Below are 115343 nucleotides of genomic sequence, written 5' to 3' on the forward strand. Positions count from 1 at the left end.
CGAGGATTTGATGACGGCAGTAAATGCAGACGGCGAAGTTCTGGTGGAAGGCGAGTTCGTCGGCCGCCTGTCTGGGCTCGTCTTTGTGCCGGACCCGCGCGCGGAAGGCGTGGACGGCAAGGCGTTGCGGGCAGCCTCCGACAAAGCCGTGACGGCCGAAATAGAAGAACGCGCCAAACGCCTCACCGCTGCCGCCGACGATGCCTTCGAGATTACCGAGCATGGTCGCATAATGTGGGAAAATGCTGTGGTCGGTCGCATAGTTGCCGGCACCGATCGCCTCTCGCCCGCAACCGACATCATCACGGGTGAGGAACTGGACGCCACCGCGCGCATGGCCGTCATCCAGCGCATGGACACCTGGCTCAAGGCGCATATCGCCAAAAATCTTGAGCCGTTGGTGAAGCTGCGCGATGCCGAGGACGTAACCGGCCTCGCCCGCGGCGTTGCCTTCCGTCTGGTAGAGGCACTGGGTGCCATTCGCCGTGACGAAGCCGCCGACGACATAACCGCGCTCGCCCAGCCTGACCGGAGCATGTTGCGCAAATACGGCGTTCGCTTTGGCGCGTTCTCCATATTTATGCCCGCGCTGCTCAAGCCCGCACCGGCACATCTTATTTTGCTGCTGCACGCAACCCATGCAGCACAGGGGGGCGCAATCGAACTGCCCGCACCACCTGCACCGGGGCTTACGTCTGCTGCTGTTGAGCCCAATGTGCCGGATTTCTTCTACCCGGCTCTGGGTTTCCGCGTCTGCGGCCCGCGCGCCGTGCGCCTTGACATGCTCGAACGGCTGGCCGATGCCATCCGCCCGAAAATCTCCGCCCGGGCCCAGTTGGGAAACGGCTATGGCGGCGCGGGCTTTGAGGCAGATGCAGACCTGATGTCACTTGTTGGCTGTTCAGGCGACGCCTTCGATGGTCTTCTGGCATCACTGGGCTTCCGCCCGCAAACCCTCCGGGTACGGAAGATGCCTGTCGCGCAGGCCCAACCCGCCAGCGCGCCCGCGCCTGATATTACGGTGATCGCAACGCCCGTTTCTGCTGCAGATACATCACCAGCCCCTGCAGAAACGGCACCTACGGAAACGGCACCTGTGGAAACGGCACGTGAACCTGCACAGACGGAATTGGCACCTGAGCCTGTGCAGGCGTCGGAACCTGGATCTGACGCCGGCACACCAGTGACCGAGACCCCTGTACAGGACGTGCCCGCCGACGACGACATGGAAGAAATCGTGTTGTGGCGTCCGGCACGCAAAACACCGCCGCCGCGCAGACGTGCTCCTGCGCGGGCAAAAACATCCAACGCCAGTCAGGATGAAAAATCCGGCGCAGGCAAACCCCGCTCACGCCCGGCGAAAGGTCGCAAACCCAACAAGGGTGCCAAGGCAGATACAGCACCTGCCAAACCCAAGCGACCCGAAAAACCTGTCGACCCTGACAGCCCATTTGCCGTGCTGAGCCAACTCAAAACCAAGACCTGACCGCGCGCGTGCCCGACCACACCGAGAACACACCCCGCCAGCGCATCGACCGGTGGCTGTGGTGCGCCCGATTTTTCAAAACGCGCTCCTCTGCGGCCAAGTTTGTGTCAACGGGTCGATTGCGGGTGAACGGCACCCGCATCACCAAAGCCTCACATATTGTCAAACCCCATGATGTGCTTACCTTCCCGCTAACCAACCGCATTCGCGTGGTCGAAGTTCTGACCTTTGTGGAAAAGCGCGGATCCGCAATCGTCGCGGCCGCGCTGTTTGACGATCAAAGTCCACCCCCGCCGACGCCCGAAGACCGCACGGCGGCATCCCGCAATCCGGCCCCTGCTTCAGCGCCGGACGGTCGGGACCGTGCCCGCATCAGGGCCCTAAAATCAAAAAGCTGAAAGCAGGAGATTGACGCAGGGGCAAGCCGCTGCAGGCCCCGTGTTGCGGCATAGTCCCCTTGCACATTTTGGGGGTATGCAGGGCTTGCGGCCCCTGCCGTCCACTTCGTATAAGCCATTTAACCGAACACATGATGGCCTGCAGCGCGGCCATGACACTCAGGCCGATATGCCACGCGGCCCGACGCGCAGCCACCCGGAGCACGCACTGGAGCCTACCCATGACCTACATCGTCAACGACGCCTGCATTAAGTGCAAATACACCGATTGCGTGGAGGTGTGCCCGGTGGATTGCTTTTACGAAGGCGAGAACATGCTCGTCATAGACCCTGACGAATGCATCGACTGCGGCGTGTGTGAGCCCGAATGCCCTGCAGAAGCCATTAAACCGGACACCGAAAGCGGTCTTGAAAAGTGGCTTGAGGTGAACGCCAAGTTTGCCGCCGTTTGGCCGAACATCACAGTCAAAAAAGATGCCCCTGCCGATGCGGATGATTTCCTGAATGTCGAAGGCAAGTTCGAGAAATTTTTCACCGAGGCACCGGGCACCGGCGACTGATCGGGCACGCGCCCATCAAGCACGGCTGGTTATCAATACTGCGTGTCCGCAGTCGGATAATCCTCGTGCTGACTTTATTTTTTCCCCTTTTTCGTGTATGAAACCTGCTTACCGTGGGGATTTTCCTCACGCTTTGGCCGGGCTTTTCCGGCAAAAGGCGATAGGCGAACCGCAAGACCAGCATGCACCGGGCTTTGCCGGATACTTTGAAAATTGTTATTTTTCAAAGACTTAGCATGGAGAATGTGTCTGCGGACGTCATACCCGCGTCAGGCCGCAGCGTATCGGCCCTGGATGGTGTCATCCGGGCCGCTAGCAGCTTGCCTGCGGGAGTGACACCGGCCGTCGTCCGTTGTTTTTTACCCCGTGGAACGGGGCATACGCTTGGGGCGTATGTCACATAGGGTCCACGCAGATTGGGACGCAGCATGCCCGCAAAAAAGAAAGCCGCCAGCAAGAAGCTGGAGTTCAAGGCAAACGACTTCATTGTTTATCCCGCTCATGGCGTCGGCAAGATCACCGGTGTGGAAAAGCAGGAGGTGGCCGGCCACAAACTTGAGCTGTTCGTCATCAATTTTGAAAAAGAGAAAATGACTCTGCGCGTGCCCGTCGAGAAGGTGAAATCCGTTGGTATGCGCCGCCTCGCCGCCGATGACGTGGTGGGCCAGGCGATCAAGACCCTGAAGGGCCGCGCTCGCGTGAAACGCACCATGTGGAGCCGCCGTGCACAGGAATATGAAGCCAAGATCAACTCCGGCGACCTGATCGCGATAGCCGAAGTGGTGCGCGACCTTTACCGCTCCGACAAGCAGCCCGAACAGTCCTACTCAGAGCGCCAGCTTTATGAGCAGGCGCTGGAGCGCATGGCGCGCGAAGTGGCGGCCGTCGAAAAAGGCACTGACGATGAAGCCGTGACAAAGATTGAAAGCGTCCTGGAAAAAGCTCCAAGCCGCAACAAACCGGAAAAGGAAGAAGGCGCCGCAGACGCAGGCGATGCCAAGGGCAGCGAAAAAGCGGCCTGATTGCAGCCATCTTCCACTCTCAGCAACACTCGAAGGCCCGGAACCTGTGTTCCGGGCCTTTTTGTATTTCGCGCTTTGCTCCAGCGGCTTGTGCGCCTGGTCATTTGCGTTTGTGCAAACCGCGTCGCTGAAATGTGTGCGTCCTGCACTGATCCGCCACTTCCGAAGCCTCGTATCTGTTTGTAGCAAACAATCGCTGGTCTGGATGTATCAGGCACGCGGCAGACGTAGGGGTGTATCAAATGGCAGTAGCTGCTCAGTCATCTTACGGCTCGGATCGTAAGTTTATCCGCACGGCAATGAAGGCGCCGCTGTTGGAAGCTGATCATGAACTGGACCTTGCCCGGGCCTGGCATGACCACAAAGACGAACGCGCCCTGCACGAACTGACCTCTGCTTACATGCGCCTGGTGATCGCCATGGCTGCCCGGTTCAAGGTGTATGGGCTGCCCATGGGCGACCTTGTGCAGGAAGGCAATGTGGGACTGATGCAGGCGGCCCAGCGCTTTGACCCGGAACGCGGCGTGCGCTTTTCGACATATGCATCGTGGTGGATCAGGTCTTCCATTCAGGATTACATACTGCGCAACTGGTCGATCGTGCGCACAGGCACAACGGCGGCGCAAAAGTCTCTGTTCTTCAATCTGCGCCGCCTGCGCGCGCTTATCAATGATGGCGGAAGCGCAACGCTTGGGCCTGAAGGCCGCACATTTGTGGCAACACAGCTGCGCGTGCCGATGCGCGATGTGGAAGCCATGGAATCCCGTCTTGCCGCCGGCGACAGGTCACTTAATGCTGCCGTGCCCGGTGCCACAGAAGGCGAAGGCGGCACCATGGAATGGCAGGATCTGCTGGCCGACGACCGTCCGCAGCCAGACGACGAAGCCATGGAAGCACACGATGCCGACGTGCGCCGACGCTGGCTGGCCCGTGCCCTTGATACACTGACGGAACGGGAGCACTTCATCATCCAGCAACGCCGCCTCAGTGAAGAGGGCAAAACACTTGAAGCGCTGGGTGCAGAGTTGGGCATCTCGAAAGAGCGCGTGCGACAGGTTGAGCACCATGCCCTCAACAAGCTGCGTGCCGCCCTGCTCAAGGAAACAGATGAGCCGGACGAATTCGTCAGTGACTAGGCGTGTCAGTCAACCACCAGCTTTACTCTCTGACCGGCAACAACCTGCTCACCGTCCGGCAATCCGTTGAGCACGCGAAACCGTTGTTCAGCAGCGTCCGCAAAGGCTGATTGTCCCGCGAGAGACGCCACCGTTTCGCCACGCCCGACAGTGCGGACATCAACGCGCAGCGGGCTTGTTTTTGCTGCTTCATCCGCAGTCAACCGACGAAAGCTTAGAACCATATCGCGGATCGACGGTTCAAGCGTTTTTGTACGGCGCGGCTCTGTTGCGATCAAAAACCGATAGACGCCCGTCTTGTTGCCGGCGTCGTAGGCTACCAGCCGCACGTCCTTACCCTTGACGCGTGTCACGCCGGTCGCTGCGGGAATGCCGTTGACGTCAATCGCCTCGACCTGGCTGATCTGCGCATCGCGCGCCCACACCTGCGTGATATACGCTGCCATATTGCGGGCATTGCTTCTGGGAGCGCCATCAAACTTGATCTGGCTGCCGTTGGTATCGCGCGCCACGACGGCCTGGGCTGAGTTGGTCATCGCAAAGCCATCCGGCACGGTGAACTCAAACCGCAAATCAGGATGGATGAAGTCGCGCCCGCGCACAAAACCCTGCTCCGGATCATCGCCATAGATCATCCCATCAATGGCGGCCAGGTGAGCGTCAACGCCGGTTGCACGTGTGCCCGGCGCAACGCCGGTCTGTTGTGCCTGCTCACGGGTCGCGCGCACGCGCTGCCCTGTGGCGGGGTGCGAGGCGAGCCAATCTACCCGGTTGGGGTCATAGCGTGCACCCTGCAACTGGGCGTGCAGGCCGCTCTGGGCGCCAAGCGACGCCAGGAATGATGGTGCCGCATACGGATCATACCCGGCGCCGGTCAACATTGTGAGGCCAGCGCTGTCGGCCTCGTTTTCCTGATCACGTGAGTAATCGGCCAAAAAGCCGGACGCGCCAATATTGAAAATCTGATTCACAAGATCGCTGCCGACCGCAATTCCAAGCACCGCCCCCAGCAGAGTTGCCCCAATAGCGCGATTTTGCCGCCCCTGCCCGTGACGCAGTGTGACATGGGCAATCTCGTGGCCGATCACGCTCGCCAGTTCAGCTTCGGAGTTGGCCAGTGCAACCAACCCGCGCGTCACGTACACAAAGCCGCCGGGTATCGCAAAGGCATTGACCACAGGACTGTTGAGCACAGTCACCTGAAATCGCTCATTGGGCATGGACGATGCTGCGCTGATGCGTGCCGTCACACGCTCCACATAAGGTCCGACCCGCGGGTGGTCATATACACCACCATATTGCGCAACAATCTGCTTATGTGCCTGAGCACCCTGCTGCCGCTCACGGTCTGAAATCTGTGCCCATGCAGGTGCCGGCATAACCACTGCATACGCAAGCAAACATGTCGCGACAAATGCAGTCATCCGTATAAAGATATTCTTTTTACTCATCACTGCAGAACCTCAATCTGTTCAGGATGCGTTGCTTCAATCGTCGGCCCGTTAAAGGAGCGCAACCAGCCGCGAGCGCGCACCATACGCCCCTCAAGTGCTGTCAGATCCATACCGGCATCCCTGAATGAGCGCATGTCACGCGGGGACACAGAGATTGTAAAATCTTCGCGATAGTCTGCCCCGAAATTGAGATAGCCACGCCCGTTGATGATCTTCGCTTCACGCACCCGGCCTTCCACAAGTTCGTAAGACCCTTCACGCTCGGTGAGACGGTCAATTTCGTCGGCATCCATGACCCGATATGTATCAAGACCCCACATACCAAGGCCCTGTGCGCGGGCCTGCGCTTCGGTTGCCAGCATGTCAGCGGCACATGCGCGGTTGTCGGGAAAGGTATAAACCCGCGCCAGCCCACGCCGCAGCATCTCGCCCTGAAACCAGATAGTGCCGCCGTCGCCAGTGCGCACATATGTATGCGCCAGACGGCGGCCATGGCGGTCGCGCTCGGCCCCGCCGGACCACAGCATCACTTGTCCGCCGTCAGCAAAATCCACCGCCACATTGCGCGCCTCACGTGCCAATGGCCACTCTTCAAACCCGCGCCGCCCTAAAGGCAGTTTGGGTGCCTGAATGCCAACCATGCGCACCTCGCTGCGGTCGTTCAGTTCCACCGTATCGCCATCAACCACTTCCACTACGTAGAATGGACCGCGTGCGTCACTTGGTGGTTCAAAACAGGCCGACGACTGCGCCTCATCACATGCTGCTACCAGCACCATCATCGCCAGCGCCGGAAAACGGCAAAATACTGTCATTTTATTCATGTGGCACTTCCGCAACATTCATGTATCTACCGCTGTAGGCACGCCGCAGACATGCAGCTCGCATTTGCTTCAGGCTATCAATTCCCCCTACACTCCGCGCAGATTTATGTGGGCTTCCGGAAAGTGTTTTCAGCCTCCTGAAACGCTCACCCGGCACTAGGGGAACATCAAGTGAAACACTTACTTTCCGGTTTGGCCATGGCGGCCGCCGTCTCGCTATCCTTCACGCTTGGCACCGCCAGCGCTGCAACGGCTGAAGAACTGGCCGCATCGCAGCCTGCACATCTTTATGTTGGCGCGGGCTACTTTGACGTTACCCACAGTGCCGAATCTTCATCTGCGGTATTTGATATCGGCTACATTCCGGATTTCAACATCATCTGGAATATCCGCCCACTGGTCGGCGCATTCGTCAATACAGACGGCGGCGTCTATGGCCATGTCGGCCTGTCACGGTCGTTCTTTTTCACTGAAAATCTTCTGGCCCGCATTCAGGTGGGCTTTGGTGCCTATGGTGAAGGCAACTCCAAGGATCTGGGCCAGGTGTTTGAGTTCCGCGAACAGCTTGAGCTCGGCTACCAGTTCAGTGAAGGCGACATGGTCGCGCTGTATGTCTATCACCTGTCGAACGCAGGCATCTCCGACGACAACCCCGGCGTGAACGCTGTGGGCCTCACCTATTCATCAGCTTTCTAAGACAAGCCGCACTGACGGCGCGTTGCAAGAAGCCCGCATGAGGTTGGTTCCTCATGCGGGCTTCTTATTGTTTGTCATCGCGCACGCCGCACGTGCAGTTCATAACGCGGCGCATCAGTTGAGCGGGATCGAAAGCGTGCCCCCGACCGTCCACCCGTTAAGGTCAGACCCGATGCCAAAATACTGTGTATTGAAGCTCAGGGACGTTCCGCCCTGCGTCGCAAACGAAATGCCCGGCGATATCGCAACGCTGAAATAATCATCCTCGCTTGTGGCCACCTGCCCGCCCTGTGAATCACGGTTGGAGAACACGTAAGACCCTGACAGACCAAGAGACGGTTCGATAATGGCGAACGTCTCGGTCTTGTCCAGCGTCATCCCGATGGTCGGCCCGATGGCAAGGCGTCCGCCCCAGGTGTCAGAACTTCCCACACGCGTTCCTGCCGAGTTGGTGTACGCGTCGCGCGGACCAGGTGGACGAAACGCTGGTGGTATGCCGCACCCACACAACCGGGTTGATATTCTCCTGGCCGGTCGCGGACAGATACACATTTACCCGGTCTGAATCATACGAGCCGGTCGTTCCACCAACGCCAATGTCGCTGTCCGACCATCCGTAGCGCGCCCGCGCACTCAGCGCCAAACCTTCAAGTTGGTAACGCGCATACACACCGGCTGAATAGCTGCGCGTGTCAATGTTGAGCGCATTGAGCGAAGAACTTGTGTCGTTCCATGCAGTGGAGAACAACAGACCAAGCCGCAGATCTTCCCAGAAATCGCGGTGCACCCCCGTGGCCAGTACAAGCGACTTACCTTTAAGGCGCGTCGCATCATCCTGCTCATACTGGGTGTAGGAGGCCTGTATCCATGCAGCGGTTCGGGGGTCAAGCGCAATGCCGCCCGCAAAAGGCTGAAGCTGAGGGCGGTCCGGCTCATCAAAATACCGGACAATGTCCCTGAACTGCCTGTCGAAACGGTCAACCGGCTCGTTCGCAACGAACGGACGCAACTCAATGTCAACGTCACCTTCGTCCAAGGTGGGCGTTGAAGGCAGCTTCGCTTCAATTTCACTGATCTGCTGTCTAACGTCATTGAGTTCGTTTTGTGTCACCGCATTTTCACCCAGCACGTCCTGTTTCTCCGCATTCAGTCGCGCCCTCTCAGCCTGACTTCTCTTTTCTTCCTCAGCGCTGATATCTATTGGCGTGAAAATCTCCGCAAGAATTGTTGACGGTGTCGGTGCGCTCGCCGAGGTGTCCTTGGTGAGCTCGATCATCCCATCAATCGTATCAATTCGGCTTTCATTCTCCGCCACCTGCTGTTCAAGCGCTGCTTCCCGGCGCTGCAGGTCTTCAAGCTGCGCTGCAAGCGCTGCGCGCTCTACTTCTGTCAGCTCTTCAACAGGTGGTGCTCCCCCATAGGTTTGCTCCTGATCCGCTTCATAGTCAGCGCGCATCGCTTCTTCATACAGATCATCAAGCGCCTGCTCCTCAACCACACGGTTGTTTTCATCCGCGCTGTCAGTGACTTCGACCAACACCTGCGGCGTCAGATCCATCCCGCCTGCAGCACCCGCAGCGCCTGCAACACCTGCACCGCTTACACATGTGAACACCAAGCTTGCCCCTCCGCCGGGGCCGGCATTGAGCGCGCCGTTGATTGTGAACGTGCCGGTTGAGGGGAACGTAAAGCTGCCAGAACCAGGGCCGCCATTGATGAAAATGAGCAGGTTGTTTCCAGGGTTCACATCCGCAGCTACCGACAAAATAATTCCCGTTACGGTGGCAGTGATGACGTCACCCACAAAAAATGTGCCGCTCTGATTGATATTCGCGGCTCCGCCGGCAGCAGCCGTCCGGTTGAAGCCGGATACATTCCCGCCGTTACACGATGTGGACGATTGTGCGGCCACCGGCGTTGCAGCCAGCGGCGTCAGCGAGGCGACAAACACTGCCGCGCCAAACAATGCTACCGCGCTCAAACTTATTTTCATGGTGAAGTCCCCCAACCCTTGTCTGTTTCGCTAACAGGAGTACCGGAGGGGCGAAATACCCACATCATCAATAGTGATGATACGCTTGCGGAAGACTGGCCCAAAAGGGTGAGTGCGAATGGGGTGGGATGCATATGCAACAAGAATCCGGTCTGGATACGCTGGGTGTGGACCAAATACCGGCTGTGGGACTGCCTGTATCCGGTATCTGGATTGCCCAGCCGGACACGCGGGCAGACGCTCGCATTGTATTATATGTCTATGGCGGCACTTTCTCCCTCAATCGCGGCCCTATGCAGGAGATTGTTGCTGCTCGCATCGCCACACACGCCAGAGCGCGCGTGCTGCTGTTTGACTATGCGCTTGCACCTGAACAGCCTTTCCCACTTGCCATTGAGGATGTGGCCGCCACCTATCTGGCCCTGCTGGAGCAGGGCCATGACCCCTCACGCATCGTCATTATGGGAGACACATCCGGTGCCGGTATCGCGTTGGCAGCGCTCATGTCGCTGCGCGACCAGCACCACCCCATGCCTGCGGGGTTTGTAGCTCTTACACCCCTCGTGGACCTGACGTTTTCCGGCGGCAGCTATGTCACAAATATTCGCAGCAACGGCTCCACGTCAGACGTCGAGTTGATAATGACACTGGCGTTCGACTACCTGCAGGGGGCAGACCCCCGACACCCGTTGGCCTCGCCCGTTCTGGCTGACCTGACGGGTATGCCGGACATGGAAATCCACGCTGATGTCAATGACGTGCTGTATGACGATGCAACACTGCTGGCAGAGAAACTGCGCAGTACCGGCAACACCGTGAACTTTTATGAATGGGACGGTCTTGCCGACACCTGGCAACGCCTTGCACCGCTGTCACCGCAAAGCACCGCAGCACTTGCACGCATCGGGCAGTTCGTCCGTAAACAGACGAGCGTGCAGGCACAGTCGGGGAAAGCGGATGCAGAAAGCCTAATCTCGTCTTATCAGGAACTCATAAAGGAGTTCGTTCAGCCACATACCCGTGACCGCGTTGACCAGATTTTTGAATGGTCCCGCGCACACGGCCCTGAATGGGTCTGGCCCTTCATTCAGCGCCGATTGAAACATGGAGCGCTCGTTACGCAGGACCAGGTTGAACGCGATTGGCTGACAATACTGTTTACTCAGAGCTCAGATGCAATGCTTCTGCTAAGCGCAAGCCGTCACGTTTTGCTCTCGAACAAAAAAGCGCTCGATCTGCTTGCGAAACAGACCCCTATCAGCCTCAAGAACGGCAGGCTGTTCGGCACCACAGAGCGCGACAATCAAGCGCTACAGGAAGCCCTGGACACACTCTTCAAGGCGTCACCAAGTATCAGCAACCGCGCGGTGCGGCTTGAAGGCGTCAACGATAAAATGCCAACGCTCTTGCGTGCGGAGCGCCTACGGCAGGAAAGCAAAGGCCGTGGCGTGCCGCCGGTGGTGCTGTTGCGGTTGCTGACGACGCCGGACGCACTCACAATCGATGAAGCGTCGCTCACAACATGGTATGGTCTGTCGCAAAAAGAAGCAGAGCTTGCCGCCGCCTTTGCGTCCGGCTTAAGCCTCACCGATTTCGCCGCACAAAATAGTGTGTCGATCACGACTGTTCGCACCCAATTCGCCAGCCTGAAAACAAAACTGGGTGCCAGCGACCAGGCTGCGGTTGTCCGTTATGTGCTGCAGGCCGCCACGCAGTCGTCATTCCCCTAAGGGCACAATGACGGACACCCAAAAAGCTGGTGACCCCGGCGTGATTCGAACACGCGACCCTCAGATTAGGAATCTGATGCTCTATCCTGCTGAGCTACGGGGCCATGTTGGTGTGCTCACCAAAAACAGCATTGAGCATTTAGCATCCATGCTGGCTAATTGCCACGTACTCTGCATGGTGTTTCGCAACCAAGCGCAGATGCGTTAGCCTCACTATCGAACCAGGTGCCATTGTTAGGCGTCGCCGGTGATACCAGTCTCAGAAGGGATGCAGTCATGTCCGGAAAAAAAGTACGCACCGCGCTGATTGCCTGCGCTGTCAACGCATTCGTGGCCGTGATGGTAGCTGTGCCGTCAGCGGCTCAGTCCGACGTACCCCCGGATCCCGACCTTGACAGCAACTGTCCCTCGCCCGGCCTGAAGGTGGAAAGTCAGATAAATGGCGATATGCCACTGGGCGGGCCACTTTCGCTTGGCAGTCTGCGGGCCATCGACCGCGATGTGGTACTGGAAGAAAGCATGGCGGCGCGGCTTGCCTCACTGGGATATGAAATCGACGAAAACGCCTTCTGGCAGCTTGTCTATGCAACTGATTTTGCCCGCACGAAAGAGCGCCAGCCGTTCTCGATTCAATCACAGGTTCAAGGTGGCCGCGAGCCTGAGGCCATTGGTCGGTATGCCTTCGACAGCTCTCCTGACGGGTGCCCGCCCTTATCGTCCTACTCCATGACGCTGGAGCTTCTGGACCAGGGCAGCCGCGTTGTCTGGCGCGGACATGCCGTGCGCAAGACAACCTCTAGGTCCCCTGAGGCAGACAAGGAGCGGCTGAGCGAACGTCTGCTCGCAGCACTGCGCAGCGACCTTAAAGAAACACACAATGTGTCGGGCAGAAACTAGCCTCCGGCCATGAGCATCGCCCTCTACGCATTTACCTGCGGCCACCTCACGATACCCTTCAAGTCGTTTCTGGAGGGCGAAGAGGGGCTGCTGACCGTGCCGGTGCCTGCTTATCTGCTTGTTCACCCCAAAGGCTCCGTGCTGTTCGATACGGGTCTCAATCCACACGCAGTTGACCCAAACGGCAGCTACTTTGACAGCATCCACCCCTCAAACCAGATACGTGTTTCAACACCGGAACTGCTGAACGCCCGGTTTGAGCAGGCAGGTCTGGATATTGCGGGCGTGACCCACGTCATCAACTCCCATCTGCATTACGACCATGCCGGTGGCAATTCGCTTGCTCCGGACGTGCCTATACTCATACAGAAGCGCGAACTGGATCATGCCCGTGCTGTTGGAACTGCGGGTGGCTATGTCAGTGCTGACTTTGAAACCGGGCAGTCGTTCACCATGCTCAACGGCGAACACGACCTTTTTGGCGACGGGTCAATCGTCTGTATGCCGACATTTGGCCATACCCCTGGCCACCAGTCTCTCAAGGTGACAACTACCACCGGTACTTACATACTTGCAGGTGACGCGTGCTATTTAAGGCGCACGCTTGATGACATGCACCTTCCCCGCTTTCGTTATAATGATGAGCAGATGTTGGCGTCGCTGCGCGCCCTCAAAGCACTGCAACAGCGTGGTGCCCGCATCATGTATGGCCACGACCCTGAGTTCTGGGAAACTGTGCCGCAGGCACCTGTGCGCCTCGCTTAGCTGCCTGTGCCAGGTGGGCGAACGGGGCCGGACAGCGCGAATACCGCAAGCGCCAGCAACGATGCACAGGCAACTGTCAGGTAGGCGGCGGTGTAGCCACCTGCCATGTCATAGACAATACCAACCACAGCAGGGCCGCCAGCCACACCAAACGTGCCGCACATCTGGCTGAGCGAAAAAATACGCCCGTAGTCGCGCAGACCAAAGGCCTCGCCCAGCAGGAGCGGCTGCAACATCAATATGTTGCCAACAGTAACGCCAAACAAAGCAGAAGCTGCCATGAGTGTCACGGTACCGTCAGCAAAAGCAAAGGCTGCAAGGCCACAGGCCTGCAATCCCATGAAGACCAATGTAAATGTCCGGATCGGTAGCCGGGTAAGCGCAACTCCGCCCGCCAACCGTCCGACAATGCTGGAGGCTGCAAGCACTGAGACTGCGAGCGCAGCAATCGCTGCATCCTCACGCAGACTCACCAGCCGGAACTGATGCGACAGCGCGCCCACCTGCGCCATCATGGCAAAAACATAAGCCACCGTGACACCAATAAAAAATCGTGACCGTATGGCGAGGGCCAAGGCGATGCCGTCCGGCGGGCCTTCGCTTTCACCATTAGCCAGCGGCGGATCACCATCAATGCGCAACCCCATACTTTGAGGGCTGGGGCGCAGCACAAACAAGGCGGCAGGCACAACGCCGATAAAAAACAGCACCGACATCCAATAGCCCGCGATCGACAGTCCCTGGGTCTGAATAATCCAGGCAGACAACGGTGCAAACATGATGCCGCCGACTGACAACCCGGTGGACGCAACAGACAAAGCCACTGCCCGCCGACGCGAAAACCATCGCGCCACCAGTGTTGTGGCGGGAACCAGCGCGCAGCCTGCGTAAAGCACACCGAAAACCGCATAGAAAAGATAAAGCTGCCAGACTTCAGTTATCGACCCGACAAAGGCGAACACCAGCGCCGATAATGTGCCGCTTATCGCCACCACATATCGGGCATCATAGACCTCAATCAGACGACCAACAGCAACGCCTGCAAAGCCTGATGCCAGAAAGAACGTGGCCGTGGCCCCTGAAACCTCGCTCACGTCGAAGCGCGTTTCGCTGAACGCGCCGAGCATGACCGACAGGTTGTAAAAACCAATGCCCGCGGTCGTCGCCATGATGACGAACACTGCTGCGACAACCCACCAGCCATAGTAGGCCTCACGCATATGCGCTATGAGCCTTGCAGGTGCGTTGGTGCCTGGCGTTGTCATGGGTCGTTCTATTATGGCCCAGGCGCGCGGCCGACCTGCTGCTGCTCGAGCGCCCGCGCCCGTTGTCGGTCACGCCGTTGTGCCCGACGGTGGGCGAGAGCGGCGGCAAAGCCAAGCGCGCTGGCGGGCAGAATATAGACCGCACCAAATGCTGCCCAGTCCACCCGGTCAAGCACGCTGATAGCCACCAGCGTGGACAACCCCACATTGCGGGTGCCGGTTTCAATTGCGACGGTGAATGCCTGTGCGCGGGGCAAAAACGCGATGGCCAGAAAGTATCCGCCACCCGCACTGAGAATGAACATCAACGCTGCCAGCGGAAACGAGGCTTCAATGCCCGCGCTGAACGGCTTCCAGTCCTGAATGGCCACCACCAGAACAACACCATACAGCAACACCTGTGCGGCTTGCTGCACCCGGTCAATGTTCCGCTGTACCCAGGCGGGATGCGTTGCACGCGCCCACATACCCAGAGCCACCGGCAGCAAAACCACCATGAACAGTTGCCCGAGCGTTGGCAGAAGCGGAACGGAAACCACGTCCTGCTCCCCGGCACCTGTATCCGCGACAGCCAAAGCAAACGCCAGCACGATGGGCAATGTCAAAATAGCCAGCACGCTAGATATGGTGGTGAGTGAAATTGACAGCGCGAGGTCGCCCCGTCCAAGCAATGTCAAAACATTGGAGAACCCGCCGCTGGGGCAGGCGGCGACAATGGCAAGGCCCACGGCTGTAGCCACGGGTAGCGGCACAACCCACAACACCAACACCGCAATAGCAGGAAACAGCGTGAGCTGAATTGCCCCCCCGATGAGAAACCCTCGTGGTGCAGCCACCAGATCACGAAAGTCGCGTCGGGTGAGTTCCATCCCCACGGTGACCATGACCCCGAACAGGGCGGCAGGCAGCACAAGCTGCTGTACAAAATCGAATGAATCGAACACGGGGAGGGGCACTGCCTTTCAAATACGCATCCCGGTCTCACCTGTTTTCAGCGGAACGCGCGGCACCATAGGCTCAACGCTGCTGCAAACACGTAAACGCAACCGGATGGCGGGGACATTACCACCCGGGAAGGCCGAGGGAACCCCAAACGGGTGGTGCCGCGCAATTACTTGGACAGTCGCAGACGGCACACTGATGACCGCACTCTTGAGCGCGGCGTGTCCTCAGCGCACACTGCCCACCAAATATGCCCATCAACCCAACGCAGGACACCCGACCCTTTGGATATTGAGCCCACCCAGCCGCCTGACGATGGAAGCGAACGCCGTCTGCATGACCGCGCGGCGCGCGGCGCACTTGCCGTTGATCTGGGCTTTGGGGAGGTTGATGTTCTGGATTGGTCTTATGGTGGTGCGCGCATTGCCGGAACCTCGCTTGCGCTTCATGTGGGGGATTTTGCCACCGGCACCATTGCAATCAACGCCACACACGGTGCTTTCATCGCAGACGTGGTCCGCGTCGATCCGCCGTACTATGACCCCCGCCACCCGCCAACCGAGATCAGCCTGCGTTGGCTTGATCTGCCTGCGGATGTGCTCACGCAGATGATCGCCGTGCGCAGCGACACAACCTTAAACAACACCTGACACTCAACCACCAGGAGACCCACCCGATGGCCCACGCAGACACGGCGCGCACCTATACCACCCTTGATGTTCGCAAGGAGGGTGCCGTTGACTGGGTCACTCTCAACCGCCCGGACGCGCTCAACTCTTTGAACCCGGAAATGATCGACGAGCTGCTGGACTATTTTCAGTCGCTCTACATGAACAATGCCGTCCGTGTTGTGGTTCTGAAGGGCGCAGGCCGGGCCTTTTGCGCCGGGCTTGACCTCAAAGATACCTCCAACCGCTCAGACAGCACTGCGATCCAGACCGGCCCGGCTGCGGGCCTTATGTCTCAACGGCGCATTTCTGAAATCGTCATGCGGATGCGCAAATGCCAGCAGCCGATCATCTCCCTAGTGCATGGCCCCGCGTGCGGCGGCGGCTTCGCGCTGGCGCTTGCGTCTGACATCCGCATTGCCGGTGAAAGCGCACGCATGAATGCGGCCTTCATTCGCATTGGCCTGTCCGCTTGCGACATTGGGGTTTCGTATTTTCTGCCAAGACTCGTCGGCGTTTCGGTTGCCAGCGAACTGCTGCTGACCGGCCGGTTCATCAAGGCTGACCGGGCCCTCGCCACAGGGCTGGTTTCCGACGTGGTGCCGGACGACAAGCTGGACGAGGCTGCTCGCACCTTCCTGGATGAGATGCTGACCACAGCCCCGCTGGGCCTGCGCCTGACCAAAGAGTGTCTCAACATGAATATTGATGCGGGTTCCCTTGAAGCCGCCATCGCAATGGAAGACCGCAATCAGATACTGACGGCCCAGACCCAGGACGTGAAAGAAGGCTTTGCAGCGTTCGTTGAGAAGCGGGCACCCAACTATCAGGACCGATAGAGCTGGCTGCCATCCGCGAAAACCAGGATCGCTAAACTACGGTTGCCGCTGCGTAAAAGCTGCAAAAATGCGGAGCGTAGGCACGTATTTGCAGTGCAGCAAAAAGCTCGACACGCGCGTCGTTGTGGGTACACTGCGCGCCAATCTAACAGTTTTGTCAGTAAGCGAGGGGTTACCCCATGCCGACCTATAAAGCACCAGTTGATGACTTCATGTTCATCTTCCACGACCTACTGAAGATCCACGAGCGCTCTGATCTGCCGGGCTTTGAAGACCTTACCCCGGACATGACCCGCGCCATTCTGGAAGCCGGTGGCAAATTCTGTGAAGAAGTGCTGCAGCCCATCAACCAGTCCGGCGACGAAGAAGGCGCCCATTTTGAAAACGGCGTTGTGCGCGTGCCGGCTGGTTTCAAAGAGGCATACCAACAGTATTGTGACAATGGATGGAACCGTCTCGGCGCGCCTGAAAGCGTCGGCGGTGCCAACATGCCGTCCGTCGTGACCTTCGCCTTCACCGAAATGGGTATGGCCGCCAATCAATCCTTCGCCATGTATCCGGGCCTCACAGCCGCTGCCTACAGCGCGCTGGCCGCCACCGGCGACGACTGGATGAAGGAACATGTCGTCACCAAAATGATCAGTGGTGAATGGACGGGCACCATGTGCCTGACCGAGCCCCATTGCGGCACTGACCTCAAACTAATGAAAACCCGCGCCGTCGAGCAGGACGACGGCACCTATAAGCTGACCGGTACAAAGATTTTCATCTCCGGCGGCGACCACGACATGACGGACAACATCGTGCACATGGTGATTGCCAAAATCCCCGACGAAGACGGCAAGCTGGCGGATGATCTGTCCACCGTGAACTTTTTCATGGTGCCCAAGGTAAACGTGAACCCAGAAACAGGCGCGCTGGAAGAACGCAATGGCGTATCTACCGGCTCCATCGAAAAGAAGATGGGCATCAAGGCGCAGGCCACGTGTGTTCTCAACTTCGATGATGCCAAGGCCTATCGCCTCGGCCCCAAGCCGCAGTCCAAATCTGCGGATGCAGATGGTGACAAGCCAAAGTCCAAGTCATCCGGCATGGCCGGCATGTTCGGCATGATGAATGCCGCCCGCATGGGCGTTGGCATTCAGGGCATCGCCATTGGCGACGTCGCCTACCAGAACGGCGCGATATATGCCAATGAACGCCTGGCTGGTCGCGCGCTTTCCGGTGCCAAAAACACTGACGGCCCGGCAGACCCCATCATCGTGCACCCCGACGTGCGCCGGATGCTTCTGGCGTCACGCTCGTTCGTGGAAGGGGCGCGCGCGCTCGCCATGTGGGTATCTGTGATGTTCACCGAAGCCCGATCGGCGCCTGACGCGGAAACCCGTGAGTTCGCCGGTGACATGGGCCAGTTGATGACCCCCATCATCAAGGGCTACTTCACCGACAAGGGTTTTGAAGCGGCCAACATGTCGATGCAGGTTTTCGGTGGCCACGGCTATGTGCGTGACCACGGCATGGAGCAGTTCGTGCGCGATGCCCGCATCAACCAGGTGTATGAAGGTGCCAACGGCGTGCAGGCACTTGATCTTGTGGGGCGCAAGATGACCTCCAAGGGTGGCCGTGCGCCGATGGCGTTTTTTGCTCATGTGCAGAAGTTTATCGATGCAAACAAGGATGATGCCAAACTCAAGCCATTGCTTGCGTCTTTGCAGGCAGGTCTTGGCGACCTTCAGCACGCAGCCCTATGGTTGGCCGAAAATGCGCCGAAAGACTTTGAAGAAGCAGGTGCTGCCTCCTACGACGTGATGACCATGTTCGGCATCGTGTCGCTGGGCTTCATGTGGGCGCAGATGGCCAAAACGGCGCAGGAAAAGCTCGACGCCGGAGAAGGCGACGCGGAGTTCTACAAGCGCAAACTGGTGCTGGCCAAGTTCTGGATGGAACGCGAAATGCCGATGACAACCTCCCTCAAGGTCCGCGCCGCAGCCGGTGCAAGCACCCTGATGGAGCTGGATGCGGCCAACTTCTAAGGGCAGCAAAGCCTACGAGATACTCCGGCTTGACCTGAGAGTCCGCGCATCAGTCAACAGCGGCGGCAAAGGGGGACTCCTCTTTGCCGCCGCTTTGCGTTATGGCCTTTCTCAACACATCAACATGAGGAAACGCCAAAATGAAAAACCTGTTTGATATCTCCGGCAAGGTTGCCGTGATCACCGGCGGCAGCCGCGGCATTGGCGAAATGATCGCCCAGGGCTTCGTGGAAAACGGCGCAAAGGTCTATATCACCGCACGCAAGGCGGAAGCCTGCGACGCCACCGCCGCGCGCCTCAGCGAAATAGGGGAATGCATCTCGCTTCCCTATGACCTGTCCACCGTTGAAGGCGTCACAGCTTTTGCAAAGGAAATAGCGTCGCGCGAGGAAAAACTCGACATTCTGGTCAACAATGCCGGTGCCGCCTGGGGCGAACCAATTGATGACTACTCCGAAAAAGGCTGGGACAAGGTCTTTGACATCAACCTGAAAGGCCCGTTTTTCCTGACACAAAAGCTGTTGCCGCTGCTGCGCAAAGCCGCCACCTACGAAACGCCTGCACGCGTTATCAACACTGCGTCGATCAACGGCATCGAGCCGCCCATTCTCGAAACCTATGCCTATTCATCTTCCAAGGCCGGCATGATCATGCTGACCCGCCACCTGGCAGGCCAGCTTGCAAAAGACAATATTCTGGTCAACGCGATTGCGCCCGGCCCCTTCCCCTCCAACATGATGGCAGCAACGCTCGCCGAACTCGGCGACGTCATCCGCGCAGAAAACCCGCGCAAGCGTATTGGCGAGCCGGAAGATATAGCTGGTGTCGCCATCTTCCTCGCCTCGCGCGCTTCTGCCTACACAACAGGTGCCTGTGTGCCCTGCGATGGCGGTGCCAGCCAGGTATAAATACTCCCCAAACAAAAAGCCCCCCGGCTACAAACCGGGGGGCTTTTCTTTTGGAAGGTCAGGTCTGCCGCTATTCAGCTGCCTGCGCACGCCCTTCAACCGAGGCTACAAACCCGCCTACTTCATCAATCAGGCGTGGGAGCAGCGCCGTCGGCATATCGTGGCCCCAGCCTGCAATTTCCACCAGTTTGGCACCGGGAATATTGGCCGCCGTATCACGGCCACCTTCAACCCGCACCAGCGGATCATCTGTGCCGTGCAGCACCAGCACCGGGCACGAGATTGTCTTGATGCGCTCGCGGCGATCACCGTCAGCGATGATGGCTGCATATTGCCGTGTCGTTCCTTCAGGGTAATACGAGCGATCAAAGTTTTCAGCCGCCTTCACGCGCGCCTCGTCATCAGGCGTCGGGAACCCCGGCGAGCCAATGGCCTTGCGCACACCCAAGGAATGCGCAATCACCGTCTCGCGCTCTTCATTGGCCGGGCGCGACAGCAGGGCCGTCATCGCTTCATCGCTCGCAGGCGGCACCTCCTGATTGCCGGTCGTTGAGAAGATGGAAGTCATGGACAAGAAGCGATCCGGCCAGCCAGCAGCAGCCAGTTGCACAATCATGCCGCCCATGGACCCACCGACAATGTGCGCTTTCTTGATGCCCAGCGTATCCAGCACGCCCACAGCATCTGCAGCCATATCCGTGAGCGTATAGGGCACATCCGGTGTCTCACCGGCCAGAACCTTGCCCATGATGGCACCCGCATCAGGCGTGCCAAGCTCCGGAAACTTCTGCGACAGCCCCACATCACGGTTATCAAACCGGATCACGTGAAAACCACGCTCCACCAGACCGTCCATCATCTCTTGGGGCCAGTTGATGAGCTGGGCCCCGAATCCCATCACAAAGATGATGGCAGGGTTGGCCTTGTCGCCAAATGTTTCGACTTCAATGTCGATACCGTTTGCCTTGATCTGCATATGTCGCCTCCCAGCGATTGTATTTGATTGGTATAAAGAGCGTTTTCAAAGACTACTCGGCGGCGGCCTTGCCAGCCTCTATCTCACGGCAAAATCCACCGACCTTTTCCAGATAGATAGGCACCAGCGCTTCGGTAAAATCGTGCGCCATGCCCTCAACAATCTCCAGGCGCGCGCCGGGCACAGCATTCGCTGTGTCCCTACCACCTTCAACCGGCACCAAAGGATCATCTGCGCCGTGCAACACCATGGTCGGCACAGTTACCTTTGCCAGAGCCTCATTGCGTGCGGGCGCTGCAAGAATAGCCAGCACCTGACGGCCAAAGCCTTCAGGGCAGACCATGCGGTCAACGCTCTTTGCGGCAACCGCCCGCAGCTCTTCGTCCGTACCAGGATATTTCGGGCTGCCGATCACCTTCCACATGTTCACGCCCTGCGCGATGAGGGCATCGCGCGTCGTGTCAGCAGGCGGGGTCAGCAACGCAGCCATGGCTTCCGGCTTAGCCGCAGGCACATCCGGGTTGCCGGTAGTGGACATGATGGAGACCATACTCCTCATCTTTTGCGGATGCCGGATCGCCACAAGCTGCGCAATCATGCCGCCCATGGACGCACCCACGACGTGGGCCTTGTCGATACCCAACGCATCCAGCAGACCGGCGGCGTCGTCAGCCATATCGTCCAGAGAATAGGGCGATGTTACCGGCTGGCCGGTCATCTGTGCGGTCACGGCAGCCATGATATCCGGCGCGCCCGCGTCGTCGATCTTGCTCGACAGCCCCACATCACGGTTGTCGTAGCGGATGACATAAAAGCCCTGATCCGCCAGCCCGCGGCAAAAACTGTCCGGCCACATCACGAGTTGGCAACCAACACCCATAATGAGCAAAAGCGGAGGATTGCTGGTGTCTCCAAAGGTCTCGTATTCGAAAGTCAGCCCGTTGGCCTGTGCCTGCGGCATGGCGCGTCTCCTGATGATATTGTGCTTTTACATTTTTCGGATCGGAGCCTAGCAACAAGGCCCACAGGTTGAAAGCCGGACGAAAAAGCCCTTGGGGTCGCGCCCGTCGCACGGTAGCGTGCGCGAAAAGACGCCGTGCGGAGCAGGACAAACGCAGGCTCGATACAGGGCTCGGTGCCGGGCTACATAAAGGGACAATTTTTCATGCCACTTTCCTTTGACCTGTTCTGGTCTTTCCGCTCGCCATATTCCTACCTCGCAACGCCCCGCCTCCGGCAACTTGCCGAAACCTGGGACGTGACCATCAATGTGCGCCCTGTCTATCCTATCGCCGTGCGCATTCCTGGTTTCTTCAAGACCGTGAACCCGCAATGGCCACCCTATTTGCTGACAGACACAGCACGCATCGCCGAGTTTGAAAACATGCCCTATGCATGGCCAAGCCCGGACCCGATCGTGATGGACATTAAAACCGGCGAGGTACCTGCCGACCAGCCTTATATCCACCGCCTTACCCGGCTTGGTGTGGCAGCAGCGCAGGCCGGACACGGCATGGCATTTTTGTATGAGGTGAGCCGCATCATCTTCGGCGGCACAAAAGGCTGGAACGAAGGCACCCATCTCGCAGACGCTGTTGCCCGAGCGGGCTTCGACCTCGCCGACCTCGACAAAAAAATTGAAGCCGATCCCACAGCGTATGAAAAAATAATCGAAGAAAATGAAGCCGCCCAGAAAACCGCAGGTCACTGGGGTGTGCCACTTATGGTATTCGAAGGTGAGCCGTTTTTCGGGCAGGACCGAATAGACCTGCTGGTCTGGCGCATGAAACAAAAGGGTCTCGCCAAGCGGGCGTGAGGCCGAACAGGAGTTGAGTCGCTTTATGGAGCGCAACCTTCAACGCATGGCGGCTACCCGTCATGACCTTCTCATTATCGGCGGCGGCATTACCGGTGCCTGCATTGCGCGCGACGCGGCCTTTCGGGGGCTTAAAGTCGCACTTGTTGAGAAGAACGATTTTTCATCTGCCACCAGTTCCGGCTCGTCCAAGCTGGTGCATGGAGGCCTGCGCTATCTGGCGAACTTCGAGTTGAGCCTTGTGCGCGAAAGCCTGCGCGAACGCCGTACCTGGGAAGCGATTGCCCCGCATATGGTGTCGCCCGTACCATTTCTCATTCCCTTATACGGCACAGCGTCCACCATCACCCTCAAGATCGGTCTGACGCTCTATGATTTGCTTTCCTACGATCGCAATCGTTTGGATGACCCTGACAAACACATGCCGCGTCACAAACGCATTTCACGCGCCGAAGCGCTTGAGCGTGCGCCCTACCTGAAAAAGGACGGGCTGACCGGTGCGATGATCTATTACGACTGCCAGATGTATTCACCTGAGCGCATTGGCATTGAATGCATTGGCGACGCAGCCGACAACGGTGCACACATTGCCAACTACGCGCAGGTGGATGAAATCCTTGTTGGCACTGAGAATGGAAAACGTACCGTCACTGGTGCCCGCGTGCGCGACTTACTCGACAACAGCAGCCACGACATTTCAGCCGACCTCACCATCAATGCCACCGGCCCGTGGGGCGACATGGTCATGGCGCTGGCCGAGCAGGATGGCGCGCCTGCCCGCAGCCTCATTCGGTCGAAAGGCATTCACCTGATTACCCGGAAGCTGACTGAGAACATGGCGCTGGCTGTGCAGTCCAAGCTGGGCGGGCACTTTTTTGTCATTCCGTGGCGTGACCACACCATTATTGGCACCACGGACACCGTGTTCAAAGGTCGCCCGGACGACTTAAACGTCAGCGAAGCGGACATCACAAACTTCATTGCCGTCATCAATGACGGTCTTCCAGGCCTCAACCTGACCCGTGATGATGTGGAGCACTTTTACGCCGGCTTGCGCCCGCTTGTGGACACCAATCCGAATGCGGATGAAAAAGACAGCTATGGTGCCTCGCGCGCCGCTGAAGTATTCGACCACGCTGATGAAGGCGTGGATGGCCTGCTTTCGGCGCTGGGCGGCAAATGGACAACATCCCGTCAGCTGGCGGAGCAAGTGGTTGATATGGCTCTGAGCAAACTTGATCGTCCAGCCGGATCGTGCCGCACCGCTACAACTCCTGTGCAAGGCGGCGAGATAACCCGTTATCGGGAGTTTGAGGAAGCGGCCCTCAAGCGTTTTCCCAAGCTGGCACCTGATATTGTCCGCAACCTTGCCCGCAACTACGGTAGCCGGATTGACGACGTGGTGGATATTGCCGACCACGAAGGACGCCCCGACCTGCTGGAGCCTCTGTCCAATTCAACCATGACAATCGGCGCACAGGCGCTCTACTCCATCCGCACAGAGATGGCCCGCACTCTGGACGATGTGCTGCAACGGCGCACGGGCCTCGGCACGCTGGGCCACCCCGGCCACGAAACGCTGACCCGCATTGCCGACATCGTCGGTGAGGAACTGGGGTGGGATGCAGACGAAAAAACCCGCCAGATCGCGCAAACAGAAAAGCGCTTCCATACGCGCGACGACGTTCCCTCCGCCAGCGTAACCGCGCAATAGCCATGACGCTTAAATCCCCTTCAGGCAAACCCAAACCATATGCGCTCACAGACGGCGCAAAAGTGCATGTTGTTGCCAACCCGCATTCAGCCGGAGGGGGCACAGCGAAGAACTGGGACGATCTCCTGGCAACACTCAATCGAGCAATTACGCCGGTAACAGGCCGCCCGGTTGAAACGTCGCTTACAACCGCCCCCTGGGATGCAGCGCGCCTGACAGCCCAGGCATTGCGCAATGGTGCGGATCAGATCATTGCGGTTGGCGGCGACGGCACAATTCACGAATGCATCAATGGGTTTTTTGATACCGGCAAGCCGCTGAACCCTAATGCAGTACTCGCACTGTTGCCTGCGGGAACGGGTGGTGACTATCGTCGCACATTCAACATTCCCGATGATCCGGCACTTGCTGCAGACATCTGTGCGCGCGGCGACGTGCGCGAGGTTGACCTTGGCCGCATCAGCTATGTGGCGGACGATGGCAGCAAGGAAACCCGCTACTTCAACAACATTGCAAGTTTTGGTCTGTCGGGAAAAGTGGACCGCGCCGTCAACAAGGCACGTTGGCCAAAAATGTTTGGCGGGACATTTACCTTCGCCTGGTGCACCTTCTGGACTGCGTTGCGCTACAAACCGATGCCCGTGCGCATCAAGATGGATGACCGCTACGACGAGTTGTTCAATGTTGGCACCGCTGCTGTTGCACTGGGCCAGTACTTTGGCGGTGGTATGCACATGGCACCCATGGCACAACCCGACGATGGTTTGTTTGATGTGGTCATCATGACCGATACAACCCTCAGGGATCTGGTGGCAGGCGACGGCGACCTCTACAAGGGCACCCACATTCAAAGCCCCAAAGTGATTGCCACACGCACAAAAACACTGCTGGCTCTGCCGGTTGATGAAACTGACGAAGTGCTGCTTGATATCGATGGAGAAGCACCAGGCCGCCTGCCCGCAAGCTTTGAAATTGTGCCTGCAGCACTCAAACTGCGCACTTAACGCGACTGTTTCCACTGGACGAGGCCACACATGACCATCGACCGCACAAGCCTACGCTGGAACGGCTGGGGGCCAACTAACCAGCATGATGCCCTGCCCAAAGGCGCACCGGCATGGGACTGGATCGCAGACGCGCTGGGCATGACGGCACCGCTGCCGCAAACACCTGCAAAAGACATTTCTACCTGCACATTGCCCGCGTCCGGTCTGGATGGCGAAACCCGCCTGTCGCTTGAGCGCATCGTTGGCGCCAATCAGGTGCATACCGGCGACTACGAACGCGCCTTTCACACGCGCGGCAAGAGCTACCACGACCTGCTGCATCTGCGCGCGGGTGACCTGTCCAACGCGCCGGATGCCGTTGTTTATCCGCGCAGTGCAGACGAAACACAGGCCCTCGTTGAGATTGCCGCTGCCAGCAACATAGTGCTGGTGCCATATGGCGGGGGCTCCAGCGTTGTTGGTGGCGTAACAGGCCGCGAGGCGGATGAAACCCGCATCTGCATCAGCGTTGACACAACTTTGATGGCGTCAGTGCTGAACGTGGACGATACCGCAATGACCGCAACGGCACAGGCAGGCATCTATGGCCCGGCGCTGGACAAAGCACTGGCGGCCCACGGCGTGCGGCTTGGTCACTACCCGCAGAGCTTTGAATATTCAACTCTGGGAGGCTGGGTGGCGGCGCGCGGCGCCGGGCAAAACTCCAACCGCTACGGCAAGGCTGAAAAATGGCTTGTGTCAGCGTCCGTCGCCACGCCAACCGGCACCTGGCGCACCGAGGCCACACCCGCATCTGCCGCAGGCCCAAACCTCAACCAGTTACTGGCGGGCAGCGAAGGTACGCTGGGCATTATCACCGAAGCCACCTTCAAGCTGCATGATGTTCCGGAAACCGAAGACTATCGCGGTTATCTGTTTCGCACATTCGCAGAAGGCCGCGAAGCGATACGACGCATCGTGCAGACAGAAGTGCCCGTCGCCATGCTGCGCCTGTCAGATGCCGATGAAACCTTTTTCTTCCGCACACTTTCAAGCGCGGGAAAAGAGCCCGGCGTCAAGGACCACCTGACGGATGCCTATCTGCGTCTGCGCGGATACGCTGATAAGCCCTGCGTTCTGCTCACCGGCATGGAAGGGGATGCCGCAAATGTCTCCCACGCCCGCGACCGTGCCGCGCGCATCATCGCGGCTTCAGGCGGTATGCATGTGGGCAAGTCACCCGGTGCTAATTGGAAGGCCGGACGGTTTCACGGGCCTATGGTGCGTGACCCGATGATGGATCACGGGCTGGGCGTTGACACGCTGGAAACATCAACCTTCTGGCCCAACATTGAACATCTGCACTCCTGCGTCACCAAAGCACTGCAAGACGCAATCACGGAGACTCTGACCGATGACCGCCAGCGTGGCATCGTCATGGCACATATCAGCCACTCTTATGCTGATGGCGCGAGCCTGTATTTCACCTTCGTGTTTCCGCGTCGCCTTGACGGTGGACTCGAAGGCGAAGTCGAGCAGTGGCTGACAATCAAACGTGCCGCATCAGATGCGATCCTCGCCAATGGCGGCACGATTTCGCACCATCACGGCGTCGGCACAGATCATGCGCCCTGGTTGGGTCAGGAAAAAGGGCCGCTGGGTATGCAGATGCTCGACGCAATTAAAAAAACCATCGACCCGAAGGGCATCATGAACCCCGGCAAACTGCTCAGCTAATCTGCAAGTGCTGCCGCCAGCTTTGCTGCTGCCACTTTTACAGCATCCCGCGCCACATCCAGCACGCCTTGCATGTTAAAGAAACCATGGATCATGCCGGGGTAGTCGATGTATTCAGCCTTGGTGCCGGCGGCATTGAGTGCATCCGCATAGGCCTTACCTTCATCACGCAACGGATCAAATCCGGCGGTAATCACATAGGCTGGCGGCAAGCCGGATAAATCCCTTGCACCCAGCGGGGAGGCTGTTTCCTCGGAGCGCGCGGCATCATTACCGCCCATATACTGGCTCTCAAACCAGCGCATGGTTTCCTTTTCCAGAAAGTAGCCTTCACCAAACTGCGTGCGCGACCCCCATTGCTCGGCATCGGTAAAGTCCGTGGTCGGATAAATGAGGAGTTGAAACGCAATCTGCGGACCCTTTTTGGTTCTTGCCATCAGCGCCACGACCGCTGCCAGATTACCGCCCGCACTATCACCGCCAACAGCGATGGCGTTGGGGTCAATACCCAGATCACCGGCATTCTGTTCCACCCACGCAGTTGCTGCGTAACAATCCTCAGCAGCCGCCGGATATGCATGTTCAGGCGCCAGCCGATAGTCAACCGCTACAACACGCACACCTGCCTCGTTGGCCAGTGTACGACACAGCGCGTCATGGGTGCCCAGCCCGCCAATGACAAACCCGCCACCATGAAAAAATACAAGACATGGCAATGCCGCACCGCCGCCTGCAACAGGCGTATAGATCCGCGCGGGAATATCCCCGGCAGGGCCGGGAATGACAATGTCCTCGGTTTTGCCGATCGGCACATCCGGCAGGTCGAGCACCGCAGCCATCCCGTCATAAGTGGCGCGCGCATCCGCCAGTGGAATGTCCCACAATTTGGGCGCCGGGTTCTCAGATAGCTGAGCGAGCAAAGCCTCAACCTGGGGGTCAAGTGACATGGTATTTCCTCTTGGCGTGTTAGCGTTGTTTCTCGTGTTGGCGGCAGCTTACCCCGAAAATGCATTCTTGCTCGACAGATATGTCAGTTCATCAGGTGTCGATGGGCGGCCAAGGACTTTGTTGCGATGCGGGAAACGGCCGAACCGGGCAATCAGGTCGCGGTGCAAAATAGCAAAACGAAGCGTGCCTTCATCTTCCGCCAGCCGGGATTCCAGGAGTTGAATGCACACCTCCTGATCGTCCAGCGCTTCTGAATGCATAAACGGCATGTAAAACCATTGCCGCGCGGTAGCTGGTATATGAGTGTCATATTTCAGATCAATCGCCCCGCGCGCAACTTCCCGTGCGCGGGCGTCATAAGCAAAAGCATCTGCATGGCCGCGATGAATGTTGCGCGGAAACTGGTCCAGCAAAATAACCAACGCCAGCGCGCCTTCTGGCGTTTTACGCCAATCATCAAATGCGCCTTCGCCCGCCGCTACAACAGCCTCAGAAAACAGTGAAACAATTTTCGCGTCGAATGCCTGATCTTTTTTGAACCACTTGTCAGACCCCGCTGAAAACCAGAAGTCCAGGACCGTGCGCGGTATCATCTTGTTCATTATGGTACAGCCCGTTTTTGAATACTGGAAATGCTACAACCGGCATGACGGACCGTGACGCATATCAGGGAGACTGACAAATTGGAAACGTTGCTGCCACTTGCAAAGGCCATTGCAGATCATCTCAAAGGCTGCGAGCAAACAGTTGCCATCGGGGAAAGTGCAGGCGGTGGACTGGTGTCAGCAGCGCTGATCGCACAGCCGGGTGCCTCCGCATTTTTTCTGGGTGGTACTGTCATCTACACACCGCATGCGGGCCGCGCCCTACGTGACAGAACGACGCTGAACCTAAAAGGCCTTGTGCCTTTGACGCCACCTTTCGCGCAAGAGCTTGCAGATGGTTATCGCAGACAGATGAAATGTGACTGGGCGACCAGCGAAATGGGCGCCGCCGGGCCCGCAGGCTCGCCCTATGGTCCCAAACCTGGTACCGCCGTGGTCGCTGTTTCCGGTCCCGTTTCACGTGCCCGCATGGTCGAAACCGGCAGCGCCGACCGAATTGAGAACATGCGCGCATTTGGCAGGGCGCAACTGGAACTTCTTCTTGAATGTGTGCAAGACGCTACCGGACGTTAGCAACACCTGCTTCCCCGGACTTGATCCCGAGCTTGCCTGACGATCAGCGCCTGCCCTAAATCACAATCACTCCGTCAGCCACATCATCCGCATACAGCATATCGACCAGTGCCGCGCGACGCTCCAGTGTGGCGCGCTGATTGATGTAGCCTTTGTCGGTGATCTCATGACCGTCAATAGATGGTGGTTCAGTCATCAGGTGAACACGTTTGATCCGCCCGGATGATCCACCAGCTTTCTTGTTGTGTGCGGTAATTTTTTTGCGCAGCGCCTCAACCACCGCAGGATGTCGCAACATGTCGGTGGGCGTGGTGGTGCCAGCCGCAAGCTCGGCAACGGCGGCCATGTTAGGCCACGCGAGCAACGCGACATAGGGTTTGTCGAGACCGCACACAACGGCGTCCTGCAATATGGGCGACGCCGCAGCCACAACATCAGCGCGCAGCGTACCGGCAGAGACCCAGGTGCCGGAGGATAGCTTGAAGTCTTCCGTCACCCGTCCGTCAAATATCAGCCCTTGTGCAGGGTCATTTGGATCAACAAACTTACCCGCGTCTCCCAGTTTGTAAAAGCCATCCTCATCAAACGCTTCAGCTGTCTTGTCCGGGTCGTTAAGGTAGCCGGATGTGACCGTGGGACCTTTGACACGCACCTCCATTTTAGTGCCGTTGGGCACCAGTTTCAGCGTCAGCCCCGGCAGCGGCAGCCCGATAAGGCCAACACGCTCGGTGATCCAATGTACCACCGTAATGCCCTGCGTTTCCGTCGCGCCGTACATGGTGGTGAACGGCATACGCATACCAGTCTCGGCAATGGCGAGCGCCTGCATACGATCATACAAATCGTTTGAAAGCGTTGCCCCGCCATAGGCCATGTATTTCAGCTTGGCGAAGAATGACTTGCGCAACGTGGCATCCCGCTCCATGGCATCTGCCAGCATGGAAAAAGCAATGGGGGCAGACCCGAAAACCTGCGGAGACACCTCGCGCAAATTGGCGATCGTCTGGTCAAACATGCCGGGAATCGGTTTTCCTGCGTCCAGATACAGCATTCCGGCGTTCTTGAGCACAGCATTGAAACTGATATTGCCTGCAGAAATGTGGTTCCACGGCATCCACTCAAGTGTTTCCGGCACCTCGTTGGGGTCAGGCTCTTCGTCACGCAGAGCTTCCTGCCCAGCCACGACCGCACACATCATACCATGGGTCTGCAACACACCTTTCGGCATACCAGTGGAGCCGGAGGTGAACAGATACTTGCCAACAGTATCGTGGGTGATCTGCGCCATGCTTGCAGCAACAGCGCTGCTGTCCGCAGGCGTCTCGCACAGTTCTTCATAGGTCACAGCCGCTGCGGGCACACCATCTGTACCGCCACTTTTCGCAGCGCACACCACGAGTTCAATACCGGTCATATCTATGTCGGCTATCGCGTCCGCAAAAAGCGGTGCATTGTCCACATAGATCATTGCTGGTTTGGCTGTAGCCACAACGTGCCTGAGTTTTTCATGCCCCGGACTCATCAGCGAATAGGGCACTGAAACGGGGGCGACAGGAACCCGTGCTTTCATCGCAGCAAGCATCAGCACACCATGTTCAATGGCGTTGCCCGACAGCACCATCAGGGGTGTTTCCGGTCCCATGCCGCGCGCCAGCAAAGCGCTGGCGATGGCATCTGTCTTGATCCGCGCATCGCCATAGGTGATGAATTTCCAAGTCCCCGACATATCACGCTCACCGATGAAGTTGCGATCAGGGTGGTCACGGGCCGCATCCTCAAACATGTGCGCAATGCTGCGCGCCATCTCACCAAGCGGATATTTGGACGTAATGGTAACGGACCCGTCGGGCAGATGCTCAACCGATACTTTCGGTGGCTTTTGCGGCAGTGGCTTGAACGGCGGCAGGGTATCGTCGATTTTTGCGGCTTCACTCATCAGACATCTCCCGGAACGTGATCGGATTTTCGGTGTCGGTAACAGCACAAAAAAGGCGCGCCCCAATGGCGCGCCTTTTTACGTATGCAGTAATGGCGCTAGCCAACCTTCCGGTCGCGGCCTTCCCAATACGGGTCACGCAACTCGCGGCGCAAAATCTTGCCCGACGGATTACGCGGCAGCGCGTCGATGAAGTCCACCGTCTTGGGCACTTTATAACCGGCGATCTGAGTCTTCGCCCAGCTGATGATTTCCTTGGGGTCAGGTGTCTTGCCCTTTTCCGGAACGACAATGGCTTTCACAGCTTCACCCCACTTGTCATCAGGCACACCCACAACAGCAACGTCGGCAATGTCAGGATGCTTGAACAACGCGTTTTCAACTTCGGCCGGATACACATTTTCGCCGCCGGACACGATCATGTCCTTCACCCGATCATGAATGTAGATGAAACCCTCATCATCTGCGTAGCCCGCATCACCCGTATAGAACCAACCGTCGCGGACAGCCTCTTCCGTGGCTTCCTTCCGGTTCCAGTAGCCTTTCATGATGCAGGCGGACTTGAGCGTGATCTCGCCCACCTCACCTGTCGGCACCTCATTGCCAGCCTCATCCACGATGCGGATTTCAACACCGGGGCTCGGTTGTCCGCAGGAACGCAGCTTGCCAAGCGCCGGGTCATGATGCTCCGGTCGCAGCACGGTTGCTCCACCTGCTGTTTCAGTTAGCCCGTACACCTGGATGAAATTACAGCCAAACAGCTCCTGCGCCTGCAGCAGCAGAGATTCCTGAATGGGTGATGCGCCATACAGAATGTATTTGAGGCAGGAATAATCCACCTCCTTCACATTTGGCATCATGGTGAGGAACAGGATGACCGCAGGCACCATAAACGCAATCGTCAAACGGTGTTCGGTGATGGCATCCAGAATGCCCGCCGGGTCCACATCCTTCATGATGATGTTGGTGCAGCCTTGCGCATGGCCAATCACACCGACATTCACCCCCGCCACATGGAACAGCGGCATCACTACAAGGTTTTTGTCTTCAGGTTCCCACTGCGCCCACCCGGCCCGCTCTGCTTGATCGAGAATGGACAGGTAGTTGGCGTTGGTGAGTTGCACGCCCTTGGGGTAACCGGTGGTACCTGACGTATAGAGCTGAATGATGTCGTCATCCGGACCCATCTCAACATGCGGATCAGTGGCCTCAAACTTGTCACGCCACTGCGTAAAGGACTCCCATTCCGCATGGCCACCATCGAGCGCGATGACCTTGCGCACGTTCGGGCACTTGTCGAGAACAGCCGCCACCGTGTCGTAAAAGTCTTCGCTGACGAAAACGATTTCGGAGTGGCTGTCGGTGAGAATGTATTCCACTTCCGGCCCGGCCAGACGCCAGTTGACACCAACCACAACAGCACCGGCCTTGAATGCCCCGTTGAGCATTTCAAAATAATGGTCTGAGCCCTTGCCCATGAAAGCAATGCGGGAGTCTTTCTTGATGCCTTCAGCGATCAGACCCTGTGCCACCTGGCAGGCACGCCGATCAAGCTCGCCGTAGCTGGTCTCACGGCCTTCAAAAATCTGTGCAATATGATCCGGGCGGGTGCGCGCCTGAAAGCGCGTGATGTCACCAATCACTTTTATGTTGTCAAAATCAATCATCTGGCTACTCCCCAAGGCTGCCCTGATCTGTGCAGGACTTGTTTCTTGTCCACTTGGGAGGAAGTCTAACGCGTGGCCGCGCCATGGCAATCACAACCCGCATAATGACGCGCGTTTTGCACCAAAAACGCTGATTCCGCACTCGCCTTGCCTGCAAAGGGAGGGCTATGCTCAACCCCCGACATTCTGACAGATAATCAAGTGCAAAGTCGGTGCGAACGAGGAAACCCCTATGGCCCGCATTGAATATGCCGATCCGGCGACGCTGGACGGACTGTCCGCCAAAGCATTCAAGAACGCCCCGCCCATCAATATCTTCAGGATGCTGGCCCATACTGGCCCCCTGTTCGGACGCTTCATGCAGTTTGGCGGCGGTATTCTGTCAGAAACAGAAATAGACCCTGAACTGCGCGAGCTTGCCATTCTGCGCGTCGGGCATTTGTCGGGGGCAGCATATGAAGTGCAACAGCACGAGACTATCTCGCGCCAGATGAAAATGCGCGAAGCGCTGATCGAGGCGGCTCGCACCGGCGACGTTACAGACCTTTCCGAGACAGAAGCGCAGGTCATCGCGTATGCGGATGATGTGGTGAACAACGTCAAAGCATCGGACGCAACATTCCATCCGCTTCTTGAAAAACTTGGTCCCCGCCAACTCCAGGAACTCACTATCACTATCGGCTTTTACATGCTGGTGTCGCGCTACCTTGAGACCTTCGAGGTGGATCTTGAGCCTGGCGAAGTGCCCGACCTCGCCAACATGACGCGCACGAAGTAGGAGCCTGCACGTGACCCATCCAACGACCGGACTTGGTATCCCCAAGTATACCTACACCAAAGGGCTGCACGATCTGGGTGACGGTGCCTATGCCTGGCTACAGCCTGACGGCGGCTGGGGCTGGTCAAACTCCGGCATGGTCGTGGACGGTGACCAGTCTCTCATCATCGACACACTTTTTGATGTTCCACTTACCCGCGACATGCTGAGCGCATACCGCAAGGCTGAGCCTAAAGCCGCTGAGACAATCGGTATGCTTGTCAACACTCATCACAATGGCGACCACTGTTATGGCAACGAATGCTGTGAGGGAGCCGAGATCATTGCGCACAAGCTTGCGGCCGAAGCCATGGCCCACGAACCGCCTACCATGCTGGCAGGCTTTCTGGATGCAGCCCCGGACCTGGGCGACCTTGGCACCTACCTCACCAAGTGTTTTGGGGCGTTCGACTTCAAGGGCGTGACACCAACCCTTCCTACAACGACGTTTGAAGGGTCGCTGACACGCACAGTCGGCAACAAGAGCATTCACCTGTTGAGCGTTGGCCCCGCACATACCCCCGGCGACATCATCGTGCATGTGCCCGACAACAAAACTGTGTATACAGGCGACATTCTATTCATCGAGGGACACCCGATTTTGTGGGAAGGCCCCGTTGAAAACTGGATCAAAGCCTGTGACGCCATCTGCGCCATGGATGTTGAAACAGTTGTGCCTGGCCACGGTCCGATCACGGACAAAAAAGGCGTGAAGGCGCTTCAGCAGTATCTGATCTATGTGCGCGATGAAGCCCGCAAGCGCTATGACGCGGGCCTCTCCTGCTTCGACGCCGCGCAGGACATCGATATGAGCGATTATGATAGCTGGGGTGATGGCGAACGCATCGCCGTCAATGTCGCAACTCTCTATCACGAGTTTTCTGGTGATCCCCGACCCGATACCGCAACGCTATTTGGCTGGATGGCCGAGCTCGACAAAAGGCGGAAGTAGCAATGCCGCGCATCCCCTACCCGTCCTCCGGCGACATCAGCTCTGAAAACGCTGCACTTCTGGCCGACCTGCCGGACCTTAACGTCTTCAAGATGATGGCGCGGTCTGGCGCTGCCTTCGCGCCCTTCATGGCGCTCGTCAACGCCTACCTGAATGACGGCACGCTGGACCCTGAGTTACGCGAACTCACTATTCTGCGCGTCGGCCACAAAAATGCTGCGCAATATGAAGTGTGGCATCACGAGCGGGTGTCGCGCGAATTGGGCATGGCCGAAGAGCGCATCATGGCTGCGGGCGGTACATTGCCTTCGCCCCTCCTGAATGATGCTGAAAACGCGGCCCTTGTTCTGGCAGATGACATTATCGAAAACACCCGCGCCAGCGACAAGAGCTTCACCGCGGCTCACGCTCATCTGGGTGATAATCAGACTACGGAGCTTGTTGTGGTTATCGGCGTCTATCAGATGGTCTGTGCGTTTCTTGAAACCATGGACATAGAGATCGAATCCGGGCCGGTCGCAGCAGGCCGCCTTGAGAAAATCAAAGCAGGTGTAAGCCGCAGCGCCTGAGGAACTCCCACATGACCGACATCACTCTTTATGAACACCCGCTTTCGCCTTATGCCCAGAAATGCAAAATATCCCTGCGCGAAAAAGGCATCACATTTGAAACCAAAATGCCGGATGCTGTGGGTACCGGCCTTGCCGGCGGCGAGTTTCGCGAGGCATCTCCGCGCATAGAGGTGCCCGCCTTAATCCACGGTGGCGTGACGATCTTCGATTCAACAATCATACTTGAATACATTGAGGAGACATGGCCAACGCCGCCAATGCTGCCTGAAAGCCCAATCGCCCGTGCTCGCGCGCGAATGATTGAGGACATAATGGACACCCACTACGAAGCCATCACCTGGGCGCTGGGCGAAATCCATTTTTTCAAACGCGCGACCGGTGCCGACGCCGACAGGCTGACTGCCGCTGCCGGTGAGCAATTAGCGCAGGCGCATGCCTGGCTGAACCGCAAGCTGGTCGATGCACAGTGGTTTAATGGCAAGCACTTCGGCTGGGCCGACCTGAGCGTCGCACCGTTCATCAACGGCGCCGCAAGTTTCGGCTTCTCACCGGACAAAGGCAGCAACCTTGCAACATGGCTTGAACGTGCCAACGCCCGCCCCAGTGTGGCCACCACACAGGAACAAGCCATGGCATCGCTTGGCGACATGGCGCAGGTGGGTGATCTCATTTCATCCGGCGTGTTCAAACGTCAATACCGCGACCACCGCCTTGAGTGGATGGTGCGGTCAGGCGGCCTCAACATCGTGGCGGAGGGCATCAAGAGTGACACCATCCGCTTTGTGTGGCCATTTTCATAAACAATCATTGCGCACCCGGAGTTTAATCACGTGAGCGAAAGAATTATCTTCCACCAATATGAAATCTCGCCCTTCTCGGAAAAAGTGCGGGTCATTTTTGGCATCAAAGACATTGAATGGTACGCGGTAGATCAGCCTGTTATCATGCCAAAGCCTGACCTTGTGTGCCTCACAGGTGGCTATCGCAAAATCCCGGTGATGCAGATCGGCGCGGACATCTATTGCGATAGCCAGATGATCATCCGTGAGCTTGATCGCCGCTTTCCTACAACCACCATGCCCGACAGCAATGGCCTTGGGGCCGGACTTGGGTTTTGGACTGACCGCGAAATCTTCCGCGCTAACGTGGCCATCACTTTTGGCAGCATCGGCGAGCATGTGGATGAGAGCTTCAAGAAGGACCGCGAAGCGCTGTCGGGCCAATCATTCAATACCGACGAAATGAAGCAGGCTGTTCCCGTGATGCTGGAGCAGATGCGCGCGCATCTGGACATGCTGGAAAGCCAGCTTGCGGACGGACGCAAGTTCTTGCTTGGTAACGCGCCCGGCATCGCTGACGCATCTGCCTATTACAATATCTGGTTTGCCCGCGCCGCCAACCCAAACGGCGGCGCGCTGTTTGACAGCTTCAAGGCGGTGCAGGCCTGGGAACTTCGGGTGCGCGAAATCGGCCACGGCACACGCCACGAGATGAGCAACGAAGACGCAATCGCGATTGCCAAAGACGCCACAAGCACAACCGTTGAACACGAAGACCCTAACGAGCCCAACGGCCTCAAGCCGGGCATGACTGTGCAGGTAATGGCTGACGACTACGGCCGCGATCCCATCGCAGGCACACTGGTTTCCTCAAGCGCTGGTCACATAGCGATCAAGCGCGAGGACGAGCGCGTTGGCGAAGTCGTTGTTCACTTTCCCCGCGCGGGCTTTTGGGTACTGCCGGGCTGAGCCTCGTTGTCTTGCCGTCGCCTTGAACAGACTTTTAGTGTCCAGACCTGACAGGAAGAAAAACCTTCCGGGATATCCGCAACATTACTCAGGTTTGAGCATCACCTTGCACTGGTCGCTGGGTGTGCGAAGGGCTTCGAATGCATCGGGAAACGCGTCAAAGCCAACCCGGTGTGTCACCAGATGCTCCACCTTCAGCCGGTCGCCGGCAATGAACGACAATACCGTGTCCCAGTCGCGCGGCTCATAGCCCAGAACGAACTGCACGCCGACCTCTTTCATAATGGCAACCATCGGCATCATCGTGTCCTGCTGCTGACATACGCCAACCACCACAACACGTCCCTTCGGTCTGACAAAATCAATCGCCTGCTGAACCATGCCGGGAATGCCGACGGCTTCAATCACAACGTCCGGCATCATGGCCCCGGTCTTTTCAGCAAACTGTTCAAGCACATTGCCCCTGGCGTCAATCGTGCCTGTGGCGCCAACGCTTTCAGCCAGTGCACGGCGTTGATCCGTCATTTCGCTGACAATCACATGCGCCGCCCCCATCCGCTGGGCAAAGGCAATAGACGCAAGCCCGATGGGCCCCGCACCCAATACCAGCACATTGTCGCCGGAGCGCATCTCAGCACGGTTTACAGCATGAAGACCGACGGCAAGTGGCTCCACCAAAGCGCCCTGCTCAAAACTCACATTCTCCGGCAGCCGCTTGGTCTGCCCAACGCCCACGCGCACATATTCCGCGTAGGCGCCCGGAACCACACCAAGACCGATTGGTTGCATGTCAGATCGCATCCACGGTTCAGCGTCTTCCAGGCCTACAGGCGGGATCGGCGGAATGATGATCGGCAGCGCCGTCACCCGGTCGCCTTCGGAAAAGCGTCCCGCAACCGCACTGCCAAGCCCCACTACCTCGCCGGAGAACTCATGCCCCATCACCGTATTGCCAGGTAGCTGGAACGGGCCGTGCTCGGTGCAGTGCAGGTCAGACCCGCAAATGCCGCACGCTTTCACCTTGAGCACAAGTTCGTGCGGACCAGGGTCTGGCGATGCCACATCCCCAATGGTCAAAGGCTTGCCCGGCTCGTGAAAAATGGCAGCTTTCATAGTTTAGTTTCCTCATGTGCTCTTTTTAGGTGGCGTTTGCCGGCAAGAACTTTGACTCAAACCACACCCGAAAACTAGACTGGAGTCCAGCCAGTTGATTATCGGCCAAAGTCCTGCCGCCAACGGCACAATCAAGGAGCCGCACCATTTCGACCCAGCCTCCAGTTGCAGCCTCTGCCCCCGACAAGCGCGCCCAGCGCAAGGCGCGCACACGCCGTGATATCTTTGCATCTGCAATGCAGCTTTTTGGTGCGCGCAGCTTCGATGATGTGCGCATCGAGGAGATTTGCGACGCTGCGGGCATTGCGAAGGCCACATTCTTTTTGCACTTCGCCAGCAAGGCGGCGCTCATTGAAGAGTTTAACGCACAACTTGTTGCGCGCCTGGCCCTGGAAACAAACGCAGCGCCTGCCACTGCCGAACAGCGCCTGCATTTATTTGTGACAGCGTTGGTCAACGAATGGGAGAGCAACGCTGCTGTGATGCGGCAGATGGCCCGCGAATTTCTGAACCAGCCCGCTCTCATGCCAGCTGCACATGCCGCAAATCGTGACGTCGTGGATCTGGTTAAGGCCATCATCACAGACGGTCAAAAAACAGGCGAGTTTTCGAAAGCGTTTGATCCGTCTCTGGCCGCCACCGCCCTCATCTCGACATGGGGCGCGTTCACCGCCCGCTGGTCTGGCGCGGGCACACAGGTGGATATTGCTACACTGCACACTGACCTGCTGACACTGATACTGGGCGGCCTCAAGCCGCGCCCATAACAACCCACACGGCAATAAAGCCGTATACGGAGGAAATCAAAATGTCTCAACCTAAAGGCCGCAAGCGTAACGGCATTTTCCTGGCTCCGTTCCATCCGCTGGACGAAGACCCAACCCTGTGCATCCAGCGGGACATGGAACTGATTGAGCATCTGGACCGCATAGGCTACGACGAGGCCTGGATCGGCGAACATCACTCGGCCGGCTATGAAATTATTGCATCCCCGGAAGTGTTTATTGCAGCCGTCGCTGAACGCACCAGCCGTATCAAGCTGGGCACCGGCGTTATCTCACTGCCCTATCACCACCCCCTGACAACTGCCAACCGCATCATCCAGCTAGATCACCAGACAAAAGGGCGGGTGATGTTTGGCGCGGGCCCCGGCCTGTTGCCATCAGACGCCATGATGTTGGGCATTGAAGTTGCCAAACAGCGACCGCGGATGGTGGAAGCGCTTGATGTCATCATGCGTCTGTTCAACGGCGAGACGGTGACCGAGGAAACAGAGTGGTACAAACTCACAAACGCCCGCCTGCAGCTCACACCCTATTCCAACCCACACCCGGAAGTGGCCGTTGCCAGTTCCGTCACGCCGTCCGGCGGCAAGCTGGCGGGCAAATACGGACTGGGTATGCTCTGCGTCGCTGCCACCAATGCATCAGGCTACGACGCGCTGGCCATCAACTGGGAAGTGGCCCAGCAGGTGGCCAAGGAACACGGTCGCATCATGGACCCGGATTGCCTGCGCCTTGTTGGCCCGATCCACATTGCTGAAACCCGCGAAAAGGCAATGGAGAACGTGAAGTTCGGCTTCCACAAATGGTCGGATTATTTCAACTCCATCAACCCGATGGCAGCGCCCAATGCCGATGCCAGCAAAGACCCACTGGACGCGATGATCGAAAGCGGGCAGGGCATTGTGGGCACGCCTGATGACGCCATCGCGCAGATCAGGCGGCTTGAAGAAAAAATGCCCGGCTTCGGCTGCTTCCTGCAACTGGCACATAACTGGGCAGATTTTGACAACACCAAGAAGTCGTATGAGCTGTGGCAGCGCCACGTCACCCCAGAGATCGAAAAGATGAATGATGCGCGCCGTAGCAGCTTCGGCTGGGCAACGGACAATGCGGAAGAGTTCATCGGTCAGGCTATGTCAGCAGCCATGACCACGATCCAGCAGCACTACGAGGACGAGGAAAAGAAGAAGGCGAAACCTGCGGCTGAGTAGCACCTCGGCAAAGCGTACGGTCAAGCCGGAGGGGGAGCGGGATTCCGGTCTCCAGCTTGACCGCAGCATCGCCTGAAGACTGGTGCGATATTCAAAAACGGGGCGGCAGAGTTATCTGCCGCCCCGTTTGTTTTATTCAAGAGCAAGGCGCGTCAGAGCTTCAGGCCACCCGACATAATGTCGTTGTATACGCTCTCCTCAAGCCGCACATACTTCTTCACACGCGGATCAAAGAAGTAGATCGGGTCTGAAATCTTGTCTGGCTCAAACCCTTCTTTCACAAGGTCAACCTTGCGGTGCTTGAAGGTGCCGGTGATTTCCACTTCCTCCTGCAAGCGCACGAATACCGGGTGCGAATAGACCGGCAGGTTGTCGTTCAGGTGAGCCTTGAACTTGTCCCAGTCCGGTTCATTTGCCACCACCATGGATACCATGCCTGCACGACCATCCGTACCCGGAATGGCGACGCCATACACATTGGCTTCCTTGATGCCGGGGAACACGGATATGGCTTCCGCCACCTCCGATGTGGCCACATTCTCGCCTTTCCAGCGGAATGTGTCACCGATCCGGTCCATAAAATAGAAGTAGCCGCGCTTGTCCTGTTTCAGAAGGTCGCCGGACCGGAACCAGCGGTCGCCTTTTTCAAACACGTCACGAAGGATTTTCTTTTCTGTTGCCTTGGGGTCCGCATAGCCGTCAAAGCGCCCTGTAGGCTTGGAAGGATCCTCAATGATCTTGCCGATCGCCTCCCCCACTTCGTCGGGGCCGCACTTGATGCACAGCCCGTCTGGGCCGCGCACGGGCTCTTCGCTTTCAATGTCGAACTTTACGATTTCCACGTTGAACGTATTTTTGGCGTAACCTGGAATACGACCAACCGAGCCTACCGTGCCGTCATAGTTCATAAGCGCGATATTGCCTTCAGTTGCGCCATAGAACTCGACAATCCTGGGAATGTTAAAGCGCTTCTGGAACGGCTCCCAGATTTCCGGGCGCAGGCCGTTGCCAACTGCAAGACGGATCTTGTGTTTGCGTTCGGCGGGGTGCGCATCCGTGTTCTGCAGATAGCGGCACAGTTCGCCGATGTACTGGAACAACGTTGCTTCATGCTTCACGCAATCATCCCAGAACTCGCGTGCCGAAAACTTGCGCTTCACTATCACTGAACCGCCGATGGTCAGCGTCGCGCCAAGCGCACATACGCCGCCGGCGGAGTGATAGAGCGGCAGCACTACGTACATGCGGTCTTTTTCGGTCGCATTGGTGGCGGCCGAAAAACCACTGGCCATGGTCTGCAGCCTGAAATGAGTGATCTTCGCAGCCTTCGGCAGACCCGTCGTGCCGGACGTGTAGATGAACAGCGCGTTGTCACTCTGCTTGAGATCGCTGCGCGTGTCAGCGGGCAGATCTTCGGCTGAGTACATCGAAAGAGCCGCATCAAGGCTCTCCGCACCCTGAACCTGACCGCCTTCAATCCACGGCGTGATTTCCTTGTCGAACTGACCTTTGGCGGCAAAGAAATTGTCTGCCAGTTCAGCGCCGACAATCGCCTGCTGCGCACCTGAGATATTCAGGCAGTGAGCAAGACCCATACCAGTGAGGTTGGTGTTGATGAGCGCTGCCGTCGCGCCCATTTTGACGATGCCAAGCCAGGCCACGATGTATTCGGGCCGGTTTTCCATGAGCAGGGCAATCGCATCACCCTTTTTGGCGCCGGACGCCAGCGCCCAACGGGCATAGCGGTTGGCCCGTTCATCAAGCTGACGATAGGTGATCGTGCTGCCGTCTTCGCCGTAGATGGCCACATTATTGGGCTTCGTGGCGGCCAGATTTTCAATGATATCCGCCCAGGTGCGCTCCGGGTTCTTCTGAATATCCTTCAGACGTCCCAGCGTGCGAACGGCGCTGCGCAGATAGGTAACTTCTTTTCCAAGTCGGTTTAGCAAGATGATGTCCTCCCAAGACGTTGATGCGGGTATAAAAGGTTCACAGAAACGCGGTCAAGCAGAACCGGACATCTATACAGCACATGGCAGGCGGAAAAGACGTAGAGACTGTAAGGGTTTATGCCGGAGCAGGCACACCGGACGGGCCCCCGACGGCGTCTCTGCGCGTGGATGCGATTGGCCTGCAGTGCCCATTACCTGTTCTGAAGTTGCAAAAGGCTCTACGCACTCTGGGACCGGGCAAAACCGTACGGCTGGATGCAACGGACCCGGCCTCACGCATTGATGTACCCCATTTTTGCAACGAGAGCGGACATGATCTGCAGCAGCAAACAGAGGCGGATGGCGTTCTCAGCTATTGGGTGACCGCGTCTGCCTAGCCGCGTGTACGCCATTCATCAGCCAGCACAGCGTACATCATGACGTTGTGCCACGCGCCGTCCAGACGTTCTGCCCGCAGCAAAGTACCTTCATGCCGCATTCCAAGCCGTTCCAGCACACGGCGTGACGCCTTGTTGCTCTCCATGCAACGCGCCCAAAGCCGGTTGAGCGGCCATTGCGCAAAAGCGGCAGTTGCAACCATCTGCACAGCCTCGGAGGCAAAACCTCCTCCCCAATAGTCGGAATGCAGGACGTACCCGATCTCTGCATTGCCGAGCCGTAAGTCATCGAGATGCAGGGAAATGCCACCGATTGCCTTACCGCCGGGCAACGCCAGCGCCAGGTCATAGCGCACCCGCGGCGCAACTTCCTGCTGGGCGATGAACTCTGCCAGCGTCGCGCGGGATTGCTCCACCGTGTTGGGGCCCCACAGCAAGTACCGTGTCACTTCGCGCCGCTCAGCATACGCATGTAACGCACCAAGATCACCGGATACAAAATCGCGGATCACCAGCCGCCGGCTGCGCAGGGGCAGCAGCAAAGGCGCATATGAATGTGAAGCCTTTTCATCGCCAAAAGGTTGTGCGGCGATGTGTGTGAGTATGGTCACGCGTGCGATCCCCCGAGCAAACTGGGGTCAAGCTACTCGCCCTGCCCCCGCTTGCCAATGATGCCCCGCCACGGGCATAACCGTTCGACCATACCCGTACCGACGCCCTTACCGATGCCCGTACCGATGGAAACAGCCGCGCGATGACTGGCCCGACAAAAGCAAAGAAGCCTGAGTTGCCGATCGCGCACCAGTCCCCGCGCCGACGGGTACGGCGCACGGGCGAGGAGGCTCGGCGGCTGATACTGGACGCTGCAGAAAAGCGCCTTGCTACCATCGGCCCGGAAGGCATCCGCCTGCAGGATATTGCCAAGGATGTGGGAATTTCCCATCCGGCCATTTTGCACCACTTTCAAAGCCGCGAGGGGCTTGTGGCAGCTCTTGTTGATCGCACCATGCGGCACCTGCGCGAAGCGCTCATGAACGTTATCGCCAACGGGCAAAGCGGCAACCTTGATACGGGTGCGATGCTCGACGCTGTATTCTCCACGCTTTCAGACAGAGGCCACGCCCGTCTATTGGCATGGCTAACGCTCACGGGCCGCATTACACAAACACCCACCGAGGCCACCAACGGTGACAGCAGCGGCCGGGAAATGCTCAGTGAGCTGACAGATCTGGTGCATGACATTGCAGCACGACACGCCATCGAGAACGGCTACCCCGTACCGGACAAGGATGATACCCGTTTCTTCATTCTGCTCGCTGCAATGTCGGCCTTCGGCGAAGCAATTGTCGGCAAGCAGATGTACCGGGCGGCAGGCCTGGGCAACGACCCACTCGCTGCGCAGACCTTCCGCGACCGGCTAAAGGCGCTGCTGGACCCACGTGTCAAAAAGTAAGACCCGGCCCCGTCAGCCCCGGCGGGCATCCAGCGATAGCGTGTCGTCATCACGGAATGCCACCATCACCAGCGTGCCGAAAAATACGATGAGCGACGGGAAAAATAGGATCTGCACATTTTCCTGGCCAAACATCAGGCCCAGCGGGTCCACAATTGACGGCCATACGGCAAAGGCACCAAGCCCCAGAACCACTGCCATCACCGGATAGGCAATGCGGCTGAACAAGCCAACAATAACCAGCGCTCCAAGCAATGCCTGCGCGATGCCAAGTACCATCTGTATCGTGGCGTTGCTCATCAGCCCGCCATAGTAAGTGTCTGAAATGCCGATCGAGACTTCCGGCGCTGCGATTTTGACGACTGCCCAAATGACGATCAGCAGCCCGAGCCCGACCCTCAGCAGCAGCAAACTAAGTGGTTTCATGATGTTTCCCCTTATTGAGGCCGGTTGGTCCGGCCGTGTGGGGACCAAGTGTGCCGTCAACGGACGCAAAGGCAAATCACGGTTTTGCACATGATCGCCTGCGTCTTCCAATCTGACTTGCGATCCCTATGATGCCGCAACACGAGACATCGTTTTCAAAGAGCACCAGTCAAAGTATCCCATGGCCATAGACCGCACTCAGGACAACACGTCATCGTTCATGAAACGGCTACGAACCTATTTGGACATGATCTTTGTCGATCACGGCATCTTCCGCTTGCTGATTGCCCAACCCTCCCCCATCACAACGCGCGCCTGGCGTTCAGGTCAGCCATGGCCAAAGCATGTGAAACTTGCCAGAGAGCGTGGCATCAAGACCATTTTGAACCTGCGCGGGGCCCGCAATTGCGGCTCCTACGTGCTGGAACGTGAAGCATGTGAGAAATACGGTATTGCGCTGATCGATATGCCTCTTGAAAGCCGTGGCGCCCCGCAGATCGACCGGCTCAATCGCGCACGGGAAATATTCACCACCATTGAGTATCCCATCCTAATGCACTGCAAGTCAGGCGCGGATCGTGCGGGCATAGGCTCTGCACTTTACATGATGCTGAAGGAAGGCCGTCGGGTTGAAGAAGCAAAAAAACAGCTTTCCCTGCGTTACGGCCATGTACGGCAGGCCAAAACAGGTGTGCTGGATGCTTTCCTGGAAGAGTATGAGGCGCGCAACGCCCGCCAACCGATCGATTTCATGACATGGGTGAACACGGAATATGACCGTGACGCGCTCAATGCCAGGTTCCAGAACATGAAAGCCGGCGACGTGCTGGTCGATTTCATCCTGCGCCGCGAGTAGCCCGCTGTCTATTGGGCAGCCTCATCGGCAGATGTTTCCTCGGCAAAATACTGCATCCGGCACAGCCGGGCATATAGCCCGTCGGCGGCAACAAGTTCGTCGTGGGTGCCGGTTTCCACAACCCGGCCAGCTTCCATTACGCATATTTTGTCAGCCTGCCGGACTGTGGCAAGCCGGTGTGCAATCACAATCGTTGTGCGCCCCTTGCGCAACGTTTCAAGCGCATCCTGAACCTTGCGTTCGCTCTCGGCATCCAGCGCGCTGGTGGCTTCATCAAGCAGCAAAATCGGCGCGTCGCGCAACACAGCCCGTGCCAGCGCAATCCGCTGACGCTGGCCCCCGGACAGCTTGAAACCGCGGTCACCGACAATGGTTTGATACCCCTCCGGCATGGCGGTGATAAAATCGTCGGCAGCCGCGACTTTGGCAGCAGCCCTTATTTCGTCCTCGGTTGCATCCAGCCGCCCAAACGCAATGTTGGCGCGCACAGTATCGTTGAACATCGTGACGTCCTGGCTGACGATGGCAATCTCCCGTCGCAAGCTCGCGAGGGTCACATAGGTGATGCGCTGACCGTCAATGGAAACACGTCCGTCGGTCGCATCATACAGGCGCGGAATGAGATTTATGACCGTCGTCTTGCCGGCACCTGACGGGCCAACCAGTGCCACGGTAGTGCCCGGCGCAACATCAAGTGAAAAATCCGTCAGAGCAGGTGCGCCTGCTTCGTATTCAAATCCAACATTTTCAAATGTGACGCGGCCCTCGCTTACGACCAGTGGCTTGGCATCGTCACGCTCAATGATGTCCGATTTTTCGTCCAGCAGATCAAATACCCGCTGGACCGCTGCCATGCTTTCCTGAAAAACCACGTGCAACGTTCCCAACGCGCGCGCTGAAGGTGCCATGATCGCAAGCGCTGCGATAAATCCTGTAAAGTCACCAACCGTGCCTGCGCCGTCAAAAATACGCCAGACACTGAACGACAGCACACCGGCAATCGCAATGCCGCCAAGGATTTCCATCGTCGGGTCGACGCGCGCACGCCCGCGCACCAGTTTCATGGTCCAGCCATACAGTCCCTCAAAAAAAGTGCCCGACCGCTTTCGCTCGTAGTCTTCAAGTGCATAGGTTTTGACCATTCTCGCGCCTGAAAGGCTTTCGTTCAACAGCGCGGTCATATCACCCAGGTAGGCCTGCGCGTCTGCCGAGACCTGACGCATCCTCCTGCCCAACACCGAGATTGGCACAGCGGCAAGAGGCAGAATTACCAGCACAACCAGCGCCAGCAACCAGTCCATATAGATCATGGCAGCGGCGACACCGATAATCGTGAGCACGTCGCGCACAGCATTCGTCAGTACACGCATCATGCCTTCGCGCACAATACTCACGTCATTTGTGAAGCGTGAAAGATACCTTCCTGTTGCTTCACGATTGAGCCGTGCAAGGTCTGCAGTCAGCAGCCGCTCGAACATGGCAATCTGCATTTGTTGTAGTGCCCGCAGCACCACCGAGCTTGTCACAACAGTCTGGAAGTAAAGGGCGAGCGACTTGATAACCACAACGCCGACAACAAGCATCGGTATGTAGAACACATCCGGGTTCCGCTCGTTCGCCATATCCAGTGTTTGCTGAATTAACAGGGGATAAACGCTTGTGGTGATTGCCACCAGCGCCATCAAAATGAGTGCCCCGAACACCTTGTGCTTTTGCGGTGCCATCCACAGGTGCCAGACCCGAAGGGCATGTTGCCGGTTGGTTGTATTTTGGGAGTATTCAGGCCGCCGTGCAGACGGATTAGCGGGAGCTGCCGCGCCAGCGGTATCCGCATCGACTGCAGGCTGTGACGACATGTCTGACTTCCGCGCTGGGGCCTGTTTGTCACTCACCACATCAATCTCCAACCGAAAACGGAAGCATTGAAAGCATCAATGCATCATAACCCGGATTGTGGCGGTGATGGGTTAAGCCACGCGCAGCCCGATTGCCGGAACACCCGATTGCCGGAACATAGCAGTCCCACAACCCATACCGGCCCGCATCCTTCGTGGTGCCCCTGGCCGGACTCGAACCAGCACGGAGTTACCCCCAACAGATTTTGAGTCTGTCGCGTCTACCAATTCCGCCACAGGGGCAAAACAGACCTTTTGGCCTGTCTTAAAGGCGCCACGAAAGGAGCGGCATCATAGGGGGGTGAGACGGCGCGTCAATCGGGCATTTCCGGTACGATGGAAGCCTGCGTCACTTGCGCCTCATCGACCTGTGAGGCTTGGACTGGTAGCCTGTTCCCATGAAAGAAGACACTACGGTTCCGCCCACTGAAAAACGCACTTCCGATCTGCTGGAGGATGCGATTAGGGGTTTTGACAGCGACACGGTGCCCCTTGGTGCCCTGATTGACCTGCTGGCCGAGCGCGCCTTTGGCATGGTGCTTTTGGTGCTCGCCCTGCCTTGTGCCATTCCGTTTCTCTATGGCGTGCCACAGGTCATGTCGTTGCCCATGGTGTTTGTCGCAGCCCAGCTTGCCGCCGGACGCCGGACGCTGTGGCTGCCTGAGAAACTGCGCCAGCGCACACTCAAGAAAGCCAGTCTGGTGGACATGATCACCCGCGCCAAACCGTGGCTGCGGCGTCTAGAACACATTAGCCGTCCGCGTCTGGGCACACTGATCCGTCGCCCCACCGAGCAGATCATCGGCTTTTTCTTTGTGCTGTTCTCGCTCACCATCATGGTGCCGCTTCCGCTGACAAATACACTGCCGGGCATTGCCATTGCCATAGCGTCCCTTGGCTTCATTGAGCGTGATGGCTTGCTGGTTCTGGCCGGGACCATTCTGGGTATCATCTGGACATTCGTGCTGCTGAGTGCGGCCGGGGGGCTGATAGCCATTCTCAGTGCAGCCATCAACGCGATGGGCCAGTAAGCTGGTGTCCGCTCTTTTCACGCTCATGCCCCCACGCCGCGCGCCGCTGTTTGTGCTGGTACTGGCAGTAGCCACCATCGGCGGTGCGTTGTTTTTTGAATATGTGCTTGGCTACATTCCCTGCGCCCTGTGCCTTGAGCAACGGTGGCCTTACTATGCAGCCATTCCGTTGGTCATTCTTGGCCTCATTGTATCGCGCGAAGCCAATCTTGGTCACTGGCCAACCTGGCTGATGACGGTTGTGGGTGTGATATTTCTTGTCAGCGCAGCGCTAGGTCTGCGGCACATGGGCGTCGAGTGGGGCTGGTGGGCAGGACCTTCGGGGTGCGGCGGGACCGGCGGCATGGCCGGCTCAATTGATGATCTGAACGCTGCCTTGGCGGGAGCAAAAATCGTGCCCTGCGACAAACCCGCATGGACCTTTCTTGGCCTGTCCCTCGCAGGATACAATTTTCTTGTTTCTCTGGTGTTGGCAGCGGCGAGTTTTGTGCCTGCCTACGCAACATGGAAAGAAAGGCATGAGGTGTGACGGCAGCCCCCAAGAAAATGAGCCCGGCTGATTTGGCCGGCAACAGCGTCATTGAGCGCCGTTTGCATGAGATGATCCGCGTCGATCATGCCGGCGAAGCAGGTGCCGTGCGCATTTACGAAGGCCAGCTTGCGGTGTTCCGCGCGGCCAAACCACGCGCAAAAATCGTCCGCGATCTTGAACACATGGCGGACGACGAAGCCGTGCATCTTGATGCATTCAACAAAGTTGTTGCACAGCGCGGTGTCCGCCCCACCGTCATGAATCCACTTTGGGGTGCTGCCGGATATGCCATGGGCGTTGCCACCGCGCTTATGGGCGAGAAAGCAGCCCATGCCTGTACCGCAGCAGTAGAAGAAGTGATCGATGAGCACTATCGCGCACAAGTGGCAGAACTTGGCCGCGAGCCCGACGAAGCAGAATTGCGCGACATGGTTGAAAGGTTCCGCGAGGAAGAAGTGGCCCACAAGGAAAAGGCGCTTGCGCAGGGCGCTGCAGACGCACCGGGGTACGCGCTGCTTTCAGGAGCCATTAAAGCTGCCTGCCGCCTCGCCATCCGCGTATCGGAAAAAGTCTAGCGTCGCAGCTCAGCCGACAGCGCTTACGGCTCCAGCTCACTATCCCAATACAAATAGTCCTGCCAGCTTTCGTGCAGATAATTCGGCGGAAACGCACGCCCATTGTGGTGCAGGTCATGCACTGTAGGACGATAGGGATAGGTGATCGGCATCATGCCTATTTCGGCGGGAAGCCGGTTGGCCTTTTTCAGATTGCACGGGCTGCAGGCCGCCACCACATTATCCCAGGTGGTAAGGCCGCCGCGCGACCGTGGCGTTACATGATCGAATGTAAGTTCGGCTTTCGTGCCGCAATACTGGCAACTGAAATGATCGCGCAAGAAGACATTGAAGCGCGTAAATGCCGGATAGAGCGCAGGCTTGACGTATGTTTTAAGCGACACAACGCTGGGAAGCTGCATCTCGAAAGACGGGCTGTGCACGGCGCGGTCGTAATGATCGAGAATGTTGACCCGGTCGAGGAACACTGCCTTGATCGTGTCCTGCCATGACCACACCGAAAGCGGGTAATAGCTCAACGGGCGATAGTCTGCGTTGAGGACGAGCGCCGGACAACTATCAGGGGATGCCTGTGAAACCTGCACTGTACTCACCCCCCGCTCTTCACCGTTAACCCACCGTCACCTTACAACATGTTGTATGACGCCTGTGTAACTCTACACAGCTTGGAGGGGCTGAAAACCCTTTTGTGCCGACCAAGTGCAGCAGCCTTATTGTGCAGCGTGCGCCGTCCCCGCCAGACAATCTGCAATAAATCGTCCGCCCAGCGCCAGACCTTCCGGGTCAATACCATGGCCCACACCCCGCGCTACATGCCAGCGCACGCCAAAACCAGCATCCGCCAATGCGCCTGCGGCCCCGTGCATGGCTGCGACCGGCACCATGTCATCCGCATCGCCATGCACCAGCATGACCGGCGGCTTTGAGGGTGCATCCACAGCCTTTTCCGGTGCCACCAGCGCGCCGGAATATCCAAGAATGCCCACAGGTCCCGGTACGCGGCGCGGCCCGACATGCAACGACATCATGGTTCCCTGACTGAATCCAACCAGCGCGAGTCGCGATCCATCCAGCCCGTGCGATGCAAGTTCTGCATCCAGAAATTCGTTCAGCAGCGGCGCAGCACTTTCCACCCCCCTGGTCATTTCGTCCGGATCCAGCCGGGTAATCGCAAACCACTGATATCCCATGGGGTTGCCGTCGCAGCGCTGCGGGCCGTTGGGCGCAACAAAGGCCGCTGTCGGCAACATATCCTGCCAGTGATTGCCCAGCGCGATCAGATCCTTGCCATCTGCGCCATACCCATGCACGAGCACCACCAGATATTCAGCCGGACCACCACTGGCAGGTGCAAGGCGGGGACCATCAAGTTTTTCAGACATCAGATTTCTTTCCTGGAGAAGATCAAACTGGCGGCACCGAATAGTAGGACCACAAAATACGGGCCGCCACCCCTCGATATGGCTGCCACCGCCGGGCGATTTTTGCAATACCCTCCGTATCCGGACGTTTGCGCTTTCGCATCAGTCTCTTAGCAGCTTCCTGCAACGCCAGATCACCGGCAGGGAAAACATCCGGGCGCCCCAGCCCGGACAACAGATAAATATCCGCGGTCCACGGCCCGATTCCCTTGACGGCAATCAGATGCTCGCGCGCTGTTTCATCGTCCATGCGTTTGAGTGCGGCAAAGTCCAGCGTGCCGTCGGCCACGGCCTGCGCAGACGCCCTCAGATAACGCTGCTTGGGGCCTGACAGGCCAAAACCGCGCAGCGTTTCATTACTCACCCCCAGCACCGCATCCGGCGTAACAACACCCAGCCCCGCCTCAAGCCGCCCCCAAATGGCACTGGCGCTCGCGACAGAGAGTTGCTGACCCATCAGTATCCGCGCCAGCGTATCAAAGCCCGACGGGCGGCGACGCAGCGGTGGCGGGCCGCCGCATATCTCAAGCGCGGTTGCCATATGCTCACACCGATCCGCCAGCGCATCGGCGGCACGCGCAATATCACGGTTGGTTTTGATTATGGCCATGGATGCTATTAGTGAACCATGAACGCGCAACTTGCCACCCGCTTTGCCCCCAGCCCAAACGGGCACCTGCATCTGGGCCACGCCTTTTCCGCGCTTACAGCCTGGACCTGGGCGCGCGCCAATGATGCACGCTTTGTCGTCCGCATCGAAGACACCGACCGCACCCGCAGCCGCCCGGAGTTTGAAGCATCACAGCTTGAAGATCTGGCATGGCTCGGCATGACATGGGAAACACCTGTCCGCCGCCAATCAGAGCATCTGGGTGATTATCAACAAGGTCTTGAGCGATTGCAGGGTCTCGGACTTGTCTATCCGTGCTTTTGCAGCCGCAAGGATATTGCCCAGGCCGCCATAGCACCCCATGGCCCGGACGGCACGCCTTATCCCGGCACCTGCCGCACTCTGTCAGCGGATGTGCGCGCAACCAGGATAGCGGCGGGCGACGCGCACGCGCTGCGTCTGGACCTCGCGCGCGGCCTTGACCTGGCACAGCGCCTCAAGGGCAATGCGTTGACTTTCGCGGAAGAAGGCAGCGGACCAGAAGGCGAAACCGGACGCCTGCCGGTAAACCCGGTACCCTTCGGTGACACGGTGATAGCACGCAAGGATGGCGTCATCGCCTATCAACTGGCCGTGGTCATGGACGATGCCCTGCAGGGCATTACCCACATCATTCGTGGTCAGGACCTGTTCTTCGCAACACATATACAGCGGGTGCTGCAAGTGGTGCTGGATTTGCCTGAACCGACCTACCATCACCACCGTCTGATCGCGGACGATACCGGCGAACGCCTCGCAAAGCGCCGCAACTCACAAACACTGCGTGACATGAGGATGCAGGGCATAACCCCAACCGATATTCGGCAGATGCTGGACCTGGAGTAAATGATGCACCCAACGCTCACTACACGCCCGGTCATGCAGCTGGGGCGGACCTAAAACGACATTGCCCAGGTGAGTACTGCTGACAGTGTAAGCAGCGACAACGCAGTGGTGAGCACCACAGCGCTAGACGCTGCCCCTGGCGCAGCGGCATAGCGGCTGGCCATAATGAACGTATAAACTCCGGACGGTACGGCAGCCATGACGGTCGCAACCTTGAGCCACATCACGGGCAACGCGAATACATAAGTGCCGAGCAAGAACACAATCAGCGGATGCAGACCCAGCTTGATGACCGCAATTTGGGACGCAGCCCCAATAGAGCGGCGGATTTCATAACGGGCCAGCGTTGCTCCCATAGCAAACAACGCACATGGAATACCTGCCTGCCCCAACTTCTCCAGCACACCATCCACCGGCACCGGAAGCGTCAGCCCCGTTTGCCCGAAAATGACACCGCACCCCAGCGCCCAGATAAGTGGGTTACGCGCCATGCCCTTGAGGCTGTCGAGCAGTATCAGCCGGGGTTTTGGTCGCGAACCCCCGTCATGGCGCTCAGCCGCATGCGCGGTTTCAAGCAAAAATGTGCAGATCGTGAAAACCGTGAGTCCGTGAAATGCCAAAATCAAAAACAACGGCACTGAGGCCTCTTCGCCAAATGCCGTCAGAATAATCGGGATACCGAGCATGACGGTGTTGGAGAAACCACCACCAAACCCGATGACGATCGCATCCTTCATGGGCCGGCGCAGCACATACACAGCAAACGCAGAACCGATGGCCCAGACAATCAGTATGCCTCCGTAATAACTGCCCCATAGCCCCCAGGGCAACACATCGGGCAGGTCTGTGTTGGCAAGCGCGCGGAACAAGAGCGCGGGGATGGCAAAGGTGAACACAAATGTATCCAGCCCCTGGGTCGCGCTGTGCGAAAACCACCCCATGCGTGCCGCCACATAGCCGACAACGACAACGCCGAACACAGGCAGGACGAGGGTATAGGCTACGTCCATCATTGGCGGGATCTCCAAAAGTGAGGTGGGAAGCAGCGTTACCCTGCTGCAAACGCACCAAAACTGCGCGCGAACTTGCGTGGCTGCTGTCTTACTTCTTCAAGCAGCACGGCATCAACGCCCAGTATGGAGCGCAGATTACCCGCTATGATGTCGGCAGCACCGACATCCGGCACATCCACTTCAGCCCAAACCGTAAGCCACGCAGGGTTTACCTCGCGGCGCACAGAAAATCGTCTTGGCACGATCCCGCGCTTTGAAAACGGTGAGATGATGCGCGGCACGGTTTCAGGTTCGCTGACAGCTCGAACGGTGAACGCAAAGACGCTCAGCCCACGGCAAGGCGTCGGTGCAGAGGCTGGCTGCAAGGGTTGAGCGGCACGCGACCAGGATGGGTCAGCAGACCGGCGGGCAAGAGAAAGAAAAGGAGACATGACCAAACTCAGATGACGAAATAGAAGAAGAACACACGACGGCATCGTCCCGGCTGAACATCACAGCCGGGCCGGAAAGTCGTACGCCTACGCACATAATAGGGGTGACCCCGTGTGTGCTTATGGCGGTTCTGGTCATTGATTTGGTCATAACGAGGCAGACATTAGTCTCGCTCGATTACCGGGCCAACACGCAATTATGCATGTCACCCATCTGCCGTCAGCAATGAATAGGGACCAGACTGCTACCAGTCGTAGAGACCGACAAAGTTTTGAAAGCCCGCGCCGTCCGCCCAACCGCTCCAGGTTGTGCGCAACCTCTCAGTCGCCTTGGGGCTGTTCAACCCCTGGCCAAGGCCAAGTATCTGCAGGTCCGCGCAGCCCTCAAAACGCTGGTGCTCGGGGGCGGGCAGTGTTGCGCTGGCATTTTTAAGGCGGGCATACTCGCTGTCCTCGACACCATCCGTAAGCAGAACAAATGTCACCGGCTGCTCTTTGCAGTCAACGACCTGTGACATGGTTTGCAGGAACGGCAGAATGTTTGTCTTGTTTTGCGCCACCAGCTTGCCGTCACGCACCAGCTTGGGCACGCCCGCGATCAGTGTGCTGAGACCGCGGGCAAAATCCGCAGGCTTTGCACGCGCCGACAACACCTGGTCTATCCGCAGTGTATTGGATGTTGCGTCGTATGAGCCGAAGCTGCGAACCATCACGCGACCGCGCAGTGGCATGGCTTCAACCATCGGTGCCACCCGATCTGCTACGCGGCGGGCATAATCGTCGTTGGTGACCATCGGGTTCGACTTTGAAAGATCGAGCCCGATGACAAGCACAGGGGCAGCAGCCCGCACGATTTCGCCCTCAACCGTGTTTGGCGCATCAGCGGCATCAGGTGCCGGTTCAGATGCCGCCAGCAACGCCGTGCTCGAAACACCAGCACTCAGGATCAGGGCAGTAAGAAGGGTAAGGCTGCGGCGCATGATGCATCGCTCCCGTAATTGGAGTTTCAAACCATAGTCAGATGAACCGTTTAACGGGTCGCGTACTAAGCAAGAGTGCTCGGTATCGCTGAATACTCATTGCGTCGGGTCAGCAGCGGCGCGTCAAACTGCGCATCACGTGCAAGGGCAGACTGACTGCGGCTGGACCACCAGGTATCAAAAATCTCTTCATATGCCTCTACCGACATGCTCTGCGCATTGCGCTCAATGCGCGACCGCAAATCATCATCGTCGCTTGTGTCCTGTGAGACAGGCTGCATGGCACCGCCGCGGCTGAAAAAACCACCGCGTGACGGTGATGCGCCGCGAAGCCGCTTGCCAAGGCCGGCACGCGCTTCTTCCATGCCATCAAGATGTGCCTGCACCTCGCGCATCAGCCCTGCCCACAAAATGGCACGCCGCGCCTGCGGCTGTTCAAGCTGCTCAATCTCGCGCGAGAGCTGCACATACTCGTGCTCGCGGCGCGTCAGAGAATCTGCTTCCGCTGCACGAGAGCGGTATTCGCCCACAGCAACCATATGTTTGAAACCCTCAACAGCGCCATGCAACGCAATGGCCGCAACGCCGGTGACCACCAGGAAAATGACACCAAGCGAGCCAAGCCATGTCACCGCGTGCAAATCACGCGACATCGCTTCATCGGCAATGCCGGGGGCTGCAGCGACGCTGTTGACAGCCTCCTGCGCGCCAAGACCCAAGCCTGCCAGCGCATCATCAAGCGATGTCGTTCCGCCAAATGCATCTGCAGAACCTGCGGGCAATGACATGGTAGCCAAAAGAAAACCAAGCCCGCCGAGCATCAGCACGGCCAGCACAAATACAATCCGGGTAAAGAGCTTTTGCCCCGCCGAGCCAAGCGACGAATACACCAGATGCGCGGCTATTGCGGCAAACAGCACCTGCAGGGACTTGAAGCCAACAGAGTCAGCCAGCGTGCCTGGCAGCTCCAGAAACTCGTTCGCCAGTGCCCGCGTCCAGAACTCAGACACAATCGTGTAATCGACAAACAGCGCACCGGCAAAAACCAGAAGCCCTGCCAGAATAGCCATCATGTGCAGCGGCATCTGCCGTGCATTTTGTGCGCTGGCTTGGAGATAGTGGTCTATGCGTGTGCGCACTGACTGCGGCACAAGGCCGGACTGGACGTCCACGGTCTCGCCTTCATTATCAAGCGTCTTGGCTTTGCCACCGAAAAATCCGCGTGTCCGCTCCTCGGAATACTCCTGCGCTCCGGCAAAAGGCGGCTGCGACAGGCGGCGTGCCGCACTTTCAATCTGCGGCTTGAGGGCTTCAACCCGCGAACTGTCATTGATGAAACGTTGCGACAGTTGCTGGTCCAGTTCTGACAGCCGCGACACAATGTGCAACTTCGACAGGGCTTCGCCATTGCGCCCGCAATTACGGGCAGACATGCTGCCTTCGCCTGGTGCCAGCGCCGCCGGGTCAAATGACCGTGCGTCAAATCCTGCGCTCATAATCCAAACCCTCTAATCCAATTAGGACCAACACCCTGACCACATGGCCATGAATGGAAGCTGAATGAGTTAACAGACATTAAGCCGTATTAACCACGTTTCAGCCTTTGGGGACTGGAATAACAATGCCAAAAAGCCCCCGAAATCAGCCATTTCTTGCCGGAAGTCGAAAAAAGTCACGGCACGTAACACATATATTGCACTGCATATAAGCGGCGAAATAAGGCCAAGACATGACGAATGTTAAGGATACGCGACAGCACCTAAAACGGGCAGATAGGGATCGCTCTGTACACCGGGATTGGCCGCTCCATGTTATGGTTGGGCGCACCTGTCGCGATTAAGCTGGGCATACAGTAGGGTCCGCCAATCACATACTGATCGGATACACACCTCATGAGCCTTGCCGAGCAGCACGCCTCCCCATCTGATTCCCATGTCGAGCGCGCCCGCGCGGCCGCAGATGCTGCGAGCCAATATCTTGAAGCTGTAAAGACAGCCGTGCGCAACCGCATTGTGTCGGGCACGCCTGAAAGTCTGGAACGCGAGCAGATGGCGGTCCACGGTCTCGCCTGGACAGCAACCTACGTCGAAACCCTGCGCCAGCTTGCGGCCTATCTTGAGCGCCTGTCCGGCAAGGGTCGCCTCGGCGACATGGAACGCGCACTGGCCGGGTTGGCCATCGGTGAATACATCAATGAGTTGGTTGGCGGCCTGCCCATGAGCCAAGGCGAAATACTTCGCCCCCATGACATGGGCATACCAGATGACGTGGTGGCTGCTCTTAAAGACAACGCTGTCTCGCTGTTCGCCCAGGAAAGCAGTGCTGAGGCCCGCGTCGCCCTGGCCCGCATGATTGAAGCTGACAGCGGCGGGATTTATGGCGACCCTGGCCTCGACGAAACGCTCGATCTGGTCCGCAGCCAGTTCCGCCGGTTCTCCGATGAACAGGTGGCACCGCACGCCCATGGCTGGCACCTGCGCGATGAACTCATCCCGCTTGATGTCATCAAGTCCATGAGCGAACTGGGTGTGTTTGGCCTGACCATCCCGGAAAATGCCGGTGGGCTGGGCATGGGCAAAATCGCCATGTGTGTTGTGTCGGAAGAACTCAGCCGCGGCTACATCGGCGTCGGCTCACTGGGCACGCGCTCTGAAATTGCCGCTGAACTCATTTTGGCAGGCGGCACTGACGAACAAAAATCCCGCCTCTTGCCGCTGATTGCGTCGGGCGATGTTTTGCCTACAGCCGTTTTCACCGAACCCAACACGGGCTCCGACCTTGCAAGCCTGCGCACCCGCGCCGTCAAGACCGGTGACACATACACCATCACCGGCAGCAAGACGTGGATCACCCATGCAGCACGCGCCGACATGATGACGCTGCTCGCGCGCTCTAACCCGGACGCACCGGGCTACAAGGGCCTGTCGATGTTTCTGGTCGAAAAACCGCGCGGCACGGACGATGAGCCATTTCCGCTGGATGGCATGACCGGTGGCGAAATCGGCGTGCTCGGTTACCGCGGCATGAAGGAATATGAGATTGGCTTTGACGGCGTCGAAGTACCTGCGTCCGCACTTCTGGGCGGCGAAGAAGGCAACGGCTTCAAGCAACTGATGGCAACGTTTGAAAGCGCCCGCATTCAAACCGCGGCCCGCGCTGTCGGCGTTGCACAATCAGCGCTGGATCTGGGCCTCGCCTATGCGTGCGAACGCCAGCAATTTGGCAAAGCGCTTATCCGGTTTCCGCGCGTCGCTGCCAAACTCGCGATGATGGCAGCAGAAATCATGGCCGCCCGTCAGATCACATATTTTGCCGCCCGCGAAAAAGACCTGGGCCGCCGATGCGATCTTGAAGCGGGCATGGCCAAGCTACTTGCCGCACGCATTGCATGGTCTGCGGCTGATAACGCTCTGCAAATCCATGGTGGCAACGGTTTTGCCCTCGAATATCCCATCAGCCGCGTGCTGTGTGACGCCCGCATTCTGTCGATCTTTGAAGGCGCTGCGGAGATACAGGCGCAGGTCATCGCGCGACGGTTGTTGGAGAGTTAGGCGGCCAACACGGTTCCACGCCCCCGGTCCACTGTTATCCCGTTTCACCGTCATTTTGCGCATTTACCGTGCTCCCAAAGAGTGAATTGCCACGCAGCGCGCGGATTGGGATGATCGCAGATCGCATGCAAGCCCGACGCAGGAATGCAGGAAAGCTGTCAATGACCGGATCACGAAACCTCAAACGCATTGCCGTTGGCGCAGCCATTTTGGTTCCATTGGCGGTGCTGGTTGTCATTGCCGGCGTGCTGCCTCCCATGCTCACAGCTGCCGAACGAAACATGCCGACCGACACGCCTGCCGATTATGGTATTTCCTACGAAGATGTGGCCCTCACCACATCTGATGGCGTGGAAATCAGCGGCTGGTGGATGCCTGACGCCACCCCGCCGGGCACTGATACGTTCACAGGCCTGCCGATCGAGACGCAAGGCGTCATCATTTTTGTGCATGGTGCCAACAGCCACCGGGCGGACCCATACGCCAACGCCCCCGCGTTCTTCAAACTACTTACGCAAACACAGCATCACGTTCTGGCCATCGATATGCGCAATGCGGGCAAGTCAGGTGCAACCGACGGCCAACTCGACTGGGGCCGCGCCGAGGCGCGCGACGTGTTAGCTGCCGTTGACTACGTCGACACACGCGCACCTGGCGTGCCGATCATCGCGTTTGGGGTCTCCATGGGCGGAGCCGCAGTTATCAATGCCGCCCTTGAGGACAAGCGCATTCGTGCGCTGGTGCTGCTGGACCCGCTTCTTGATACCTACGACACAGTGGTGAACGGGGCGGTCGCAGCAGCAGACCTGCCCAAACCACTGGCGCACATGATCGCAACGTCAGCTGGCCTGTTTCATGGCGTGCCGACATTCAGCGATACGCCGTTGGACCGCGCAAAACCCTACGATCGCCCCACGCTTGTCATTCAGGATGAGAAAGACCCGGTGAACCGGCGGATTCACGCTGAGCGGCTGGCCGCCGCCAACCGCAACGTGGATTTATGGGTTGCCCCCCACCCCGGCGACGACCATCCGCATCTGGCTGACGCGGGCGGCTGGGGCACCCATGTGGCTGCGTTTCACCTGTATCCCGATGAAGTGACTGCCATTATGGGGGCCTTCCTCACCATGGTGCACGCGATTTGTCGCGCCGAAGATCTTGAAGCCGAGCTTGCCCAAAGCCCCTAGAAACCTAGAATTACGACATGGCATTTTTTGATTATCTCATCCCCCTCGCCCTCGCTGCCGTGGCCATTGTGCTCGGCGCAGGACTTATAAATATGTGGCGCGGCGGCGGCGAAGCAGCAGCTTCGCGCTCGCAAATGCTGATGCGCTGGCGCGTCATCCTCCAGTTTGTGGCAATTCTCATCATTATCGCCGCATTCTGGTTCCAGGGATTCAGGCCCTAGCCGAACCCCTTTCAAAACGGCCCCTCAATGCCGATATACTAAGCCCCAATCAATTTAGGGGTTTAGTGGGCCGTGAGGGATTTGACTGTGGAAACGCCGACTGACGAACCGGAGCAGGATAAACCTGACACTGGCAAGACCGAGCTAGTGCGCGACATCACCAGCAGCAGGCGGGAAGACCGCTGGGCGCTTGTCTGGGATGTGCTGATGTTTCAAATCAAGCTGGCGCTCGATGCCCTGCGCGACATTGTCTTGAGTCCCCTCTCACTTGGGGCGCTCTTGCTGGGGCTTCTCACCGGTGGCGATAAGCCATACCGCTATTTTGAACGCCTGCTGAGGTTTGGCCGTCAGAGCGAACGGGTCATCAACCTGTTTGGCACTGCGCGCGTGCCTTATGACCCCTACGAAGGCACCAACGACCGCATGGCAGTGGACACGTTGTTTGCCAATGTCGAAGAGCTGTTACGCCGCAACGTGGACAGCAACCAGACTGCCACCGCCGCCAAGTCAAAAGTCGACGACACAATCGACGAACTGGAAGCACGGCTGGACAAGCTGCGGGCGCAGGCAAAACAACGCTTCTCGCAATCCTCTTTATGACACGGGAGCAGCAGAACCGGTCCTAATATGAACCATCGAGGTTGCAAAACCCTGTGTGGTCTTTGCTGACACGCCGCCGCTAGACTTCATGCAGAAGCAATGAGACCGCCAAGCAACAGGGGAACCACCATGAGCAGCCTTTCCACAGCCGAGCACCCAAAGAAAACTGTTCAGGTCACCGTCGGCGGCAACGCCAAAACCATGGCCTATGTGGAAATGGGTGCAGGTGACCCAATCGTATTTCTGCACGGCAACCCCACATCATCTTATCTGTGGCGCAATATCATGCCGCACCTCAAAGACCTTGGGCGCTGCATCGCCCCTGATCTCATTGGCATGGGTGACAGCGAAAAGCTGGATAATCCGGGTCCGGACAGTTACCGCTTTGTCGAGCATCGTGAATACCTGGATGCAGCACTTGAAACGCTCGGCATCACAAAAAACGTGGTGCTGGTCATTCATGACTGGGGGTCGGCGCTGGGCTTTGACTGGGCCAACCGCCATCGCGATGCCATGAAGGGCATTGTCTATATGGAAGCCATTGTGAAACCGATGACCTGGGAAGAATGGCCGGATGCTGCGACCGATATTTTCAAAGGGTTCCGCAGTCCGGCAGGCGACGAGATGGTTTTGCAAAACAACGTGTTTGTCGAGGCCGTGCTGCCTGGTTCAGTCTTGCGCGGCCTGACTGACGAAGAAATGACCGTCTATCGCCGCCCGTTTGCAAATGCCGGCGAAGACCGCCGCCCTACTCTCACATGGCCCCGGCAGATACCGCTTGCCGGTGAGCCTGCCGATGTCGTCGGAATTGTCGAGGCCTATGGCAAATGGCTGAGCAGCACCGACCTGCCCAAACTCTTCATCAATGCAGAACCCGGCGCGATCCTCACGGGTACCGCCCGTGACTTTGCCCGCGCATGGCCAAACCAGACCGAAATCACCGTGCCGGGAAACCATTTCGTTCAGGAAGACAGCCCGCATGAAATAGGCGCCGCGGCGGCTGATTTCGTGAAGGGTTTGCGCGGCTGACATGCAGCGCTAGGCTACTGACAGGCCGACCCGGCCCGCAGGAGCGCAGTCGTCAATGTTCATCCCCATTCACGACGACAATCCCTTGAAGGTCATCTCGTTTCAGCGGGTGACCGTGGGGCTGATCGTCACCAATATTCTGGTGTTCCTGTGGCAAACATCGCTTGCACCCGGCGAGATCATTGCCGCCGACCAGGCCTTTGGCGTCGTGCCCGCTGCCCTGCTGGGCGGAATGCCGGACTTTGGCAATTTCCCTGAAGAGTTCGCTCTCGTGACCTACATGTTTCTGCACGCCGATGTATGGCATCTGGCGGGCAATATGCTGTTTTTATGGGTGTTGGGCGACAATGTGGAAGATGATCTGGGGCATCTGCGCTACCTGATTTTCTATCTGCTGTGCGGTATCGCCGCAGCGTTGTTGTTTGCCCTGCTGCGGTCTGAGTCAACCGTGCCGCTGATTGGGGCAAGCGGTGCCACGTCAGGGCTGGTGGCGGCCTATCTGCTGCTCCACCCGCGCGTCAAAATGTGGGCCGTTTTTGTCATGCGCATCCCGCTGTACATCCCCGCCTGGGGTGTTTTAGGGGGCTGGGTCGCATTTCAATTTGTGATGGTGGTTGCCGACCCCGGCAGTCCGACGGCGTGGTGGGGTCATATTGGCGGTTTTGCGGCAGGTCTTATATTGACGCCATTCCTCAAGCGCCGCGAAGTTCCGCTGTTCGGTGGGGCTTCCCGAAAGACCGACACAGCCTGACGTGGCGCGTTGACTCCCTATTTGTGGCCAAGTACGTTCCCGCACCGCAACAAGACTCGGTAACAATGCACCGGGTCGCTTGATTTTTTGACCGCGCGGCTGGCCTGAAACAGCCTAACGCGTGGCGCAAAAACCCAAGTTTTCACTCAAGTTTCGCAACTAAGTTTCGTAATGTCGGAGACTGCCTCCATGAAAGTGCTCGTGCCGATCAAGCGCGTGGTTGATTACAACGTGAAAATCCGTGTGAAAGCGGATGGGTCCGGTGTTGATCTGGCCAACGTGAAAATGTCGATGAACCCGTTCGACGAGATTGCCGTCGAAGAAGCCGTCCGTCTCAAAGAGGCTGACACTGCCGACGAGGTGATCGTCGTCTCCATCGGCCCGCAGCAGGCCCAGGAAACAATCCGCACTGCGCTGGCCATGGGTGCTGACCGCGGAATTCTTGTTAAAACCGACGACAAGGTTGAGCCGCTCAACGTCGCCAAAATCCTCAAGGGTGTGGTTGAGGCTGAAAGCCCCGAACTCGTCATCCTCGGCAAGCAGGCCATTGACGACGACGCCAACCAGACCGGCCAGATGCTTGCAGCATTGCTTGGCTGGTCGCAGGGCACGTTCGCAGCCAGCATCGAGAAGACCGACGGCAAGCTCAACGTGGTGCGCGAGATTGACGGTGGCACACAGACGGTCAGCATCACGCTGCCCGCCATTGTTACCGCCGACCTGCGCCTCAACGAGCCGCGTTATGCGTCCCTTCCCAACATCATGAAGGCGAAGAAGAAGCCGATTGATGAAAAGGCCCCCGGTGATTTTGGTGGCGACACTGCCGCCCGCCTGACGGTGCTCAAAGTAACCGAGCCACCGGAACGCGAAGCAGGCATCAAGGTTGAAACTGTTGCTGAACTCGTCAGCAAGCTGAAAAACGAAGAAGGGGTTATCTAATGGCAACTCTCCTCGTTGCAGAACACTCAAACGCCGCCCTAAATGACGCAACAGCCAAAGCCCTGACGGCGGCAGTTGCCATCGGCAGCGACGTGCACATTCTGGTCGCAGGTGAAAATTGCGGGCCAGCCGCCGAAGCCGCTGCAAAGCTCGACGGCGCTGCAAAAGTGCTGGTGGCAGACGATGCCATGTATGCCAAGCAGGTTGCTGAACCGATGGCAGCGCTCATCGTCGGCCTTGCAGGCGACTATGACGCCATCCTCGCGCCCGCAACCACCAACGGCAAAAACTACATGCCGCGCGTGGCGGCACTGCTGGATGTCGCACAGATTTCCGAAATCATTTCGGTGGATGGTCCCGACACGTTTTCGCGCCCCATCTACGCGGGTAACGCCATCGAGCATGTGCAGTCGGGGGACCCCAAAAAGGTCATCACGGTACGTACAGCATCGTTTGCAGCAGCTGGCGAAGGTGGCTCTGCTGCTGTCGAAAGCATTTCTGCGGGTGACAATCCGGGCGTGTCAGAGTTTGTGGGGGAAGAACTTACTAAGTCCGATCGTCCGGAGCTGACAGCAGCCAAAGTCATCATTTCGGGTGGCCGCGGGATGCAGAACGGTGAAAACTTCGCCATGCTCGACAAGATTGCTGACAAGCTGGGTGCAGCCGTTGGTGCTTCTCGCGCAGCTGTGGATGCGGGCTTTGTGCCCAACGATTATCAGGTCGGCCAGACAGGCAAGATCGTGGCACCTGAGCTTTACATCGCCGTTGGCATCTCCGGTGCCATTCAGCACCTTGCTGGCATGAAGGACTCAAAAATCATCGTTGCCATCAACAAAGACGAAGAAGCCCCTATTTTCCAGGTCGCGGATTATGGCCTGGTCGCGGACCTCTTCACCGCCGTGCCGGAGCTTGAAGAAGAACTCACCAAGGCAGGCCTCTAAATCCTACGAAACCCCGGCCCTTTGGTGCATACTACGCACTTGAAGAGGCCGGGGCCTCGCAGGTAACTCACGAGCGCATACACATGAAAATCGCAACAGTCGGTGTCGTCGGCGCAGGCCAGATGGGCAATGGCATTGCCCATGTGTGCGCCTTGTCAGGCCTTGATGTCATTTTGCACGATGTCAATGCTGAAGCCATCGAGCGCGGCCTTGCCACAATCAATGGCAATCTCGCCCGTCAGGTCGCCAAGGGTCATATTGCCGAGGAGGCCCGCGACGCCGCGCTCAAGCGCGTGCGCGCCTCAGGCGGCATAGAAGCGCTGAGCGCCTGCGATCTTGTGATTGAGAGCGCGACGGAGGACGAGCAGGTAAAACGCCAGATTTTCGCCGATGTCTGCCCCGTTCTGGCTGACAATGCAATTCTCGCTACCAACACCTCATCCATTTCCATCACCCGCCTTGCCGCCTCGACCGACCGCCCGGAGCGGTTCATGGGCATTCACTTCATGAACCCGGTGCCAGTGATGGAACTGGTCGAACTGGTGCGCGGTATTGCCACGGATGAAGAGACGTTTGCATCGTGTAAACACTTCGTCGATCACATCGGCAAGAAGGCTACAGTTGCGGAAGACTTTCCAGCCTTCATCGTTAACCGTATTTTGCTGCCGATGATCAACGAAGCGATCTACACGCTTTATGAAGGTGTAGGTAGCGTTGAAGCGATCGACACAGCGATGAAGCTGGGCGCCAACCATCCAATGGGCCCGCTTGAGCTGGCAGATTTCATTGGACTGGATACCTGCCTGTCCATCATGCAGGTCTTGTATGAGGGTCTTGCCGACAGCAAGTACCGCCCATGCCCACTGCTGGTGAAATATGTCGAAGCTGGCTGGCTAGGTCGCAAGACATCACGTGGCTTCTACGATTATCGCGGCGACGCACCCGTTCCCACGCGATAACAGCCACACGCGATCAGCCCGTTTGCAGTGCGCAGCGTCTCTGACGAACGCATCACCCGTCATGGTCGTCAAAATTGACCGTCTGGTACCGTTGTTGCGCCAGAACATGACAGATTATCATTTTCAGCATTCGTGAGTCCCCGTGAGCAGCACTTCCCCACTTATCCTCCCCGTTCCCGACAACAATTTCGAGTTTCTTGAAGAGCCCGTGCATGCAGGTGCGCGCAAACTCTGGATGTATTGGCTTGGCAAATGTGCCGGTCGCCCCATACCAGACCGCAGCGACATTAACCTCACCCAAATCGCGGACATTGCGCCACACATCGTGATTGTGGAACGCGCACCGGAAACAAACGATTTCCGTCTGCGCCTTGTTGGTTCGGCACTTGCTGAAATCACGGGCGAAGAACGCACGGGCCAACTGATTTCACAGATCGGCCTTTCAAATCGTAGCGCCGGGGGCAACGTGGCAGCGCGGTGGGATGCTGCTACAAGGCTCGCCTTTGATGAGGGCAAGCCTGTGTTTGCCTCCGCACTGGCGTCACGCGCAGGCAAGGAGCATCTGATTTATCATGGAGTGTCATTGCCCCTTACCAATGGCGGCACCCAGGTTGAGCAGATGATAGGTGGATTATTCACAACCTACCGCGTGACCGCATAACTTTCAGATTTCCGGGCCATTCTCGGATAAGACATCGCCACCCAGTGTTGCTGCGCGCACGAGATCCACTGCTTCGGGCGCATCCCAGTGCGCCGGACCAACAAGGCGACCCAGGCTCTTGCCGTCGGGCCCTATCAGCAGCGTCGTCGGCAACCCGAAAGCGCCCAATCTCGTCCCCATACGCCCTGTCGCGTCGTGGTAAAGCGCGAGATTCTCGATGCCAATTTCCTCAAGAAACGCGCGCGGCTTCTCGATCCCACCCCTGTCGAGGCTAAGCGCCAGCACCATAAAGTCATCGCTGCCCGCCTCACGCTGCAAAGCATCAAGCGCGGGCATTTCTTCGCGGCAGGGTGCACACCACGTAGCCCACAAGTTAAGCAAGACGGTACGCCCGGCAAAATCATCAAGCGTCAATGGATTGCCGTCGCCATCTGTGAATGCAATCGGCTCAAGCGCCAATGGCTCAGCCGCAGGCACAAAATTGGCGACGGCACCGATTGCATAGGGCTTGAGCGCCAAAGAGGACGCCCCGGCGGTCTCAGGCCCTGATGCTTCACCGCCCGATTTGCCACCTGTTGGCACCATGCCGTATAGAACCGCCGCAATGACTGCTGCGAGAACCAGCGCAATCAAGCGGAAGCGGTTTGTCACGGGCGATCTTGCGCGGGCCATGTGATCAGGTTTCCTTAAAAGTACGAACAACAGGCAAAACAGGCGATGGGCAGCAAGACAGGCAACGAAATGTGGGGCGGCCGGTTCGCAGACGGACCCGACGCCATCATGGAGGCGATAAACGTCTCCATCGACTTCGACCAGCGGCTGGCAATTCAGGACATTGCCGGGTCGAGGGCGCACGCGCAAATGTTGTCCGATTGCGCGGTTATCTCAAGGGATGATGCGTCAGAAATTCTACGCGGGCTTGATCTGGTTGAACAAGAGATCGTGAACGGTACATTTGTATTCCGCCGCGACCTTGAAGACATCCACATGAACATTGAAGCGCGCCTGCGTGACCTCATCGGCACGCCCGCAGGCAGGCTCCACACGGGCCGGTCGCGCAATGACCAGGTAGCAACTGATTTCAAGCTGCACATCCGCGAACGGCTGATGCAGTTTGATCAAGGCCTTGCAGAGCTGCAGCGGGCCCTTGTCAACCAGGCCAGCCAGAACGCCGACACCGTGATGCCGGGCTTCACGCACCTGCAATCCGCGCAACCCGTTACGTTCGGTCATCATTGTCTGGCATATGTGGAAATGTTCGCGCGTGACCGGGGCCGGTTTTGTGATGCGCACACGCGCGCCGGGCAATCCCCGCTGGGGTCCGCAGCCCTTGCGGGCACGTCGTTCCCCATCAACCGGGAGCAGACGGCAAAAGCGCTTGGTTTTACAGAACCGACCCGCAATTCGCTTGACGCAGTCGCGGACCGCGACTTCGTGCTCGAAGCCTTGTCGGGCGCCAGCATCTGCGCGGTGCATCTGTCGCGGCTGGCTGAGGAAATTGTCATCTGGACATCCGCCCAGTTCAACTTCGTGAAGCTGCCGGACAAGTTTTCAACCGGTTCATCCATCATGCCGCAAAAGCGCAACCCGGATGCAGCCGAACTCGTGCGCGCCAAATCGGGCCGCATCATCGGCGGACTCACAAGCCTGCTGGTGATGCTCAAAGGCCTGCCAATGGCCTATTCCAAGGACATGCAGGAAGACAAGGAACCCGCCTTTGACGCACTGGATGCACTTGACCTTGCGATCGCGGCAATGACCGGAATGATCCGTGATTTGACGGTCAACAAGCAGGCCATGCGCGACAGCGCGTCCAAAGGCTTTGCTACGGCGACAGACCTTGCGGACTGGCTGGTACGCGCGCTCAACATGCCATTTCGCGACGCGCACCATGTCACGGGCAGCCTTGTAGCTGCAGCCGAACGGAAAGGCTGCGACCTTGACGGCCTGACGCTGGATGAAATGCAGGCAGAAGAGCCGCGCATTACGGCAGATGTTTTTGACGTGCTGGGCCTCGACAATTCCGTCAAAAGCCGCACAAGCTTTGGCGGCACGTCGCCTGATAACGTGCGCGCACAGGTAAAATACTGGCAGGAGCAGCTTGCATGACACATCTGAGACAAGGCGCACACCTCGGCGTCACGGCAGCATTGCTGGTCCTGCTTGCAGCTTGCGGTGTGCGTGGAGCGCCCGTACCGCCCGACCGCGAGGTGCTGATTGAAACAGGTGACGGCAAGACCTCACCGTCGTCCGCCCAACACGATGACGACACCCGCTTCCCGCCCCCTGAAGCCGTCAATTAAACCGGACGCCCCATGCACCATTTCGCCTACAAAAACGGTGTGCTGCACGCCGAGGATGTGCCCCTGTCTGACATCGCAGGTCAGGTCGGTACGCCTTTCTACTGTTATTCAACCGCCACGCTGGAACGCCATTACCGGGTGTTCAGTGAGGCGTTTGCGCGGAGCAGCACCGCAACCCCGGTGCTGATCTGCTTTTCGGTGAAATCCAACTCAAACCTCGCTGTGGTTTCGACCCTGGCAAACATGGGCGCGGGCGCAGACGTTGTGTCGGAGGGCGAAATCCGCATCGCCCGCAAGGCCGGCATTCCGGCGGACAAAATCGTTTTTTCCGGGGTTGGCAAAAAGCCCGGTGAAATGGCCTATGCGTTGGATGAGGGTATCCTAATGTTCAACGTCGAAAGCGAGCCGGAACTGGAAGCGCTCAACGACGTTGCTGTGTCCAAAAACATGCGCGCGCCCATCTCTTTGCGTGTGAACCCGGACGTGGATGCCAACACCCATGTCAAAATCACAACCGGCAAGGCAGAAAACAAGTTCGGCATTGCGTGGGAGCGTGCCCATGCCGTTTATGCGCGCGCCGCTGAACTGCCGGGCATTGAGATTGTCGGCGTCGATGTTCATATCGGCAGCCAGATCACATCGCTTGAGCCATTCCGCACGGCGTTTGCAAAAGTGGCCGAGTTGGTGCGCGAGCTTCAGGCACAGGGGCACGCGGTTGCTAATGTGGATCTGGGTGGTGGCCTGGGCATTCCCTATATGCAGGGTAACGAACCACCGCCCCATCCCGAAGAATATGGCCGCATCGCCAGCGACGCGTTTGCTGACCTTGACGTGCGCCTGCTGTTTGAGCCGGGTCGCATCATTGCCGGCAATGCGGGCGTGCTGGTGAGTGAGGTCATCTATGTGAAGAACGGCGAAGCCAAGGATTTTGTCATTCTCGACGCTGGCATGAACGATCTGATCCGCCCAACGCTCTATGATGCCTGGCACGATATGCTGCCGTTGGTGGAAGCAACGCCTGATACCCCGCACCTGAGCGCTGATATTGTAGGGCCTGTGTGTGAGAGCGGCGACATTTTTGCAAGCAATCGTGACCTGCCGCTGCTTGCCGCGGGCGACAGGCTCGCTATCCTCTCTGCAGGAGCCTATGGCGCCGTTCAGGCCTCCACCTATAACGCCCGCCCGCTGGTGGCGGAGGTGATGGTCAACGGGGCCGATTGGGCTGTGGTCCGTGAGCGTCAAACTTATGACGCTTTGCTGGCCGACAACCGCATACCCGCCTGGCTGGGAGGCTAGCCCTCCACTCTGGCGCGGCCATGCATATCTACAACGGGAGCAGCGCCGCGTGCCTGAAACAGGCGACATACACTCACCACAGGCCAAAGGCCCCATCACGGGTCAGCGCTTTGCCGGACCGCTGCGGCGCAAACTCGCACTCACCCGCGCGGGGCTGGTGTGGGAGCGCATATGGCCACCGCTGCTTGCATCGGCTTGCATTGTCGGCCTTTACGCCTCGCTTGCGCTGCTCAATGTCTGGGACGCCGTGCCCGGCATCGCCCACTGGTCAGCAGCTCTGGCAAGCATCGCGGGTATCTCATGGTGTGTGACGCGCGGCGCACGGGCTTTTGCGTGGCCCACCCAGGCTGACACCCTGCGCAGGCTGGAAACCACATCCGGTCTCTCCCACAGACCTCTTTCAGCGCTCGCGGATGCACGGGCGGACTTTGCGGGCAATGGCCCGGAAGGCAGAGTCTTGTGGCAGCACCACATTGCGCATCTTGAGGCAGAGGCTGCCATGGCCCATGCGGCGCCACCCACATCCGCAGCCCCGAAACTTGATGTTTTCGCGCTGCGGGCGCTTGTGTTTCTCGTGCTTGCGGCATCACTGGTTTACGCAGGCCGGGATGCGCCCGCGCGTCTTGCCCAGAACCTCATACCGGGTGCTGTATTTGGCTCAAGTGCCAACATTGCATTTGACGCATGGATTACGCCCCCGGCCTACACCGACGTACCGCCCCTGTTCCTCAATACGATTCCTGAAACACCCAACGCAGACGCACCTGCCATCACCGTACCAACCGGTAGCGTGCTGACCGCGCGTGTCTATGGTGCCTCGTCTGCTGATATACAGCTTGCAAATGAAGCTCATCGCTTTGAGCCTGACGTATCCGGTGCCCACGAAATTGCCCTGCCGCTGACGAGCGAAGGTACGCTCCGCATCCGCGCCAATAGCCACGCGCTGGATACATTCGAGCTCTCGCTTACTCCGGACCTGCGACCGCAAATCCTTTTTACCGATGGCGATGCCCTGTCCGTCACCCCGCAGTTATCCCTCGCAGTTGGCTATGACGTGCTGGACGACTATGGCGTGGTAAGCGCTGAGATGCGTGTTGCCTTGCCACCACCGTCTGACGTGACCGTCAGCACTTCTGAAAATGCGTCCACCGAACCAACAACCGACCTTGGTGCACTCGCCGCAATCGAGCCGCCCGTGCTCAACCTGCCGCTGCCCGGCGCCCGCGTTACCGATGTGGAAGGTGAGTTTGCCTACAAGGATCTGACAGGCCACCCATGGGCGGGCCTGCAGGTGGCCATCACCCTCGCAGCCTTCGACGAGGCCGGTCAGGAAGGCGTCAGCCAGACCCGTATCATGCGCCTGCCCCAGCGCCGCTTCACAGACCCCGTTGCCCGCGCCGTCATTGAACAACGCCAGCGCCTCGCCCGCACTCCGGATATGGCCCCGCAGGTGGCCACAGCGCTGAACGCGCTGACCCTTCATGCGGACCGCTATTACGACCACGCCAACGACTACCTGCCGCTGCGCTCAGCCTATTGGCGTCTGCGCGCTGCCAGCCATCCTGGCAATCTGGACGGCATTTACGACCTCCTGTGGGACATTGCCCTGCACTTTGAGGATGGTGACTTGTCTCTTGCTGAAACGGCCCTCCGCGATGCCCAGGATGCGCTTATGGATGCCCTGGCCAACGGAGCCTCAGACGCTGAAATTGAGCGCCTGATGAACGATCTGCGTCAGGCCATGGATGAGTTTTTGCAGGCACTGGCGCAGCAGCAGATGCAGGCGGGCCAGAACGGCGAAATGGCGCCCATGGACCCCAACATGCAGGAGCTGCAGCGCAGCGACCTGGAGAGCCTTCTGGACGCCCTGCAGGACCTTGCCCAGTCCGGCTCACGCGATGCCGCCCGGCAGCTCCTGTCTGAGCTGCGGCAGATGATGGAAAACCTCGCCAACGGCACACCGGGCCAGATGCAGATGACCCCGCCGCAATCAGCCATGAACGATGCCATTGGCCAAATGGGTGAAATCATCGACCAGCAACGCGCCCTGCAGGACGAAACCGTGCAGCAGGGAAATGGCATGCCTGGTGAACAGGGAAACTCCAATGGTCAGCAAGGTGGTGGCCGAGAAAGCGGAAGTGGTGCGCTGGAGCAGCGTCAGGAGGGCCTGCGCGGCGATTTGAGCCAGTTGCGTGATGGCCTAGAGGGTGCGGGCGTTGAAAACCCTTCTGCCCTTGGTCGCGCCGACAGGGCCATGCGCGAGGCTGAAGACGCCCTTGAAAGCGGTGACCTTGAGCGCGCTGCCCGCAAGCAGGGCGAAGCCATTGAGAACCTGCGTGACGGGGCACAGGCGTTGGCGGAGACACTTCTTGAGGATCTGGCCATGTCCGGTGAAAATCAGGGGCAGGATCGTGGTGCGGGCGCTGAAGGCCGTGATCCGCTGGGTCGCCCGCAACGAACCACAGGCCCGCAGACCGGCGACGGTGTGGACGTACCCGATAAAAGCGACATCCAGCGTGCCCGGCGTATTCTTGAAGAATTGCAGCGCCGTGCGGGCGATCGCAACCGGCCGCCCATTGAACTTGATTATCTCAACAGGCTGCTGGAGCGATTCTAGGGAGAACTGTTTCTAGCCGTCCTGCGGAGGCTGTTCAGGAGACACAAACTCACCAGGCTCGACAAACCGCAGCACCAGGTCGCGGGCCGCTTCCGGCGGGCTTGAAAGCCGTGTCACGAACTCTGCCGTTGCCCCTGCATCAAGCTCGGCCTCGGGTATCGCAAAAAAGTAGTGATAGAGCTCCTGTCCGTCCTGATCGCGCAGTGCCACACGCACGCGCGGCACAGGGCCTCTCTCATCGGCGACGTTCACAATTTCACCGCGGATCGAAAGTACCGTCAGACCGTTCTCGTTGGCCTGCTCATACATAACCTGCCGGAACTCCATGCCCTGGATAATCACCGGCAGTCCCACAGCCTGATACACCGATGCCGTCGCAGGCCACAACCGCACGACATCTCCCCTGAAAGCAGCAAGAGCCCCTGCGAAAACAAGCACAAAGGCAACCAGTGCCCCCCAGCCAAGCAGCGCACCGCGTGATTTCTTTGGCGTCGGATCGAAAGCCGTGGCCGCAGGTGGCCGCGTAAACTCGGCAGGGTCAATCGCCGGTGCTTCATCCACCGGCCGCGGGCGGGTAATGACCGGAGCGGGCGCTTCGGGTTCTTCCTCTGATTGAGCTTCGGGCGGGTCGGGCTGCGCAGACGGTTTGACATCGGGTGCCGTAACGGGTGGGTCAGGCTCAGGAGCCGGTTCAACCGACTTGGGCGCATCGTCAGGCGGTGCCTGAAACCACGCATTACCGCAATTTTTACAGCGCACCTTGCGGCCCGGAGCCGTAAAGGCTGCAGCCTTTACGGTGTAGCGGGTATCACATTCCGGGCAGGTGATAATCATGGGATATGCAGTATCTCGTCAGAAAAAACCAAAGCCGTCAAAATAACAGTCGGCAGCGTCCACAGGTGTTTGACATGGCCGATATTACAAGAGCAAGCACCACCCGCACCCCACAGCCTATGGCCCTGACCCTATCAATGGGCGAAAGTCAGTTAAAACTTGGCTAACCATGCCGCGATTCGACCCAATTCAAGCGTGTTGCGCTGAATTGCCGTGTATCTCAACCGTCCCTTTGCACCAAAGGCCAAACGAGTGATCCGTTTTGAAAATGTGGGGCTGCGCTACGGACTGGGCCCGGAAGTGCTCCGCGACATCAGTTTTCACCTGGAGCCGGGCGGCTTTCACTTTCTCACCGGTCCGTCGGGGGCAGGCAAAAGCTCGCTCTTGAAACTAATGTTTCTGGCCCTGCGCCCCTCGCGGGGCCTCATCACCATGTTCGGCAACGATCTGGCCACTACACGCCGCCAGGAGCTGCCCGCCTTGCGCCGCCGCATCGGCGTGGTGTTTCAGGAGTTCCGGCTGCTAGACCACCTCACAACCTTCGACAATGTGGCGCTACCCCTGCGTATCGCCGGGCAGGATATTGCAGACTACCGTGACGACGTCATTGAACTGCTGCAATGGGTAGGGCTGGGCGAACGGATGCACGCCACGCCTGCAACACTGTCAGGCGGTGAAAAACAACGTGCCGCCATCGCGCGCGCCGTGGTGGCCAGCCCGGATGTGCTGCTGGCCGACGAACCAACCGGCAACGTGGACCCCGAAATGGGGTTTCGGTTGCTGCGCCTGTTTGAAGAGCTAAACCGCTTTGGTACAACCGTGCTCATTGCGACCCACGATCACAGCCTCGTTGAGCGTTCCGGTGCACCAGTTCTGCATCTGGCGAAAGGCGAAATCATACAATGATACGTACACTGACCAAAAGTGGTGTCGCCTACAGTATCAAGCAGCGCTTTGGCATGACTGGCCCTGACAGCCCTCGCATGAATGAAACGATTGAGCCACTCAGCGACCTGATGCCGCGCGGACACGGCAGCGCAGCACTGGGAGTGGTTGTGGCGGGCATGTGTTACCTTGCCTGCTTGGCGCTTGGCGGCGCGTTGATGACATCGGACGCCAGCCGCGCCTGGACAAGCGACCTTGACCGCGCCCTCACCATCCAGATTGTGCCGCGTGCCGGTGTGGATGTGGACGCGGAGATACAGGCGGTGCTGTCACTGCTTGAACAAGAACCTTTGATTGCAAGTGCCCGGGCTCTGCCCGCTGAAGCATCTGCCGCCCTTATTGAGCCGTGGCTTGGCAGCGCCGATGCCCTGGCAGGCCTCCCCATTCCCAGCCTCATCAATGCGCAGATGGCAGAAGGTGCAAATCTCGACCTCGAGGTTCTGCGGGCCCGCCTCATGGCGGCAGCTCCGAATGCCACCCTCGACACCCATGCCCGCTGGCGTGACGAACTGGCTGGTGCCGCCAACGTTGTCGAACTTGTCGGCATGGGCATTCTGGCACTTGTCGCCATTACCACAGCGGCAATTGTCGTTTTCGCCACCCGGTCAGCGCTTGCTGCCAACCGCGATACGGTTGAGGTGCTGCACCTTATAGGTGCACGTGATGCGTTTATTGCCGGTGAAGTTCAAAAACGTTTCTTGATGACCGGGCTCAAAGCCGGGTGCGCCGGCTGGGTGGCGGCAACCCTGACATTTGCCATATTTGGCCTGTCCGCCAGTGACGGCGTTGGTATGGTTTCTTTGCTGCCACAGCTCCGGATGCCGTGGGATCACTATGTTGTATTGCTTTTGGTACCAGCGGCAGCGACCGCCCTCACCGCCATCGCTGCGCGGATGACAGTGATGCGCACACTCGCGCTCACTCTCTAGCCACAATCACACGCTTAACTTCTGCTCAATCCGGGTTTCTGGTGCCGTTCACGAACAACGCGGCAAAAGTAACGCCGAGGTGGCATGATACTGGCTGTTACCTGATAAACCGATTGCTACGGCAACACCCCGGAATGAGTGAGTGACGGGGCAAATTCAACGGATTTTCTGCAGTTTTCATAAGTACCGGACCATTGCGTGAACGACCCGATTCCCATTTTTGAACACAGCTCAGCACCGGACCGCAGGCGCTTCCGCCTTCTGCGGTGTCTCATGGTGATCCTGGCAACAGCGTTTTTGCTGCTTGCGGGAGGGTTCCTGCAATTTGTGTCAGCTGTTTCTCAATCAACACACGCAATTCAAACCGCAACGCCTGCGGACGCGATTGTGGTTTTGACGGGCGCACGAGACCGCATTTCCAAGGCAATGGCTTTGCTGGAGCAAGGCAAAGGTGACCGACTGCTGATCTCCGGGGTCAATCGGGATGTGTCCCGCGCAGACCTTGAGAGCACCATCGGCGGCCCAGATACAAAGTTTGATTGCTGCGTGGACCTGGGCTTTGAAGCCCGCACAACCGACGGCAACGCAAATGAGACAGCCAGTTGGGTGCGCAAGAACGGCTACAAGAGCCTCATTGTCGTTACCAGTGACTATCACATGCCCCGCAGCCTGGCAGTGCTGGGCCATGAAATGCCGGGCGTTGTGCTTATTCCCCATGCGGTGGCATCTGACGGACCCAGTGCAAGCAGGGCTCTGGGAAGCTTTACCATTGCGCGTCTGCTGGTGTCAGAATACGCAAAATACGTTGTGACTCTGCTGCGCACCCGTCTGGGCTAGACTGGCGTCAAAGCGCTGCGTGAGTCGCAGATCCCGGCCAACACGCCTTAACAAAGTAAGCCCTGTGACCGCCCTTAGATCCCTCGCCTACCAGATTTATCTCTACACCGTGAGCGCAATCATGACGCTTGGTGCCTTGCCGCTGCTCGTAATGCCCCGCCGGTTTACAGCAAGTGCGATCGGTCTGTGGTCACGCCTGCAGCTTTGGGGTGCCGCCAACATTACCGGCGTGACCTACGAAATACGCGGGCAGGAGAACCTTCCCGAAGGCCCGTGTCTTATAGCCTCCAAGCACCAGAGCATGTGGGACACCATTTTTTGGGCCGTGGCCACCAAAGACCCCGCCATCGTGCTCAAGAAGGAACTCACCTATGTGCCGCTTTATGGCTGGTACGCGCTCAAGGCGGGCATGATCTCGATTGATCGCGGCTCAGGCCCAAGCGCCATTCGCAAACTGGTCCGTCAGGGGCGAGCGGCGCTGGCACAGGGGCGGCCAATCATGATTTTCCCCGAAGGTACACGCATGGCACCGGGCGCATCTGCCGACTACAAACCGGGGGCCGCAGCGCTTTATACCCAGCTCAATGTGCCGTGCATTCCCGTGGCGCTCAACTCCGGCATGTTCTGGGCCCGGCGCGCTCTCAAGCGCGAACCCGGCACGATCATTGTTGACATCCTTCCGCCGATTCCTCCGGGCCTGAAACGGCGTGAGTTCATGGCACAACTGGAAGCGGTAATAGAGCCTGCAACCGCCCGGCTGGAAGCCGAAGCGCTGGCAAAGAAATCTACCTAAGCTGGCAAGCTAACCGGCCAGCTTTGCCTGCACAGCGATCAACAATGCTTCAAGTCCGGCATCGCGAATACCCATGTCGCGCAGATGCACCACCATGCTTTCAAGATATTCGGGATTTCTGCCTGACTTGCCCTGACCGTTCGCAATGAGGGTTGCCTGCATTTCGGCATCCAGCCGCCCGGCATATTGCACATGGCTGGGCTCTGCGACATATGTCAGCACACGGTGTATCCGTGTATTGTCTGTGAGCCGCACCGCAGGCACCTGCACTTCACGATAAACCAGTGTGACCTGTTCGCGCTCGCGCAGGTAAGCAATCGTCTCATCAGCATTCTGCCGGGCCACCTGATACAACACGCCCCGACACGAGCCACCGCGCGTAAGGCCCAGCACCAGGCCCGGCTTTTCAGGTGTGCCGCGATGGTGATGGCTATAGACACAAAATGCGCGGTGGTAGCCCGCGATACGCGCCTGATGGCGCGATACGTAGTCAAAGCCTGGCCGCCACATAAGCGAGCCGTAGCCAAAAACCCACAGATCTTCATCTTTGCTCATGTCAGATACGCTTTGTGCCGACAAATGTTCTATCCTTGCGCAAACCTATGGGCGCGCGCCGCTTCCGCTTCAATCTTAGGCATCATCCCATGCTCAACCGACTTCCCAAAACCGCTCTGCCGCTTTTGGCACTGCTGGTACTGACCGGCCTCTACTGGCTGTATTGGAGCACCCTGGCTGACCGTCTGAAGACTGATGTTGCAGCATGGGCACAGGCACAGGCCGCAAATGGCGTGACCATTACCTGGAGCGATATGCGCGCACGTGGCTGGCCGCTACGCCTGCGCCTGGAGCTCGATGATCTGCGCTACGAAGCATCGCAGGCACAAACACCCTGGGCATGGTCCACTCCTGAGTTTCATGCCCATGCCCTGCCCTACCGCCTGACCCACATCATTGCCAGCGCCCAAAGCCCGATGCGCTTTGAAACATTGACTGGTCCTGACAAACAACAATGGGAAATTGTCGCAGGCAGCACGGAAGCAAGCTACGTTTTTGAAGAAGGAACGGCTGCCCGCCTTGCCATTGATATACAAATGGCAAAAGCCACCCGCCTCGACCGGCCTGATGCCTCGACGCTTGTCGGTGCCAACCGCTTTCAGGTCCATGCGCGCCGTGCGGAAGATGTAGCGGGAGCGGCCAACATTGCAGTCCGCGCGAGCGGCATATCATTGGACAAGGACCTAGCCCCCGGTCTGGTGGATATTTTGGGACCAACCATCGCTCATGTAGGTATCCAGTCGCGGGTTACCGCCAATGCGGGCGACGCTGTATTCCGCGACCTTGCCTTGCTCCGGTTGCGGGGTAGCGAGATACAGGTTTCACAGGGCACGGTGACATGGGGCACGAGCAATGCAACGGGCACCGGCAAGCTCGACATTGCCCCGGACGGCACACCAGACGGCCGCTTTGACACGACGTTGAGTGGCTACGACACGATCATCGAAGGGTTGGTAAGGCAGGGCCTTGTTGAAGCGCGCCTGGAAGGCACACTTAAAGCTGCCATGTCACTCCTGTCACTTACATCAGGGGCGCAGGCGGGCAGTGTCCGCGTTCCGGTCATTGTGCGCGCGGGTGATGTGTATCTGGGGCCGGTCCGTGTGAGCGGCGCAACCCGGACGCCTTAGTGATTCCTAATCGTCCGTGTTCGTTTTGCCGGCGGCATCCGGTTTGGCATGGCGGCCAAAATCCGGCACCGCTGAATCCTGCCCGGCATCAATGATGCTCCGGCGGATGTCGCGGGTGCGCGAAAACAGCGTGAACAGTGCGTCGCCGTCGCCCCAGCGGATAGCGCGTTGCAGGGCCGACAAGTCTTCGGTAAACCGCCCAAGCATTTCCAGCACCGCCTCGCGGTTGTTCAAAAACACATCCCGCCACATGGTGGGGTCTGAAGCTGCAATGCGCGTGAAATCACGAAAGCCACCGGCAGAATATTTGATGACATCAGACTGCGTAACGTCTTCAAGGTCAGAGGCCGTTCCCACAATGTTGTAGGCGATGAGATGCGGCAGATGACTGGTAATGGCGAGCACCAGATCATGATGATGCGGGTCCATGAACTCAACGTCACTCCCGCAGCCGCGCCAGAACTGGGCCAGCGTTGCCACCTCCGCACGATCTGCGATGTGCGATGCATCACCCTGACCACCACCTAAAGGGGTGAGAATGCACCAGCGTCCGTCAAACAGTTCCGCAAAGCCCGCATCCGGCCCTGACTGTTCCGTGCCTGCAATAGGGTGACCGGGCACAAAATGCACGCCGTCTGGAATAAACGGACCTACGTCACGCACCACAGCCGATTTAACAGAACCCACATCCGTGACAATTGCTCCGGGTTTGAGCACCGGCGCGATGGTTTCTGCGAGCGCACCAAACGCGCCAACCGGCGCACACAGCACGATCAGGTCAGCATTCCTGGCAGCGTCCTTGGCGGTATCGCAAACCACATCGCAAAGCCCAAGTTCTGCGGCCCGCGCACGGGTTTCAGACGACCGGGCATAGCCCGCTATCTGCCTTGCCAGCCCGCCGCGCCGGGTGGCGCGTGCCAGTGATGCACCCAGAAGCCCAAGCCCCAGAATGGCAACACGGCCAAACAGCGGTTCGCTCATCACGCTGTCTCCCCGGCCATAAATCGGCGAAGGGCTGACACAGCCAGCGCATTGTGTTCATCCAGCCCAATGGTCAGCCGCAAACAGTCAGGCAACTTGTAGGAGGCCGTTGAGCGCAGGATTAGCCCCTGACTACGCAGATAAGCGTCCGCTGCCTGAGCCGTGCGACCTTTATCTCCCGAAAACCGCAGCAGCAGAAAATTGGCGACTGCCGGAACGACTTCGATGCCGAGTGCTTCAATTTGCCGGGTCATTGCCACAAGCGCTTTTTCGTTGTGCTCTACCGCCCTTGCAACATGGCCCGTGTCTTCGATGGCCGCAATCGCTGCCGCCTGCGCCGGGCCGCTGACATTAAACGGCCCACGCACACGGTTGAGTGCATCGACGACTGTTTGAGGCCCGTATGCCCAGCCAATACGCAATGCCGCAAGGCCGTGAACTTTGGAAAATGTCCGCGTCATCGCCACATTCTGCGATGTGGCAACGACCTCGAGCCCGGCTTCATAGTCATTGCGCTGCACATATTCCGCATAGGCAGCATCCAGCACCAGCAATACGTCAGCGGGCAGCCCGGCCTGCAGGCGCTTGACTTCATCGATCGGAACATACGTCCCCGTTGGGTTGTTGGGGTTGGCGATGAAAACAATTCGAGTGCGGTCAGTTACAGCGGCAAGAATGGCGTCCACATCTGTCGTGAGATTTTGCTCAGGCACCTCAACCGGCGTGCCTCCCGCAGCACGTGTGGCAATGGCATAGACTGCAAATCCGTGCTCGGTGTGAATGGCTTCGTCGCCTTTACCTAAAAACGCTTGAGCCAGCAGGTGAAACAGTTCGTCGGAGCCGTTGCCGCAGACGAGCCGATCTGCATCAAGTCCGTAGCGCCTGGCAATCGCGGTGCGCAGCGCGCCATACCCTCCGTCGGGATAGATTTCCAGCGACTTTGCGGCATCCAGAAATGCCTGGCGCGCGCGCGGGCTTGGTCCCAGCGGCGTTTCGTTGGCCGAAAGTTTGATGGCGGTCTCCCGCCCTGCGATTTTTGCTTCGCCAGCCTTGTAGGGCATGATGTCCTCAATGCCCTCACGTGGTGTCAGATCACCCATCGGGTTATCCTTCGAAAAATCAGTTTTCCGTATTCGGATTAAGTCGCGTTTCCCGCACGGTTACACCTCGATTGGCACCGGATACCCGCCAACTGAGTACATTTCACCGAACGGGCCACCGTGAGATCTATGCAGCGCCTCAAGGCGCGCATCGTCATCCGCCACATACCCGTCAATGGCAATCAGATGAAGCTGCGGCGCGCCGGCCCCCCGGTCCGTTTCAGGGCCTGCATGGGGATCGTCTGCAAAAGCCAGCCGCCATGCCGAGATGCCGGCCATGTCGAAGGCGTCTGAACAATTGTCAGGGCTCACAAAGCCTGCGGATGTTGCCACCATCACGCTTATATCATCGCCGGAGTTGCTGCGTGGCGCCTTGGCAACGGCAACCGCACGCGGGCCGTCCCCGGCCAGATAGCGCCGCCGCAACGGCGCGTCAGGCCGCGATGCCACTACGAATGGCAATGCGGCAACGATGCGCGGTGAATCATCTGCGGCGTTAAGTAAGGTCCACCATGGCGCGTCGGCAACATTGGCACCGGGCCGCCCGTTCTCCGGAGGCGGCAAGACAGCAACCCCGGCACTTCCATCCGCCACCTGACGCACAGCATTGCGCGCATCCTCGGCAACCTGAACCGGAATACTGGAACCAAACTGCTGACGTGCCAGATCAAATCTCTGCACAGCCCCCTCGCCACCCGCAATGACAGCCGCAAAGGGAGCCTGAATGGCAGTCATCGCCGCGATCAGCTCATGCCACAGATCAGCCACCGACATGAACGGCAGTGGGCCTTTATGGCGCGCTGCAAGTCTCCGAAGCATCTGCGCCTCACGCTCAATGCGGATCGGGCTTGCCGACAGTAGCGCCGGCCCCTTGGCGGCGGCGACCTGTCCCACAACCTGCGCGCGGGCCATCAGCAGATCGTGAATTTCATCGTCAATCCGGTCAATTTGCGCACGCGCAGCCTCAAGGTCCGGCTTGCTGTCAGCCGCAGTTTTTCCGGCGGAAATGCCGGACACGGGTGCTTTGGGGGACGCAGACATCAATCAACAAGCCGATTCAGGGTATGCACCAGATCAAACGCTGCATTACTGCCAAAATCGCCTGAGCCGTGCCGGAAAGCGCGTATCAATAGGCGGTGCCCGGCGGAAAATCAAAAAAAACAGCGCACCCGGCAGAAAGACCGTGCACGAACCGGGGATTGACATGGTCGCCGTCGCTTCCCTAGCTACGCTCCCGTTTTGTGCACAGCGAATAAACTTGCGCTTCATTGGGGTGATGTATTGCGCTCACCCGGCTATTAGATGGCGGCAATGACCGACATACCTACCCGTTCTGGAAGTACCCCAGCAGGCCGCAGCACGCCCACAGGCGCAGCGGTGAATGCGCATAGCTTGGTGCACAGGTTCGGCGCCGAGCAACCGCTGGCGCTGGATGGCGGCATCAACCTCACCCCGTTTGAAATTGCCTACCAGACCTACGGCACACTCAACGCGGACAAGTCAAATGCCGTACTCATCTGCCACGCGCTCACCGGCGATCAGTATGCAGCGGACACGAACCCAAACACCGGAAAGCCGGGCTGGTGGCAGCATATGGTCGGCCCCGGCAAACCCATAGATACAGATCGGTTTTTTGTCATCTGCCAGAATGTGATCGGCGGCTGCCTGGGCACCACCGGCCCCACAGCCACCAATCCAGCTACCGGCGAACCCTACGGGCTGAACTTCCCGGTCATCACCATCGGCGATATGGTACGCGCGCAGGCCATGCTGGTGGATGCACTGGGCATTGACCAGTTGTTTTGCGTCGCCGGTGGCTCAATGGGCGGTATGCAGGTGCTGGAATGGTGCGCGTCTTACCCGCAGCGGGTGTTCAGCGCCATGCCCATTGCCACAGCCGCACGCCACTCAGCCCAGAACATTGCGTTTCATGAAGTAGGCCGTCAGGCAATTATGGCTGACCCGGTATGGAACGGCGGCACCTATACGGCCGACGCCCACCCCACCAAAGGGCTGGCCGTGGCACGCATGGCGGCGCACATCACATATCTTTCGGAAGCAGCACTGCACCGCAAGTTTGGCCGCAACCTGCAGGACCGCGAGAACGTGACATACGGGTTCGAAGCCGACTTCCAGATTGAAAGCTACCTGCGCCATCAAGGCTTTACCTTTGTGGATCGCTTTGATGCCAACGCTTATCTGTTTATCACCCGCGCCATGGACTATTTCGACCTGGCCGCCGACCACGCCCGCCGAACCAAAGCCGCCGGGACAACCGGTACACTGGCCGACGCCTTCCGTGGTACCGACACGCGGTTTTGCGTCGCGTCGTTCACCAGCGACTGGCTGTACCCCACATCTGAAAGCCGCGAGATTGTGCGTGCACTGAACGCTGTGGCGGCCAATGTGAGCTTTGTCGAAATTGAAAGCGACAAGGGCCACGACGCATTTTTGCTTGATGAACCCGAGTTGTTTGCAACCATCTCGGGCTTCATCGATGCGTCTGCCCGCGCGCGCGGATTGCAGGAGGCGTAACGAACAAGAATGGCAGCCACCATGCCCGCCCCACCCCGCGCCACCCGAGCCGACCTTGCCCGCATCGCCGAGCTTGTGAGCCCCGGCGCCCGCGTGCTCGATGTTGGTTGCGGTGATGGTCACCTGCTGGAAATACTGCGCGACGAACGCAGCGTGGACGGGCGTGGCGTGGAGCTGTCGCAAACCGGCGTGAATGCGTGCGTGGCGCGCGGGCTTTCAGTTGTTCAGGGCGATGCGGATACTGATCTTGCTGACTACCCGGAAAGCGCCTTTGATTTCGTTATCTTGTCGCAGACCATTCAGGCAACCCAGAATCCGCGCGAAGTCATGAGCCAGATGATGCGCATTGGCGCGCGCGTTATTGTGTCGTTCCCCAATTTTGGTCACTGGAAAGTTCGTGCACATCTTGCCGTCAACGGCACCATGCCAATCACCTCAACACTGGACTACCAGTGGTGGGAAACTCCTAACATTCATCTGTGTACGCTCAAGGACTTTGTAGCGCTGTGCGATCTGTTGGGTGCTCAGGTGGAGCGCGCCATTGTGCTGGGGTCTGCCGGCACCGCGCGCACATTCAAAGGCCCACCCGGCTGGTGGGCAAACCTCACCGCCGAGCAGGCCATTTTTCTGCTGGAATGCCCGTGAGGACGCATACCTAGCCGGCAATGGCCTCTGAACCGGATTCGCCTGTTCGAATGCGCAGCGCAGACAAAAGATCGCTAACAAAGATCTTGCCATCGCCAATTTTCCCGGTGTTGGCAGCGCCCGCAATGGCTTCAACAACCTTGTCGGCCATGGCGTCGTCGCATGCCACATCCACCCGCACCTTGGGCACAAGCTGAACGATATATTCTGCGCCGCGATAAACCTCTGTCTGGCCTTTCTGGCGACCATAGCCCTTCACTTCGCAGACGGTCAGTCCCTGAATGCCGATTGCTGACACTGCGTTCAATACTTCATCAATACGCGACGGCTTGATGATTGCTGTGACCATACGCATGACGTTTCCTGTCCTTGTTTTTGGGTACCTGCAACAGCAGCGATTTTCTTGGTTTGTGAGCGCTACGGTATGCGTGCGCCAGCAGCCGGGCAAGAGGGAGTGACATCATGCCCTGAAAAACCTGCTTCGCGTGCAGACGCCGGTATGCGCGCAGGCGCTACAAGTGGCAACCTGCGCCGGGCGCGCTCACGGTGGCCGGTAGGCGCATAAATCTGCTTGGTGGCCTCCACCAGAATGACGCCCGAAAAACGCGGCCAGAGCGCAGAGCCCACCCGCTCCCAGGCAACAGCCGAACGCAGGAAAAAACGCCAGCCAATGGGAGGCATGAACAGTGCCGATGACCACTCGACAGGCGTGAACATGGCACTGCGCAGCAGCGCAACAAGTTGACCGCGTGAAAACGGTGTGCCGTGACCAAATGGTGTGCCCTCGCCCCGCGCCCACATGCCGCGCCGGTTGGGTGCCACTATCAAAATCCGGCCGCCGGGTGCCAGCACCCGCCAGGCCTCCCGCAGCGCCGGGCGCATCTGGTCGGCTGCTTCCAGTTGATGAACCAGCAACAAGCGATCTGCGGATGAATCAGGTAACGGCAAACACACTTCATCCACCAGCCCGGTGAGGTATTTGCCGTCACGCGGCCAATGGACCACGCCTTGCTGGGCGGGCATGAGCGCAAGCACCCGGCCGGCTTCATCCCGAAACTGCCCCAGATAGGGCGTGGCATAGCCAAGCCCGGCAACGGTCATGCCGCTGACATCGGGCCAGCACGCGCGCACAGCACGCCCCACAAGCCGACGCGCAACGCGCCCCAGCGGCCGTCCATAAAAATCCCGCAGGTCAATGACATCAAGGTGCATGGACAAGACGCTAGCAAACTTCCCTTAACGGGTCTTGCCCTGCCGATCTGCAGATTGAACCGGGGCTCACAGCAGCCTAGTCTGTGCCCAGTCCGTCAGTTCAGTTGCAGCCCCCGGAGCGCGTCATGTCTCACCTCATTGTTCATCAGTTTCCCTGTCTCAACGACAATTACGGGTTTTTGCTGCACGCCCCTGAGACCGGCGAAACCGCCGCGATCGACACACCGGAGGTCGCGCCTATTCTGCGCGAACTGGAAGACAAAGGCTGGACACTGACGCATATCCTCAACACCCATCACCACTTCGATCATGCAGGCGGCAACCAGGAACTCAAGACACGCACCGGGTGCACGATCATCGGCCCCAAAGACGAGGCTGACAAAATACCCGGCATCGACCGGGCGGTGGGCGATGGCGACGAGGTGCTGTTTGGGGGCCAGAGCGCCCGTGTCATTGGCGTGCCTGGCCACACCGCAGGCCATATCGCGTATCATTTCGGTAGCCAAAATCTGGCGTTTGTAGGCGACACGCTGTTTGCTCTTGGATGCGGTCGCCTGTTTGAAGGCACACCCGCCCAGATGTGGACCAGCCTGCAAAAGCTCATCGCCCTGCCGGATGAGACAGTTGTCTATTGTGCCCATGAATACACGCAGGCCAACGCCAGGTTCGCCCTGAGTGTGGAGCCGGACAACGACGCCCTGCATGAGCGCGCCCGCCAGATTGATGAAAAGCGCCGAAAAGGCCAACCAACAGTGCCGACAACCATTGGCCTTGAAAAATCCACCAACCCGTTCTTGCGTCCATCCAGTGGTGACCTGCAACGCACCATAGGCCTTGAAGGTGCAGACCTTGTGGATGTGTTCGCCAAAACCCGCGCCCTTAAAGACAATTTCTGATGGATGCCAAAAGCATCATCGCGGCGCTCAATCTGAAACCACACCCGGAAGGTGGTCATTTTGTTGAGACATTCCGCGATTCCTCCAGAGGAGATCGGGGCGATGATCACAGCAGTGATCGCGCGCATTCAACCGCCATCTACTATTTGCTCGAAGCCGGTGAAGTTTCCCATTGGCACCGCGTGCTGGATGCTGCCGAAGTCTGGCATTGGTATGCAGGCGGTCCATTGGCCCTGACTGTCTCGCCTGATGGTCATGACGCCACAGCGTTACGTCTGGGCCCTGAACTGGCGGCGGGTCAACGCCCACAGGCGATTGTGCCTGCAGGCCACTGGCAAACTGCGGAAAGCCTTGGCGCCTGGACCCTGTGCGGCTGCACAGTTGCTCCTGGCTTTGAGTTTGCCTCTTTTGAAATGGCGCCGGCTGACTGGTTCCCCAAGCCGCGCCCGCCGCAGGGCTGATCCACGCATAGACCGCTCTCCCAAGCCGTCCATTTCATGACTCACACCCATGGCACCATTGCTGTAAGCTTTGCCAAGGAATTGGGGGATTTCGGGGGCGGTTCACATGCGGACGGCTAATTTGCGCATGATGTCTGCCAGGGCGGTTGCTTTGGCGGCAGCCGTGGCCATTACGGTGGCGATGGCCTCAGTGCCGATACCAACGCTGGCACAAACCGCGCAAGGCACTGCCGACTGTGCTCAAAATCCAAACGCGATGGGTACTGCCCGCACTCTGGAGGTGGACACCACCGGCGGCCTCGACATCGGCACCATGCAGTACCGCAATACACTTCCATTAGGTCCAAAAGAACTGACGTTCACCTTTGACGACGGTCCGAACCCGGAACATACACCAAAGATACTGGACGCGCTGGACGCACATTGCATCAAGGCAACGTTCTTTGTGGTGGGGCGCTATGCAAAGCTGCATCCAGAACTGGTGCGTGACGCATGGCGGCGCGGGCACACAATTGCGACCCACACATGGTCACACCCGATTCTCTCCAAGACATCCTACAGCAAAGCAGTCCAGCAGATTGATCGCGGGGTTGATGCCGCGCAGGCGGCGCTTGATGGCCTGGCCGACGCAAACGGCAATCCGGCCGAAGTTGCTCCGTTCTTCCGCTTCCCCGGCCTCAATCATACACAGCGCCTGCGCAGCTATCTGGCCAATAAAAACATAGGCGTGTTTTCCTGCGACATTGGCACCGATGACTGGCGCGGCATCTCCCCGCGAACGCTCTACACGCGGGCGTTGCGGATGATCGAGTCCAAAGGGTCCGGCGTTGTGATTTTCCATGACACGCACCACCGCACATCCAACATGTTGCCGCAGATTCTTGATGAGTTGGCGCGGCGTGGCTATACAGCCGTTCATATGGTGCCCAAGGGGGACGGCAGGTATCTTGCCGCTCAGAACGCCAGCGTCGAACTGGAAATTGCTCCGGCACCTGTCGCACAAACGCAACCCTCTTTGCGCCCTACAGTGCCAAACTGACCTGAGGGCCAATGAGCACGAGTATCCAACAATGACCACACGCCGCCATTTTCTGAAACAAACCCTGGCTGCCGGTGCCGCTGCAACACCCCTTGTGGCCGCCCCCGCCATTGTGCGGGCTGACGCGCCTTACAAGCGCACCCTGCGGATGCAAAGTCTCAATTCAGGCGAAAAGCTCACCACCACCTATTGGGCGGATGGCGAATACGAGCAAGGTGCTTTCCAGCGCATCGCCTGGTTCATGCGCGACCTGCGCACCAATACCACCACCGAGATGTCTCCGGCGCTGATGGACCTGTTGTGGGAGATTGACCAACTGACATCATCTTCCAAGCCAATCTATACAATGTCAGCGTACAGGTCTGAGCGCACCAATGCCTGGCTGGCCGCGCAATCCACATCCGTTGACCCCGGCTCGTTCCATATGCGCGGCATGGCCATCGACATCACACAGGATTTCAGCGACCCCCACGCAATCTATCGCGCCGCTAAGAAACTCAACCGGGGTGGGACAGGCTACTACCCCACCCGCACGCCCTATGTGCATGTTGATGTCGGCCCGGTGGATAGCTGGGTCCATCCTGATATCGGCCGCCGTGACCGGGACGCAGAATATGAGGCAATGCTGGCCGGCGAAAAAGAAACGCAGAACGACAGCTAAGCTGCATAATTTCAAGGTTTCCGGGCAGTTTTGCGGCGCTACGTACCCGCCGCCTTTCGCATTTGCAGCAAAATCATGCCGCCCGCCTCGCAACTGCACTTGCGCATTGCAGCATGGCTACGCGACAATACCTGCTCAGTTTTTGCAATGACTCGGAAACCGGCTCAACGCCGTTCCGCGCAGGGCACCTCAAACCGACGGAAGCGTGACAACGTGGCTAAGAAGCGGTCCTCCGGCGATGAGCCGATCACCATCAAGAAATATGCAAACCGCCGTCTCTACAACACGGCGACATCGAGTTATGTGACGCTCGATCACCTGTCTGAGATGGTGAAACAAAATCAGGATTTTGTGGTGGTGGATGCCAAATCCGGCGACGACATCACACGCTCCGTTCTGACCCAGATCATTTTTGAGGAAGAGGCGAAAGGCGACCAGAACCTGCTGCCGATACGCTTCATGCGACAACTCATCAAGTATTACGGTGACAGTATGCAGGGCGTCGTGCCCGGGTTTCTTGAGATGAGTCTGGAGAACTTTTCCAAGGAGCAAGAGCGCGTGCGTAACCGCATTGCAAGTGCTGTTGGCGAAGACCGAATTGCAGCGATCGAAGAACAGGTGCGCGATAACATCACAGCGCTTGAAAACGCTGTGCGCAGCATCAACCCTTTTTCATCGGCAGACCAGCCCGCCCGGCCCTCGGCAGCCAAGAAGGCGTCGGCTGATGATGAGGCGGAGCAGGAAATTGAAGACCTGCAAAAACAGGTTCAGGAAATGCAGCGTCAGCTCGACGCTTTGTCGCGTAAAAAGAAGAAGTAGCAGCGACCTGGTCCAGCGTTATGCTGTCTCGCGCGCCGCCGCAGCATTCCCCCAAACAGGGGCCATCGTCGGCTCACCCAGATAGAAGCCCTGAAGATACTCCACGCCATAAGCGCGCAGCAACGTGACTTCGTCTTCGTTACCAACCCACTCAGCCACCACCGGCAGGCCGAAATTCTTGGCAAGGTGGACAAGCGTCTGCACAAACAACTGATCGTCGCGACTGCGCACAAGCCCCTTCACGAACGACCCGTCGATCTTGACCATGTCCACGTCCAGTGCCTTCAGGTTGCGGAACGACGTATAACCCGCACCAAAGTCATCAATTGCCACACGGCACCCAAGATCACGCAGTTCGCGCACAAAGCGGGCAGATTCTTCAAGCTCATGCAGCGCGACGGTTTCAGTGATCTCGACAATCAAACGCGGTGCAATATCAATATGGTCACGCACATAGCCGGTCATGCTTTCAAGCCACGATCGATCTACGGCGGTCATGCCTGAGACATTCATAGCCAGATGCACATCAGGGTTTTCTGTCAGTGTCCTGACCGTAAGCTCAAGTACGCGGTGGTCGATCAGGCGCACCAGGCCCAGCTTCTCGGCGACGGAAATAAATGCCCCCGCAGATACAACCTCACCATCCGGCTTCACCATCCGCAGAAGGCACTCGTGAAGGTCAGCCTGGCCTGTTTTGGCAGAGACAATCGGCTGATAGGCCAGCTTCATTCGGTCTTCATTCAACGCGGCAACAATTTGGTCGGCAAGCTGGATGTTACGACGTCGGCTGGATTCACGCTGCTCAGACAACTGATAGATAGTGTATGCACCGCGCCGCGTGGACTTGGCTGCGTCCAGCGTTTCTTCCGCGCGCGCAAGAGCCTCGGTTGCGTTGCGGGCGCAGCGCGGCAGCGCCACACACCCGATGGAGACACTTGCAGATACAGGACCCGAGCCTGTTTCAATAACGGTTTCCCGCACCGCGCGCATCAGGCGCTCAGCAGTGTAGGCCATTTCGTCCTCGCCACAGTTGGCAAGAACCACGCCGAACTTGTTGCCGGCAACGCGGCCCAGCGTATCGCTTTGGCGCAATTGTTCCTTGAGACGGCGGGAAACGGCAACAATCACCTGATCCGCCACGTCAAAACCATAGGCGTCATTGATCATCGCCAGATTGTCGATGCCCGCCATCATGAAGGCCGAAGCGCGATCAAAACGCTCACAATAAGCAATGGTTTGAGAGAGAGTTTCGCGCAGCTTGGTGCGGTTGATGTTACCGGTCAGTTCATCAAACGATGCCAGATAGGTGAGATGGCGTTCGCGGTGTTTGCGCGCCGTGATGTTGCGTACGGTGCCAACAACACGACCGGGGCGGCCATTGTCACCCAAAAACCAGGCACCAGTGTCTTCGACCCATACAGCTTCGTCGCTTCCCGGTGGGACAACCACATATTCACAACTAAAATTGACGCCCTCACCGCGATCTGTCTTGTCGCTGGTCATCACCGTATCGTAGCGCGATACCCCTGCTTCGGGATCGACATGACGCGCATAGCCGCGCCCTGAAGAGAAATCGTAAGCGGTGTTGACCTGAACGGCATCGACACCAAAGACGCGATGCACCGCGCCGCTCCACATGAGTGTGTCAGTTGCAATGTTCCACTCGTAAATGGCAATACCGGCCAGCCCCAAAGCCTGAGCCTCGGCATTCGCGGCCGCGCCTGTAGTGCCGGATGCACCGGCAGCGCTGATTGAAGCGGCCACAGCATTTCTTGCTTGGTGCTCTGCGGTATCACGCATTTTTCTTTTCACGCCCCTGCAATTTCACCCGCACACACCACCGAACCGTTCTGGTCGACGGAAGATCGAGCGACATTTGTGCAAACTGACATGGAGCAATTAAAAAAGACGAAACGCAGACCAATTGGCCTCACGGCTTCCACACGAAATGCATTAACCAACGCACCCGCAGATGCAGGAAACGACTGGCACTGACCTTGCTCTTTAAGGGTCATGAAGATTGGCCGCACCAGATTTGTTCACCTGCCGCACCGCGTGCCTGTCGTCGCGCGCGCGCCGGAAACTGATGCAAATCCTCAACAACTCACCGTTCTTGACGCTGGAAAAACCAACTCGCCAACTCGCCATACGCCGGCACGTTCCGATGCTGCGCGTGTTCTATGGCGGGAAATCCCAAATTGGCACAGTTTGCCCAGCGACCCGCACTCGGCCCTTAAAACAGGTGCGCGCGCCTACGCCCGCGCAACAAACCTGCACACTGCATCGGCTTCCGGACTGATCGCCAATAGAGTTGCCTAAGCAGCACCTGAAAGCTCAATAGCCCAGCGCTGCACCGTCCTTGCGTGGGTCGGAGCCACCGGCAAGCGTACCTTCTTCCCAGTTGATGCAAATGCCCTGACCGCCACCATAAGGTGGGACGGCCTGCACCAGTGTATGACCACGGGCAGCCAAGCCCTCCAGTGTCTTGTCCGGCAAACCTTTTTCGTGGGTCAGCGCGCCGTTCTCGGTCAAAAAGCGGGGAAAGTCGATGGCCTCCTGAATATCCATACCGAAATCGAGCATGTTCATCACAACCTGCGCATGACCCATCGGCTGGTAATGCCCGCCCATCACGCCAAACGGCATGACTGCGCGTCCGTCCTTCACCAGCATTGCGGGAATGATCGTGTGCATCGGACGCTTGCCCGGTGCGATGCAGTTGGGGTGCCCGTCCTGCAACACGAAGCCCGCCCCACGGTTTTGAAAAACCACGCCCGTTGCTTCATCCGCGATGCATGAGCCAAAGCCCTGAAACAGTGAATTGATGAACGACACAGCATTGCGATCTTTGTCCACAACGGTGAGGTAGGTTGTGTCTTTGTGCGGGTTGTCCTGCGCAGGCGGCAGGTCGGCGGTGCTGTTGGGATCTATTTCGCCTGCCAGCGCGTCGGCGAACCTGTCCGACAACAAATGCTCCACCGGCACATGGGCATGATCCATGTCGGCCACATACATATCGCGCGCGGCATAGGCACGGCGGGCAGCTTCGATCTGCAGATGCACGCGCGCATCACTGAGGGGGTCAAGGTTTTCAATGCCCAGCCTCGCCAGAATGTTGAGCATGATAAGCGCCGTAATGCCTTGCCCGTTTGGCGGTATCTCAAGCACCTGGTGGCCGCGATAGGGTGTAAAGATGGGCGTCACATAATCAGCGTGAGTTGCGGAAAAGTCGTCCATTGTTTGCAGCCCACCTTTGGCCTGCAACGTGGCCACCATACGCTCCGCCACCTCGCCTTCGTAAAAACCTGCCCGTCCCTTTTCAGCAATCGCGCGCAAGGTCCGTCCAAGTGCAGGGCTCGTCCATTTGCTGCCAATCGCCGGCGCCCTGCCGTCTTTGAGATAGAGCGCTGCGATATCCGGGTCAGCTTTGAGCTGCGGCACCAAAAACATCCAGTCGATGGCAATGCGCGGCGACAAGGCAAAGCCTTGCTCGGCCAGGTCGATGGCTGGTGCCAGCACTTCATCCATGCCCAGCGTGCCGTGGTCAGACAAAAGCCGCGCCCAGGCATCAACGGCGCCGGGTATCGTAATTGAGTGAACAGATGTTGCACCGATCTCGGTCATGCCCTGCCGAGTAAAATAGTCCCGGTTTGCTGCGGCAGGCGCCCGACCAGAGCCGTTAATCCCCACCACGTCACCGGATCCGCGCGGTGCAAAGAGCGCAAAACAATCGCCACCGATGCCGGTCATCATTGGCTCAACCACACACAGCACTGCGCTGGCCGCAATGGCTGCATCCACCGCGTTGCCGCCGCGTTTCATGATGTCGATGGCAGCCAGAGATGCTTGCGGGTGTGATGACGCGCACATGCCGTTGAGGCTATGAACAGTGGATCGACCCGGAAGCTGAAAATCGCGCAACGGCTCTAGCTCCCCTTGCTACTGGCAGCGCCCCGCGCATTGATGACCTGCACAAGCGACAGCAGACCGATCGCAAGCGCCAGATGGCCTACATCGGTGCGGGAAAGACCAAGCCCCGGCGCAATGCGCATCAACAGCGCAGGCAACAACGCGAACGACAGCGCTGCTGCAATAAGCCAAATTGAGGCGCGCGGAAAATCCTCAAACTTCCAGGCTGCAAGGCCGGTCATCCCGATCAGGACGACAATCTGTACAAGCGCTGCGAAATGTATCTGATCTGTCAGCACGGCAACGATGTAAACAACAACCGGTATAGCCAGCCCGACAGTCGCCCAGCGCTCCGGCACCGGCCTCACAAGATGCGACACAGCACCAATCAGGATCGTTCCCATCCCTACAGAAATACAAAACAGCATCACCGTCACATAGACTGGCTCTACCACCGGCAAGAAAAGACGCAGACACGCGAACAAACCAGCCGCTGCAAAACTCAACAGCCCAACAAGCCAGAAAATCTGTCCGGCCACGGACGACATACGGATCTGCATGACAGCGTAAATGCCTGCCCCCAGAAAAAGCCCGGCGAAAACGGCGGGGACCATATTACCCATCTGCATGTCCTTTATCTGTGTCCGGCATTGATTGTGCGAAGCGCGTCTCCAGTACCAATGACTTTACGTCTGCCACCGCCCGCTCCAACTTTTCAAGACGGTGCGCTATGTCGTCGAGGCGCGCAAGCACAGCAGTTGCATCGCCCAAATCCGGAATTGAGTGCGTATCCGGCGGTATCGGGGTCGAGACGCCCGCATGAGTCGCCACATCTTCCACAGGCGTTTCAAGGAAAACTGCCATGGAACGCACCTCGTCCGGCGACAGCTCGCGCTGGTCTTTCCATATAGCGGCCAGGTCCACCAGCGGCAGACCCATTGCTTCCGCCAACTCATTCGGCGTGCGGCCCAACTCCGCTAGTCTCCCGGAAAACCATTGCTGATCGAAAAAGAGCGCCATATTCCGAGCTGAGTACCTATCGTCCTTTAAAAACGGCCGGTCGCTTCTCCAGAAAACTCGCGACGCCTTCCGCGTGGTCTTCAGTCTGAAACAGCCTTCCCAGCGTACCTGACACCCAGCCGCCCAGCGCCTGATAATCCTGTGCTGCGGACCGTCGCAAACCTTCTTTCATGAAGCGCAAGGCCAATGGTGCATTCTCGGCAATGCGAGCGGCCAAAGCGTTGGCTTCATCCATAAGGGTGTCGTGCGGAACGACCCGACTGAGAAGGCCGATGCGTTCTGCTTCCGTTGCATCGACGACATCGCCGGTGAACAAGAGTTCTGCAGCCTTCGACGGACCGACAAGTGCCGGCAACCGGCAAAGCCCCCCAATGTCTGAAATGAGGCCTCGTTTTATAAATATCTCACCCATCTGCGCCCGATCAGATCCGATGCGAATATCCGCAAACAAAGCCAGTTCCATACCCCAGCCAACAGCCGGCCCATTGACGGCAGCAATTACCGGGCGGTCACATTCAAGTACAGCCATGGCGGCAGGTGTTGGCGCTGGCCGGACGGACGTAAGGCGGGCAATGCTGGCGTCCTTCTGATCGCCGGTCATCATCTCTTTCACATCTTCGCCCGCGCAAAAGGCTGGGTCTGCCCCGGTGATGATGACGCAGCGCACATCCGGGTCTGCCTGTGCCACCCTGAACGCTGCTTCCAGCTCATCGTAAGCTGTGCGATTGAGGGCATTACGCCGCTGCGGACGGTTCAGCATCACGGTCGCCACATGGCTGGCGACCGTGTACTGAACCGTTTCAAAGGAATCGATACTGCCGGGCATGACGGTTTTCCTGCAGAGCTTGCGTCAACGCGTAAAATCAGGAATCTGATCGCCCAGTTCGCCGATGGCATCACCACGAGCAGACCCAAGAGCGGTGCCGCCATCACAGTCAACAATGGCGCCGGTCACGTAGCGCGCAGCATCACTCGACAACCACATACAGGTCTCGGCGATATCTGTTTTTGTGCCATAGCCGCGCAACGCAACGCCTTCGGTCACAGCCTTTTCCGCCTCCGGTGTCGGAGCCAGACGGCGCATTCCTTCGGTATCAGCAATCGGGCCTGGCGACACAGCGTTCACCCGCACACCGCCGGGGCCCCATTCAAGCGCCAGGCACTTAACCAGCATATTGATGCCTGCCTTCGCCGCACACACATGCGCCTGAAACATGGCCGGGTTCACAGCCTGCGGGGCGGTAATCGCCACCAGCGATGCGCCAGAGCGCTTGAGGTAGGGGAAGCAGGCACGCAACACATGGAATGTGCCGATGAGATCGATATCCACCACCACCTTGAAGCCGTTGGACGACATGCCAAGCGCCGGCGCCACAAAGTTGCCGGCAGCCCCTGACAGCACAAAGTCAATCTCGCCATATTCGTCGCGGGTCTTGCGCAGCGCCTTGTCCACGCTTTCAAAGTCGCGCACATCACACGCCATGCCGAAGGCTGTGCCGCCTTCATCCGTGATGGATTTGACCGCATCCTGAATCTTCTCGTGGCTGCGCGAAATCAACACAACCTTGGCGCCTTCTCTGGCAAACCGCTGCGCAACGCCTAAATTGATGCCAGAGGACGCCCCGGCAAAAAACGCAACTTTGTCTTTCAGCAGATTGTCCTTGAATACGTCGCTCATATGTCTCGTCTCCCGATTGTTTCGCGCGTCGCTGCCATGTGCCAGATAGGCCCGCCTCGCGCGCCCAAATGCGATAGTGTTCGCTTTGCACCAAAGCAACTGCGCCCACGTAAAGCAAGCTGATCGAAGGATGAAACACCTGTCCGCAGCCCCTCCCCAAGGCACTGTCTCGTCGGCCCCACACACGCCTACAACCGTGTGCGAGCACGTGCGGGCGGCGGCAGGACTGACACCGGCCGATATCTTCGCCGGACTTTCAGCGCAGCCCTATGCACAACTGCTGGACTGGCAGCAAAGTGGTGGCGTCGCCTATGTGCTTGCCGACCCTGCGGAAATCATTACCGTCACGTTGGACGAGGCCAACCCGGATGACCCCGGCGGCGCATTCAGGCGACTTGACCGCACCCTGGCGCGGTGGGGTGCATCAAATGGATTTGTGCCGGGCGGCACGCCGGTACCGTTCTCAGGGGGCGCTGTGGGCATGTTTGCCTACGAATTGGCGCATGACCTGGAAAAACTGCCTCGGTATCCCGAAATGGCTCCAGAAACACCGCTCATGACCGTTGGGTTGTACGATGCCGTTGCAGCATTCCCTGCGACCACTGGAGGAGAAGCGCCATACGCTCTGCTGCTCTCGCCGTGGGACACAGCCGCAACCCGCGCGAAACGCGCGCAGCTCAGGCACCTGATTGAGACCACCAAAGCCGCACCCACACCAAGTCAGATCGCATGTGCGCCACCCAAAGCAACCGTTACGCCCGACGCGTATCGCGCCGCTGTCGGGCGGGTTCGTGAGATGATACACGCAGGCGACATTTTTCAGGCGAACCTGTCACAGCGCTTTGAGACATCTCTGCCCGATGGCCTGACACCGTTCGATATATATCAGCGTCTTTGCAGCGACGGTACAGCTCCGTTTGCGTCATATCTGACGCTCGACGACAGCACACTCGTATCATCATCGCCGGAGCGTTTCGTGAGCATCACGCCTGAAGGCGCGGTTCGCACCGAACCCATCAAGGGAACACGCCCACGCGGTCGCACACCCGCCGAAGACGAAAGGCTGGCACGCGACCTTGAAGCCAGCGACAAAGACCGCTCTGAAAACGTGATGATCGTTGATCTGCTGCGCAATGATTTGTCGCGCACCTGCGCGGATCACTCGGTAAAAGTTGAAGCGCTATGTGAACTGCAGTCTTTCAACAACGTGCATCACCTTGTTTCGGTCGTAACGGGCAGTCTTCTGCCTGACGCCACATCTTTGGACTGTCTGGCAGCGTGCTTTCCCGGCGGCTCAATCACGGGCGCTCCTAAAGTGCGGGCGATGGAGATAATCCATGATGAAGAACCACACCCGCGCGGCGCGTATTGCGGCGCCATCGGGTTTGTCGGCCTTGACGGCGCAATGGATACATCCATTTCTATCCGTACGCTGACGTTTTCCAATAACCTGATAACATATAGTGTTGGGGGTGGAATCGTTGCGGACAGCAATCCGGCGGAGGAGTATGACGAGACGATTACCAAGGCCAGCGCCATCCGCAAGGCACTTACGCTCAGCGACCCGACACAATGATTTTGATAATCGATAACTACGACAGCTTCGTTTTTAACCTGGCTCGCTATCTGCGAGAATTGGGTGCTGCTGTTGACATAGTCCGCAATGACAAATTGACCGTTGCTGAGGCACTCGCACGTAAGCCAGAGGCCATAGTCATTTCTCCTGGCCCGTGTGGACCGGCGACGGCAGGAATATCAACAGCGCTGGCAAAAAGCGCTGTCGCACAGCGCATTCCGTTTCTGGGCGTTTGCCTTGGCCACCAATGCCTGGTCACCGCATGTGGTGGAACCATAGAACGCGCGGATGCCCCTGCCCATGGCCGCGCCTTTGATGTAACCCATAATCGCACAGGGCTTTTTAACGGCCTTCCAGCGCCCCTGACCGTCGGGCGATATCATTCGCTTGTCGCTGGCGGCGATATGCCTTTGGAGCTTGAGGTGACAGCAACGTTGTCGCAGAACGGCACCACGGTGATGGCAGTAGCCCACAAAACAGCTCCCGCGTTTGGTGTTCAGTTTCACCCCGAAAGCATTCTGACCGTTCATGGCCACGACCTGCTGCGCAATTTTTTGACGATCGCAAAAACCAACGGCAAGAAAAATGATGAGGCACGCGGCGGGTCATGACAGCACAGCGCATCTGGTTCAACGGCAAGCTGGCTCCGGCAAGCGAAACCTGTATCACGCCGAATGATCGCGGGCTGCTGCTGGGCGATGGACTGTTTGAAACACTGCTGGCACTGAACGGACGGATCATCCGCCTTGACCGCCACATCGCGCGGCTGGCGGAAGGTGCTGCCGTAATGAAAATCCCATTGCCCTATGAAACGCGGACCCTGCGCACGGCGGCCCGCGAAACCCTCGAGGCAAACGGCCTGATCGACGTACCACGCGCAAGCCTGCGCATAACACTTACCCGCGGCCCCTCAGAACGCGGCCTTGCCCTTCCCGCAACACCCAGACCCAGCCTGATGATTACCGCCGCAAAGGCGGCGCCCCCGCCGAAAGGGCTGACGCTCATTACAAGCACCGTCAAAAAACCTGCCGCGAGCCCGGCAAGCTCCCTTAAGACCCTCAACTATACTGACCATGTGATGGCACGTCTCGAAGCCGATGCAGCGGGTATGGATGATGCACTGATGCTGACGACATCTGGCGGCATTGCATGTAGCACGATCGGCAATGTGTTTGCGGTAACGCGTGAGGGCCTTGTGACACCCGCCGCCGACGGGGCGATCCGCGCCGGCATCACCCGCGCTGATGTGCTCGACGCTGCGCGACAACATCACATGAGCGTCGCCGAAACCGAAGTCACATCGCACATGCTCCAGGCAGCCAACGAGATTTTTTTGACCAACAGCCTGTGGGGCATCTGCCCGGTGACGGGTCTTGACGGCGCAACAAAAGTCTCAGGCCCTGTCACAAAAAAACTCGCCCAGGCGCTGGATGCAGCCTGGGCGAGCGACTTGGTGTAAACGCGGTAATAGCGCCGTGGTTATTCGCCGACCGCAAAGTCACGACGCGCGGTTGTGATGGTAACCGAGAATCCGGCCACCACATCAACCAACGCCAGCATTGTGATGAAGAAGAATGTGGACGTTGCCGCTTCGGGCACGATGATGAACTGAATGATACACAGCACAAATACCAGCATCGACAGGCCGTGATTGATGATCGAGGTCTGAGACGTGCCTGTAGCCCGCACAATCTCGATGAACAGCAACACAAGGCCAACGACCAGGAACAGGTCAGAGACCGTGAAGGTCCATACGGCGCCTGACACCATGTCGAGCGAGAAAAGCTGTGTCGCCAGGTCCGGCCCGGTGATGAACACAACAATATTGTAGCCAATGAGTAGAAGCAGAAGCAGTGGAATAATTGAAAACATCTGGGTCGTCCCCCGGATCCGTTAGGCGGCAGGCGCCGGGCAACTCACACCCGCACGACACCACCGGCACACTGTTAAAAGGCCCCTGCAGCGATACCTACCACATGAACCGCAACTCCCTCGCGTAATTGCAGTATCTAGAGTTAAAATGAGGCACAGCCGTGACGCGGCAGCATCACCCATGAAACAAGGAACAAAACAAGAAAAAGGGGCCCCGAAAGACCCCTTTGATAGCGTTGCAGGCACCAAGCTGGCAGAAATCTGCCAAAAACACTGACTAGGCGTCGTCTTTTGGCTCAAGCACCTGACGACCGCGATACATGCCGCTTTTCAGGTCGATGTGGTGCGGGCGGTGAAGTTCGCCGGAATCAGGGTTTTCGACGTATGCAGGCTGCTCAAGAGCATGATGGCTCCGACGCCAGCCGCGCCGGGCTTTGGTGACTTTACTTTTGGGGACCGCCATGGGTACTTCCCTCTTGGATGTGTCGCGCCCGCCTGACCCCGGGAAAAACCGGGTCATGACCACGCGCCAAAGATCAAAAACGTCGCGGCCCGATCCACTGAAACAGCGTCGGGCCACATGCAAGTCGCGAGGATATACATGAAGACGCTGGTGAGCGCAAAGGGCAAATGACAGGTCCATGCCCGCAGTCTAGTTTACCCCTTGCACAGCCAAGCTGGGCTATGTCTTGCTCACTTTCCCCGTCCGCCCGTATTCAGGGTGCGCCAGCCGGAGCAAACCAATGTGCGGCCTAGCCGGGCATATTCACCTGGGCGCAGGTCCACCGAAGCTTGATCCGGAGGCCGCTGCTGCGATGACGCAGCGCATGTGCTCGATGCTTGCCCATCGCGGCCCTGATGGTCACGGGCAATGGGCTGACAGTGCGGCAGGTATCCATCTGGGTCACCAACGCCTGTCGATCATTGATTTATCGCCCACCGGCGCGCAACCCATGCATTCCGCCAGCAGACGCTACACCATTGCGTACAACGGCGAGATATATGGCTTTGCGAACCTTGCCCGCACGTTAGAGCGGGAAGGCGCGCGTTTTGTCGGCACATCGGACACCGAGGTTCTGCTCGCAGCGATTGAAGTCTGGGGCCTCAAGGACGCACTTACGCGCATCAACGGCATGTTTGCGTTTGCCTTGTGGGACAGGCACACAGCCACGCTCTCGTTTGCCCGCGACCGCGCCGGAAAAAAGCCACTCTACATAGCCCGCGTGCCAACAGGTCTGGTCTTTGCGTCAGAGCTTGGACCGCTTATTCAGCATTCTGGACTCGACAAGACGCTGAACCACGACGCAGTGGCAATGTACATGCGGTACTATGCCGTGCCCGCCCCACACACGATTTTCGCCAATGCCTGGAAGCTGCCGCCCGCCAGCCTCTGGAGCTTTTCGCCCGCGTCCCCCCCCGACGACATTGGTCAGGAGATAGCACAGGCTTCGCGCTACTGGTCTGCCGAAGATGTCGCCCGGTCCGGCCAGTCAAACGCTGAACCACAGACCGTTGCCAATGTGGAAAAAGCTTTGAGTGCCGCTGTGGCTGAACGGCTGGTCTCGGATGTTCCGCTGGGTGCCTTCTTGTCAGGGGGAATTGATTCTACCTGCGTAGTGGCTCTCATGGGCGATCATGCAGCGCGAAAAGTGGACACATTCACCATCGGCTTTCATGAAGACGGCTACGATGAGGCCGGTCATGCACGTGCGGTCGCAAAAGCGCTTGGGACTGATCATCATGAGCACTACCTGACAGGTGCCGAGGCGCGCGATGTCATTCCCGCTTTGCCCGACATCTATTCAGAACCGTTTGCCGATTCATCGCAAATACCCACCTTTCTCATCAGCCGCTTTGCACGCCAGCATGTAACAGTCGCTCTGTCAGGCGATGGCGGTGACGAGGTTTTTGGCGGCTACAACCGGCATATCTATGCACAACGCCTGTCCGGCGCGCTGGCACGCCTGCCCCAGCCCCTGCGCTCAACGCTGGCACGACTGGCAATGCGCCTGCCGCCTGATACATGGGATACGCTGCTGCGCCCGCTTGGCCAGCCCCAGGCGGGGGACAGAGTCCATAAACTTGCTGGCGCCCTGGCAACGCACGACGCAGACGAGCTGTATCAGCACCTGCAATCCATATGGCCTGATCCGCACGTCCTTGTGCCAGGCGCAAAGCACACAGCCGTCCATACCAATGGTCGATCACTCGGCTCGCTGGCCTCAGACATGATGCTGCAGGATTTTGAGCATTACCTGCCGACAGACCCGCTCCACAAGGTGGACCGCGCGTCTATGGCTGTCAGTCTCGAAGTACGTTCGCCGCTGCTGGACATGCGGGTGGTGGAAGCTGCATGGGCGTTGCCCGAGCACCAGAAAATACATCATGGTCAAGGAAAATGGCCGCTGCGCCAGATTATCGCGCGGCGATTGCCTGCTTCCATGATGCAACGTCCCAAGCAGGGATTTGGCGTGCCAATGGGCGATTGGTTACGTGGCCCCTTGCGTGGCTGGGCCGAAAACCTGCTGACGGCAGACCGATTGGGTGAAGCGGGCATCCTCAACCCTGACCCGGTGCGATCTGCATGGGAGAAACACCTTTCGGGACGTGAGAACCTTAGCGCCAGACTGTGGACCGTTTTGATGTTCCAAGCGTGGCGGCAAAAATGGCTATGACACACATCGCTACAACACCCAAGGATGGACGTCCGCGCCTATTGATGGTTGCCAACGAGCTTCAGTCGTTCTTCAACCATCGCTTGCCACAGGCACGCGCCGCCAAGGCTGCGGGTTATGATGTTCATGTTGCCATGCAAGATGCCGTGGATGCCCGCGCCCGCGACACCGACGCCCTGACATTTCATTCTCTGCCCCTCGCACGCGGTTTCGCCAATCCGGCACATGAAATGCGGGCACTGCTGAGGCTGAACACGCTGGTAAAAACACTCAGTCCACAGATTATTCATGCCTACACTTTGAAGCCTGTGCTTTATGCCGGTCTCGTTTCGCGGTGGCAGAACATTCCGCTGGCGGCCTCCGTCACTGGCGTGGGGTCGTTCTTTCTGGGCACATCGCCACGCGACAAGCTGATCCAAAAAGTATTGATGCCAGCGCTGCGTTTGGCTCTTGCGGGGCGCCGGCCATGTATTGCAATTGTACAAAACCCGGACGACGAGACCCTTGTTACTCGACAGCTTGGTGTGGGTGAGGCAAATGCGGTTCGCATCAAGGGGTCGGGCGTGGACCTTACTGTCTTTTCTCCCGCCGAAAGTACGCCACCTCCCCCGGTCCGCGTGGTACTGGCGGCCCGCCTGCTTGCCGACAAGGGCGTAAATGAGTTTGCCGCAGCGGCCCGCATGTTGAAGGCGCAGGGTGTAGACGCCGACTTTATTCTGGCAGGCACCCCTGATCCTGAGAACAGATCATCCATCCCGCAACAAACAATCATTGATTGGGTCAACAGGTGCAGCGTTCGCTGGCCAGGGCATGTGGATGATATGGCAGTGCTATACCGAGGTGCCCACATCGCATGTCTGCCCTCTTATCGGGAGGGGCTGCCAAAGGCGCTTCTTGAAGCTGCTGCCTGTGGATTGCCGATTGTCACAACCGATGTGCCAGGCTGCCGCGACGCCATTATTGACGGGCAAACCGGAACCATGGTGCCCGCGCGTGATGCCCAAGCGCTGGCGACCGCTTTGCGAACCCTTATCGAAGATCCTGACCTGCGTGCACGCTATGGAAAGGCCGGACGTGCGTTTGTTGCCAACGGATTTTCTGTCGAGACAATTACCCAACAAACACTCGAGACATATGAGCGATTGCGGGCACCACGCGCATAATTATCACTACGCGCCAAGCGCCCGGCGAACTGAAGCGATGACACGGTCCTGGGTTTCCTCGTCCAGATATGGGTGCATCGGCAAGCTCAGTACTTCCTCGGCCAATCGGTCAGACACAGGCACACCGCCAGGACCGGTGGGATAATGCTTGTAGGCTGTCTGCGCGTTAAGCGGCACCGGATAATAAACCTGCGTCGGCACGCCGTCACGGGCACATGCATCGCGCACGGCCTCCCGGTTTTGAACTTTCAGCGTATACTGCGCCCAGGCTGACCGAGCGGCATTCCCCACAAACGGCACCTCAGCAATATCTGACAGCGCCTGATTATACCTGTCCGCCACACGCTGCCGCGCCAGAAGCTCATCCTCAAAAATTGCCAGTTTCTCAATCAGGATTGCCGCCTGAAGCGTATCAAGCCTGCCATTCATCCCGATACGCACATTGTCATACCGGTCCTTGCCCGCTCCGTGGTTTCGCAACGAGCGCAGTTCATGGGCAAGGTTTTCGTCTTCGGTAAAAATGGCACCGCCGTCCCCGTAGCAACCAAGTGGTTTGGCAGGGAAAAAGCTGGTCGTTGATGCGTCCCCCAGCTTGCCAGCGCGCACCCCGTGAAGACTGCCTCCAAATCCTTGCGCGGCATCAGCCATCAAAAACAGCCCCTCCGCCTCGCAGATACTACGCAAGGCGGGATAGTCCGCTGGCTGGCCAAACAGATCAACCGCTATCACACAGGCTGGTTTGAGGCCTTTTCTGCGCGCATCTGCAATCGAAGCTTCAAGATGCTGCGGGTCCATATTAAATGTGCACGGGTCAACATCGACAAAGACCGGCGTCGCCCCCAGCCATGCCACAACCTCTCCTGTTGCAATGAAGGTAAAGGCAGGCACGAACACAGCATCACCAGGCCGCAACCTGCGCGCCATCAGGACGAGGCCAAGAGCATCCGTCCCGTTCGCACAACCGATCACGTTGCTGGCCCCACAAAAATCAGCCAGGGCGGCCTCACACTCAGCCACTTCAGGCCCGTTAATGTATTGACCATGGTCCAGTACGCGCGCGATGGCTGCATCTATTCTGTCGCGGATACGGTCCTGCTGCGCCTTAAGATCAATAAACGCAATCTCGCCACTCATTCAGTGATTTCCTCAAGCTGGTCAGCTCCGGTTTCACGGTAGCGTCGGCCTTCACGCGGGCACACAAGATCCACCCCGAGTTTCTCACCCGCATGGCTCATCCAGCCTATGCGACGGGCGGGCACACCTACCATTAGCGCAAACGGAGGCACATCGCGGTTTATGAGCGTTGCAGCACCCACAAACGCATATTCGCCAATGGTCGCACCACACACGATTGTACAGTTCGCTCCCAGAGTCGCTCCGCGCTTGACTAACGTTGCACGGAACTCATCCTTGCGCTCAACCTCGGCGCGCGGATTGTAAACGTTGGTAAACACCATGCTGGGTCCGCAGAACACTCCATCTTCAAGCGTGACGCCATCAAAAACCGATACGTTGTTCTGGATTTTGACCTTGTCGCCGATCACAACCTGATTGCCGACGAAAACATTCTGGCCGATCGAGCAGTCTGAACCGATGCGCGCACCGCCTGAAACATGGACGAAATGCCAAATGCGGGTGCCGTCACCCACCTGCGCCCCTTCGTCCACATAAGCAGATTCGTGAAAGAACGGCGGCTTTTTGTCAGCAGCCATTTCGCTCAATCCTCCTCAACACGGTCACAAAAAGGATGATACTCGCCTTTAAGGCCAACCGGCGTTTCCTGGCGAATACGATAAACCGTATCGATGCAGTCACGCGCTTCATCAAGCCCAAAGCCATTTCCCGCCAGAATGGCCTCATAGCTGGCCGTATGCAGATCGGTGAAGCCATCAGAGAACTCAAGCTCTTCGTCCCCGATCATGATGGAGCGGTATGTTCGCTTGCCTGCGGCGACCGCATGTTCAGGCAGATAGGAATCATTGATCGACAGGAACCAGCGTACGCGGCCGCGTTCAAACTCCAGATACCCCGCCGCGACATCATCCCGGTGAATGTGCACGGACGATGATTTCAACTCGCCAAAAACCCAGCACAGCATGTCATAGAAGTGGACGCCGATATTCGTAGCGATACCGCCCGACTTGTGGACATCACCCTTCCAGCTCACGCCATACCAGTTACCCCGTGAAGTCAGGTAGGTCAGGTCTACGTCAAATACCTTGTCCACAGGCGCACTGTTAACTTTCTCGCGCAGCGCACGCACACTGGGATGCAGCCGGAGTTGAAGAATGTTGAAAATCCGGTTTCCGGTTTCAGCCTCAATTTCCTGAAGCGCATCAATGTTCCATGGGTTGAGCACCAGCGGCTTTTCGCAGATCACGTCAGCACCTGCCCGCAAGCCAAACCGGCAATGCGCATCATGCAGATAGTTGGGCGAGCAAATGCTCACATAGTCAACCGGCGCGCCGCGCCGGCGCAGCTTATCCACATGACGGTCAAACCGCTCAAACTCGGTGAAAAAGTCGGCCTGCGGAAAATGGCTGTCAATAACCCCGACACTGTCGTTGGGATCAAGCGCTGCTACCAAATTGTGGCCCGTTTCACGAATGGCAATCATGTGGCGCGGCGCGATGTAGCCAGCAGCACCGATGAGGGCAAAAGACTTCTGCATTTTAACTAAGCCGCCACGAGTTTGCAGGGATGAAGATTAGTCAGGCCAACGCCGAAATTAAGCGCAAAACCCCGGATTCAATGCCCTGTACTAATTGCAATGCCCTCGAACTTCAATCACTTCTAAGCAGCCCGGCGGCAATGCGAGCCGGACAGGCAGCCATTCTCACAACACTTGCAATTTCTGCAAGCGCCCCTAGAACCTACACAACTTAAATCAAGAGGCTCATCTGGAGCTGGTTCGCTTGGGAGCACACTAACGTGGCAGAGGCACAAAAAGCACCGGAAACAGGGGCTCTCAAAATTGCTGTCATCGGCATCGGCTATGTGGGTCTTCCTGTCGCTGTAGAATTTGGCAAAAAGCAGCCGACCATCGGCTTCGATACTAATGCGACGCGTGTTGACGACCTTTCAAAGGGACATGACGAAACGCTGGAAGTCTCTGCGGAAGAGCTGGCCGGCGCGCCTCACCTCACCTTCAGTTGCAACCCTGAAAGCCTCGAAGATGCGGATGTCTACATAATCACAGTCCCAACGCCCATTGATGCTTTCAAGCGTCCGGACTTGAGCTATCTGGAGCGTGCCAGCGAGACCGTGGGCCGAGCCCTGCGACAAGGGAATATCGTAGTATATGAATCCACTGTTTTCCCAGGTGCCACCGAAGAACACTGCGTTCCTGTCCTGGAGCGTATTTCAGGACTAATATTCAACAGGGACTTTTTTATTGGCTACAGTCCAGAGCGTATCAATCCCGGCGACAAGACACACCGCCTACCTGATATAAAGAAAGTGACATCCGGCTCAACTCCGGAGACTGCGGACACCGTTGATGCACTTTACAAGTCCATTATCCGTGCGGGTACTTTCAAAGCGAGCTCAATTCGTGTGGCCGAGGCTGCAAAAGTGATCGAGAATACTCAGCGGGATGTAAATATTGCTCTCGTCAACGAGCTAGCCATTCTGTTTTCCAAAATGAGTATTGATACTGAAGAAGTGTTGGCCGCCGCTGGCACCAAATGGAACTTCCTGCCCTTTCGCCCAGGCCTTGTCGGCGGGCACTGCATCGGCGTGGACCCCTACTATCTGACCCACAAAGCACAGGAGATGAATCATCACCCCGAGATGATTCTCGCCGGGCGCCGCATCAACGATTCGATGAGCACATATGCTGCTGCTAAAGTGCTGGACGCCATGATGGTTAAAGGCATGCCAATAAAAGGCGCGCGAGTGCTCATACTTGGTCTCGCTTTCAAAGAAAATTGCCCTGATCTTCGCAATACCCGCGTGATCGACATCATCGCTCATCTACATGATCGTAACGTGAATATTGACGTTCATGACCCGTGGGTATCATCTGAAGAGGCACGTGCAGAATATGGACTTGCCCTAACCAGTGCGCCTGAAAATCATACATACGATGCCGTCATCGTTGCCGTTGCTCACAAACAGTTCCAGGAGATGGGTGCGCTCCAGATTAGAGAGTATTTGAAACCTGACGGTGTTCTTGCTGACCTGAAATGGGTATTCAGGTCTGACGAAGCCGATGTTCGTCTTTAGGGCTGCCGGTCTGGGACACCACCAATGCGCATTCTCATAACCGGTGCGGCCGGTTTTATCGGCTTCCACACAGCCCAGGCATTGCTTGCGCGCGGCGACCAAGTCGTTGGTGTGGATAATCTCAACCACTATTATGACGTCAGTCTAAAAAATGCACGCTTGGATATACTGCGCCAAAATCCGAACTTCACCTTCTTCAAAGCAGATATCTCTGACAAAGCAGAGATACACACAGTCTATGAAGCTTCGCCCATTGATCGCGTAATCCACCTGGCCGCACAGGCAGGCGTGCGTTACGCCTTCGAGAATCCAGACGCCTACATTACGTCGAACATCCTTGGATTTCAGAACGTCATCGACTGTGCCAAAGATGTTGGAGTTGGCCATTTCGTATATGCATCCACAAGCTCCGTATATGGCGCAAATACGAACATGCCTTTTTCGGCCTCAAGAAGCGCCGACCACCCTGTTAGCCTGTACGCTGCAACCAAACGGTCCAACGAACTCATTGCGCACACTTACGCGCACCTCTTTGGATTACCCTGTACCGGCCTTAGGTTCTTCACCGTGTATGGCCCTTGGGGGCGTCCCGATATGGCGTTGTTCAGTTTTGTTCGCGACATACTGGCTGACAAGCCCATCGACATATTCAACGAAGGAAAGCACAAACGTGATTTCACATATGTTGATGACATTGTTGATGGCATTGTTCGTGTTACTGATAGGCCTGCCAGCGTGAACCCCGACTGGTCAGGTGATATGCCTGACCCGGCCAGCAGTGCGGCACCTTGGCGTATCTATAATATTGGCAACAACACGCCAGTAGCACTCATGGATTTCGTAAGTTGCATTGAAGATGCTGTGGGCAGGAAAGCAACTAAAAACTTTCTGCCAATGCAACCCGGTGACGTTGCCGAAACCTATGCAGATATTGATCCGGTCTCCAAAGACATGGGTTTCAAACCACAAACGGGCATTCAGGAAGGCATCCGTAAGTTTGTGAGTTGGTATTTGTCCTACTTCAAACACTAGATGCCGGCACACAACCGCCTCACACTTAAAGAGCAGCGCCCATTAAATGGCCAAAAAGAATAAAACATCCAGCGCCGGCATCTTCGGACGAAGAAATCGGTTGTCCCTGCCCGCCTATCTCTTCCTCAGATCAGCCTTTTTTGCAGCAGATTGCTTGTTTCTGGTGCCGCTCGTTTGCCTTGCAGCGGTAAGCCGCGTGTTTAACCGCTCAATAGACGTTGGGCTTGGCCCTGTGCCTTTAATAAACAACGTATATCATAAACGTGCTTTGGAATTGTACGGGTATAGCGCTGAAACATTCGTTGACAGCCTCTGGAGCACGACAAACGAATTTGACTACAAGCGCTTTGTTGAACTGCCGCTGTTAGTACGCGCCTTCACTCCGTACTACCTCATGGCACGCAGCCTGATCTCGTACAAATGTGTGTATGTCTATTTCACAGGTGGCCCACTACGCCTGACCACATTCCTTTGTTACATGGAACCGCTCCTGTTTTGGCTGGCCGGCATCAAGACCGTTGCCATGCCATTCGGGTCAGACGTAAACGTTCTAACCAGAACACCCAACTTATTGTTCAAACACGGCATTGGACAAAACTATCCTGGCCTCAGGCTGGAACGCCGCCGGACAGCGCTGCTCGTCGATACATGGACGGCCGGAGCCGATTGCATCATTGGTGGCTGCGACTGGGTGGATTATCTTTACCACTGGGATCACCTGATGCTGGCTCACTTCTCCATTGATACGCAGAAATGGCCATACACGGGTGTCAGGGACGATATAACCGACCGCAACACGCCCCTCTTACTGCTGCACGCGCCAAATCATCGGGCCCTGAAAGGAACTGATGCGCTGGTACAGGCTGTGGGTGAGCTTCGCGCCGAAGGGGTTAGCATTGAACTGCAAATTCTCGAAGGCGTGCCCAACGACCGGGTACGAGCAACAATTTCCAGTGCGGATGTTATTGTGGACCAACTCATCATCGGCGCATATGCCATGTTTGCACTGGAAGCCATGTCAACAGGCAAGCCTACGGTGTGCCACATGCGCAGGGATCTTGAGGAACTCTTCATAGGCGCAGGTCTTGTGACAGAAGAGGAAATACCGCTCGTCCGCGCAGACATCTTCACAATCAAGGACGTACTGAGGCACATCGAGGAAAATCGTCAGGAACTCGCAGACATCGGCCGCAGGTCAAGGACATTTGTTGAAAAGCATCATTCACTCAAAGCGATCGGCGCTCAATTTGACTCGATCAACAGGCGGATAGGGCTCACGCCCTCAAACGTCTGAGCCGGATTTCATGGCTTTTTCGTAGGCCGTGACCAATCTTTGTGCCACCAAATGCATTGAATGTTCGCGTTGATACCAGGCTCTGCTTTCAGCACCAATCTTACGCAACTCTTCCGGGTTCATCACAATACGCTTCAGGGCTTCAAAGACTTCATTTGGCGTTTTGGTATTCAGAACCGGCGGCATTTCTTCGAAACACCACTTATGCATTTCGACGTTCAGATTCAGCAAGACGGGTTTTCCGCACGCCATCGCCTTTGGGGTCAAACTGCCAAAAGCTCCCAGATAGAACTGGTCGGCAATCGCATCAGACGCGTTAATCCAATGGGCAAAACTTCGGTGCGCCTGGGGTTTGATCCAAATGGTCCTGTGGCTGCAATCAAGTGCCTTCAGAAGAGCTTTTGATTCATCCACCATCTGCCCCCAATCCACCATCACTAGCAGCATACGTGGATCAACTTCCTTCACCATCCGAGCAAACCCCCGGATCAGAATGTCGTTGCCCTTCTCCATGCTCGGGTCACGTTGGGCAGACCAGTGTTGTCGGGCGGGGTGAAAAAGAACAAATGAAGCATCGTGATCACGCTGTAGCCTTCGACGTAAATCTGAGGATGCCTCGCCTGACTCAAGAAACTCCTCATTCACCGGATGCGGCACAAACATATAGGACGACAACCCAAGCTCCTGCGCGGCCTTTTTGTTGTCGGAATTAGTGATAATCGTCGTGTCTGCTTGTTTGTATGCGCCCGCGAGACAAACACCGTCTGAGGTTTCTTCGAACGGTAACTGGCGGATGGTGCCGTGCTCATAAGCAACAAAAGGGCGCACTCCAGACAACCATGCCAATATTGGCGTTGTCGCATAGGCCTGCACAATATCGTATTGATCGAATAGCGGCCTGAGTTTCTCGGCCTGAACCAGAAACCTGATTATCTCGCCAGCCTTAGCCTGCCCTTTGCGCGTTGGAAACATGGCGTCTAGTACTTGCGCCACTCTTGTGGAGGTTATTGCGTTATTGTTGCTTGCATCCCCTAAATAGCCCCCCAGACGAGAAAACCGAAGCTTGTTGAGAACGTGAGAAACAAGACGCTTTAAGCGCTGAAGCAATTCCAGAACGCCACGATTTCGGACAAAGTATGCAGATGCTTTGGGCGTTCTGAGGAACGCCGCGATATTCGCCTTCTTCTTTCGACTGACGGGCCGTTGGTCTGCCGGGCTTTCAGAGTTTAGCGAAAACGCGGCGTCGAGACATGCGTCAAGTGTTCCGCGAAAGAACCACTCCGGCAACTCGAAATCAGAAGTACTCGCACTCCAATCGGGCGCAAAATCATCTCCCCACGGAGCAACGATCTCGGCATCTTCCCATTCTGGGCATCCCATGATGTGATAATAGTCATGGGATAGCACATCGGCATGAATACCGATTTTCCGAAGTGCTTTGGCGTTCAGATATCCATTATTCGCAATATTGCCATAGTGCAGAACACGAAGAGGGCGGTTGTGCGTATCTTCAAATTCCCTGAGCCATGTAGAACCGTCTTTATCCATGACTATTTTCTTGTTGTGCCGGACGCAAAACAGACTTTCTGTAATTACTAAACTGGGCGGTCTGCTACCAAGTGGTGGTTGCGCGACGCAAAGGTTGAGCGCACATCAACAAAGTTCAACTGCCGAAGCCAATTCTCGATTTCTTCAAACCGATGCAGATCATTCACAATTGGGCTGACAGCATCGAAATATCCATGAACGAACTCGGGCGGATAAATACTGCCAAGAAATTTTTCTTTTTCATCAAACGACATGAACTGGGTTTTACGTCGGAGGTCCACGTAATTATTGATTTCGTCAAACTCTGCTTTGTTTACGGGTTCACCATATATCATCAAGAACAACCGTCCGCCGGGCTTGACCATTTCTGCCACATGCCGGACCGCAAGCCGTGTAAACCCCGTGTGATGCGTGACACCATAGGACCAGACGAGATCGAACTCAGGTTTAAATGGAATAGGCTCTAGGATATCTGCCTGTTGGACTGCGACGTCCGGGAAATTCTCAAAATGGCGGGATACAGCAGCAACGCCGCTTGCACTCTGGTCAATAGCCGTCACCTTGGCACCAAGCTTGGCCATAACGTAACTCCAGCGCCCATTACCGCACCCGGCATCAAGAACCTTTTTCCCCTTGAACCAATCGGCGCTGTAGCCTGAATACGTCTCGAGCAGGCCAACCATCTGTTGTTCGAACTCGGCGTCCCCGAGCAAGTGTTTTCCTTCGGTAATCTCTGCCCACTGATATGCAAAACTCTCGCGGGTTTGGCGCATTTCATTGCGGTTCAACCCGGCATGCCCCAACAGCTCTCGGGAGTCTCTGCGCAAGTCGCTAACTTCATCGAGCAGGAATTGAATGGCTGAATCATGCTCACTCAATTCCGCAAGCGTCTTGGCACGTTCCTCAGTTACCACCGGAACAACCAGTCTCCTTAGAGCCCTTCGCGCCAAATTCTTCAGACCCGGCATTCCTACCCCCAATTAAAACCTATCATCGGTTCATGTCCACGATGTTGGCAAAGTCACTATCGCAGATAATCGCCCGCGACAACCAAGTAAATATTCTTCAGTTCATTTATCAGAAGACGCCACGAAAAGCCGTGCACACTCGGGTAATTACTCTTCACGCCAAGCCGGGTTCAAAAGATAAACACCTCTTTCAGCCCGCCACAGTGAAATCCACCATACGTTTTATACCAGCCAAAATACCTGTTGCGGGCGGTGTCAGCAGGCGGCACATATGGGAGACATCAGCAGCGCAATGCTGCGGGATAGCCTGAACTGCATCGAATTGAACTTTTCGGCCAACCGCAGAACCGATTGCCTCGCCCAGTTGCCTGAAAGTAACCACTTCAGGCCCGGCGACATTCACAATCGTACTTGCTTCCAGTCGGGATGCCGCAATAACCGCCTCAGCAGCGTCTTCTACAAATATTGGATTAAGGCGGAAACCATCTTGGCCCTGAAGTTTTAGTGCACGCTCTTTTCTAACACTGTCAATCAGGCGCGGAACCAGCATGGATGCGTTCTGACGTGGACCATAAATGAAAAAGAAACGCAGGATGATTATTGTCATCTTTGACGCGTAGGCAGAACACAACAGTTCAGAAGCACGTTTTGTAGCGGCATAATGGCCTTGCTGCCATGGATCAGCCAGCGGCGACTTTTCTGTCAGAAGATGGTCGCTTGGGTGGTACACGCTACCCGAAGAAGCAAATATGAAGCGCTTGGCCCCCTTCTTCATTGCCGCATCCAGGAGCTTGTGCGTGGCGTGTGTATTGACGCCGAAAACATCCGAAGCTCCGGCGGGAAAGTCTTTGTACTGATGAGATTGAGCCAGATGGATGACCGTATCACACTCAGGAAGCAAGTCGTGAACCTCTTCACCTACAAGGTCAAGCGGCACACCGCGCAAAAGTGACTGAGTATCCGTCACGCCAAAGCAATCATCAAAGACCTCCACATTAGCAGGCACGTGGCGATAGGACGCCACCACCCGATTTGTGGCACTTAGCCGCCGGGCAACAGCCTCGCCCAGCAAACCACTACCCCCTGTAACAAATGCTGCGACAGACAATGCCTCACCCCGGTTTTTTGTTTTTGGTGCATTATCCATACACCGCAGGAGACTTACGACACTTCCATAGCCGTTTGGAGTTTCTCGGCGATATAACGCTGATCACTCTCTGTCATGCCTGGAAATATTGGTAGAGTGATTGTCGTGTCCTGTGCTTCAGCTGCACGAGGAAAATCACCCGGTTGCAAATTGTACTTCCCGCTGTAGTACTCAAGCATATGGACCGCATGCGTGCCGGGTCGTGTTTGAATATCTGCGGCTTTCAGAAAACTCATAATCGCATTGCGCCGATTACGTCCGCCTTCATCAATGCGCACAACGTAAGACTGGTAGCTGTGCCCGCTCACATCCCCGCCAAGGGGAAGACACAGGCCCGAAGTGCCCGCAAGCAACTGGTTGTATTGCTCCGCGCACTTTCGTCTTTCGGTAAGAAGCGCATCGAGCTTCTTCATTTGCACAACGCCGACGGCAGCCTGTATATCGCTCAAACGCAGGTTGAAACCCAGTTCGCCAAACTCATTCATTCCCCATGGCTCAGCCTCACTTGGCCCTGCCGTCGTTCCGTGATTGCGGAAACTGCCAACCCGGCCCGCAAGCAATTCGGAGTTCGTTGTCACCATGCCACCTTCGCCGGTGGTGATAACTTTCCTTGGATGGAAAGAAAAACAACCCAGATCACCAATACCACCAACAGGACGCCCGTTGTAGGTAGTACCAATCGCGCATGCGGCGTCTTCAATAATCGCGAGATTGTGCTGTTTGGCGATGTCCTGCAATTCAGACATGGGGGCCGCCAACCCAAACAGATGCACTGCAATTATGGCTTTGGTTCGAGGCGTAATTGCAGCCCGTACAGCTTCGGGATCGAGATTGAACGTTTCCAGATCAATATCGACGAAAACCGCACGCGCACCCACATACTCAGCGGCGTTTGCAGATGTAATCCAAGTGAATGCCGGAACAATGACTTCATCGCCCGAACCAAGGCCGAGTGCCAGCGTTGCAAGATGCAACCCGGCTGTGCAGGACGTTGTTGCAAGCGCATGAGCAACGTCATGCCGCCTGGCGACCGCCGTTTCGAACTCCAAGGTTCTTGGCCCTTGCGTCACCCATCCGGAGTCCAGACATGCGCGCACTTCAGCCACTTCCTCTTCGCTAAAAGAAGGGCGTGTAATAGGGTAGTCGGTCATAGGGATGAGTGCCTCAGTGCGACGTGGACTAGAGCCAATCAGACAAATCACGTCCAACAAGTTTCTGCAACGCCAAAATATCCTGGCGAAAATATGAGCGCAGATCTTTCTCCAGTCCCGCATCCATGGCAAAGCCTTCCGGCGTTGATTTATTTGCTGAAAATGCCATAGCTGCGCTGAACCCCTGAGCATCAATACCCAAAAATCCACTGAGCTCCAACAGACATGCCTCTATGCTGCGAACATAGTCTTCGAAAAAAAGGACGCAGAACCTATCAATACCGAAGTGGCTGAGCCAACGCTCGAACTGTTCCGCGTAGAGGCTTCGGGCCAGATAGGAATAAGGCTTCGTTTCTGCCATATCTGTACCCGCCAAAGCTGCGGTTCTCTCATTCTCCCGAGCCACGGCTTCATCAAACCGAAGCGTCTCGAGACCCGAATTTACAGAGTGCCAATAGTTGGAATAGGCGCGGTCTACGGGGTCCCTGAGCATTAAGACAAAACGACATTCCGGCAACGATGCAGCTATGCGCCCGGGCACCTGGTTGCCAAAAAAATAGGATGTCGAGGCCTCGCCCACAGCTTTTTGACCAGACCACTGGGAAAAGTATTGCTGTTCGTACCAGCTCAGACCCCTGGCATATGCTTCTGCACGAAGAAAAAAGTGGGGCTCCGGGCGCTTTGATTTTGGCAAATACACATCCGGGTGACTCTGAAGATTTTGATAGAGACTCGTGGTCCCCGTACGTGCCGCACCGATAATCAGGAAGTTCGGCAGCAATGTTCCGTTCCCTTAGACATAGTTCGGAAACTTCGGTGCATTCCGCAGTTGCCGATAGTGATAAAGCATTTCCCGCAGGCCCAAACGTTCATTCAACGGTGCTTCAGAGAAATCAAACTCCAAACCGGCCGCGGCGGCGGCCAGCAGAACACCGTAGGTCTCGCCCCATGCATAAGCCGAGTGATTTTCCTTTATCCACCGGACACCGCGCGCAGACACTGCCACAAGGTGCTCCGGCGAGGCACATAGCTTGGACAGGGCGGCAGTCACATCCTCCGGACAGGAAGCATTTAAGACTGGTGGGGCACCCGTTTTGCACATGGCATCGTACTGATCGGTTTGCAGTTTCATAACAACCGGAACGCCGCAAGCCATCGCCTCTAACGCCGTGGCGCCATAGTAGCCAATGCGGAACTGGTCCAGAACACAGTCGCAACTGCGCAGATAGTTCACCAATGTCCTCTTTCCGGAAACCGGAAGAACATGCACCCTATCGTGCAGACCATCCTTTTTGAACTCAGCCAATAATTCGTCGACATCCTGACCCCACCCCACCAAAAGAAGGCGGGCTTCAGGTGTTTTGGCCGCAAATCGTTTGAAGCCCTCAAAACCTATTTCAGATCGCTTCCACCTTCGGTCCAGCCGCGCAGTAGCCAGGACAAAAAACGACCCGCCGGTGTCGCGCTCCCATTGTTCCCGATAGGTGCGGTCACCAGGACTGTACGCATCCGTATCAATGAGCAGCGGCGCATATACAACGTGATTAAAACCAAATCGTCGCGCTGCGGAATAGGCCCAGGGATTGGTTGCAAGAAGAGCTTTCGACATTTTGTAGGAAAGTCTTTGCAATTTCCCAAAGGTATCGTCTCTGGAGGCTTCAAAAAACAAGTCGCCTCCGGTCTGAGCAGACAGGTACGGGCGGCCTGACAGATACGCCAGATAGGGTGCTTGTGCCGCAAATAGCGCATCATATTTCTGCAACGCCTCAAGGGTCGGCAGATAGTTGAAATAACTGGCGAAGCGAAGAACATCCACCTGTCTCGCGAAGCTACTTGCCGGATGAGCGGTCGGCCATTGCCAGGAAGCCGAACGCATCGCAGGAAGCCAAATATCATCTACATCTGTCGAAGAAGAAGCTGTCCTCACAACGTTTGGTGGGTCAGGCAACATGATGCCATGTTCTGCAAGACCTGAAATGCTCCGGACACCATCAGGCAAACGGACATCAGCAAGCTCCCAGCCGGGATCGCTCATGACAAAGTCATCCTGTGGGTGCAACACCACATCAATATGGTAAGCCTGCTCCCGCAGCGCCTGAGCACGGATCATCATATTGTTGGCAAGGTTTCCGACAAATCCGTATGTACGCTCTTGTGTGTCCTGCCCCTCAAGACGCTCAGCCAGTCGGGCTACGAATGCATCTTCAAATTGCCTCGAGCGCCTCAAATTGTCCTGCGTCAACCACGGGTGTTCCCAGGAGGTTGCGTCAAAGCTATGCCAGCTTTCTTTTGGGCTGTAGGAGGCCTTTATCCACCTGATAAGAGCATTTCTACCGCGACGACCACGCAATGCATCCAGAACAAACTCTTCACCAATGAAGGGCAGCCTCGACCAACCAAAATCTGAAAATCGTAACCGCAATTAATGGTCTTTCGCTACACAAACCAAA

115 protein-coding genes and 2 tRNA genes (1 of these 117 cut by a window edge) are annotated in these 115343 nt (G+C 57.7%); 66 read left to right on the forward strand and 51 right to left on the reverse strand.

The genetic code is table 11. The features are described from left to right. The 5 genes from RIB87_RS04010 to RIB87_RS04030 form a co-directional block, all read left to right on the forward strand. A protein-coding gene (locus RIB87_RS04010; RefSeq protein ID WP_350143754.1) for a helicase-related protein crosses the window boundary here: on the forward strand, positions 1-1486 show its 3' end. Its footprint begins 1511 nt before the window's first position; the window shows 1486 of its 2997 coding nt (coding positions 1512-2997); the start codon falls outside the window, past its left edge; its stop codon occupies positions 1484-1486. Positions 1487-1494: 8 nt separating this feature from the next. Then, on the forward strand, positions 1495-1884 hold the full coding sequence (locus RIB87_RS04015) for an RNA-binding S4 domain-containing protein (protein ID WP_350143757.1): 390 nt from the start codon (positions 1495-1497) through the stop codon (positions 1882-1884). Between the two features lie 221 nt (positions 1885-2105). Beyond that, a complete protein-coding gene (gene fdxA / locus RIB87_RS04020; RefSeq protein ID WP_350143759.1) occupies positions 2106-2444 on the forward strand; it encodes a ferredoxin FdxA in 339 nt (112 codons plus the stop codon). A gap of 428 nt (positions 2445-2872) precedes the next feature. Next, positions 2873-3466: a CarD family transcriptional regulator gene (locus RIB87_RS04025; protein ID WP_350143761.1), complete on the forward strand. Its 594-nt coding sequence runs from the start codon at positions 2873-2875 to the stop codon at positions 3464-3466. A gap of 242 nt (positions 3467-3708) precedes the next feature. Next, on the forward strand, positions 3709-4602 hold the full coding sequence (locus RIB87_RS04030) for an RNA polymerase factor sigma-32 (protein ID WP_350143763.1): 894 nt from the start codon (positions 3709-3711) through the stop codon (positions 4600-4602). Between the two features lie 5 nt (positions 4603-4607). On the opposite strand, the gene RIB87_RS04035 is transcribed toward RIB87_RS04030, so the two are convergent. Continuing rightward, on the reverse strand, positions 4608-5981 hold the full coding sequence (locus tag RIB87_RS04035) for a M48 family metalloprotease (protein WP_350143765.1): 1374 nt from the start codon (positions 5979-5981) through the stop codon (positions 4608-4610). A 71-nt stretch (positions 5982-6052) separates the two neighbouring features. Beyond that, positions 6053-6880: a thermonuclease family protein gene (locus RIB87_RS04040; RefSeq protein ID WP_350143767.1), complete on the reverse strand. Its 828-nt coding sequence runs from the start codon at positions 6878-6880 to the stop codon at positions 6053-6055. Positions 6881-7051: 171 nt separating this feature from the next. Here RIB87_RS04040 and RIB87_RS04045 point away from each other — a divergent pair, with 171 nt between their 5' ends. Further along, a complete protein-coding gene (locus RIB87_RS04045) occupies positions 7052-7576 on the forward strand; it encodes an acyloxyacyl hydrolase (RefSeq protein WP_350143769.1) in 525 nt (174 codons plus the stop codon). Positions 7577-7690: 114 nt separating this feature from the next. Here RIB87_RS04045 and RIB87_RS04050 read toward each other — a convergent pair whose 3' ends face one another. After that, positions 7691-8008 carry a hypothetical protein gene (locus RIB87_RS04050; RefSeq protein WP_350143771.1) on the reverse strand — a complete coding sequence of 106 codons (318 nt, stop codon included), beginning with the start codon at positions 8006-8008 and terminating at the stop codon, positions 7691-7693. Beyond that, positions 7995-9569: an autotransporter outer membrane beta-barrel domain-containing protein gene (locus RIB87_RS04055; protein WP_350143773.1), complete on the reverse strand. Its 1575-nt coding sequence runs from the start codon at positions 9567-9569 to the stop codon at positions 7995-7997. The genes RIB87_RS04050 and RIB87_RS04055 overlap by 14 nt, the downstream gene beginning before the upstream one ends. 134 nt (positions 9570-9703) lie before the next feature. On the opposite strand from RIB87_RS04055, the gene RIB87_RS04060 reads away from it, so the two are divergent. Next, a complete protein-coding gene (locus RIB87_RS04060; protein ID WP_350143775.1) occupies positions 9704-11299 on the forward strand; it encodes an alpha/beta hydrolase fold domain-containing protein in 1596 nt (531 codons plus the stop codon). Positions 11300-11326: 27 nt separating this feature from the next. On the opposite strand, the gene RIB87_RS04065 is transcribed toward RIB87_RS04060, so the two are convergent. Next, positions 11327-11403 (reverse strand) — tRNA-Arg (locus RIB87_RS04065). A 172-nt stretch (positions 11404-11575) separates the two neighbouring features. Here RIB87_RS04065 and RIB87_RS04070 point away from each other — a divergent pair. Next, the gene (locus RIB87_RS04070; RefSeq protein WP_350143777.1) at positions 11576-12196 is read left to right on the forward strand and encodes a hypothetical protein; all 621 of its coding nucleotides are present in this window, start codon (positions 11576-11578) and stop codon (positions 12194-12196) included. A gap of 9 nt (positions 12197-12205) precedes the next feature. Further along, on the forward strand, positions 12206-12961 hold the full coding sequence (locus tag RIB87_RS04075; protein ID WP_350143779.1) for an N-acyl homoserine lactonase family protein: 756 nt from the start codon (positions 12206-12208) through the stop codon (positions 12959-12961). Here the strand turns inward: RIB87_RS04075 and RIB87_RS04080 are convergent. Beyond that, positions 12958-14226 (reverse strand): MFS transporter, encoded by a 1269-nt coding sequence (locus RIB87_RS04080; RefSeq protein WP_350143781.1) that lies wholly within the window; start codon positions 14224-14226, stop codon positions 12958-12960. The genes RIB87_RS04075 and RIB87_RS04080 overlap by 4 nt on opposite strands. An 11-nt stretch (positions 14227-14237) precedes the next feature. Continuing rightward, positions 14238-15170, reverse strand: coding sequence for a bile acid:sodium symporter family protein (locus RIB87_RS04085; RefSeq protein WP_350143783.1), 933 nt, complete (start codon positions 15168-15170; stop codon positions 14238-14240). A 282-nt stretch (positions 15171-15452) separates the two neighbouring features. Here RIB87_RS04085 and RIB87_RS04090 point away from each other — a divergent pair, with 282 nt between their 5' ends. The 4 genes from RIB87_RS04090 (at position 15453) to RIB87_RS04105 (ending at position 19616) form a co-directional block, all read left to right on the forward strand. Then, complete coding sequence (locus RIB87_RS04090) at positions 15453-15818, forward strand: hypothetical protein (protein WP_350143785.1); 366 nt, start codon at positions 15453-15455, stop codon at positions 15816-15818. 26 nt (positions 15819-15844) lie between these two features. Next, positions 15845-16675 carry an enoyl-CoA hydratase/isomerase family protein gene (locus tag RIB87_RS04095; protein ID WP_350143787.1) on the forward strand — a complete coding sequence of 277 codons (831 nt, stop codon included), beginning with the start codon at positions 15845-15847 and terminating at the stop codon, positions 16673-16675. A gap of 179 nt (positions 16676-16854) precedes the next feature. Beyond that, positions 16855-18708 (forward strand): acyl-CoA dehydrogenase C-terminal domain-containing protein, encoded by a 1854-nt coding sequence (locus RIB87_RS04100; RefSeq protein WP_350143789.1) that lies wholly within the window; start codon positions 16855-16857, stop codon positions 18706-18708. Between the two features lie 140 nt (positions 18709-18848). Beyond that, complete coding sequence (locus tag RIB87_RS04105; RefSeq protein ID WP_350143791.1) at positions 18849-19616, forward strand: SDR family oxidoreductase; 768 nt, start codon at positions 18849-18851, stop codon at positions 19614-19616. 70 nt (positions 19617-19686) lie between these two features. On the opposite strand, the gene RIB87_RS04110 is transcribed toward RIB87_RS04105, so the two are convergent. Further along, positions 19687-20592 carry an alpha/beta fold hydrolase gene (locus tag RIB87_RS04110; protein ID WP_350143793.1) on the reverse strand — a complete coding sequence of 302 codons (906 nt, stop codon included), beginning with the start codon at positions 20590-20592 and terminating at the stop codon, positions 19687-19689. 52 nt (positions 20593-20644) lie between these two features. Continuing rightward, positions 20645-21553, reverse strand: coding sequence for an alpha/beta fold hydrolase (locus tag RIB87_RS04115; protein WP_350143795.1), 909 nt, complete (start codon positions 21551-21553; stop codon positions 20645-20647). Between the two features lie 204 nt (positions 21554-21757). On the opposite strand from RIB87_RS04115, the gene RIB87_RS04120 reads away from it, so the two are divergent. From RIB87_RS04120 to RIB87_RS04135, 4 genes are read left to right on the forward strand one after another with little or no spacing between them, the layout of a single operon-like run. Next, positions 21758-22408: a 2-hydroxychromene-2-carboxylate isomerase gene (locus RIB87_RS04120; RefSeq protein ID WP_350143797.1), complete on the forward strand. Its 651-nt coding sequence runs from the start codon at positions 21758-21760 to the stop codon at positions 22406-22408. Between the two features lie 25 nt (positions 22409-22433). After that, positions 22434-24122, forward strand: a complete 1689-nt coding sequence (locus tag RIB87_RS04125; RefSeq protein WP_350143799.1) for a glycerol-3-phosphate dehydrogenase/oxidase — start codon at positions 22434-22436, stop codon at positions 24120-24122. A gap of 2 nt (positions 24123-24124) precedes the next feature. Further along, positions 24125-25126 (forward strand): diacylglycerol/lipid kinase family protein, encoded by a 1002-nt coding sequence (locus RIB87_RS04130; RefSeq protein WP_350143801.1) that lies wholly within the window; start codon positions 24125-24127, stop codon positions 25124-25126. 30 nt (positions 25127-25156) lie between these two features. Further along, positions 25157-26845: an FAD-binding oxidoreductase gene (locus tag RIB87_RS04135; protein WP_350143803.1), complete on the forward strand. Its 1689-nt coding sequence runs from the start codon at positions 25157-25159 to the stop codon at positions 26843-26845. Here RIB87_RS04135 and lipP1 read toward each other — a convergent pair. Together lipP1 and RIB87_RS04145 are read right to left on the reverse strand one after the other, a co-directional pair. Next, positions 26842-27792, reverse strand: coding sequence for a LipP1 family hormone-sensitive lipase (lipP1, locus tag RIB87_RS04140; RefSeq protein WP_350143805.1), 951 nt, complete (start codon positions 27790-27792; stop codon positions 26842-26844). The two genes, RIB87_RS04135 and lipP1, sit on opposite strands and share 4 nt — an antisense overlap. 48 nt (positions 27793-27840) lie before the next feature. Further along, positions 27841-28395, reverse strand: coding sequence for a DUF924 family protein (locus tag RIB87_RS04145; protein WP_350143807.1), 555 nt, complete (start codon positions 28393-28395; stop codon positions 27841-27843). 81 nt (positions 28396-28476) lie between these two features. On the opposite strand from RIB87_RS04145, the gene RIB87_RS04150 reads away from it, so the two are divergent. Next, the gene (locus RIB87_RS04150) at positions 28477-28971 is read left to right on the forward strand and encodes a CinA family protein (RefSeq protein WP_350143809.1); all 495 of its coding nucleotides are present in this window, start codon (positions 28477-28479) and stop codon (positions 28969-28971) included. A gap of 55 nt (positions 28972-29026) precedes the next feature. Here the strand turns inward: RIB87_RS04150 and RIB87_RS04155 are convergent, their stop codons facing one another. Both RIB87_RS04155 and RIB87_RS04160 read right to left on the reverse strand, forming a co-directional pair. Beyond that, positions 29027-30907 carry an AMP-binding protein gene (locus tag RIB87_RS04155; protein WP_350143811.1) on the reverse strand — a complete coding sequence of 627 codons (1881 nt, stop codon included), beginning with the start codon at positions 30905-30907 and terminating at the stop codon, positions 29027-29029. Positions 30908-31005: 98 nt separating this feature from the next. Then, the gene (locus RIB87_RS04160; protein WP_350143813.1) at positions 31006-32574 is read right to left on the reverse strand and encodes a fatty acid--CoA ligase; all 1569 of its coding nucleotides are present in this window, start codon (positions 32572-32574) and stop codon (positions 31006-31008) included. Positions 32575-32806: 232 nt separating this feature from the next. Here RIB87_RS04160 and RIB87_RS04165 point away from each other — a divergent pair, with 232 nt between their 5' ends. From RIB87_RS04165 to RIB87_RS04185, 5 genes are read left to right on the forward strand one after another with little or no spacing between them, the layout of a single operon-like run. Further along, positions 32807-33352 carry a carboxymuconolactone decarboxylase family protein gene (locus RIB87_RS04165; RefSeq protein ID WP_350143815.1) on the forward strand — a complete coding sequence of 182 codons (546 nt, stop codon included), beginning with the start codon at positions 32807-32809 and terminating at the stop codon, positions 33350-33352. A gap of 10 nt (positions 33353-33362) precedes the next feature. Next, a complete protein-coding gene (locus RIB87_RS04170) occupies positions 33363-34343 on the forward strand; it encodes an MBL fold metallo-hydrolase (protein WP_350143817.1) in 981 nt (326 codons plus the stop codon). A 2-nt stretch (positions 34344-34345) separates the two neighbouring features. Next, positions 34346-34912, forward strand: coding sequence for a carboxymuconolactone decarboxylase family protein (locus RIB87_RS04175; RefSeq protein WP_350143820.1), 567 nt, complete (start codon positions 34346-34348; stop codon positions 34910-34912). A gap of 11 nt (positions 34913-34923) precedes the next feature. Further along, the gene (locus RIB87_RS04180; RefSeq protein WP_350143822.1) at positions 34924-35715 is read left to right on the forward strand and encodes a glutathione S-transferase family protein; all 792 of its coding nucleotides are present in this window, start codon (positions 34924-34926) and stop codon (positions 35713-35715) included. A gap of 30 nt (positions 35716-35745) precedes the next feature. After that, entirely contained in the window at positions 35746-36663 is a 918-nt protein-coding gene (locus RIB87_RS04185) for a glutathione S-transferase family protein (protein ID WP_350143824.1), read from the forward strand. Positions 36664-36747: 84 nt separating this feature from the next. On the opposite strand, the gene RIB87_RS04190 is transcribed toward RIB87_RS04185, so the two are convergent. Beyond that, positions 36748-37776 carry a zinc-binding dehydrogenase gene (locus RIB87_RS04190; RefSeq protein WP_350143826.1) on the reverse strand — a complete coding sequence of 343 codons (1029 nt, stop codon included), beginning with the start codon at positions 37774-37776 and terminating at the stop codon, positions 36748-36750. Positions 37777-37997: 221 nt separating this feature from the next. On the opposite strand from RIB87_RS04190, the gene RIB87_RS04195 reads away from it, so the two are divergent. Both RIB87_RS04195 and RIB87_RS04200 read left to right on the forward strand, forming a co-directional pair. Then, entirely contained in the window at positions 37998-38543 is a 546-nt protein-coding gene (locus RIB87_RS04195; protein WP_350145559.1) for a TetR/AcrR family transcriptional regulator, read from the forward strand. Between the two features lie 41 nt (positions 38544-38584). Next, complete coding sequence (locus tag RIB87_RS04200; RefSeq protein ID WP_350143828.1) at positions 38585-39772, forward strand: LLM class flavin-dependent oxidoreductase; 1188 nt, start codon at positions 38585-38587, stop codon at positions 39770-39772. Between the two features lie 152 nt (positions 39773-39924). On the opposite strand, the gene RIB87_RS04205 is transcribed toward RIB87_RS04200, so the two are convergent. Continuing rightward, a complete protein-coding gene (locus RIB87_RS04205) occupies positions 39925-41721 on the reverse strand; it encodes a long-chain-acyl-CoA synthetase (protein ID WP_350143830.1) in 1797 nt (598 codons plus the stop codon). A gap of 83 nt (positions 41722-41804) precedes the next feature. Between RIB87_RS04205 and RIB87_RS04210 the strand changes: the two genes are divergently transcribed. After that, entirely contained in the window at positions 41805-42101 is a 297-nt protein-coding gene (locus RIB87_RS04210) for a sulfurtransferase TusA family protein (protein WP_350143831.1), read from the forward strand. Here the strand turns inward: RIB87_RS04210 and RIB87_RS04215 are convergent. Continuing rightward, entirely contained in the window at positions 42098-42712 is a 615-nt protein-coding gene (locus RIB87_RS04215; protein ID WP_350143833.1) for a GNAT family N-acetyltransferase, read from the reverse strand. The two genes, RIB87_RS04210 and RIB87_RS04215, sit on opposite strands and share 4 nt — an antisense overlap. 143 nt (positions 42713-42855) lie before the next feature. Here RIB87_RS04215 and RIB87_RS04220 point away from each other — a divergent pair, with 143 nt between their 5' ends. Next, positions 42856-43554: a TetR/AcrR family transcriptional regulator gene (locus RIB87_RS04220; RefSeq protein ID WP_350143835.1), complete on the forward strand. Its 699-nt coding sequence runs from the start codon at positions 42856-42858 to the stop codon at positions 43552-43554. A gap of 12 nt (positions 43555-43566) precedes the next feature. Here RIB87_RS04220 and RIB87_RS04225 read toward each other — a convergent pair whose 3' ends face one another. Then, positions 43567-43980, reverse strand: coding sequence for a hypothetical protein (locus tag RIB87_RS04225; RefSeq protein ID WP_350143837.1), 414 nt, complete (start codon positions 43978-43980; stop codon positions 43567-43569). A 181-nt stretch (positions 43981-44161) separates the two neighbouring features. On the opposite strand from RIB87_RS04225, the gene RIB87_RS04230 reads away from it, so the two are divergent. Then, on the forward strand, positions 44162-44836 hold the full coding sequence (locus tag RIB87_RS04230) for a fused DSP-PTPase phosphatase/NAD kinase-like protein (RefSeq protein WP_350143839.1): 675 nt from the start codon (positions 44162-44164) through the stop codon (positions 44834-44836). 8 nt (positions 44837-44844) lie between these two features. Here the strand turns inward: RIB87_RS04230 and RIB87_RS04235 are convergent, their stop codons facing one another. Together RIB87_RS04235 and RIB87_RS04240 are read right to left on the reverse strand one after the other, a co-directional pair. Continuing rightward, a complete protein-coding gene (locus RIB87_RS04235) occupies positions 44845-46692 on the reverse strand; it encodes an ABC transporter ATP-binding protein (RefSeq protein WP_350143841.1) in 1848 nt (615 codons plus the stop codon). A gap of 195 nt (positions 46693-46887) precedes the next feature. Then, positions 46888-46974: transfer RNA gene (locus RIB87_RS04240), tRNA-Leu, on the reverse strand. A gap of 155 nt (positions 46975-47129) precedes the next feature. Between RIB87_RS04240 and RIB87_RS04245 the strand changes: the two genes are divergently transcribed. Genes RIB87_RS04245 through RIB87_RS04255 form a run of 3 tightly spaced genes read left to right on the forward strand, consistent with a single transcriptional unit; the run spans position 47130 to position 48869 of the window. Next, positions 47130-47762, forward strand: a complete 633-nt coding sequence (locus RIB87_RS04245) for an exopolysaccharide biosynthesis protein (RefSeq protein ID WP_350143843.1) — start codon at positions 47130-47132, stop codon at positions 47760-47762. Between the two features lie 4 nt (positions 47763-47766). After that, positions 47767-48291: a disulfide bond formation protein B gene (locus RIB87_RS04250; RefSeq protein ID WP_350143845.1), complete on the forward strand. Its 525-nt coding sequence runs from the start codon at positions 47767-47769 to the stop codon at positions 48289-48291. 17 nt (positions 48292-48308) lie between these two features. Continuing rightward, complete coding sequence (locus RIB87_RS04255; protein WP_350143847.1) at positions 48309-48869, forward strand: demethoxyubiquinone hydroxylase family protein; 561 nt, start codon at positions 48309-48311, stop codon at positions 48867-48869. Positions 48870-48892: 23 nt separating this feature from the next. Here the strand turns inward: RIB87_RS04255 and RIB87_RS04260 are convergent, their stop codons facing one another. The 3 genes from RIB87_RS04260 to RIB87_RS04270 all read right to left on the reverse strand — a co-directional run bounded on the left by RIB87_RS04260 (position 48893) and on the right by RIB87_RS04270 (position 50900). Then, complete coding sequence (locus RIB87_RS04260; protein WP_502943204.1) at positions 48893-49462, reverse strand: HNH endonuclease; 570 nt, start codon at positions 49460-49462, stop codon at positions 48893-48895. A gap of 117 nt (positions 49463-49579) precedes the next feature. Continuing rightward, positions 49580-50251 carry an alpha/beta hydrolase gene (locus RIB87_RS04265; RefSeq protein ID WP_350143849.1) on the reverse strand — a complete coding sequence of 224 codons (672 nt, stop codon included), beginning with the start codon at positions 50249-50251 and terminating at the stop codon, positions 49580-49582. Between the two features lie 22 nt (positions 50252-50273). Then, positions 50274-50900, reverse strand: a complete 627-nt coding sequence (locus tag RIB87_RS04270; RefSeq protein WP_350143851.1) for a DNA-3-methyladenine glycosylase family protein — start codon at positions 50898-50900, stop codon at positions 50274-50276. 18 nt (positions 50901-50918) lie between these two features. Here RIB87_RS04270 and gluQRS point away from each other — a divergent pair, with 18 nt between their 5' ends. Then, positions 50919-51785, forward strand: coding sequence for a tRNA glutamyl-Q(34) synthetase GluQRS (gene gluQRS / locus RIB87_RS04275; RefSeq protein ID WP_350143853.1), 867 nt, complete (start codon positions 50919-50921; stop codon positions 51783-51785). Between the two features lie 50 nt (positions 51786-51835). On the opposite strand, the gene RIB87_RS04280 is transcribed toward gluQRS, so the two are convergent. From RIB87_RS04280 to RIB87_RS04295, 4 genes are all read right to left on the reverse strand, one after another. Further along, positions 51836-52798 (reverse strand): AEC family transporter, encoded by a 963-nt coding sequence (locus RIB87_RS04280; protein WP_350143855.1) that lies wholly within the window; start codon positions 52796-52798, stop codon positions 51836-51838. Between the two features lie 35 nt (positions 52799-52833). Beyond that, complete coding sequence (locus RIB87_RS04285) at positions 52834-53229, reverse strand: hypothetical protein (protein ID WP_350143857.1); 396 nt, start codon at positions 53227-53229, stop codon at positions 52834-52836. 245 nt (positions 53230-53474) lie between these two features. After that, positions 53475-54209 (reverse strand): hypothetical protein, encoded by a 735-nt coding sequence (locus tag RIB87_RS04290; RefSeq protein WP_350143859.1) that lies wholly within the window; start codon positions 54207-54209, stop codon positions 53475-53477. 65 nt (positions 54210-54274) lie between these two features. Next, the gene (locus RIB87_RS04295; protein WP_350143861.1) at positions 54275-55705 is read right to left on the reverse strand and encodes a hypothetical protein; all 1431 of its coding nucleotides are present in this window, start codon (positions 55703-55705) and stop codon (positions 54275-54277) included. Positions 55706-56101: 396 nt separating this feature from the next. On the opposite strand from RIB87_RS04295, the gene RIB87_RS04300 reads away from it, so the two are divergent. The 10 genes from RIB87_RS04300 to RIB87_RS04345 all read left to right on the forward strand — a co-directional run bounded on the left by RIB87_RS04300 (position 56102) and on the right by RIB87_RS04345 (position 65048). Further along, positions 56102-57760, forward strand: a complete 1659-nt coding sequence (locus RIB87_RS04300; protein ID WP_350143863.1) for an acyl-CoA dehydrogenase family protein — start codon at positions 56102-56104, stop codon at positions 57758-57760. 161 nt (positions 57761-57921) lie between these two features. Continuing rightward, positions 57922-58947, forward strand: a complete 1026-nt coding sequence (locus tag RIB87_RS04305; RefSeq protein WP_350143865.1) for an alpha/beta hydrolase — start codon at positions 57922-57924, stop codon at positions 58945-58947. A gap of 17 nt (positions 58948-58964) precedes the next feature. After that, positions 58965-59168 (forward strand): twin transmembrane helix small protein, encoded by a 204-nt coding sequence (locus RIB87_RS04310; RefSeq protein ID WP_350143867.1) that lies wholly within the window; start codon positions 58965-58967, stop codon positions 59166-59168. A gap of 87 nt (positions 59169-59255) precedes the next feature. Further along, positions 59256-59768 (forward strand): hypothetical protein, encoded by a 513-nt coding sequence (locus tag RIB87_RS04315; protein ID WP_350143869.1) that lies wholly within the window; start codon positions 59256-59258, stop codon positions 59766-59768. Between the two features lie 129 nt (positions 59769-59897). Then, the gene (locus RIB87_RS04320) at positions 59898-60797 is read left to right on the forward strand and encodes a haloalkane dehalogenase (protein ID WP_350143871.1); all 900 of its coding nucleotides are present in this window, start codon (positions 59898-59900) and stop codon (positions 60795-60797) included. Positions 60798-60852: 55 nt separating this feature from the next. Continuing rightward, the gene (locus RIB87_RS04325) at positions 60853-61548 is read left to right on the forward strand and encodes a rhomboid family intramembrane serine protease (RefSeq protein WP_350143873.1); all 696 of its coding nucleotides are present in this window, start codon (positions 60853-60855) and stop codon (positions 61546-61548) included. Between the two features lie 189 nt (positions 61549-61737). Beyond that, on the forward strand, positions 61738-62487 hold the full coding sequence (locus tag RIB87_RS04330; protein WP_350143875.1) for an electron transfer flavoprotein subunit beta/FixA family protein: 750 nt from the start codon (positions 61738-61740) through the stop codon (positions 62485-62487). Next, positions 62487-63428 (forward strand): electron transfer flavoprotein subunit alpha/FixB family protein, encoded by a 942-nt coding sequence (locus RIB87_RS04335; RefSeq protein ID WP_350143877.1) that lies wholly within the window; start codon positions 62487-62489, stop codon positions 63426-63428. The genes RIB87_RS04330 and RIB87_RS04335 overlap by 1 nt, the downstream gene beginning before the upstream one ends. A gap of 83 nt (positions 63429-63511) precedes the next feature. After that, on the forward strand, positions 63512-64387 hold the full coding sequence (locus RIB87_RS04340; protein WP_350143879.1) for a 3-hydroxybutyryl-CoA dehydrogenase: 876 nt from the start codon (positions 63512-63514) through the stop codon (positions 64385-64387). A gap of 142 nt (positions 64388-64529) precedes the next feature. Continuing rightward, positions 64530-65048 (forward strand): PAS domain-containing protein, encoded by a 519-nt coding sequence (locus RIB87_RS04345; protein WP_350143881.1) that lies wholly within the window; start codon positions 64530-64532, stop codon positions 65046-65048. A 3-nt stretch (positions 65049-65051) separates the two neighbouring features. Here RIB87_RS04345 and RIB87_RS04350 read toward each other — a convergent pair whose 3' ends face one another. Continuing rightward, positions 65052-65720: a TlpA disulfide reductase family protein gene (locus RIB87_RS04350; RefSeq protein WP_350143883.1), complete on the reverse strand. Its 669-nt coding sequence runs from the start codon at positions 65718-65720 to the stop codon at positions 65052-65054. 45 nt (positions 65721-65765) lie between these two features. On the opposite strand from RIB87_RS04350, the gene argH reads away from it, so the two are divergent. From argH to RIB87_RS04370, 4 genes are read left to right on the forward strand one after another with little or no spacing between them, the layout of a single operon-like run. Beyond that, positions 65766-67157, forward strand: coding sequence for an argininosuccinate lyase (gene argH, locus RIB87_RS04355; protein WP_350143885.1), 1392 nt, complete (start codon positions 65766-65768; stop codon positions 67155-67157). Then, complete coding sequence (locus RIB87_RS04360; RefSeq protein WP_350143887.1) at positions 67154-67351, forward strand: hypothetical protein; 198 nt, start codon at positions 67154-67156, stop codon at positions 67349-67351. The genes argH and RIB87_RS04360 overlap by 4 nt, the downstream gene beginning before the upstream one ends. Before the next feature lie 12 nt (positions 67352-67363). Continuing rightward, a complete protein-coding gene (lysA, locus tag RIB87_RS04365) occupies positions 67364-68647 on the forward strand; it encodes a diaminopimelate decarboxylase (protein ID WP_350143889.1) in 1284 nt (427 codons plus the stop codon). Between the two features lie 49 nt (positions 68648-68696). Further along, the gene (locus tag RIB87_RS04370; RefSeq protein WP_350143891.1) at positions 68697-71264 is read left to right on the forward strand and encodes a TIGR02302 family protein; all 2568 of its coding nucleotides are present in this window, start codon (positions 68697-68699) and stop codon (positions 71262-71264) included. A 12-nt stretch (positions 71265-71276) separates the two neighbouring features. On the opposite strand, the gene RIB87_RS04375 is transcribed toward RIB87_RS04370, so the two are convergent. Then, positions 71277-72098 carry a zinc-ribbon domain-containing protein gene (locus tag RIB87_RS04375; protein WP_350143893.1) on the reverse strand — a complete coding sequence of 274 codons (822 nt, stop codon included), beginning with the start codon at positions 72096-72098 and terminating at the stop codon, positions 71277-71279. A 252-nt stretch (positions 72099-72350) separates the two neighbouring features. On the opposite strand from RIB87_RS04375, the gene ftsE reads away from it, so the two are divergent. The 4 genes from ftsE (at position 72351) to RIB87_RS04395 (ending at position 75602) form a co-directional block, all read left to right on the forward strand. Beyond that, positions 72351-73004 carry a cell division ATP-binding protein FtsE gene (ftsE, locus tag RIB87_RS04380; RefSeq protein WP_350143895.1) on the forward strand — a complete coding sequence of 218 codons (654 nt, stop codon included), beginning with the start codon at positions 72351-72353 and terminating at the stop codon, positions 73002-73004. Next, complete coding sequence (locus tag RIB87_RS04385; RefSeq protein ID WP_350143898.1) at positions 73001-73972, forward strand: cell division protein FtsX; 972 nt, start codon at positions 73001-73003, stop codon at positions 73970-73972. The genes ftsE and RIB87_RS04385 overlap by 4 nt, the downstream gene beginning before the upstream one ends. A gap of 198 nt (positions 73973-74170) precedes the next feature. Continuing rightward, on the forward strand, positions 74171-74809 hold the full coding sequence (locus tag RIB87_RS04390) for a YdcF family protein (protein ID WP_350143900.1): 639 nt from the start codon (positions 74171-74173) through the stop codon (positions 74807-74809). Positions 74810-74873: 64 nt separating this feature from the next. After that, positions 74874-75602 (forward strand): lysophospholipid acyltransferase family protein, encoded by a 729-nt coding sequence (locus RIB87_RS04395; RefSeq protein ID WP_350143902.1) that lies wholly within the window; start codon positions 74874-74876, stop codon positions 75600-75602. 9 nt (positions 75603-75611) lie between these two features. Here the strand turns inward: RIB87_RS04395 and RIB87_RS04400 are convergent, their stop codons facing one another. After that, on the reverse strand, positions 75612-76157 hold the full coding sequence (locus tag RIB87_RS04400; protein ID WP_350143904.1) for a gamma-glutamylcyclotransferase: 546 nt from the start codon (positions 76155-76157) through the stop codon (positions 75612-75614). Positions 76158-76246: 89 nt separating this feature from the next. On the opposite strand from RIB87_RS04400, the gene RIB87_RS04405 reads away from it, so the two are divergent. Then, positions 76247-77284: a DUF2125 domain-containing protein gene (locus RIB87_RS04405; protein ID WP_350143907.1), complete on the forward strand. Its 1038-nt coding sequence runs from the start codon at positions 76247-76249 to the stop codon at positions 77282-77284. A gap of 6 nt (positions 77285-77290) precedes the next feature. On the opposite strand, the gene RIB87_RS04410 is transcribed toward RIB87_RS04405, so the two are convergent. The 3 genes from RIB87_RS04410 to RIB87_RS04420 are packed head-to-tail and all read right to left on the reverse strand — an operon-like array spanning position 77291 to position 80406. Then, positions 77291-78265: a prephenate/arogenate dehydrogenase family protein gene (locus RIB87_RS04410; RefSeq protein ID WP_350143909.1), complete on the reverse strand. Its 975-nt coding sequence runs from the start codon at positions 78263-78265 to the stop codon at positions 77291-77293. Further along, positions 78265-79365, reverse strand: a complete 1101-nt coding sequence (gene hisC, locus RIB87_RS04415; protein ID WP_350143911.1) for a histidinol-phosphate transaminase — start codon at positions 79363-79365, stop codon at positions 78265-78267. The genes RIB87_RS04410 and hisC overlap by 1 nt, the downstream gene beginning before the upstream one ends. A 60-nt stretch (positions 79366-79425) precedes the next feature. Next, complete coding sequence (locus tag RIB87_RS04420) at positions 79426-80406, reverse strand: chorismate mutase (protein WP_350143913.1); 981 nt, start codon at positions 80404-80406, stop codon at positions 79426-79428. 270 nt (positions 80407-80676) lie between these two features. Between RIB87_RS04420 and metX the strand changes: the two genes are divergently transcribed. After that, positions 80677-81900, forward strand: a complete 1224-nt coding sequence (gene metX, locus RIB87_RS04425; RefSeq protein ID WP_502943205.1) for a homoserine O-acetyltransferase MetX — start codon at positions 80677-80679, stop codon at positions 81898-81900. A gap of 21 nt (positions 81901-81921) precedes the next feature. Continuing rightward, positions 81922-82545 carry a methionine biosynthesis protein MetW gene (metW, locus tag RIB87_RS04430; protein ID WP_350143918.1) on the forward strand — a complete coding sequence of 208 codons (624 nt, stop codon included), beginning with the start codon at positions 81922-81924 and terminating at the stop codon, positions 82543-82545. Between the two features lie 10 nt (positions 82546-82555). On the opposite strand, the gene RIB87_RS04435 is transcribed toward metW, so the two are convergent. Both RIB87_RS04435 and RIB87_RS04440 read right to left on the reverse strand, forming a co-directional pair. Beyond that, the gene (locus tag RIB87_RS04435; protein ID WP_350143920.1) at positions 82556-82900 is read right to left on the reverse strand and encodes a P-II family nitrogen regulator; all 345 of its coding nucleotides are present in this window, start codon (positions 82898-82900) and stop codon (positions 82556-82558) included. A 62-nt stretch (positions 82901-82962) separates the two neighbouring features. Continuing rightward, positions 82963-83757 carry a methyltransferase domain-containing protein gene (locus tag RIB87_RS04440; protein WP_350145563.1) on the reverse strand — a complete coding sequence of 265 codons (795 nt, stop codon included), beginning with the start codon at positions 83755-83757 and terminating at the stop codon, positions 82963-82965. 125 nt (positions 83758-83882) lie between these two features. Here RIB87_RS04440 and gloB point away from each other — a divergent pair, with 125 nt between their 5' ends. From gloB to phaR, 5 genes are all read left to right on the forward strand, one after another. Next, positions 83883-84653, forward strand: coding sequence for a hydroxyacylglutathione hydrolase (gloB, locus tag RIB87_RS04445; RefSeq protein WP_350143922.1), 771 nt, complete (start codon positions 83883-83885; stop codon positions 84651-84653). Beyond that, the gene (locus RIB87_RS04450; RefSeq protein WP_350143924.1) at positions 84653-85114 is read left to right on the forward strand and encodes a cupin domain-containing protein; all 462 of its coding nucleotides are present in this window, start codon (positions 84653-84655) and stop codon (positions 85112-85114) included. Before gloB ends, RIB87_RS04450 begins: the two co-directional genes overlap by 1 nt. A gap of 106 nt (positions 85115-85220) precedes the next feature. Beyond that, positions 85221-86153 carry a polysaccharide deacetylase family protein gene (locus RIB87_RS04455; protein WP_350143926.1) on the forward strand — a complete coding sequence of 311 codons (933 nt, stop codon included), beginning with the start codon at positions 85221-85223 and terminating at the stop codon, positions 86151-86153. Positions 86154-86184: 31 nt separating this feature from the next. Further along, positions 86185-86814 carry a peptidoglycan L,D-endopeptidase MepK gene (locus RIB87_RS04460; protein ID WP_350143928.1) on the forward strand — a complete coding sequence of 210 codons (630 nt, stop codon included), beginning with the start codon at positions 86185-86187 and terminating at the stop codon, positions 86812-86814. Positions 86815-87027: 213 nt separating this feature from the next. Further along, positions 87028-87633, forward strand: coding sequence for a polyhydroxyalkanoate synthesis repressor PhaR (phaR, locus tag RIB87_RS04465; protein ID WP_350143930.1), 606 nt, complete (start codon positions 87028-87030; stop codon positions 87631-87633). Between the two features lie 18 nt (positions 87634-87651). On the opposite strand, the gene RIB87_RS04470 is transcribed toward phaR, so the two are convergent. The 6 genes from RIB87_RS04470 to RIB87_RS04495 all read right to left on the reverse strand — a co-directional run bounded on the left by RIB87_RS04470 (position 87652) and on the right by RIB87_RS04495 (position 94240). Further along, complete coding sequence (locus RIB87_RS04470) at positions 87652-89433, reverse strand: sensor domain-containing protein (RefSeq protein ID WP_350143932.1); 1782 nt, start codon at positions 89431-89433, stop codon at positions 87652-87654. Positions 89434-89967: 534 nt separating this feature from the next. After that, the gene (gene ggt / locus RIB87_RS04475; protein WP_350143935.1) at positions 89968-91554 is read right to left on the reverse strand and encodes a gamma-glutamyltransferase; all 1587 of its coding nucleotides are present in this window, start codon (positions 91552-91554) and stop codon (positions 89968-89970) included. A gap of 5 nt (positions 91555-91559) precedes the next feature. Further along, on the reverse strand, positions 91560-92165 hold the full coding sequence (locus RIB87_RS04480; RefSeq protein WP_350143937.1) for a hypothetical protein: 606 nt from the start codon (positions 92163-92165) through the stop codon (positions 91560-91562). Further along, entirely contained in the window at positions 92158-92514 is a 357-nt protein-coding gene (locus RIB87_RS04485; RefSeq protein ID WP_350143939.1) for a hypothetical protein, read from the reverse strand. Before RIB87_RS04485 ends, RIB87_RS04480 begins: the two co-directional genes overlap by 8 nt. A gap of 64 nt (positions 92515-92578) precedes the next feature. Next, positions 92579-93388 carry an enoyl-CoA hydratase/isomerase family protein gene (locus RIB87_RS04490; protein ID WP_350143941.1) on the reverse strand — a complete coding sequence of 270 codons (810 nt, stop codon included), beginning with the start codon at positions 93386-93388 and terminating at the stop codon, positions 92579-92581. Between the two features lie 24 nt (positions 93389-93412). After that, entirely contained in the window at positions 93413-94240 is an 828-nt protein-coding gene (locus RIB87_RS04495; RefSeq protein ID WP_350143943.1) for an SDR family oxidoreductase, read from the reverse strand. 130 nt (positions 94241-94370) lie between these two features. Between RIB87_RS04495 and pabB the strand changes: the two genes are divergently transcribed. The 3 genes from pabB to RIB87_RS04510 are packed head-to-tail and all read left to right on the forward strand — an operon-like array spanning position 94371 to position 97275. After that, positions 94371-95816 (forward strand): aminodeoxychorismate synthase component I, encoded by a 1446-nt coding sequence (pabB, locus tag RIB87_RS04500; protein WP_350143945.1) that lies wholly within the window; start codon positions 94371-94373, stop codon positions 95814-95816. Beyond that, entirely contained in the window at positions 95813-96427 is a 615-nt protein-coding gene (locus RIB87_RS04505; RefSeq protein WP_350143947.1) for an anthranilate synthase component II, read from the forward strand. The genes pabB and RIB87_RS04505 overlap by 4 nt, the downstream gene beginning before the upstream one ends. Then, positions 96424-97275 carry an aminotransferase class IV gene (locus RIB87_RS04510; RefSeq protein ID WP_350143949.1) on the forward strand — a complete coding sequence of 284 codons (852 nt, stop codon included), beginning with the start codon at positions 96424-96426 and terminating at the stop codon, positions 97273-97275. Before RIB87_RS04505 ends, RIB87_RS04510 begins: the two co-directional genes overlap by 4 nt. 20 nt (positions 97276-97295) lie before the next feature. Here RIB87_RS04510 and RIB87_RS04515 read toward each other — a convergent pair whose 3' ends face one another. Then, the gene (locus tag RIB87_RS04515) at positions 97296-97688 is read right to left on the reverse strand and encodes a hypothetical protein (protein ID WP_350143951.1); all 393 of its coding nucleotides are present in this window, start codon (positions 97686-97688) and stop codon (positions 97296-97298) included. A 277-nt stretch (positions 97689-97965) separates the two neighbouring features. Further along, positions 97966-98151, reverse strand: a complete 186-nt coding sequence (gene rpmF / locus RIB87_RS04520) for a 50S ribosomal protein L32 (protein WP_350145565.1) — start codon at positions 98149-98151, stop codon at positions 97966-97968. 280 nt (positions 98152-98431) lie between these two features. Between rpmF and asnB the strand changes: the two genes are divergently transcribed. Together asnB and RIB87_RS04530 are read left to right on the forward strand one after the other, a co-directional pair. Beyond that, the gene (gene asnB / locus RIB87_RS04525) at positions 98432-100363 is read left to right on the forward strand and encodes an asparagine synthase (glutamine-hydrolyzing) (RefSeq protein ID WP_350143953.1); all 1932 of its coding nucleotides are present in this window, start codon (positions 98432-98434) and stop codon (positions 100361-100363) included. Next, positions 100354-101526 carry a glycosyltransferase family 4 protein gene (locus tag RIB87_RS04530; protein ID WP_350143955.1) on the forward strand — a complete coding sequence of 391 codons (1173 nt, stop codon included), beginning with the start codon at positions 100354-100356 and terminating at the stop codon, positions 101524-101526. The genes asnB and RIB87_RS04530 overlap by 10 nt, the downstream gene beginning before the upstream one ends. A 6-nt stretch (positions 101527-101532) precedes the next feature. On the opposite strand, the gene RIB87_RS04535 is transcribed toward RIB87_RS04530, so the two are convergent. Genes RIB87_RS04535 through RIB87_RS04545 form a run of 3 tightly spaced genes read right to left on the reverse strand, consistent with a single transcriptional unit; the run spans position 101533 to position 104197 of the window. Continuing rightward, positions 101533-102660 (reverse strand): DegT/DnrJ/EryC1/StrS family aminotransferase, encoded by a 1128-nt coding sequence (locus RIB87_RS04535; RefSeq protein ID WP_350143957.1) that lies wholly within the window; start codon positions 102658-102660, stop codon positions 101533-101535. Beyond that, positions 102657-103238, reverse strand: coding sequence for an acyltransferase (locus RIB87_RS04540; RefSeq protein WP_350143960.1), 582 nt, complete (start codon positions 103236-103238; stop codon positions 102657-102659). Before RIB87_RS04540 ends, RIB87_RS04535 begins: the two co-directional genes overlap by 4 nt. 5 nt (positions 103239-103243) lie before the next feature. Then, positions 103244-104197 (reverse strand): Gfo/Idh/MocA family protein, encoded by a 954-nt coding sequence (locus RIB87_RS04545; RefSeq protein WP_350143962.1) that lies wholly within the window; start codon positions 104195-104197, stop codon positions 103244-103246. Positions 104198-104457: 260 nt separating this feature from the next. Here RIB87_RS04545 and tviB point away from each other — a divergent pair, with 260 nt between their 5' ends. The 3 genes from tviB to RIB87_RS04560 are packed head-to-tail and all read left to right on the forward strand — an operon-like array spanning position 104458 to position 108079. Further along, the gene (tviB, locus tag RIB87_RS04550) at positions 104458-105753 is read left to right on the forward strand and encodes a Vi polysaccharide biosynthesis UDP-N-acetylglucosamine C-6 dehydrogenase TviB (RefSeq protein ID WP_350143964.1); all 1296 of its coding nucleotides are present in this window, start codon (positions 104458-104460) and stop codon (positions 105751-105753) included. Between the two features lie 24 nt (positions 105754-105777). After that, positions 105778-106785 (forward strand): NAD-dependent epimerase, encoded by a 1008-nt coding sequence (locus tag RIB87_RS04555; RefSeq protein WP_350143966.1) that lies wholly within the window; start codon positions 105778-105780, stop codon positions 106783-106785. A 46-nt stretch (positions 106786-106831) separates the two neighbouring features. Then, on the forward strand, positions 106832-108079 hold the full coding sequence (locus RIB87_RS04560; RefSeq protein WP_350143968.1) for a glycosyltransferase family protein: 1248 nt from the start codon (positions 106832-106834) through the stop codon (positions 108077-108079). Here RIB87_RS04560 and RIB87_RS04565 read toward each other — a convergent pair. From RIB87_RS04565 to RIB87_RS04590, 6 genes are all read right to left on the reverse strand, one after another. Continuing rightward, a complete protein-coding gene (locus RIB87_RS04565) occupies positions 108068-109627 on the reverse strand; it encodes a glycosyltransferase (RefSeq protein WP_350143970.1) in 1560 nt (519 codons plus the stop codon). The genes RIB87_RS04560 and RIB87_RS04565 overlap by 12 nt on opposite strands. A 47-nt stretch (positions 109628-109674) precedes the next feature. Next, positions 109675-110541, reverse strand: coding sequence for a methyltransferase domain-containing protein (locus RIB87_RS04570; protein WP_350143972.1), 867 nt, complete (start codon positions 110539-110541; stop codon positions 109675-109677). A 244-nt stretch (positions 110542-110785) separates the two neighbouring features. After that, positions 110786-111742, reverse strand: a complete 957-nt coding sequence (locus RIB87_RS04575; RefSeq protein WP_350143974.1) for an NAD-dependent epimerase/dehydratase family protein — start codon at positions 111740-111742, stop codon at positions 110786-110788. Between the two features lie 14 nt (positions 111743-111756). Beyond that, the gene (locus RIB87_RS04580; RefSeq protein WP_350143976.1) at positions 111757-112893 is read right to left on the reverse strand and encodes a DegT/DnrJ/EryC1/StrS family aminotransferase; all 1137 of its coding nucleotides are present in this window, start codon (positions 112891-112893) and stop codon (positions 111757-111759) included. Positions 112894-112921: 28 nt separating this feature from the next. After that, positions 112922-113674: a sulfotransferase family protein gene (locus tag RIB87_RS04585; protein WP_350143978.1), complete on the reverse strand. Its 753-nt coding sequence runs from the start codon at positions 113672-113674 to the stop codon at positions 112922-112924. A gap of 12 nt (positions 113675-113686) precedes the next feature. Then, on the reverse strand, positions 113687-115315 hold the full coding sequence (locus RIB87_RS04590; RefSeq protein ID WP_350143980.1) for a glycosyltransferase: 1629 nt from the start codon (positions 115313-115315) through the stop codon (positions 113687-113689). Positions 115316-115343: the final 28 nt, after the last annotated feature.

The sequence above is a fragment of the Pyruvatibacter sp. genome (genome assembly GCF_040219635.1).
In the GTDB taxonomy this organism is placed as follows: Bacteria; Pseudomonadota; Alphaproteobacteria; order CGMCC-115125; family CGMCC-115125; genus Pyruvatibacter.

Coding starts and splice junctions, on each gene's coding strand:
- RIB87_RS04455 (WP_350143926.1), top strand. CDS start 85,221: ATGCGGACGGCTAATTTGCGCATGATGTCTGCCAGGGCGGTTGCTTTG.
- RIB87_RS04245 (WP_350143843.1), top strand. CDS start 47,130: ATGAAAGAAGACACTACGGTTCCGCCCACTGAAAAACGCACTTCCGAT.
- RIB87_RS04220 (WP_350143835.1), top strand. CDS start 42,856: ATGACTGGCCCGACAAAAGCAAAGAAGCCTGAGTTGCCGATCGCGCAC.
- RIB87_RS04535 (WP_350143957.1), bottom strand. CDS start 102,660: ATGAGTGGCGAGATTGCGTTTATTGATCTTAAGGCGCAGCAGGACCGT.
- RIB87_RS04190 (WP_350143826.1), bottom strand. CDS start 37,776: ATGAAAGCTGCCATTTTTCACGAGCCGGGCAAGCCTTTGACCATTGGG.
- RIB87_RS04265 (WP_350143849.1), bottom strand. CDS start 50,251: ATGTCTGAAAAACTTGATGGTCCCCGCCTTGCACCTGCCAGTGGTGGT.
- RIB87_RS04510 (WP_350143949.1), top strand. CDS start 96,424: ATGACAGCACAGCGCATCTGGTTCAACGGCAAGCTGGCTCCGGCAAGC.
- RIB87_RS04375 (WP_350143893.1), bottom strand. CDS start 72,098: ATGATTATCACCTGCCCGGAATGTGATACCCGCTACACCGTAAAGGCT.
- pabB (WP_350143945.1), top strand. CDS start 94,371: ATGAAACACCTGTCCGCAGCCCCTCCCCAAGGCACTGTCTCGTCGGCC.
- RIB87_RS04480 (WP_350143937.1), bottom strand. CDS start 92,165: ATGGGTAATATGGTCCCCGCCGTTTTCGCCGGGCTTTTTCTGGGGGCA.
- RIB87_RS04130 (WP_350143801.1), top strand. CDS start 24,125: ATGACGCTTAAATCCCCTTCAGGCAAACCCAAACCATATGCGCTCACA.
- RIB87_RS04290 (WP_350143859.1), bottom strand. CDS start 54,209: ATGCGCCGCAGCCTTACCCTTCTTACTGCCCTGATCCTGAGTGCTGGT.
- RIB87_RS04180 (WP_350143822.1), top strand. CDS start 34,924: ATGACCGACATCACTCTTTATGAACACCCGCTTTCGCCTTATGCCCAG.
- RIB87_RS04210 (WP_350143831.1), top strand. CDS start 41,805: ATGGCAGGCGGAAAAGACGTAGAGACTGTAAGGGTTTATGCCGGAGCA.
- RIB87_RS04360 (WP_350143887.1), top strand. CDS start 67,154: ATGACACATCTGAGACAAGGCGCACACCTCGGCGTCACGGCAGCATTG.
- RIB87_RS04490 (WP_350143941.1), bottom strand. CDS start 93,388: ATGCCCGGCAGTATCGATTCCTTTGAAACGGTTCAGTACACGGTCGCC.
- asnB (WP_350143953.1), top strand. CDS start 98,432: ATGTGCGGCCTAGCCGGGCATATTCACCTGGGCGCAGGTCCACCGAAG.
- RIB87_RS04270 (WP_350143851.1), bottom strand. CDS start 50,900: ATGGCCATAATCAAAACCAACCGTGATATTGCGCGTGCCGCCGATGCG.
- RIB87_RS04115 (WP_350143795.1), bottom strand. CDS start 21,553: ATGCCGCAGGCACAGGCCAACGGGCTGACTTTCGAATACGAGACCTTT.
- RIB87_RS04320 (WP_350143871.1), top strand. CDS start 59,898: ATGAGCAGCCTTTCCACAGCCGAGCACCCAAAGAAAACTGTTCAGGTC.
- RIB87_RS04460 (WP_350143928.1), top strand. CDS start 86,185: ATGACCACACGCCGCCATTTTCTGAAACAAACCCTGGCTGCCGGTGCC.
- RIB87_RS04055 (WP_350143773.1), bottom strand. CDS start 9,569: ATGAAAATAAGTTTGAGCGCGGTAGCATTGTTTGGCGCGGCAGTGTTT.
- RIB87_RS04225 (WP_350143837.1), bottom strand. CDS start 43,980: ATGAAACCACTTAGTTTGCTGCTGCTGAGGGTCGGGCTCGGGCTGCTG.
- RIB87_RS04165 (WP_350143815.1), top strand. CDS start 32,807: ATGGCCCGCATTGAATATGCCGATCCGGCGACGCTGGACGGACTGTCC.
- RIB87_RS04545 (WP_350143962.1), bottom strand. CDS start 104,197: ATGCAGAAGTCTTTTGCCCTCATCGGTGCTGCTGGCTACATCGCGCCG.
- gloB (WP_350143922.1), top strand. CDS start 83,883: ATGTCTCACCTCATTGTTCATCAGTTTCCCTGTCTCAACGACAATTAC.
- RIB87_RS04025 (WP_350143761.1), top strand. CDS start 2,873: ATGCCCGCAAAAAAGAAAGCCGCCAGCAAGAAGCTGGAGTTCAAGGCA.
- RIB87_RS04350 (WP_350143883.1), bottom strand. CDS start 65,720: ATGGCCCGCGCAAGATCGCCCGTGACAAACCGCTTCCGCTTGATTGCG.
- RIB87_RS04040 (WP_350143767.1), bottom strand. CDS start 6,880: ATGAATAAAATGACAGTATTTTGCCGTTTTCCGGCGCTGGCGATGATG.
- RIB87_RS04335 (WP_350143877.1), top strand. CDS start 62,487: ATGGCAACTCTCCTCGTTGCAGAACACTCAAACGCCGCCCTAAATGAC.
- RIB87_RS04095 (WP_350143787.1), top strand. CDS start 15,845: ATGGCCCACGCAGACACGGCGCGCACCTATACCACCCTTGATGTTCGC.
- RIB87_RS04300 (WP_350143863.1), top strand. CDS start 56,102: ATGAGCCTTGCCGAGCAGCACGCCTCCCCATCTGATTCCCATGTCGAG.
- RIB87_RS04565 (WP_350143970.1), bottom strand. CDS start 109,627: ATGGATAAAGACGGTTCTACATGGCTCAGGGAATTTGAAGATACGCAC.
- metW (WP_350143918.1), top strand. CDS start 81,922: ATGCCCGCCCCACCCCGCGCCACCCGAGCCGACCTTGCCCGCATCGCC.
- RIB87_RS04120 (WP_350143797.1), top strand. CDS start 21,758: ATGCCACTTTCCTTTGACCTGTTCTGGTCTTTCCGCTCGCCATATTCC.
- RIB87_RS04200 (WP_350143828.1), top strand. CDS start 38,585: ATGTCTCAACCTAAAGGCCGCAAGCGTAACGGCATTTTCCTGGCTCCG.
- RIB87_RS04155 (WP_350143811.1), bottom strand. CDS start 30,907: ATGAGTGAAGCCGCAAAAATCGACGATACCCTGCCGCCGTTCAAGCCA.
- RIB87_RS04030 (WP_350143763.1), top strand. CDS start 3,709: ATGGCAGTAGCTGCTCAGTCATCTTACGGCTCGGATCGTAAGTTTATC.
- RIB87_RS04305 (WP_350143865.1), top strand. CDS start 57,922: ATGACCGGATCACGAAACCTCAAACGCATTGCCGTTGGCGCAGCCATT.
- RIB87_RS04385 (WP_350143898.1), top strand. CDS start 73,001: ATGATACGTACACTGACCAAAAGTGGTGTCGCCTACAGTATCAAGCAG.
- RIB87_RS04495 (WP_350143943.1), bottom strand. CDS start 94,240: ATGAGCGACGTATTCAAGGACAATCTGCTGAAAGACAAAGTTGCGTTT.
- RIB87_RS04420 (WP_350143913.1), bottom strand. CDS start 80,406: ATGTCTGCGTCCCCCAAAGCACCCGTGTCCGGCATTTCCGCCGGAAAA.
- argH (WP_350143885.1), top strand. CDS start 65,766: ATGGGCAGCAAGACAGGCAACGAAATGTGGGGCGGCCGGTTCGCAGAC.
- RIB87_RS04100 (WP_350143789.1), top strand. CDS start 16,855: ATGCCGACCTATAAAGCACCAGTTGATGACTTCATGTTCATCTTCCAC.
- lipP1 (WP_350143805.1), bottom strand. CDS start 27,792: ATGTCACTTGACCCCCAGGTTGAGGCTTTGCTCGCTCAGCTATCTGAG.
- RIB87_RS04125 (WP_350143799.1), top strand. CDS start 22,434: ATGGAGCGCAACCTTCAACGCATGGCGGCTACCCGTCATGACCTTCTC.
- RIB87_RS04530 (WP_350143955.1), top strand. CDS start 100,354: ATGGCTATGACACACATCGCTACAACACCCAAGGATGGACGTCCGCGC.
- RIB87_RS04340 (WP_350143879.1), top strand. CDS start 63,512: ATGAAAATCGCAACAGTCGGTGTCGTCGGCGCAGGCCAGATGGGCAAT.
- RIB87_RS04060 (WP_350143775.1), top strand. CDS start 9,704: ATGCAACAAGAATCCGGTCTGGATACGCTGGGTGTGGACCAAATACCG.
- RIB87_RS04080 (WP_350143781.1), bottom strand. CDS start 14,226: ATGACAACGCCAGGCACCAACGCACCTGCAAGGCTCATAGCGCATATG.
- fdxA (WP_350143759.1), top strand. CDS start 2,106: ATGACCTACATCGTCAACGACGCCTGCATTAAGTGCAAATACACCGAT.
- rpmF (WP_350145565.1), bottom strand. CDS start 98,151: ATGGCGGTCCCCAAAAGTAAAGTCACCAAAGCCCGGCGCGGCTGGCGT.
- RIB87_RS04230 (WP_350143839.1), top strand. CDS start 44,162: ATGGCCATAGACCGCACTCAGGACAACACGTCATCGTTCATGAAACGG.
- RIB87_RS04505 (WP_350143947.1), top strand. CDS start 95,813: ATGATTTTGATAATCGATAACTACGACAGCTTCGTTTTTAACCTGGCT.
- gluQRS (WP_350143853.1), top strand. CDS start 50,919: ATGAACGCGCAACTTGCCACCCGCTTTGCCCCCAGCCCAAACGGGCAC.
- RIB87_RS04160 (WP_350143813.1), bottom strand. CDS start 32,574: ATGATTGATTTTGACAACATAAAAGTGATTGGTGACATCACGCGCTTT.
- RIB87_RS04145 (WP_350143807.1), bottom strand. CDS start 28,395: ATGAACAAGATGATACCGCGCACGGTCCTGGACTTCTGGTTTTCAGCG.
- RIB87_RS04555 (WP_350143966.1), top strand. CDS start 105,778: ATGCGCATTCTCATAACCGGTGCGGCCGGTTTTATCGGCTTCCACACA.
- RIB87_RS04515 (WP_350143951.1), bottom strand. CDS start 97,688: ATGTTTTCAATTATTCCACTGCTTCTGCTTCTACTCATTGGCTACAAT.
- RIB87_RS04405 (WP_350143907.1), top strand. CDS start 76,247: ATGCTCAACCGACTTCCCAAAACCGCTCTGCCGCTTTTGGCACTGCTG.
- RIB87_RS04070 (WP_350143777.1), top strand. CDS start 11,576: ATGTCCGGAAAAAAAGTACGCACCGCGCTGATTGCCTGCGCTGTCAAC.
- RIB87_RS04235 (WP_350143841.1), bottom strand. CDS start 46,692: ATGTCGTCACAGCCTGCAGTCGATGCGGATACCGCTGGCGCGGCAGCT.
- RIB87_RS04575 (WP_350143974.1), bottom strand. CDS start 111,742: ATGGATAATGCACCAAAAACAAAAAACCGGGGTGAGGCATTGTCTGTC.
- RIB87_RS04280 (WP_350143855.1), bottom strand. CDS start 52,798: ATGATGGACGTAGCCTATACCCTCGTCCTGCCTGTGTTCGGCGTTGTC.
- RIB87_RS04400 (WP_350143904.1), bottom strand. CDS start 76,157: ATGAGCAAAGATGAAGATCTGTGGGTTTTTGGCTACGGCTCGCTTATG.
- RIB87_RS04580 (WP_350143976.1), bottom strand. CDS start 112,893: ATGACCGACTACCCTATTACACGCCCTTCTTTTAGCGAAGAGGAAGTG.
- RIB87_RS04325 (WP_350143873.1), top strand. CDS start 60,853: ATGTTCATCCCCATTCACGACGACAATCCCTTGAAGGTCATCTCGTTT.
- RIB87_RS04295 (WP_350143861.1), bottom strand. CDS start 55,705: ATGAGCGCAGGATTTGACGCACGGTCATTTGACCCGGCGGCGCTGGCA.
- lysA (WP_350143889.1), top strand. CDS start 67,364: ATGCACCATTTCGCCTACAAAAACGGTGTGCTGCACGCCGAGGATGTG.
- hisC (WP_350143911.1), bottom strand. CDS start 79,365: ATGGGTGATCTGACACCACGTGAGGGCATTGAGGACATCATGCCCTAC.
- RIB87_RS04470 (WP_350143932.1), bottom strand. CDS start 89,433: ATGCGTGATACCGCAGAGCACCAAGCAAGAAATGCTGTGGCCGCTTCA.
- RIB87_RS04110 (WP_350143793.1), bottom strand. CDS start 20,592: ATGCAGATCAAGGCAAACGGTATCGACATTGAAGTCGAAACATTTGGC.
- RIB87_RS04035 (WP_350143765.1), bottom strand. CDS start 5,981: ATGCCGGCACCTGCATGGGCACAGATTTCAGACCGTGAGCGGCAGCAG.
- RIB87_RS04330 (WP_350143875.1), top strand. CDS start 61,738: ATGAAAGTGCTCGTGCCGATCAAGCGCGTGGTTGATTACAACGTGAAA.
- RIB87_RS04285 (WP_350143857.1), bottom strand. CDS start 53,229: ATGTCTCCTTTTCTTTCTCTTGCCCGCCGGTCTGCTGACCCATCCTGG.
- RIB87_RS04175 (WP_350143820.1), top strand. CDS start 34,346: ATGCCGCGCATCCCCTACCCGTCCTCCGGCGACATCAGCTCTGAAAAC.
- RIB87_RS04540 (WP_350143960.1), bottom strand. CDS start 103,238: ATGGCTGCTGACAAAAAGCCGCCGTTCTTTCACGAATCTGCTTATGTG.
- RIB87_RS04440 (WP_350145563.1), bottom strand. CDS start 83,757: ATGCACCTTGATGTCATTGACCTGCGGGATTTTTATGGACGGCCGCTG.
- RIB87_RS04075 (WP_350143779.1), top strand. CDS start 12,206: ATGAGCATCGCCCTCTACGCATTTACCTGCGGCCACCTCACGATACCC.
- RIB87_RS04135 (WP_350143803.1), top strand. CDS start 25,157: ATGACCATCGACCGCACAAGCCTACGCTGGAACGGCTGGGGGCCAACT.
- RIB87_RS04310 (WP_350143867.1), top strand. CDS start 58,965: ATGGCATTTTTTGATTATCTCATCCCCCTCGCCCTCGCTGCCGTGGCC.
- RIB87_RS04435 (WP_350143920.1), bottom strand. CDS start 82,900: ATGCGTATGGTCACAGCAATCATCAAGCCGTCGCGTATTGATGAAGTA.
- metX (WP_502943205.1), top strand. CDS start 80,677: ATGACCGACATACCTACCCGTTCTGGAAGTACCCCAGCAGGCCGCAGC.
- RIB87_RS04450 (WP_350143924.1), top strand. CDS start 84,653: ATGGATGCCAAAAGCATCATCGCGGCGCTCAATCTGAAACCACACCCG.
- RIB87_RS04560 (WP_350143968.1), top strand. CDS start 106,832: ATGGCCAAAAAGAATAAAACATCCAGCGCCGGCATCTTCGGACGAAGA.
- RIB87_RS04255 (WP_350143847.1), top strand. CDS start 48,309: ATGAGCCCGGCTGATTTGGCCGGCAACAGCGTCATTGAGCGCCGTTTG.
- RIB87_RS04410 (WP_350143909.1), bottom strand. CDS start 78,265: ATGAGCGAACCGCTGTTTGGCCGTGTTGCCATTCTGGGGCTTGGGCTT.
- RIB87_RS04105 (WP_350143791.1), top strand. CDS start 18,849: ATGAAAAACCTGTTTGATATCTCCGGCAAGGTTGCCGTGATCACCGGC.